This window comes from Flavobacterium geliluteum (genome assembly GCF_017948595.1).
Classification (GTDB): domain Bacteria; phylum Bacteroidota; class Bacteroidia; order Flavobacteriales; family Flavobacteriaceae; genus Flavobacterium; species Flavobacterium flavipigmentatum.
Genome location: NZ_JAGFBV010000008.1, coordinates 1 through 115,343, shown reverse-complemented (window position 1 = coordinate 115,343; position 115,343 = coordinate 1). Strand labels below are relative to the sequence as shown.

120 protein-coding genes (1 of these 120 running past the window's edge) are annotated in these 115,343 nt (G+C 32.6%); 6 read left to right on the top strand and 114 right to left on the bottom strand.

Translation table 11 applies throughout. The features are described from left to right. The 76 genes from J3495_RS07035 to J3495_RS06660 all read right to left on the bottom strand — a co-directional run. On the bottom strand, nucleotides 1–591 hold the 5' portion of the coding sequence (locus J3495_RS07035; protein WP_210665845.1) for a glycosyltransferase family 4 protein. It extends 561 nt beyond the left edge of the window; the window shows 591 of its 1,152 coding nt (coding positions 1–591); its start codon is at nucleotides 589–591; its stop codon lies beyond the left edge, outside the window. Next, nucleotides 592–1,473, bottom strand: coding sequence for a hypothetical protein (locus J3495_RS07030; RefSeq protein WP_210665844.1), 882 nt, complete (start codon nucleotides 1,471–1,473; stop codon nucleotides 592–594). After that, nucleotides 1,473–2,906 (bottom strand): MBOAT family O-acyltransferase, encoded by a 1,434-nt coding sequence (locus J3495_RS07025; protein WP_210665843.1) that lies wholly within the window; start codon nucleotides 2,904–2,906, stop codon nucleotides 1,473–1,475. Before J3495_RS07025 ends, J3495_RS07030 begins: the two co-directional genes overlap by 1 nt. 50 nt (nucleotides 2,907–2,956) lie before the next feature. After that, nucleotides 2,957–4,024: a glycosyltransferase family 4 protein gene (locus tag J3495_RS07020; RefSeq protein WP_210665842.1), complete on the bottom strand. Its 1,068-nt coding sequence runs from the start codon at nucleotides 4,022–4,024 to the stop codon at nucleotides 2,957–2,959. Beyond that, the gene (locus J3495_RS07015; RefSeq protein ID WP_210665841.1) at nucleotides 4,021–5,100 is read right to left on the bottom strand and encodes an acyltransferase family protein; all 1,080 of its coding nucleotides are present in this window, start codon (nucleotides 5,098–5,100) and stop codon (nucleotides 4,021–4,023) included. The genes J3495_RS07020 and J3495_RS07015 overlap by 4 nt, the downstream gene beginning before the upstream one ends. After that, the gene (locus tag J3495_RS07010) at nucleotides 5,097–6,488 is read right to left on the bottom strand and encodes a CDP-glycerol glycerophosphotransferase family protein (protein WP_210665840.1); all 1,392 of its coding nucleotides are present in this window, start codon (nucleotides 6,486–6,488) and stop codon (nucleotides 5,097–5,099) included. The genes J3495_RS07015 and J3495_RS07010 overlap by 4 nt, the downstream gene beginning before the upstream one ends. Beyond that, nucleotides 6,485–7,390: an alpha-1,2-fucosyltransferase gene (locus tag J3495_RS07005; RefSeq protein ID WP_210665839.1), complete on the bottom strand. Its 906-nt coding sequence runs from the start codon at nucleotides 7,388–7,390 to the stop codon at nucleotides 6,485–6,487. The genes J3495_RS07010 and J3495_RS07005 overlap by 4 nt, the downstream gene beginning before the upstream one ends. A gap of 20 nt (nucleotides 7,391–7,410) precedes the next feature. Further along, nucleotides 7,411–8,532, bottom strand: a complete 1,122-nt coding sequence (gene neuC, locus J3495_RS07000) for a UDP-N-acetylglucosamine 2-epimerase (protein WP_210665838.1) — start codon at nucleotides 8,530–8,532, stop codon at nucleotides 7,411–7,413. A gap of 53 nt (nucleotides 8,533–8,585) precedes the next feature. Next, a complete protein-coding gene (locus tag J3495_RS06995) occupies nucleotides 8,586–9,695 on the bottom strand; it encodes an acyltransferase family protein (protein ID WP_210665837.1) in 1,110 nt (369 codons plus the stop codon). A gap of 34 nt (nucleotides 9,696–9,729) precedes the next feature. Further along, nucleotides 9,730–10,770 (bottom strand): N-acetylneuraminate synthase family protein, encoded by a 1,041-nt coding sequence (locus tag J3495_RS06990; protein ID WP_210665836.1) that lies wholly within the window; start codon nucleotides 10,768–10,770, stop codon nucleotides 9,730–9,732. Nucleotides 10,771–10,778: 8 nt separating this feature from the next. Next, nucleotides 10,779–11,450: an acylneuraminate cytidylyltransferase family protein gene (locus J3495_RS06985; protein WP_210665835.1), complete on the bottom strand. Its 672-nt coding sequence runs from the start codon at nucleotides 11,448–11,450 to the stop codon at nucleotides 10,779–10,781. Between the two features lie 10 nt (nucleotides 11,451–11,460). Then, complete coding sequence (locus tag J3495_RS06980; RefSeq protein ID WP_210665834.1) at nucleotides 11,461–12,384, bottom strand: glycosyltransferase family 2 protein; 924 nt, start codon at nucleotides 12,382–12,384, stop codon at nucleotides 11,461–11,463. Between the two features lie 3 nt (nucleotides 12,385–12,387). Further along, the gene (locus J3495_RS06975; protein ID WP_210665833.1) at nucleotides 12,388–13,389 is read right to left on the bottom strand and encodes a glycosyltransferase family A protein; all 1,002 of its coding nucleotides are present in this window, start codon (nucleotides 13,387–13,389) and stop codon (nucleotides 12,388–12,390) included. Continuing rightward, nucleotides 13,386–14,534: a glycosyltransferase gene (locus tag J3495_RS06970; RefSeq protein WP_210665832.1), complete on the bottom strand. Its 1,149-nt coding sequence runs from the start codon at nucleotides 14,532–14,534 to the stop codon at nucleotides 13,386–13,388. Before J3495_RS06970 ends, J3495_RS06975 begins: the two co-directional genes overlap by 4 nt. Before the next feature lie 15 nt (nucleotides 14,535–14,549). Further along, the gene (locus J3495_RS06965) at nucleotides 14,550–15,437 is read right to left on the bottom strand and encodes a glycosyltransferase family 2 protein (protein ID WP_210665831.1); all 888 of its coding nucleotides are present in this window, start codon (nucleotides 15,435–15,437) and stop codon (nucleotides 14,550–14,552) included. A 19-nt stretch (nucleotides 15,438–15,456) separates the two neighbouring features. Next, complete coding sequence (locus J3495_RS06960) at nucleotides 15,457–16,440, bottom strand: glycosyltransferase family 2 protein (RefSeq protein ID WP_210665830.1); 984 nt, start codon at nucleotides 16,438–16,440, stop codon at nucleotides 15,457–15,459. 38 nt (nucleotides 16,441–16,478) lie between these two features. Next, a complete protein-coding gene (locus J3495_RS06955) occupies nucleotides 16,479–17,960 on the bottom strand; it encodes a glycosyltransferase (protein WP_210665829.1) in 1,482 nt (493 codons plus the stop codon). Nucleotides 17,961–17,965: 5 nt separating this feature from the next. Then, nucleotides 17,966–18,490 (bottom strand): methyltransferase domain-containing protein, encoded by a 525-nt coding sequence (locus J3495_RS06950; protein ID WP_210665828.1) that lies wholly within the window; start codon nucleotides 18,488–18,490, stop codon nucleotides 17,966–17,968. Next, the gene (locus tag J3495_RS06945; protein ID WP_210665827.1) at nucleotides 18,474–19,745 is read right to left on the bottom strand and encodes an ABC transporter ATP-binding protein; all 1,272 of its coding nucleotides are present in this window, start codon (nucleotides 19,743–19,745) and stop codon (nucleotides 18,474–18,476) included. The genes J3495_RS06950 and J3495_RS06945 overlap by 17 nt, the downstream gene beginning before the upstream one ends. Nucleotides 19,746–19,766: 21 nt before the next feature. Then, a complete protein-coding gene (locus tag J3495_RS06940) occupies nucleotides 19,767–20,633 on the bottom strand; it encodes an ABC transporter permease (protein WP_210665826.1) in 867 nt (288 codons plus the stop codon). A 241-nt stretch (nucleotides 20,634–20,874) separates the two neighbouring features. Beyond that, the gene (locus J3495_RS06935; protein WP_210665825.1) at nucleotides 20,875–22,842 is read right to left on the bottom strand and encodes a nucleoside-diphosphate sugar epimerase/dehydratase; all 1,968 of its coding nucleotides are present in this window, start codon (nucleotides 22,840–22,842) and stop codon (nucleotides 20,875–20,877) included. 84 nt (nucleotides 22,843–22,926) lie between these two features. After that, a complete protein-coding gene (rfbA, locus tag J3495_RS06930) occupies nucleotides 22,927–23,811 on the bottom strand; it encodes a glucose-1-phosphate thymidylyltransferase RfbA (protein ID WP_210665824.1) in 885 nt (294 codons plus the stop codon). Nucleotides 23,812–23,893: 82 nt separating this feature from the next. Next, nucleotides 23,894–24,739 (bottom strand): dTDP-4-dehydrorhamnose reductase, encoded by an 846-nt coding sequence (rfbD, locus tag J3495_RS06925; RefSeq protein ID WP_210665823.1) that lies wholly within the window; start codon nucleotides 24,737–24,739, stop codon nucleotides 23,894–23,896. Then, entirely contained in the window at nucleotides 24,739–25,287 is a 549-nt protein-coding gene (rfbC, locus tag J3495_RS06920) for a dTDP-4-dehydrorhamnose 3,5-epimerase (RefSeq protein WP_210665822.1), read from the bottom strand. Before rfbC ends, rfbD begins: the two co-directional genes overlap by 1 nt. Nucleotides 25,288–25,302: 15 nt before the next feature. Next, nucleotides 25,303–26,442, bottom strand: a complete 1,140-nt coding sequence (locus J3495_RS06915) for a DegT/DnrJ/EryC1/StrS family aminotransferase (RefSeq protein WP_210665874.1) — start codon at nucleotides 26,440–26,442, stop codon at nucleotides 25,303–25,305. Further along, complete coding sequence (locus J3495_RS06910) at nucleotides 26,432–26,860, bottom strand: WxcM-like domain-containing protein (protein ID WP_210665821.1); 429 nt, start codon at nucleotides 26,858–26,860, stop codon at nucleotides 26,432–26,434. The genes J3495_RS06915 and J3495_RS06910 overlap by 11 nt, the downstream gene beginning before the upstream one ends. After that, the gene (locus J3495_RS06905; protein WP_210665820.1) at nucleotides 26,857–27,822 is read right to left on the bottom strand and encodes an MraY family glycosyltransferase; all 966 of its coding nucleotides are present in this window, start codon (nucleotides 27,820–27,822) and stop codon (nucleotides 26,857–26,859) included. The genes J3495_RS06910 and J3495_RS06905 overlap by 4 nt, the downstream gene beginning before the upstream one ends. Beyond that, nucleotides 27,822–28,721, bottom strand: coding sequence for an NAD-dependent epimerase/dehydratase family protein (locus tag J3495_RS06900; RefSeq protein WP_210665819.1), 900 nt, complete (start codon nucleotides 28,719–28,721; stop codon nucleotides 27,822–27,824). The genes J3495_RS06905 and J3495_RS06900 overlap by 1 nt, the downstream gene beginning before the upstream one ends. 3 nt (nucleotides 28,722–28,724) lie before the next feature. Continuing rightward, nucleotides 28,725–29,927 carry a glycosyltransferase family 4 protein gene (locus J3495_RS06895; protein WP_210665818.1) on the bottom strand — a complete coding sequence of 401 codons (1,203 nt, stop codon included), beginning with the start codon at nucleotides 29,925–29,927 and terminating at the stop codon, nucleotides 28,725–28,727. Beyond that, nucleotides 29,927–30,772 (bottom strand): dTDP-4-dehydrorhamnose reductase family protein, encoded by an 846-nt coding sequence (locus J3495_RS06890; protein WP_210665817.1) that lies wholly within the window; start codon nucleotides 30,770–30,772, stop codon nucleotides 29,927–29,929. Before J3495_RS06890 ends, J3495_RS06895 begins: the two co-directional genes overlap by 1 nt. Before the next feature lie 9 nt (nucleotides 30,773–30,781). Continuing rightward, a complete protein-coding gene (gene wecB, locus J3495_RS06885) occupies nucleotides 30,782–31,903 on the bottom strand; it encodes a non-hydrolyzing UDP-N-acetylglucosamine 2-epimerase (protein ID WP_210665816.1) in 1,122 nt (373 codons plus the stop codon). 42 nt (nucleotides 31,904–31,945) lie between these two features. After that, the gene (locus J3495_RS06880) at nucleotides 31,946–32,980 is read right to left on the bottom strand and encodes a polysaccharide biosynthesis protein (protein WP_210665815.1); all 1,035 of its coding nucleotides are present in this window, start codon (nucleotides 32,978–32,980) and stop codon (nucleotides 31,946–31,948) included. A 136-nt stretch (nucleotides 32,981–33,116) separates the two neighbouring features. Next, nucleotides 33,117–33,881: an AglZ/HisF2 family acetamidino modification protein gene (locus tag J3495_RS06875; protein ID WP_210665814.1), complete on the bottom strand. Its 765-nt coding sequence runs from the start codon at nucleotides 33,879–33,881 to the stop codon at nucleotides 33,117–33,119. Nucleotides 33,882–33,883: 2 nt separating this feature from the next. Further along, nucleotides 33,884–34,498 carry an imidazole glycerol phosphate synthase subunit HisH gene (gene hisH, locus J3495_RS06870; protein ID WP_210665813.1) on the bottom strand — a complete coding sequence of 205 codons (615 nt, stop codon included), beginning with the start codon at nucleotides 34,496–34,498 and terminating at the stop codon, nucleotides 33,884–33,886. After that, the gene (locus J3495_RS06865) at nucleotides 34,495–35,637 is read right to left on the bottom strand and encodes an N-acetyl sugar amidotransferase (protein WP_210665812.1); all 1,143 of its coding nucleotides are present in this window, start codon (nucleotides 35,635–35,637) and stop codon (nucleotides 34,495–34,497) included. Before J3495_RS06865 ends, hisH begins: the two co-directional genes overlap by 4 nt. A 5-nt stretch (nucleotides 35,638–35,642) precedes the next feature. After that, entirely contained in the window at nucleotides 35,643–36,782 is a 1,140-nt protein-coding gene (locus tag J3495_RS06860) for a glycosyltransferase family 4 protein (protein ID WP_210665811.1), read from the bottom strand. A 483-nt stretch (nucleotides 36,783–37,265) separates the two neighbouring features. Further along, complete coding sequence (locus J3495_RS06855) at nucleotides 37,266–37,880, bottom strand: acyltransferase family protein (RefSeq protein ID WP_210665810.1); 615 nt, start codon at nucleotides 37,878–37,880, stop codon at nucleotides 37,266–37,268. Between the two features lie 54 nt (nucleotides 37,881–37,934). Then, complete coding sequence (locus J3495_RS06850; protein WP_210665809.1) at nucleotides 37,935–39,365, bottom strand: hypothetical protein; 1,431 nt, start codon at nucleotides 39,363–39,365, stop codon at nucleotides 37,935–37,937. Nucleotides 39,366–39,379: 14 nt separating this feature from the next. Continuing rightward, entirely contained in the window at nucleotides 39,380–40,255 is an 876-nt protein-coding gene (locus J3495_RS06845) for a glycosyltransferase family 2 protein (RefSeq protein WP_210665808.1), read from the bottom strand. A 2-nt stretch (nucleotides 40,256–40,257) separates the two neighbouring features. Then, nucleotides 40,258–41,241, bottom strand: a complete 984-nt coding sequence (locus J3495_RS06840; protein WP_210665807.1) for a UDP-glucuronic acid decarboxylase family protein — start codon at nucleotides 41,239–41,241, stop codon at nucleotides 40,258–40,260. Nucleotides 41,242–41,244: 3 nt separating this feature from the next. Then, the gene (locus tag J3495_RS06835; RefSeq protein WP_210665806.1) at nucleotides 41,245–42,567 is read right to left on the bottom strand and encodes a UDP-glucose dehydrogenase family protein; all 1,323 of its coding nucleotides are present in this window, start codon (nucleotides 42,565–42,567) and stop codon (nucleotides 41,245–41,247) included. Continuing rightward, on the bottom strand, nucleotides 42,564–42,989 hold the full coding sequence (locus tag J3495_RS06830) for an adenylyltransferase/cytidyltransferase family protein (protein ID WP_210665873.1): 426 nt from the start codon (nucleotides 42,987–42,989) through the stop codon (nucleotides 42,564–42,566). The genes J3495_RS06835 and J3495_RS06830 overlap by 4 nt, the downstream gene beginning before the upstream one ends. Before the next feature lie 67 nt (nucleotides 42,990–43,056). Beyond that, nucleotides 43,057–44,031: a glycosyltransferase gene (locus J3495_RS06825; RefSeq protein WP_210665805.1), complete on the bottom strand. Its 975-nt coding sequence runs from the start codon at nucleotides 44,029–44,031 to the stop codon at nucleotides 43,057–43,059. Further along, nucleotides 44,024–45,160 (bottom strand): NAD-dependent epimerase/dehydratase family protein, encoded by a 1,137-nt coding sequence (locus tag J3495_RS06820; protein WP_210665804.1) that lies wholly within the window; start codon nucleotides 45,158–45,160, stop codon nucleotides 44,024–44,026. The genes J3495_RS06825 and J3495_RS06820 overlap by 8 nt, the downstream gene beginning before the upstream one ends. Nucleotides 45,161–45,172: 12 nt before the next feature. Next, nucleotides 45,173–45,754, bottom strand: a complete 582-nt coding sequence (locus J3495_RS06815) for an acyltransferase (protein ID WP_210665803.1) — start codon at nucleotides 45,752–45,754, stop codon at nucleotides 45,173–45,175. Further along, nucleotides 45,751–46,395 (bottom strand): CatB-related O-acetyltransferase, encoded by a 645-nt coding sequence (locus tag J3495_RS06810; protein WP_210665802.1) that lies wholly within the window; start codon nucleotides 46,393–46,395, stop codon nucleotides 45,751–45,753. The genes J3495_RS06815 and J3495_RS06810 overlap by 4 nt, the downstream gene beginning before the upstream one ends. A 38-nt stretch (nucleotides 46,396–46,433) precedes the next feature. Continuing rightward, complete coding sequence (locus tag J3495_RS06805) at nucleotides 46,434–47,984, bottom strand: lipopolysaccharide biosynthesis protein (protein ID WP_210665801.1); 1,551 nt, start codon at nucleotides 47,982–47,984, stop codon at nucleotides 46,434–46,436. 4 nt (nucleotides 47,985–47,988) lie between these two features. Continuing rightward, entirely contained in the window at nucleotides 47,989–49,176 is a 1,188-nt protein-coding gene (locus tag J3495_RS06800) for a hypothetical protein (RefSeq protein WP_210665800.1), read from the bottom strand. Between the two features lie 97 nt (nucleotides 49,177–49,273). Then, nucleotides 49,274–50,248: a polysaccharide deacetylase family protein gene (locus J3495_RS06795; protein ID WP_210665799.1), complete on the bottom strand. Its 975-nt coding sequence runs from the start codon at nucleotides 50,246–50,248 to the stop codon at nucleotides 49,274–49,276. A 5-nt stretch (nucleotides 50,249–50,253) separates the two neighbouring features. Further along, entirely contained in the window at nucleotides 50,254–51,261 is a 1,008-nt protein-coding gene (locus J3495_RS06790; protein WP_210665798.1) for a hypothetical protein, read from the bottom strand. Between the two features lie 4 nt (nucleotides 51,262–51,265). Beyond that, nucleotides 51,266–51,994, bottom strand: coding sequence for an SDR family NAD(P)-dependent oxidoreductase (locus tag J3495_RS06785; RefSeq protein ID WP_210665797.1), 729 nt, complete (start codon nucleotides 51,992–51,994; stop codon nucleotides 51,266–51,268). Continuing rightward, nucleotides 51,987–52,406, bottom strand: a complete 420-nt coding sequence (locus J3495_RS06780; RefSeq protein ID WP_210665796.1) for a MaoC/PaaZ C-terminal domain-containing protein — start codon at nucleotides 52,404–52,406, stop codon at nucleotides 51,987–51,989. Before J3495_RS06780 ends, J3495_RS06785 begins: the two co-directional genes overlap by 8 nt. A 5-nt stretch (nucleotides 52,407–52,411) precedes the next feature. Further along, the gene (locus tag J3495_RS06775) at nucleotides 52,412–53,092 is read right to left on the bottom strand and encodes a hypothetical protein (RefSeq protein ID WP_210665795.1); all 681 of its coding nucleotides are present in this window, start codon (nucleotides 53,090–53,092) and stop codon (nucleotides 52,412–52,414) included. 8 nt (nucleotides 53,093–53,100) lie between these two features. Beyond that, entirely contained in the window at nucleotides 53,101–53,343 is a 243-nt protein-coding gene (locus J3495_RS06770; protein WP_064716137.1) for an acyl carrier protein, read from the bottom strand. 1 nt (nucleotide 53,344) lies between these two features. Beyond that, nucleotides 53,345–55,123, bottom strand: a complete 1,779-nt coding sequence (locus tag J3495_RS06765; protein WP_210665794.1) for an HAD-IIIC family phosphatase — start codon at nucleotides 55,121–55,123, stop codon at nucleotides 53,345–53,347. Nucleotides 55,124–55,137: 14 nt separating this feature from the next. Then, entirely contained in the window at nucleotides 55,138–55,875 is a 738-nt protein-coding gene (locus tag J3495_RS06760) for an SDR family oxidoreductase (RefSeq protein ID WP_236025413.1), read from the bottom strand. Continuing rightward, the gene (locus tag J3495_RS06755) at nucleotides 55,868–56,791 is read right to left on the bottom strand and encodes a Gfo/Idh/MocA family protein (RefSeq protein ID WP_210665793.1); all 924 of its coding nucleotides are present in this window, start codon (nucleotides 56,789–56,791) and stop codon (nucleotides 55,868–55,870) included. The genes J3495_RS06760 and J3495_RS06755 overlap by 8 nt, the downstream gene beginning before the upstream one ends. Beyond that, nucleotides 56,788–57,510, bottom strand: a complete 723-nt coding sequence (locus J3495_RS06750) for an acylneuraminate cytidylyltransferase family protein (protein ID WP_210665792.1) — start codon at nucleotides 57,508–57,510, stop codon at nucleotides 56,788–56,790. The genes J3495_RS06755 and J3495_RS06750 overlap by 4 nt, the downstream gene beginning before the upstream one ends. 1 nt (nucleotide 57,511) lies before the next feature. Then, nucleotides 57,512–58,558, bottom strand: a complete 1,047-nt coding sequence (locus J3495_RS06745; protein ID WP_210665791.1) for a nucleotidyltransferase family protein — start codon at nucleotides 58,556–58,558, stop codon at nucleotides 57,512–57,514. Beyond that, nucleotides 58,545–59,657: a UDP-N-acetylglucosamine 2-epimerase gene (gene neuC, locus J3495_RS06740; RefSeq protein ID WP_210665790.1), complete on the bottom strand. Its 1,113-nt coding sequence runs from the start codon at nucleotides 59,655–59,657 to the stop codon at nucleotides 58,545–58,547. Before neuC (J3495_RS06740) ends, J3495_RS06745 begins: the two co-directional genes overlap by 14 nt. Then, nucleotides 59,654–60,676, bottom strand: a complete 1,023-nt coding sequence (gene neuB / locus J3495_RS06735) for an N-acetylneuraminate synthase (protein WP_210665789.1) — start codon at nucleotides 60,674–60,676, stop codon at nucleotides 59,654–59,656. The genes neuC (J3495_RS06740) and neuB overlap by 4 nt, the downstream gene beginning before the upstream one ends. 2 nt (nucleotides 60,677–60,678) lie before the next feature. Further along, entirely contained in the window at nucleotides 60,679–61,302 is a 624-nt protein-coding gene (locus J3495_RS06730; protein ID WP_210665788.1) for an acetyltransferase, read from the bottom strand. Then, entirely contained in the window at nucleotides 61,292–62,434 is a 1,143-nt protein-coding gene (locus J3495_RS06725; RefSeq protein WP_210665787.1) for a LegC family aminotransferase, read from the bottom strand. Before J3495_RS06725 ends, J3495_RS06730 begins: the two co-directional genes overlap by 11 nt. Nucleotide 62,435: 1 nt before the next feature. Next, nucleotides 62,436–63,623: a UDP-N-acetylglucosamine 4,6-dehydratase gene (locus J3495_RS06720; RefSeq protein ID WP_210665786.1), complete on the bottom strand. Its 1,188-nt coding sequence runs from the start codon at nucleotides 63,621–63,623 to the stop codon at nucleotides 62,436–62,438. 361 nt (nucleotides 63,624–63,984) lie between these two features. Next, nucleotides 63,985–65,061, bottom strand: a complete 1,077-nt coding sequence (locus tag J3495_RS06715; protein ID WP_210665785.1) for a Wzz/FepE/Etk N-terminal domain-containing protein — start codon at nucleotides 65,059–65,061, stop codon at nucleotides 63,985–63,987. A 12-nt stretch (nucleotides 65,062–65,073) separates the two neighbouring features. Next, the gene (locus tag J3495_RS06710; protein WP_210665784.1) at nucleotides 65,074–67,575 is read right to left on the bottom strand and encodes an SLBB domain-containing protein; all 2,502 of its coding nucleotides are present in this window, start codon (nucleotides 67,573–67,575) and stop codon (nucleotides 65,074–65,076) included. Between the two features lie 49 nt (nucleotides 67,576–67,624). Next, nucleotides 67,625–68,671: a dTDP-glucose 4,6-dehydratase gene (gene rfbB / locus J3495_RS06705; RefSeq protein ID WP_210665783.1), complete on the bottom strand. Its 1,047-nt coding sequence runs from the start codon at nucleotides 68,669–68,671 to the stop codon at nucleotides 67,625–67,627. A gap of 12 nt (nucleotides 68,672–68,683) precedes the next feature. Further along, on the bottom strand, nucleotides 68,684–69,685 hold the full coding sequence (locus J3495_RS06700; RefSeq protein WP_210665782.1) for a mannose-1-phosphate guanylyltransferase: 1,002 nt from the start codon (nucleotides 69,683–69,685) through the stop codon (nucleotides 68,684–68,686). A gap of 16 nt (nucleotides 69,686–69,701) precedes the next feature. Then, the gene (locus J3495_RS06695; RefSeq protein WP_210665781.1) at nucleotides 69,702–71,015 is read right to left on the bottom strand and encodes a nucleotide sugar dehydrogenase; all 1,314 of its coding nucleotides are present in this window, start codon (nucleotides 71,013–71,015) and stop codon (nucleotides 69,702–69,704) included. A gap of 278 nt (nucleotides 71,016–71,293) precedes the next feature. Continuing rightward, a complete protein-coding gene (locus J3495_RS06690; RefSeq protein ID WP_210665780.1) occupies nucleotides 71,294–71,758 on the bottom strand; it encodes a UpxY family transcription antiterminator in 465 nt (154 codons plus the stop codon). A 77-nt stretch (nucleotides 71,759–71,835) separates the two neighbouring features. Further along, nucleotides 71,836–73,227, bottom strand: coding sequence for a UDP-glucose 6-dehydrogenase (locus J3495_RS06685; protein WP_210665779.1), 1,392 nt, complete (start codon nucleotides 73,225–73,227; stop codon nucleotides 71,836–71,838). A gap of 25 nt (nucleotides 73,228–73,252) precedes the next feature. Then, nucleotides 73,253–74,236, bottom strand: a complete 984-nt coding sequence (locus J3495_RS06680) for an SDR family oxidoreductase (RefSeq protein ID WP_210665778.1) — start codon at nucleotides 74,234–74,236, stop codon at nucleotides 73,253–73,255. A gap of 10 nt (nucleotides 74,237–74,246) precedes the next feature. Next, on the bottom strand, nucleotides 74,247–76,688 hold the full coding sequence (locus tag J3495_RS06675; RefSeq protein ID WP_210665777.1) for a polysaccharide biosynthesis tyrosine autokinase: 2,442 nt from the start codon (nucleotides 76,686–76,688) through the stop codon (nucleotides 74,247–74,249). 15 nt (nucleotides 76,689–76,703) lie between these two features. Beyond that, complete coding sequence (locus J3495_RS06670) at nucleotides 76,704–77,498, bottom strand: polysaccharide biosynthesis/export family protein (protein WP_210665871.1); 795 nt, start codon at nucleotides 77,496–77,498, stop codon at nucleotides 76,704–76,706. A 71-nt stretch (nucleotides 77,499–77,569) separates the two neighbouring features. Continuing rightward, nucleotides 77,570–78,190, bottom strand: a complete 621-nt coding sequence (gene recR, locus J3495_RS06665; RefSeq protein WP_210665776.1) for a recombination mediator RecR — start codon at nucleotides 78,188–78,190, stop codon at nucleotides 77,570–77,572. Between the two features lie 182 nt (nucleotides 78,191–78,372). After that, a complete protein-coding gene (locus J3495_RS06660; RefSeq protein ID WP_210665775.1) occupies nucleotides 78,373–78,738 on the bottom strand; it encodes a CoA-binding protein in 366 nt (121 codons plus the stop codon). Between the two features lie 155 nt (nucleotides 78,739–78,893). Here J3495_RS06660 and J3495_RS06655 point away from each other — a divergent pair, with 155 nt between their 5' ends. Next, nucleotides 78,894–79,523, top strand: coding sequence for a MarC family NAAT transporter (locus tag J3495_RS06655; protein WP_210665774.1), 630 nt, complete (start codon nucleotides 78,894–78,896; stop codon nucleotides 79,521–79,523). Nucleotides 79,524–79,599: 76 nt separating this feature from the next. Here the strand turns inward: J3495_RS06655 and ctlX are convergent, their stop codons facing one another. The 38 genes from ctlX to rpsL form a co-directional block, all read right to left on the bottom strand. Beyond that, on the bottom strand, nucleotides 79,600–80,535 hold the full coding sequence (ctlX, locus tag J3495_RS06650; protein WP_210665773.1) for a citrulline utilization hydrolase CtlX: 936 nt from the start codon (nucleotides 80,533–80,535) through the stop codon (nucleotides 79,600–79,602). 65 nt (nucleotides 80,536–80,600) lie between these two features. Then, entirely contained in the window at nucleotides 80,601–80,969 is a 369-nt protein-coding gene (locus J3495_RS06645; RefSeq protein WP_210665772.1) for a four helix bundle protein, read from the bottom strand. Between the two features lie 60 nt (nucleotides 80,970–81,029). Then, the gene (locus J3495_RS06640) at nucleotides 81,030–81,944 is read right to left on the bottom strand and encodes a dimethylarginine dimethylaminohydrolase family protein (protein WP_210665771.1); all 915 of its coding nucleotides are present in this window, start codon (nucleotides 81,942–81,944) and stop codon (nucleotides 81,030–81,032) included. Nucleotides 81,945–82,010: 66 nt separating this feature from the next. After that, nucleotides 82,011–83,288 (bottom strand): citrate synthase, encoded by a 1,278-nt coding sequence (locus J3495_RS06635; protein ID WP_210665770.1) that lies wholly within the window; start codon nucleotides 83,286–83,288, stop codon nucleotides 82,011–82,013. Nucleotides 83,289–83,444: 156 nt separating this feature from the next. Continuing rightward, the gene (eno, locus tag J3495_RS06630; RefSeq protein WP_210665769.1) at nucleotides 83,445–84,737 is read right to left on the bottom strand and encodes a phosphopyruvate hydratase; all 1,293 of its coding nucleotides are present in this window, start codon (nucleotides 84,735–84,737) and stop codon (nucleotides 83,445–83,447) included. Nucleotides 84,738–84,838: 101 nt separating this feature from the next. Beyond that, nucleotides 84,839–85,957 carry a glutamine-hydrolyzing carbamoyl-phosphate synthase small subunit gene (gene carA / locus J3495_RS06625; RefSeq protein WP_210665768.1) on the bottom strand — a complete coding sequence of 373 codons (1,119 nt, stop codon included), beginning with the start codon at nucleotides 85,955–85,957 and terminating at the stop codon, nucleotides 84,839–84,841. 251 nt (nucleotides 85,958–86,208) lie between these two features. Continuing rightward, complete coding sequence (gene rplQ, locus J3495_RS06620) at nucleotides 86,209–86,700, bottom strand: 50S ribosomal protein L17 (protein WP_029272056.1); 492 nt, start codon at nucleotides 86,698–86,700, stop codon at nucleotides 86,209–86,211. Nucleotides 86,701–86,736: 36 nt separating this feature from the next. Beyond that, nucleotides 86,737–87,729, bottom strand: a complete 993-nt coding sequence (locus J3495_RS06615) for a DNA-directed RNA polymerase subunit alpha (RefSeq protein ID WP_026109818.1) — start codon at nucleotides 87,727–87,729, stop codon at nucleotides 86,737–86,739. A 21-nt stretch (nucleotides 87,730–87,750) separates the two neighbouring features. Then, entirely contained in the window at nucleotides 87,751–88,356 is a 606-nt protein-coding gene (rpsD, locus tag J3495_RS06610) for a 30S ribosomal protein S4 (RefSeq protein ID WP_210665767.1), read from the bottom strand. A 92-nt stretch (nucleotides 88,357–88,448) separates the two neighbouring features. Next, complete coding sequence (gene rpsK, locus J3495_RS06605; RefSeq protein ID WP_007803677.1) at nucleotides 88,449–88,832, bottom strand: 30S ribosomal protein S11; 384 nt, start codon at nucleotides 88,830–88,832, stop codon at nucleotides 88,449–88,451. 8 nt (nucleotides 88,833–88,840) lie between these two features. Beyond that, entirely contained in the window at nucleotides 88,841–89,215 is a 375-nt protein-coding gene (rpsM, locus tag J3495_RS06600; RefSeq protein WP_210665766.1) for a 30S ribosomal protein S13, read from the bottom strand. Nucleotides 89,216–89,217: 2 nt separating this feature from the next. Beyond that, complete coding sequence (gene ykgO, locus J3495_RS06595) at nucleotides 89,218–89,334, bottom strand: type B 50S ribosomal protein L36 (RefSeq protein ID WP_072945378.1); 117 nt, start codon at nucleotides 89,332–89,334, stop codon at nucleotides 89,218–89,220. A gap of 12 nt (nucleotides 89,335–89,346) precedes the next feature. Then, nucleotides 89,347–89,562, bottom strand: coding sequence for a translation initiation factor IF-1 (infA, locus tag J3495_RS06590; RefSeq protein ID WP_007136545.1), 216 nt, complete (start codon nucleotides 89,560–89,562; stop codon nucleotides 89,347–89,349). A gap of 6 nt (nucleotides 89,563–89,568) precedes the next feature. Then, on the bottom strand, nucleotides 89,569–90,915 hold the full coding sequence (gene secY / locus J3495_RS06585; RefSeq protein WP_210665765.1) for a preprotein translocase subunit SecY: 1,347 nt from the start codon (nucleotides 90,913–90,915) through the stop codon (nucleotides 89,569–89,571). Between the two features lie 12 nt (nucleotides 90,916–90,927). Further along, nucleotides 90,928–91,380: a 50S ribosomal protein L15 gene (gene rplO, locus J3495_RS06580; RefSeq protein ID WP_007803667.1), complete on the bottom strand. Its 453-nt coding sequence runs from the start codon at nucleotides 91,378–91,380 to the stop codon at nucleotides 90,928–90,930. 11 nt (nucleotides 91,381–91,391) lie between these two features. Further along, nucleotides 91,392–91,574, bottom strand: a complete 183-nt coding sequence (gene rpmD, locus J3495_RS06575; RefSeq protein WP_017495010.1) for a 50S ribosomal protein L30 — start codon at nucleotides 91,572–91,574, stop codon at nucleotides 91,392–91,394. 12 nt (nucleotides 91,575–91,586) lie between these two features. Beyond that, nucleotides 91,587–92,111: a 30S ribosomal protein S5 gene (rpsE, locus tag J3495_RS06570; protein WP_085950271.1), complete on the bottom strand. Its 525-nt coding sequence runs from the start codon at nucleotides 92,109–92,111 to the stop codon at nucleotides 91,587–91,589. A gap of 3 nt (nucleotides 92,112–92,114) precedes the next feature. Next, nucleotides 92,115–92,465 carry a 50S ribosomal protein L18 gene (gene rplR / locus J3495_RS06565; protein WP_072960630.1) on the bottom strand — a complete coding sequence of 117 codons (351 nt, stop codon included), beginning with the start codon at nucleotides 92,463–92,465 and terminating at the stop codon, nucleotides 92,115–92,117. 11 nt (nucleotides 92,466–92,476) lie between these two features. Then, complete coding sequence (rplF, locus tag J3495_RS06560; protein ID WP_210665764.1) at nucleotides 92,477–93,019, bottom strand: 50S ribosomal protein L6; 543 nt, start codon at nucleotides 93,017–93,019, stop codon at nucleotides 92,477–92,479. A gap of 18 nt (nucleotides 93,020–93,037) precedes the next feature. Further along, on the bottom strand, nucleotides 93,038–93,436 hold the full coding sequence (gene rpsH / locus J3495_RS06555) for a 30S ribosomal protein S8 (RefSeq protein ID WP_210665763.1): 399 nt from the start codon (nucleotides 93,434–93,436) through the stop codon (nucleotides 93,038–93,040). A 104-nt stretch (nucleotides 93,437–93,540) separates the two neighbouring features. Beyond that, nucleotides 93,541–93,810, bottom strand: a complete 270-nt coding sequence (rpsN, locus tag J3495_RS06550; protein WP_007803655.1) for a 30S ribosomal protein S14 — start codon at nucleotides 93,808–93,810, stop codon at nucleotides 93,541–93,543. 3 nt (nucleotides 93,811–93,813) lie between these two features. Next, nucleotides 93,814–94,365, bottom strand: a complete 552-nt coding sequence (rplE, locus tag J3495_RS06545; RefSeq protein WP_017495015.1) for a 50S ribosomal protein L5 — start codon at nucleotides 94,363–94,365, stop codon at nucleotides 93,814–93,816. A gap of 2 nt (nucleotides 94,366–94,367) precedes the next feature. After that, the gene (gene rplX / locus J3495_RS06540) at nucleotides 94,368–94,682 is read right to left on the bottom strand and encodes a 50S ribosomal protein L24 (RefSeq protein ID WP_007803650.1); all 315 of its coding nucleotides are present in this window, start codon (nucleotides 94,680–94,682) and stop codon (nucleotides 94,368–94,370) included. An 11-nt stretch (nucleotides 94,683–94,693) separates the two neighbouring features. Beyond that, nucleotides 94,694–95,062, bottom strand: coding sequence for a 50S ribosomal protein L14 (rplN, locus tag J3495_RS06535; protein ID WP_007803649.1), 369 nt, complete (start codon nucleotides 95,060–95,062; stop codon nucleotides 94,694–94,696). Between the two features lie 2 nt (nucleotides 95,063–95,064). Further along, on the bottom strand, nucleotides 95,065–95,325 hold the full coding sequence (gene rpsQ, locus J3495_RS06530; RefSeq protein WP_007803646.1) for a 30S ribosomal protein S17: 261 nt from the start codon (nucleotides 95,323–95,325) through the stop codon (nucleotides 95,065–95,067). A 17-nt stretch (nucleotides 95,326–95,342) separates the two neighbouring features. Continuing rightward, nucleotides 95,343–95,534, bottom strand: coding sequence for a 50S ribosomal protein L29 (gene rpmC / locus J3495_RS06525; protein WP_007803639.1), 192 nt, complete (start codon nucleotides 95,532–95,534; stop codon nucleotides 95,343–95,345). A gap of 13 nt (nucleotides 95,535–95,547) precedes the next feature. Next, complete coding sequence (rplP, locus tag J3495_RS06520; RefSeq protein WP_007803637.1) at nucleotides 95,548–95,973, bottom strand: 50S ribosomal protein L16; 426 nt, start codon at nucleotides 95,971–95,973, stop codon at nucleotides 95,548–95,550. Between the two features lie 19 nt (nucleotides 95,974–95,992). After that, nucleotides 95,993–96,754, bottom strand: coding sequence for a 30S ribosomal protein S3 (rpsC, locus tag J3495_RS06515; protein ID WP_056195277.1), 762 nt, complete (start codon nucleotides 96,752–96,754; stop codon nucleotides 95,993–95,995). Nucleotides 96,755–96,759: 5 nt separating this feature from the next. Next, complete coding sequence (rplV, locus tag J3495_RS06510; RefSeq protein WP_007803631.1) at nucleotides 96,760–97,173, bottom strand: 50S ribosomal protein L22; 414 nt, start codon at nucleotides 97,171–97,173, stop codon at nucleotides 96,760–96,762. Between the two features lie 6 nt (nucleotides 97,174–97,179). Beyond that, entirely contained in the window at nucleotides 97,180–97,458 is a 279-nt protein-coding gene (gene rpsS / locus J3495_RS06505; protein ID WP_012022488.1) for a 30S ribosomal protein S19, read from the bottom strand. A 6-nt stretch (nucleotides 97,459–97,464) separates the two neighbouring features. Then, complete coding sequence (gene rplB / locus J3495_RS06500; RefSeq protein ID WP_007803623.1) at nucleotides 97,465–98,289, bottom strand: 50S ribosomal protein L2; 825 nt, start codon at nucleotides 98,287–98,289, stop codon at nucleotides 97,465–97,467. Nucleotides 98,290–98,298: 9 nt separating this feature from the next. Then, nucleotides 98,299–98,589: a 50S ribosomal protein L23 gene (rplW, locus tag J3495_RS06495; RefSeq protein WP_007803621.1), complete on the bottom strand. Its 291-nt coding sequence runs from the start codon at nucleotides 98,587–98,589 to the stop codon at nucleotides 98,299–98,301. A 7-nt stretch (nucleotides 98,590–98,596) separates the two neighbouring features. After that, complete coding sequence (rplD, locus tag J3495_RS06490) at nucleotides 98,597–99,226, bottom strand: 50S ribosomal protein L4 (RefSeq protein ID WP_210665762.1); 630 nt, start codon at nucleotides 99,224–99,226, stop codon at nucleotides 98,597–98,599. Continuing rightward, a complete protein-coding gene (gene rplC / locus J3495_RS06485; RefSeq protein WP_007803612.1) occupies nucleotides 99,226–99,843 on the bottom strand; it encodes a 50S ribosomal protein L3 in 618 nt (205 codons plus the stop codon). The genes rplD and rplC overlap by 1 nt, the downstream gene beginning before the upstream one ends. A gap of 403 nt (nucleotides 99,844–100,246) precedes the next feature. Beyond that, nucleotides 100,247–100,552 (bottom strand): 30S ribosomal protein S10, encoded by a 306-nt coding sequence (rpsJ, locus tag J3495_RS06480; protein WP_007803605.1) that lies wholly within the window; start codon nucleotides 100,550–100,552, stop codon nucleotides 100,247–100,249. An 11-nt stretch (nucleotides 100,553–100,563) separates the two neighbouring features. Beyond that, entirely contained in the window at nucleotides 100,564–102,720 is a 2,157-nt protein-coding gene (fusA, locus tag J3495_RS06475) for an elongation factor G (protein WP_210665761.1), read from the bottom strand. A gap of 10 nt (nucleotides 102,721–102,730) precedes the next feature. Beyond that, nucleotides 102,731–103,207 carry a 30S ribosomal protein S7 gene (gene rpsG, locus J3495_RS06470; RefSeq protein ID WP_007803600.1) on the bottom strand — a complete coding sequence of 159 codons (477 nt, stop codon included), beginning with the start codon at nucleotides 103,205–103,207 and terminating at the stop codon, nucleotides 102,731–102,733. A gap of 22 nt (nucleotides 103,208–103,229) precedes the next feature. After that, the gene (rpsL, locus tag J3495_RS06465; RefSeq protein ID WP_007136570.1) at nucleotides 103,230–103,613 is read right to left on the bottom strand and encodes a 30S ribosomal protein S12; all 384 of its coding nucleotides are present in this window, start codon (nucleotides 103,611–103,613) and stop codon (nucleotides 103,230–103,232) included. A 333-nt stretch (nucleotides 103,614–103,946) separates the two neighbouring features. Here rpsL and J3495_RS06460 point away from each other — a divergent pair, with 333 nt between their 5' ends. The 5 genes from J3495_RS06460 (at nucleotide 103,947) to J3495_RS06440 (ending at nucleotide 115,178) form a co-directional block, all read left to right on the top strand. Next, nucleotides 103,947–105,497: an outer membrane protein assembly factor gene (locus J3495_RS06460; protein ID WP_236025410.1), complete on the top strand. Its 1,551-nt coding sequence runs from the start codon at nucleotides 103,947–103,949 to the stop codon at nucleotides 105,495–105,497. A gap of 85 nt (nucleotides 105,498–105,582) precedes the next feature. Further along, complete coding sequence (locus tag J3495_RS06455; RefSeq protein ID WP_210665760.1) at nucleotides 105,583–108,861, top strand: SusC/RagA family TonB-linked outer membrane protein; 3,279 nt, start codon at nucleotides 105,583–105,585, stop codon at nucleotides 108,859–108,861. An 11-nt stretch (nucleotides 108,862–108,872) separates the two neighbouring features. Beyond that, nucleotides 108,873–110,333, top strand: coding sequence for a SusD/RagB family nutrient-binding outer membrane lipoprotein (locus J3495_RS06450; RefSeq protein ID WP_210665759.1), 1,461 nt, complete (start codon nucleotides 108,873–108,875; stop codon nucleotides 110,331–110,333). A 304-nt stretch (nucleotides 110,334–110,637) separates the two neighbouring features. Further along, the gene (locus J3495_RS06445; protein ID WP_210665758.1) at nucleotides 110,638–113,721 is read left to right on the top strand and encodes a SusC/RagA family TonB-linked outer membrane protein; all 3,084 of its coding nucleotides are present in this window, start codon (nucleotides 110,638–110,640) and stop codon (nucleotides 113,719–113,721) included. 17 nt (nucleotides 113,722–113,738) lie between these two features. Then, nucleotides 113,739–115,178 (top strand): SusD/RagB family nutrient-binding outer membrane lipoprotein, encoded by a 1,440-nt coding sequence (locus J3495_RS06440; protein WP_210665757.1) that lies wholly within the window; start codon nucleotides 113,739–113,741, stop codon nucleotides 115,176–115,178. Nucleotides 115,179–115,343 lie beyond the last annotated feature (165 nt).

Sequence of the window (115,343 nt, the reverse complement as noted above, 5' to 3'; positions counted from 1 at the left end):
GATGAGATTTTTTTCATATTTTTCAGGGAAATCATTCTGAAAATTGTGAAGTTCTAAACCATGATGAATAACTTTAGTTTCTTTATTTTTCGCTTTAAAAAGTAAATTCGTCAGTTTTCCGGCAAATTCAGTCGGTGCAATAAAAGCTTTAGCCTTTTGTAAAGCTAATTTTTCGAACCAATAATTTTTAAGTTTTTGTTTTCTCTTTTCTAAGTGACAAAAATAAGTATCACTTCCGTGAAAACGAATCACCAAAGGGATCTTAAAATTCATAAAGGCAGTAATACCAGTCCAATCTGGCGCTTCAATTACAGAAATATTATCTCTTTTTATAATTGATTCACAATAATTCTGAATATATTTTCGATAGAAAAACCAACCCAAAATTGGATACTTTTTGTTTTTAATCAAATGAATCGTGATTCCGTTCTCCCTAATAATTTCCTGCGTTTTTTGCCCATAAACAAATACAGAAACTTTTGTTCCTTGCTTGACCAGAGCTGTAACAAGATTATTTATACTGGTACCAATCCCCGCTGCATAGGCAACTTTACTGTGAGGAAATTCAGGAGTTAAAAAAGCTATATGCATTTATTTCTTAAAAAAGTCTTTTAATATTCTAGCTGTAAACATCCTAGCTCCTGTGTCATTCATGTGTCCGCAAGAGGAAAAATATTTATTTTCTACCACTACATTTTCGTAATTATGAATTTCCGGATAAACTTTTTTTACCTTTTCAAAATAATTCATACCGACAACATTTTCGCACATAGGAGTCATAACTGCTATCAAATTAATATTATTGGCTTTGCAAATATTCTTTATTTCTTGGTAATATTTATTATGAGGCAAGGGATTGAGGTTGATTATATTATTTTTCATATTACCATTTTTATGTTTTATCAAAGGATAATATCCTAAATTATCTAGAACATTTGTCTTTTTATGAACTGCAGCATAAAAGACTTCTCTAAAACCAATTTTACTATCATATTTAATATATCTATAAAATGGAATATAATAGAACTTATTAAAATTGGCATCTGATTTAAAATGTTCTTTAATAATTGCTGAATTATGAATATATGGTAAAAATTTAGCTGTAATCCCTTCAGATTCCTTATCACTAGCCAGACTTAAATCAGCTTCAAGAATTATATTTTTAATAGTATATTTTCTTTCTATCATCAATTTCAAAAGCAATGATGTCTCAAACAAATGTCCGCCACTAATTCCATAATTAAACGTTTTCAAACCTCTATCTTCAAACATTTGTGCAACAAAATGATTATGAGCGCGTGATGTTCCTAAAATTAAAACATCAAGTTTTTGCGCTTTAGAATTAAATACGGTTTCTATTTTTCCTCTATTCTTAGATTGCAAAAAAACAGCAGTATAAATACAATCTAAAATCATGGCAACCAAAAATATTACAATCAAAATTTTGGTCATGTAAACTAAAAAATTCTTCATTAAAACTGAAAATATATAAATTCTTTATAATCTGAAAAAGTCCCAAAAGCCATAATTGCTGCAATTGCCAACGCTAATTTCAGTGTCGTCCTTTTTCCTGAAATTGGCTCTATCTTATTGCGAATATTCCATTCAACCAAAGTAAATAAAGCAATCATAACAATAAGTTCGTAATTACTTCTATCGTTTGCTAAATATTCAATTTTAAATTCTCTATTAGAAATAATTTGTTTTAGATACAAAACTGCATCTGTTATGGTTTTTGCTCTAAAGAAAACCCATGCAATACAAGTTAAAGCAAAAGTAAATACAATACTTATGATGACCTTTACAGAACTAAAATCGAATTTTAACTGAATGTCATCCATATTATTCCGATTGCTATTACTTAAAAGCAAAGGCAAAAAGTACAGCGCATTTATAAAACCCCACGCAATATATGTCCAATTGGCGCCATGCCAAAAACCGCTGACTAAGAAAATGATGAATGTATTTCTAATTTTTATCCAGATTCCGCCTTTGCTTCCACCAAGCGGAATGTATAAATAATCGCGAAACCAAGACGAAAGCGAGATGTGCCAACGACGCCAAAATTCGGCAATATCTCTTGAAAAATAAGGATAATTAAAGTTTCGCAACAGATCTAAACCAAATAATTTTGAAACCCCCAAAGCGATATCCGAATATCCTGAGAAATCTCCATAAATCTGAAAAGCAAAATAAATAGCCCCTAAAATAAGAGAAAAAGAATTCATTGAAGGATAATGATCAAAAATAGCATTGGCATACGTTGCGCAGGTATCTGCGATAACGACTTTTTTGACCAATCCCCAAATAATTTGGTAAATGCCCTCTTTGGCTTTTTCAAAATCGAATTCTCTTTTTACTTTTAACTGAGGTAATAAATGGGTGGCTCTCTCTATTGGTCCCGCCACTAATAGCGGAAAATAACTAACAAACAGAGAATAATCTATAAAATTATATTCGGCTTTTATTCTTTTCAAATAAATATCGATAACATACGACAAACCATGAAAAGTGTAAAATGAAATTCCAACCGGGAGAATTACATCCAGCAAAAGCGGACTTACCTTTATACCCGCTGAGTTTAGCAATTCTGAAAATGACCCCGCAAAAAAGTTATAATATTTAAAGATTCCAAGAAACCCTAAATTCACTATAATACTCAGCCAAAACCAAAACTTCCTCCTTTTTTCTGATTTTCCTTTTTCAATCTGAATTCCTGTGTAATAATCCAGAAAAGTAGAGAAAACCAGCAAGAATAAAAATCTCCAGTCCCAACAAGAATAAAAATAATAGCTAGCAACGATTAATAAGACATTTTGCGTGCTTTTGTTTTTATTGAAAACAAACCAATACAGAAAAAAAACAATTGGCAAAAAGATAGCAAAAGCTAGGGAATTAAAAAACATACAATTAAATTGATTTTACACAGCAAAAATATACTTATAAATTTTAAAAATCATAATTCTCTAAAATGATTATCTACCATTAATTTAAGATTAAAATTTTCACGAATATTTATAAAAGTCTCATTATTAATTTTTTTTCGACCTTGGCAAATTTCTTGTAAAAGTTTCGCTAACTGTTTTGGTTGATGTGGCTCAATCAAATAGCCATTTTCATTGTGAATGACAACCTCAGCATTTCCTCCAACTGTCGTTGTGATTACTGGAACATTTGCACTAAGGCTTTCCAGAATTGACAAACTAAAACATTCCATATAGGTAGGTTGAATCATGTAGTCGTACTCGCAATAAATCTCATTTAAAACAGAAGAACTTCCGAAAAAAAGAATGTTTTTTTCTAAATGATACTTTTTTACCAACTCTTTCAACTTTATTTCATAATCTCCTTCTCCGTAAAGATGAAAAACACTGTTAGCAATTATTGTTTCAGGCAAAAAAGAAACTGCCTCGATGAGATCTTGTATTCCCTTTACGTATCTCAAATTTGAAGTCAGAATAAATTTTTTAAAATATCTTTCATTGTTTTCTCTCTTCAAAAACAATTCTTCTTTTACGCCATTATAAATTGTTTTTGTTTTTTTTCTTAAAAACAAACCATAATCTTTCAGAATATTTTTAGTAGTATAATCTGAAACTCCAATAAATGTATCGGTGTATTTAGAATACAAAATACCCTTTAATTTCTTTATTAGTTTTTTCTTAAAAGTAAACCCTTCAAGAGGTCTTGGATTATGATCAACACAAATAATTTTTGAAGGATAATACTTTTTTACATCTTTAAAAAAAGAACTACATAACTCAACAAAATGAGTAATGATAACATCGTATTTTGAATTATTTTTATTTATATAATCAATAAAAAAAGTTTCTAATTGATAATTCTCAAAACTAATAATTGTCATTCCTTTATAATTTGTATTCTCAATTTCGTTCGGAAAAAACCAATCGACTTCTACATTATTTTCTTTGCATTTTTTATCAAATTCCCAGAAAAAATAATCCATTCCGCCGACTCTTTCAGGATGTAATTTGTAATTGCAAAGTATGGCTATTTTGGTCATATTTTCTTTTTTAATAAGGTTTTATTAAGATACTTAATAATCTTAGATTCAATTGTATTAGTATAAAAAACACTAAAAAGAGTCATGAAAATTATAATTAAAACCGGAGCGATAAAACTATTGGAACGGAAAAAAGGAACTATTTTTAAAATCCATACTACCCCAATATTTTCATGAATTAGATATAAAAAATAAGAAGAAAAACCAATCGCAGCTAGAATCTTATTTTTAAAAATTATCAAAATCCCCGGACAGTATATAAAACAGAAAAATAAACCAAACATAATTGCAGTTGCAATCAATTCGGGAATCGACAAAGAAAGATTTGCACTTAAATAAGCAAACAAGAGAAAAAGTAAATATACATAATGGTTACTTTTTCTATACAACATGTAGAAGAGAGCGCCAGAAAGAAAAAAAGATAAATGTTTGATGAGATTAAACAGATTTATTGCTTTTTCGAGAAACTTAATTTGATTTAAATTAAAAAAAAGTATGGTGTTATACAACAACATTAGCGTAATACAAACTATTATAAAATTTCTTTTGAAACTGATTTTATCTAAAAAATAAATTGTACTGGCTAAAAAATAAAATTGAATTTCAGGCCATAGACTCCAGTATGAAAAATTAATATAACTAAAGTAATTTCGGGTTCCGAATAGTAAATCGTAAACATTTGGAGGCAGGAAAGTGATGCTGGTAATCAAGTTATGAATTTGATTACTATCTTCAAACATTTTAGTTTTGTCGAATAGCGATAAAAAAACAAACGTTAGAACTGAGGCTATAAACATTGAAGGAAATAATCTGATAAACCTTTTTTTCCAGAAAACGATACGACTTTCAGTTCCTTCTAATGAGTAGCAAATTACAAACCCGCTAATCATAAAGAAAAAAGGAACACCTCTAAATCCGTAATGAAAAAACTCAGCTCCTTCATAAGGCGTTACTGGATTATTCCATCTGTAGAAATAATGATAAAATATAACGGAAAGAATTGCAAGAGCTCTAAAACCATCTAGAATGGCAATTCTGTTATTGAGATTTAAAGACTTTAAATTGGTTTCACTCATAACTCTGACAAAACTTTAATAATTCTTTTACTGGTTCCCACTAATTCTTTGCCAACTTGCAAATCAATCATAGCTTTTCTGTACTTCATTCTTTCTGATGGATTATTAAGAGTTGTATTAATTTGATCAATTAATACTTTTGTATTCTTAGCAATCATTACTGCATTACTATCAACAACTTTTTTATAGTGATCGTAGTTTAAAAATCTTTGGTCGTTGTAAAGACCATTTTCTAAATTTCCAAATACAGCATTTATTACTGGTTTATCAAATAGCATAAAATCTAGACTCATAGTTGAGCACATGTTAATACTAAGATCGGAGTTTTCGAGTATTGATCTCAAGTCTGATATATCTTCCTGACTTGGTATTCTTTGGGACCAATTTTCACTATGATTTTCTCTGGTTAAAATCCATTTTGGTACATTCCATATTATCCCGGGAAACTCATCTCGAATAGATCGAAATCTACTATCATCTTCAGCTGGAGATGTTCTAACGAGAAGCTGTACCTGATGCTTTATTTCATTATTTCTAATACCCTCAGCTATTGCTTTGATTACTAGAGGATCATTTTGACCGATTGAAGCATCTGCACAACTATAACAAATTATTTTTTTAGCGTTATCTAAACCAAATTTAGCAAAAAAGCTTTCGCTTGTCGATTCGTATTTACTTAGAACATAAGGCTCAAATTGTGGTGTTCCCACAATCTTTACATTTTCATTTTTTACATTTGGATAGAAGTAGAGTAACTCTTCTTTCATCAACTGGCTCCAAACCAAAAAATAATCAAAATTACCCAACATTCTCCCTTTAGATGCCAAATTGTCCCAACTAAAAATAAAAGTCCCTGCAGGAATTTTCAATTGGATTGCGGAGTACAAAAATGGCGCCAAATAAGGAGGTCTTTGATGTGTAAAGAACAAATGAGATGGTGTATCTTTTTTAAGTAATTCAAGATATTCTTTTGTTACATTATTTTTAGAAAACGATAAAAACTGCATCTTTTCTGCAAATAAAATACTCGAATCTGAATTAATATATTTAGTAAAAAAATAAATAATTTTTATAAATATTGACCTGATAGAATTATTTTTAGGATAACCAGAAACGAGATTATCATTCATCCCATAAAAGATTTTATATTTTTGTAAATGAGCTAACTCTTTCCATTTTCTGAAAGCCCAAGTTACTTTCCCTTCATTAAAAACAGTAAGTTCCTTTATCTCAATTTTAGAATTTTCTACATCTCGATAACAGCTTGCTGGTAGACCAGAATAAATAACAATTTTGTCAAATTGTTGAGAAGCTTCTATTATAAAATTACTCATAACAAAATTTCGAAATCCTACACCATCGGTTATTACTATCCCTAATTTTTTCATTTTAGCCCTCTAAATAATTGTTTTATTAGTACTTTAATTCGTTTTTTACTTTTATGATAAAAACACCTAATATCAATTAAAAACTCATATAAAAAACCTCTTACATAAAGAGTAAAATATTTTTTTTCTATTCCAAAACTAGAGTCATCAAAACTAAACCATCTGTCTGGAAAATAATCTGAATCATTATTTCTCTCTGCGAATTCACCTTGGAAAATTTTAATTGGTCTTATAATTTTAGATTTTTCCTTTTCTCCTAGCCAGGCGATCCACCAAGAAAAAGTTGAATTACTAATAATAAAATCATCACATTTTGCTCCTAAAACTAATTGATTAATTGGTGTTAAATCTTCTAAAAAGAATACATTTTTTAAAAATGAAAAATGATATTTGCAATACGATATATCATCACTTGTAAACACTATATTTCTATCTCTCCAGTCAGGAAAATTTTCTATAATTGATTTGAAATAAAACAAATATGATAATTGATAATAATGAGGGTGTCTCACAAAATCGCCTCTTCTAACAGATACCAATATTGTTTTTTTTGAAAAAAGAAAACTGTATTTAGCATATAAATCCTGGCTAAAACTTTCAAACTGAAAAAGTTTTTTAGTTTTTTCAACATTAAAATACTTTTCAGACTGAAGCCATCCATCAATATCATAATTACCTTTTTTCAGGTTCCATTCATAATAGTTAAACTCTTTTTCATTCACTATTTCAAAAGATTCATCTTTATAAAAAGCAGGTGGCCAATTTTTAAAATATTTTGAATAATTCCAATCTGGAAAAAAATACTCATGCCCAAATTTTTCAGCAAAACCAATTGTAGATGCTATCTGAAAAAGTTGATTTCCAAGATTTCCTTTTTTCCCAAGTTTAGAGAATGTAATCATTTTATATTGCTGTTATAGAATTAATTCTCTCTAAATTGTTTTTGATGATTAAGCTCCCAAATCTCGGCTTTTTTAAGATATTGAAGAAATAATTCAGCACTATTTCCATGACCAAAATCATCGTTTACAGCTTGAATTTGATGTGAATCAATTATTGCTAAAGCTTCTTTAATCTTTTTTTGCGTGTAATCGGCATGAATAATATCTGCATGAACTGCTCTGTTTTGCTGGCGAGTCCCAATATTTATAATAGGGATTCCGTAATATGGAGCCTCGCGAATTCCGGCGCTGCTGTTGCCAATAATGAACTGACTATTTTTTAACAAAGTCAAAAAATATTCAAATCGCAACGATGGAAAAATTCTGAATCTTGAGTTATTTTTTAATTTTTGATAGGCTTCAAGAATAAACTGACTTCCCAAATCGTTATTCGGAAAAATAACTACATAGTTGTGACTGTCATCTAATAGTGAATCTACAAAGGTTGCTGCATATTTTTGCATTTCCTTAATTTCGGTCGTAACAGGATGAAACATAACAATAGCATACTGCTCAAAATCAATTTTGTAATATTCTTTTGCTGTTCTTAAATCCGGTAATTGATCCGAAAACATAATATCAATATCGGGAGAACCAATCGTAAAAATGGAGTCTTTAATTTCTCCCATTTGCAGCAATCTTTTAGCAGCCTGCTCATTCGAAACAAAATGAACGTGGCTCAATTTGCTCACGCTGTGACGAATTAATTCATCAACTGTTCCTGAAACCTCACCGCCTTCGATATGAGCAACCAAAATATTATTTAACGATCCTACGATAGCTCCTGCAAGGGTTTCTACACGATCTCCATGCACCACAATCATATCAGGATTAATGGTTTTACAATAATTTGACAGACCTTCAATTGTTTTTGCAAGTGTCAAATCCATTGTTGTTTCGTGGGTATGATTTTCGAATGTAAAAACATTCTTGAAACTACAGCGCTCAATTTCGATCAAAGTATAACCATAAACTTCCTGCAAATGCATGCCTGTAACAAAAACAAAAACTTCAAAATTTTCTTGTTTCTCAAGTGTTTGAATTAATGATTTTATTTTTCCAAAATCGGCACGAGTCCCTGTTAGGAATAGGATTTTTTTCATTTTTTTTAAAATTACAATCCTGAATCTATCAGAAAGGAATATAAGTGTAACAATTAATTTATTCGATTTGAAAAATATTTTTCTCTATAATTTAAAAAGAATTTTTCTATTTTAAATGTCATAAACAATCCGACTAAAACACTCATAATTGATGTTATAAAAAAAGATATCATTGGACCTAATAAATTATTAAGAACAAAATTATTTATTAAATTGAAAAGAAAATTTATAAAACTATGAATAATATAAATACTATAAGATGAAAAACCAATTTTACTTATTATATCTACCAATTGCCGTGAAAAAACTCTGTTAAGTTTCTTATTTATGTCTTTATCTAATAAAAAATGAACAAGCAAAATAGCAAATGAAATATAAAGAAAAGAGAAACCAAATGTTCTTACAAAAAAAGATTCTTCGAAATCTATAAAAGGCGTAAATAAAATTAAACTAATTGACAAAAACATCAAAAGATATTTCTTTGAGTTAAAGAAAACACTTAGTTTTTCTCTTTTGAAATAATACAAATAAGAAACAAGAACTCCTGCCAAAAGTGAATCCATCCTCAAATGTGACATTGTGAAATTTTTATCTCCATTTCCCTGAAAATAAACATTGCTGATCAATCTTAAAGCTAGACAAGCAATCATAATTACAAAAATTACGATTTCAAATTTGCTGATTTTTTCTGCTAAATCTTGTTTTAAATCAATCCACTTATATTTAATCACTGACCATAATAGCAGAGCAAAACCAAAATAAAAATGTTCCTCTACTGCCAAAGACCAACTTGGTACATTAGCATAACCCCATCCATAAACATAATTCTGAACAAAGAAAAGATCAGAAAAAAGTCCAGACCATTCAAATTGATGTTTTATTATTTTGGGTATGAGATATAAAAAATAAGTTAAGTAATAAATTGGATAAATTTTAAATGCTCTTCTTATTAAAAACAAACCCGGCTTAATATTGCCAAATTTCAAATATTCTTTAAATAACAAACCTGAAACCAGAAAACCACTCAAAACAAAAAATAAGTCAACACCTATCCATCCCATTTTTGATGTAAAGTCGAATAACTGCTGATGACGCATTAAAACGAGAATAATAGCGATTCCTCTTAAAAAATCAAGTTCTCTTAATCGGGTATTTTGTTTCAAAATTATAAATCTAGGTTAGAAATGGGAATGGGATTTATTGAATATCGTCCCAATCTAATTGTTCATCATTTTGAATATCTCTGGCAGCCGTTTTTCCAATCAGATCATTAAAATGTTCTGCTAAAATCTTCCCCGTTCCTGGGCGTTTTACCCAAATATTTTCTTTCGATAAAACTTCGCCTTTTTTAATAGGAGCTATTGCACAAACAGTTGCAAATGCAAAATCAATTGTTACTTGTTCTTCAATAGCCGGTTTTTTTGTTCCGCCACGCATTAAAGCCATTTCTGCAGAAGATACAATAAGTTCCTGACACGCTTTTTCATCCATACTACAAACGATATCCGGGCCTGTTCTTTGCATGTGATCTGTAAAATGCCTTTCTAAAATGCTTCCGCCAAGGGCAACTGCACCTAAGCAAGCATTATTATTCAGGGTGTGATCGCTCAACCCAAAAACTTTGTCCGGAAATGCCTGATGCAATTCTACCATTGCACCAAAACGAACCAAATGTATTGGCGTTGGGTACAAATTTGTGGTATGCAGAAGCGCTACCGGAATATTGAATTTATCAAAAATAGCAACTGCTTTCTGAACACTTTCTATTGTATTCATACCTGTACTTAAAATAACGGGCTTTCCAAAAGAAGCAATATGTTCTAATAACGGATAATTATTACATTCTCCAGAACCTATTTTATAAGCTGGAATATCAAACTTTTTTAAGCGTTCTGCGGCAGCTCTGGAGAATGGTGTCGAAATAAAAATCATGCCTTTGCTTTCTACATAATTTTTAAGTTCTAACTCTTCAGCTTCGTTTAAAGAACAGCGTTCCATGATTTCGTAAATAGAAACATCGGCATTGCCCGGAATTACTTTTTTGGCAGCTCCGCTCATTTCATCTTCTACAATATGAGTCTGATGTTTTACTACCTCAACTCCTGCTCGATGAGCTGCATCTACCATCTCTTTGGCCACTTGCAAAGAGCCCTCGTGATTAATTCCGATTTCTGCTATGACCAAAGGAGGGAAATCCTGGCCTATTTTTCTTCCTGCAATTTCTATGTATGGGTTCATAAAGTAGGTTATGAATTAATTTTTATATGTTTATTGAATACATATTCGGCGTATTCGAAATCCTCTTGCGTGTCAATATCAATTTTGGCAAAAATATGATCTATTACGAATGGAAAAGCATTTTCTGAAATAATTTTATCCTCTAAAATCAATTTTGCTTTGCTGATATATAATAATCCGTTTTCATAAAAAAGTGGTAATAGATCCTGACTTCTTTGTCCGATTTTATAATTAAAAGGAACAAATTTTTTATCTTCAATTTTGCCGAATTTTTGATGATTCTGGCTAACTGTAAACAAACTATCACATTTTTTTCCCAGATAATAATCGAAAGCTTCTCTTAACAAATTTTCTGACCTTAACGGATTTGTGGGTTGCAATAATACTACATTTTCAACATCATCAATTTGCTCTAATACATTTTTAAGCGCAGTAACTGTGGGCTCTAAATCTCCGGAAAGCGCTTTCGGTCTGTCCATGACTTTGACACCCATTTCTAATGCTATTTTTTTTATTGCTGCATCATCCGTCGAAACATAAATTTCGTCTATTATTTCGCTATTCGCCTGAGCGAATAAAATACTGTGTGCCAGTAACGGCAATCCGCCAAGCAATTTTATATTTTTTTGAGGTAATCTTTTAGAACCTCCTCGGGCAGGAATAATAGCGATGGTTTTCATTTAAAAAGAATTACGTTTTTGCCTTTTCTTTTGGATTCCAGTACAGTTTAGTTTCTTCTAAATTTTGATAGTTTTCGAATTCTCTTAAAGACAATCTGTTGGCATTTTTGATAATTTTCGGAATTGATATCACTACATCAAATAAAGCCAAAATTAATGCTTTTAGCGCTTTAAAATCTCCTTTAAAAACTTTTGTTTTAAGCTGTATCCAAATAGTATAAAATAGTCTCCTCGGAATATGGCGAATTGGGTAAAACAAAAAATACAAATACCAGCCGGATCGCAAAGAGCGCCTTAGGCGAATCGTATAATCTGCGTTTTTTTTTCTTCCTTTAATATCCACTCTATGATTGACCAAAACTTCTGGCAAATAATGTATTTCCCAGTTTTTTTTGAATAACTGATAAGAAGCAAAATCTTCTTCTCCGTAAAAAATAAACCAATCCGGATAATCCGGAATTTCACGCCAGGCTTTCATTCGCCATACATGACCGCAGCCAACAAAGCTCTTCATTCTGTGAGAGTGCTCTTCAGAATAAGTGATTTCCGGTTCTTTCAAATTCCAAAAAACTCTAAAACCAAGAAGCGCTATTTTAGGATTTTTATCGAATGCTTCTTCGATAATCTCCAACGGATTTTGAGTAATAAAATGCAAGTCGTCATCAATAGAAATAGCATATTCAGAACTCACCAACGATAAAAGCCGATTTCGGCTGTAAATTAATCCTTTACTTTTCTCATTTCTAATTAATAAAATCTTTGGATAATTTGCCTCAATAAAATCTGTCGTTCCATCCTCCGAGCCATCATCGCAAATAAGGCATTCTACATCTTCCCTACTCAATAAATAATTAATTTTCAGCAATGTAAAAACCAAATCATCCTTACGATTTTTGGTAGTGATAAGGATAGAAAACTTTTTTTTGGCTTGCATTATCTACTTCTTAAGTTCTTTAGCATAAAGCAATGCAAATGCTTTTTTTACAATCATTTTTTTTAAAACATATTTTTTTTTGCTAAACCTTGAATTGAATAGATCTGATAAGACTTCCGTCTTTCCTATTATTTTGTTCTTTTTGTAATCTTTATTTTCTGACTGAACATCCAGCATCCATTCTTCTACTGTATTGCCTATGTGATAAGCAAAATTATGAATAGTAGACAACCTCAGCTTTCCTGCTTTATCAATTGGTACATCTACATAATTGTGTTCAGAATTACCTCCTACAAGAGTTAAAGACGGATTTGATGGTGAGGTAGTAAACAAAATATCCCGATCTATAGTAAGCACCTGGTGAGCACTACCAATGATTGCAGTTATTCCCCTGTTTTCTACTACTGGCCATTTAATATTTTCATCCTCATCTAAATCCCAATTAATGCTTGTTAAAAATTTATTATAGCTCTCAAAGTTTTCAGGTATTGGAATAAATTTAAATTTTATTTTCCTCAATAAAATCTGCTTTAAAACAGAACTTGTACCTGCGTATAAGCCTGTTCGCACAGGTATGGGCGATACAGATCCTGCATTAGGAAATGCCATAAAAACTTCTTCGACTTTTTCCTGCCATCCATAATCAAATAATATATCTGCATCTGTAAGTGTGATATACTTTTCTCTTGCACCTCTTGCTGCTCCTATTTGCGCATCGATTTTACCAATATTTACGTTGTGCGATATTAATGTATCTATTTTTTTTTCTTTTAGATAGATCTGTAAAATATCAGATACCTTATCATAAGACCCATTGTTAACTACCGTAATAGCCGCAGAAGAATTGATTGTTCTTATTAATGAATCTAAACATAGTTTAAAAACATTTAATGAATCTTTATAAAAACCCTCTTCGTTAGGAATATACACCACTATTACTATTCTATGATTGGTTGTCAAAATCACTTTCTTTTCCTCTTTCTGAGGATTCATTCCTAATCTCATGCTTCTAAAACTTTATCAATTGATTTTAAATATTTTATCGAAATAGATTCAATAGAATATACTTTTTTATACTTATTTCTAAGGCTCTGACTTATTTCATTCAGAAATTGGTAATCAAGATTTTTAAATCTATTAAATTCTCTTTCAAATGAATTATAATCATTAATATCAAACCAAAAATCATTTAAAGTATGTTGCAATCTTTCCTCCATAGCTCCCACTTTTGTCGAAATAATTGATTTTGCTGCTACCATGGCTTCAATGCCAACTAGAGGTCCAGACTCCTCCAAAGATGGAATAATTAAACAATCTATTTCACTAAAAATTTTGTCTAAATCCTCAGATTTTATAAAACCAGTAAACTTTATTTCAGGAAATGATGCGTATTTTAATTGTAATTTTTCCTTTAATTCACCGTCTCCTACAATAGTAAGATTATCCATTTCTCCTTTGCATCTCATAAAAAAATCTATTGCTTCTTCAAAACCTTTTTCGGCAGACAATCTTCCTAGCAACAAAAAATTAGTATTGCTATTATTATTGACTAAAGAAAGTAATTTATCTTCGATGAAACTACATTGATCAATTATTTTATAATTTTCTAATTTGAGTTTTCCAGCATTACTAATAGAATGATGAATAAACAAATCTACATTATGAAGGTAGTCAAACTTTATATCCTTAATTTGCCCAGTCGTTCTAAAAACCACTTTAACATTGTATTTTTTTGAAAAAGCGACAATATCAGTAATATAATTGGAAGATAAATTTGCACATATAAGTACAGCGTTATACTGTTTTACTAATTCTTCAAGAATGTTATTTACTTTTTTATCATATTTAAAATAACGCTTAACGACTACATTATTAGCATAATTTCTAAAACTACCTCTAAAACGATTTTTCAAATAAGCTAAAAAAGAAAGTGTTTTTATAGTAAAATCATCATTACATAATAAGTCATTTAAAGAAAATACCTTTTGATTTTTATTAAAGCCAAATACTTGTGATTGATCAGAAACTACACTGGTAGTACAAACATCAACATCATACTGTGTAGACAGAATTGAAGCTATAAAACCTGCTTCTAATTCTCTCCCGCCAAAATCTCCAATTGGACCAAATAACAGTATTTTTTTTTTCATTATTTTAAATCAAAATCATTTAAGAATTTTCTTTCTGAGATCTCTTATGACATTAAAACCCAAACCACTTTTCAGACCGTAAAAAACACTTTTACAAATTACTTCCAAAAGGCGATATCTTTTGATTGACTTAGAGTAACTTATCAAATACAAATATGATTTATATAAGTAAAGATTTGTTTGAAAACCTCTTATTGCTTTTAAATTATTAGAAATATGGCTCCAGCCTTTTAACAAAAGATCAAATTGTTGTTGAGATCGGATGGCACTCGTGTTATCATCATGAATTCTGCAACCCGCTAATACCTGAGGTACCATCATCACATTTGGATTTTTTTTGCATATCTCAGAGAAAAAAACTGCATCATCATTAGGACTGTCTATCCACTCAATCCCGGTAAGCAGATCTCTTGAAACAATCCATGAAGCTGTAGCAATAAATCCTCCACTTTGACCAAGTTTTTCAATTAATCTTCCAACAGAAAGATTTCCCTCTTCAAACATCAGATCAAACGGAAAAGTATAATCTTCATTTACATTTGTTCTAAATTTTTTCCACTTTGAAATTGAAACCTGATGATTAAAATTTTCTTTTATCAAATTTATCTGAGCTGAAAATTTATTAGCGAACAAAAAATCATCATAGTCTAAAAACTGAACAAAAGTACCCCCAGCAACTGATAGTGCTTCGTTTCTTGCATTATGTCTTCCATTTTTTGTTTCTAAATAAATAATTCGTGCGTCATCAATATTTAAAAAATCTTTACACTCCCGGATGCTTAACCCCCCGTTACATGCTATTATTATTTCAATTTCTTTATAGGTCTGAGCCAAACAACTTTCTAAACACATTTTAAAAAAATTGGCTGTTTTGTGTACAGGAATTATTATCGAAACCAGCATTTGTAACACAGTAGTCGAATTAAATTAAAGTTTTAATTTTTAACTTCAGATTTTTATAAAATTTATACTCTTTGATAAACAAATCAAAAACAGATAAAAGAATCAAGCCACCTTTAATTTGATCTTTATTTCTAATTAAAAACAGCGCTTTCTCATATCTTAGAACTCTAATTTGCTTTTTATTTAATTCTATTAAAGCAATCTCGTGAGAATTTTGTTTCAAAAAGTAATTAATCATTGTTTTTCTCATTGCTATTAGTATTTCTATAGTAACAAGTCTTTTCTGAGTTTTGGTTGATCTAGCTATTACACTTTGAGAATGGAATCTAAAATTATTCTTCGAATCTGACAGGAAGGCTATTTTTTTATTTAAAATCAACTTCGTGTAAAACAACCAATCACCATTACATTTCAAATATGAATCCTCATCTAAAGGGCCTATTTCCATCACTCTAGATTTTCTAAAAAGTACAGCACTTGCATTAGGGATAACATTTCGGTAAACTAAAAATCGTTTAATGAAATCATTACCAGATAAGATGAAATCTTTATTGAACAATGACGTATCAAATCTTTTCGTATATTCAATCCAATTACCATAAACTTCTCCCCTTTCATCCACTCGATTAGATTGGCAATAAGATAACACGACATTTTGATCTTTTAGTAATGGTTGTATTAATCTATAAAGAAAATCGCTCGTACAAAAATCGTCAGATTCTGCAATCCAAATATATTCTCCGCTTGCCAAATTTATTCCTTTATTCCATTGAACAAAAGTATTTCCTGAATTTACTTCATTCATAATACAATGAACAACTTCTCTTCTTTTGGCATACTCTAAAATTATTGCTCGGCTATTATCAGAGCTACAATCATCAATTAATATAACTTCAAAATTAGGATAGTTTTGACTAAATATACTATCTAAACGTTGAATTAAAAATTTCTCGTGATTATAATTTGGCACAATCACAGATATTAATGGAGTAACTTGATTCAATTTTATATTATTAAAATGAGTATTAAAGTAGTGTCGAATTACTTTATTTTTAGAATTCTTTTAAAAATTTTCCTTGGATTCTTATAATTTCTCTTAATGAATCTATAAAAACGATATAGCTTATAAGAAATTCGAAAAACTTTACTATTTTCATAATCGTTCTTTTCTTTTTTTAAAGATAAATATGAATCTTTATAAAATAGCATCAGTTTTTGTAATAAAAGAACATTATTAGCTTGTGAATCACTATGTTGTCTATATTCCAGATTAGTGTTTTTGGCTTTTTTAGCATCCCAACCTTTCTCAACAATTCTTTTAAAGAGGTTATAATCCTCTGGCATCTCACTCTGAATGTAACCTTGTACACTATCGTAGGCTGTTCTTTTAAACATCGAAGAACCATGTATTATGTTAGACTGATTTAAAATATCCAGTAACTCAAATCGAGAATTTGTTTCAGGGAAAAAAACTTTAAAAAAACTATTATTAATAATTCCAAAATGTCTAAAATCTGGTAAGAGTTCATAAGCCATTTTTGCTCTTGGCCCAAAAAAAGTATAATCCGTATAAGCAATACCTATTTCTTCACTTTTATTTAGAATTTTGATACATTCTTCAACATAATTACTTAATAAACGGTTATCTGCCCCTAGAAAAAAAATAAAATCTGCCTTTGTTAATTTAATTGCTTCATTGAAATGTTTAACAATCCCAAGATTAGTTTCATTCCTATTATACTTTATCAATCCAGGAAATTTTTTTACATATTCTTGCGCAATAATTTGAGTTTCATCCGTTGAGCAATCATCTGAGATTAATATTTCATCTGGAATAATTGTTTGTTTAATTACTGACTCAATTGCTTCAATTAAAAACCGTCCATAATTATAGCAAGGAATTATACATGCAATGGTATTTTTCTTTAAGGAAGTATGGTTTTCTACTGTAAGTCTATTAAATCGATATTTATCAAATTCATCCCCTTGGTTACATGATAATGCCCCTCTAAATCTTAATTTAACTTCATTCACAACTAAATCATTAAACTCTCCATGTGGGTAGGCAAACCAGTCGAATCCATTTATATCTAAAATTTTAATTTCTTCGGGGACAGTTAATTCTTCAATTATGACTTCTAAATCACTAACATTTTTTAAGTTGGGATGACTCTTCGTATGCCATTGTAATCTACCTCCTCCTTCAACAAGTTTTAACAATTCAAAAGAATTTGTAAACTTGGTTAATGGCTCGACTGAGTCAAAAGAATTATCATATCCCACATAATCAGAAGTTAGAAAAAGTTCAAAAGGATAATTAAAATGTTTTAAAATAGGTAATGCATATTCATATATATTTTTATAAATACCATCGAAAGTTATTACTACATGATTTTCATTTTTACAATCATAATCATTCAAATAAACTACCTTTTTATTTGATAATTCTACCATCTGTCTATAAAACTCATTTACAGAAACCCACCACATGGTTGGTGTATCAGGATGGATTTTGTGATACATTAAAATCATTTTGAATATATTTCTAAATTATGTGTAAATTCTCTGTAATCATAAAACACTTGATTTATTTTTAAATACGGAAACTGACAAGAATACCATTCATTTATATGTACAGAAATTAAAATTCCATTAGACTTTAAAATTTTATCTATTAATAAATAAATAAGTGATGACGAGTTTCCAATATATTGCGGATATAAAACTCCTGTAATTATTATTAAATCAAATTTAATATCAAACAATTTGTCAATTTCGAAAATCGAACCCGTTGAATAAATAACATTCTTATTATTATTTTGTGCATATTTTATGGCTGTTTCCGAAATATCAACGCCGTAAACTTTTTCACCTGGTAAATCTTTTGTAACAAATCCCTGTCCACAACCTATATCCAAAACATTCTTGTATTGCATTTTTGGTATTTCGTCCAATAGAATTCTTTTTCTTAATGCATCATGAACATTATCATTATATCCCCAGGGATCTTCGATATCATTCCATTTTTCTAAATCTTCAATTTTTTGTAACATCTTTTTTACTCCAGTTATGTTCTACAATTATCATCCCCCACTCAGGGTCTATTGTCTTTCCAGTACCAAATATATCACTATCTTCAACATCAAACTCTTGTACATTTTCTATATAATCTTCTAAACCAAATATAGAACTTACAAAACAATTTAGTTTATAAGTACCCTTCACTAAAGGCATGTTGGGAATTTCACATAATATTACACCTGACTCAGATATGTCATTTAATTGATCTTTAAACGTTGAAGACAGGCTAATTATCCTATTTTCTTTATAATCCCATATACTCAAACCAAATTCATTAATCCTAGAATTTTCAACAACCGTTTTATAAAAGAGCTCAATTATCATATTTGAACCAGTCATTATTTTTTCGTAGTCTTGAATTTTTACATCTATTATTTTTACATTTCCAGTTCCAAGTCTGTCCTTCCTATCAATGAGACCAATATTATTATTTTTGGTAGATAAATATCTCTGAATCGATTGATCAATACCTCCATCAAAAACAACTTTTCCATGTTCCATGACAATTCCTCTTGTACAGAGGCTTTTTACCGCTGCCATGTTATGACTTACGAACAAAACTGTACGTCCCTCACCCTTTGAAATATCCTGCATCTTCCCAATAGCTTTTTTCTGAAACTCAGCATCACCCACCGCAAGTACCTCATCGATCACCAAAATTTCAGGCTCTAGAAAAGCGGCAACAGCAAACGCCAAACGAACTGTCATTCCGGAACTATATCTTTTTACGGGGGTATCTATATAGCGTTCGCAACCTGAAAACTCTATTATCTCAGCAAGTTTGGAGGTAATTTCTTTTTTGGTCATTCCAAGAATGGCGCCGTTTAAGAAGATATTTTCTCTTCCGGTCATTTCTCCGTTAAAACCGGTACCTACCTCTAAAAGTGAAGCAATTCTACCACGAGATTTAATACTTCCGGTTGTTGGAGCTGTTACTTTTGAAAGTATTTTTAGCAAAGTAGATTTTCCAGCACCATTTTTACCAATAATACCTAAAACTTCACCTCTTTCTACCTCAAAATTAATATCCTGCAAAGCCCAAACATAATCTGAAGAACCTTTTGTAGAACGGTCATTGATCTCGCCAATTTTCAAATACGGATTTTCTTTTCCTCTTATCTGGTGCCACCAGCGATTTATGTCATGGCTTAATGTTCCGGTACCCACCTGTCCTAAACGATATTGTTTAGAAATATTTTCGGCTTTTAATATAATGTCTTTACTCATTTTTTCTTTCGCTAAAGCTAATTAAACAGTATCAATAAAGCTTTTTTCAGTTTTATTAAAAATTAAAAGTCCGATAAAAAACAATATAACAGTGACTATGAATGTATAAATTAGTCCCATTACCGAAACATTGCCAACATTCAAAAGCATATAGCGTGAAGTCTCGATAATATAAGCCAGCGGATTATACTCGACAAGCCAACCTAGTTTGGGTAACTTTTGCTTTAATAATTGCATTGGGTACATCACCGCCGAGAGGTACATTAGCAATTGTATTCCAAAACCAATCAAATGGCTAAAATCTCTATATTTTGTTACCATCGAAGAAATCAGCATTCCTAATCCAAGTCCTAAAATACCCATAATAGCAATTAGAACGGGGAAAAACACCAGATAACCATTCAAAACCAAATCATATCCTGCAATATAGTAGTAAATATAAAAAGCGATAAAAATTAGAAATTGAATTCCAAACTTTATCAAATTTGAAATCACGATCGAAAGGGGTGTAATAATTCGAGGGAAATAAACTTTTCCAAAAATACTAGCGTTCGCTTTAAAAGTATCTGAAGTTCCAGTAAGACAGGCTGTAAAATAATTCCAAACGGTGATTCCTGCTAAATTGAATAAAAATGGCGGAATCCCACCTGTTTTAATTCCGGCAACATTGTTAAAAATGATAGTAAAAGTGACTGAGGTAAACAAAGGCTGAATTAAGTACCAGAGCGGGCCCAAAACAGTCTGTTTGTACACTGTAATTACGTCTCTTTTTACAAACAGAAATAACAAATCTCTGTACTGCCAAATTTCTTTGAAATTTAAGGAGAAAAAATTATTTTTTGGCGTTATTTCAAACAACCAGGATGGATTATTTTCCGAATTATTCATTGCTACATTAATAGTTATATATGCTCTAGAATTCTAAATAGTCTCACCAGAATGATAAAACTAATTGACAGCAAATATACTTTTATTTTGATTCCATAACAGATTGAAAAAACTAAAATTCTATTCGCAATAAAGTTTCTGTCAATTAACCAGATTTTTATGTAAAACACTACGGCTCTAAAACGCAAAAAGGTGCTTTTTGCTAAAAAAACACCTTATTTAAATTTAGAAATCTATACCATTATTTGTCCAGTACTTCAAAACTAGAATTCATACTTTTGAACTCCGGAACAATTTTCTTCATTTTTGAAACGATATCATCATTATCAAAAAAATTGGCTATCCCAATTAACTCGTCAATCTCAGTATGCAAATTTTCGTATTCATCCTGAATTTCCTGAGCAATCATAATTTTGTTGTGGTAGGTTGGTAATGTTTTCGAATTGTCATTTAGTAATTCTTCATACAATTTTTCGCCTGGGCGCAAACCAACGATCTTAATTTTTATCTCTTTGTCAGGAATAAAACCTGCTAATTTTATCATTTTTTTGGCCAAGTCTATAATTTTGACAGGTTTTCCCATATCAAAAATATAAATTTCACCACCATTACCCATTGCTCCAGCTTCTAGAACCAGTTGGCAAGCTTCAGGAATCGTCATAAAATAACGAATAATATCCTGATGGGTTATGGTAACAGGACCACCTTCGGCAATTTGTTTTGTAAACAGAGGCACAACCGATCCGTTGGAACCTAATACATTTCCAAATCGAGTAGTAATAAACTTCGTTTTATAATTATTCTCCTCTTTTTGATTTTTCAGAAACAATGATTGTACGTATTTTTCGGCAATACGCTTACTAGCTCCCATAACATTACTCGGATTCACCGCTTTGTCTGTAGAAACCATTACAAACTTCTTGACACCATATTTACATGCCAGATCAGCCAAATTTTTTGTTCCTTCTATATTGGTTAGAATCGCCTGTGATGGATTTTCTTCCATTAGAGGAACGTGTTTATAGGCCGCTGCATGAAATACAACTTGAGGTTGTAAGTTTTTAAACACTCTCTCGATAGCTTGTTTGCTTTTTACATCGGCAATAACAGCATGTATTTTAGCATTTGTTCCTGCTGCCTGCATTTCCAAATGCAAACTATGAAGTGGCGTTTCTGCCTGATCTAATATTATAATGGCTTTAGGACTAAAACCGGCTACTTGGCGTACTATTTCGCTACCAATAGAACCAGCTGCACCTGTAATAAGAATCGTTTTATCTTTTAATTGTTTTGAAATAGACTTGCTATCCAAAACAATTGGTTTTCTCTCTAATAAATCTTCAATTTGAATGTTCTTTACCTTTTGAGAAATTTCTTTTTGATTTTCCCAGTCGGAAATTAATGGAACCGTATAAACCCTATAATTGAACTCTAAACATTGATCTACAATTACCAATTGTTCGTCTTTGGTCAAACTTTTATCTGCTATAATTACCCCTTCTGCGGCAACAGATCGCATTAAGGCTGGTAATCTTTTTCTCTGAATAAGTATGGGCAGATCCAGCATTCGCTTAGATGCATTCTGACTGTTTTTATCAATAAAACCAACTATTTTAAAACGAGAAGGCGTTTCAAATTTTAAGGCATTGGCAACGGATATAGCATTGGCGTCTGTACCGTAAATTACAGTTCTAATTAATTTTGATGACGTTTTTTCAGAAAAATAAAGCTCAAAGGTTTGCTTTACAACCACTCGGTATAAAAATAAGCCACAAAATGACAGTACAATATTTATAAAAAGAGCAGTATTTAGAAAAGCTTTGTGTCCTGAATATAGTTCATAAAGCAGATTAACAAATAAAAAGAATACCAAGACAGACATTTGCGAAAAAAGCAATTTTATCGCGTCAATGTAAGAAGAGTGCCTGATAATTCCTGAATAAGTTCGGAACAACCAGAAAAAGAAAATATTTGTTACTATAATACCACTTATGTAAACATAATGATGCGACGTTATAATATACCCCATAGCAGTGCCCTCAAATAACATGTAAGTGAAAGAAAATGCAAATGCAATAACTAAAATATCTATCGCAACAATAATCCACCTTGGCAGATAACTAAGATTATGAATACTGAGTCTTAAATTTCTTGGTGACAATAAATTATGCAACAAATCCCCTATTTTGTTTTGTTTATTGGTATCCAAATGAGTTTGGTTTTAATATTAAATTCACGATTTGTATTACAAAAATACAAATTAAAGATTTCAAAAAATTATTTTCTATCGAAATTAAAATCTAACGCCTCTTTTTTTCTGTTTCAAAAATTCAATCAAGTACGCCCCATAGCCAGATTTGACCAATGGTAGAGCTAATGTTTCTAATTGATCGTCATTGATAAAACCTTGTCTCCAAGCTATTTCTTCAATACAACCAACTTTAAGTCCTTGTCGCTCTTCAAGCACCTGAACAAATTGCCCTGCTTGCATCAAACTATTAAAAGTTCCAGTATCAAGCCAGGCTGTACCTCTGCTTAATATGCCAACTTTTAAAGCTCCTCTTTCGAGATATACCTTATTTACATCTGTAATTTCATATTCTCCACGAGCACTCGGTTCAATATTTTTGGCAATTTCCACAACAGAATTATCATAAAAATATAATCCCGGCACTGCGTAACTTGATTTAGGATTTTCAGGTTTTTCTTCGATAGAAATCGCTTTCAAATTTTCATCAAACTCAACTACACCGTATCTCTCCGGATCCGAAACATGGTAAGCAAAAACAACACCACCTGTTGGTTTAGTATTTGATTTTAAAAGTTCCTGCATATTAGAACCAAAAAAGATATTATCACCTAATATCAAAGCAACATCGTCATCTCCGATAAACTCTTCTCCAATTACAAAAGCTTGAGCCAAACCATTTGGAACAGCCTGCTCTGCATAACTAAATTTACATCCTAAAGCGGAACCATCTCCTAAAAGTTTTTTAAAATTTGGAAGATCATGAGGGGTAGAAATAATTAAAATTTCGTTAATCCCTGACATCATCAAAGTCGATAACGGATAATAAATCATCGGCTTATCGTAAACCGGCATCATTTGTTTGCTCATGGCAAGTGTCAACGGATGCAATCTTGTGCCAGAACCTCCCGCTAGAATAATTCCTTTCATAAATCTTGATTTTAGATTTTAGATTTTAGATTTTAGATTTCGTTAACGAAATACTAAATTCAAATTTTTAAATCATGTTATTTTAAATGAATATTTTTTTCAAACTTTCTTTATAATTTGGAATATCTAAATTATAAATGGTTTTAATTTTTTTCTTATCTAATAAAGAAAATTCCGGCCGTTTTGCAGGTGTTGGATAAGCTGATGATGGAATTCCGCTAACGTTACAATTATAACCGCCAAATTCTTTTATATCCAACGCAAATTCATGCCAACTTATTTCTCCTTCATTTGAATAATTGTAAATTCCCGGTATCCAATTTGGAGCTTTCAAAATATCAAGCATTGCCTGAGCAAGATCGGCAGCATAAGTTGGCGAACCAATTTGATCATTTACCACATTTAAGGATTCTCTTTCCTGCATTAATCGCTGCATGGTTTTTACAAAATTGTTTCCAAATTTACTATATACCCAAGAAGTTCTTACAATAATTGCGTCTGGATTTTTTTCTAAACAAGCAATTTCACCCGCTCTTTTACTAGCCCCGTACACATTAATCGGATTCGTCTTCTCCTCTTCATTTAAAGCAATCGAAGAAGTTCCGTCAAAAACATAATCAGTAGAAATATGAATTAATTTCGCTCTATTCTCTGATGCAAATTCTGCTATTAACTTTACAGATGACTCATTAATTGTAAAAGCTAATTCTGTTTCTGTCTCAGCTTTATCAACTGCCGTATAAGCACCACAATTTAAAATTATATCAGGTTTAATTTCATTTAATTGTAATTTTAAAACTTCTAAATTATCCAAGGTAATTTGAGTTCTATCTGCAAAAATCCAATTGTATTCCGGATATTTTGAAGATAAAACCGAAAGTTCAGAACCTAATTGGCCGTTTGCTCCTGTTACAAGAATTTTTTTCATTAAAACAAACTATTACAATTATCAATAAAAGGAAGTATTTGATCTTTTTCTGAAACGATTGCGTCTTTTAAATCCATTCCCCAATCAATATTGAAAGATGGATCATCAAATTTAATACCGCCTTCAGAAGCTTTGTTATAAAACTGATCGCATTTGTACATCACCGAAGCTGTTTCACTAATTACCGAAAAACCATGTGCAAAACCTTGAGGAACTAACAATTGTTTTTTATTTTCGGCAGACAATAAAACGCTAAATGATTGTCCGTAAGTTGGAGAATCTTTTCTTAAATCTACTGCAACATCAATAATTTCTCCTTCTAAAACTCGAACCAATTTTGTTTGTGCAAAAGGCGGATTTTGATAATGTAAACCTCTTAAAGTTCCTTTTTTAGAGAATGACTGATTGTCCTGAACAAACTCAATATTGATACCTAAATCTTCAAATTTGGTTTTACTATAAGACTCAAAAAAGTAACCTCTCTCGTCCCCAAATACGGTTGGTTCTACAACTACTAAATCTTTTATAAACGTCTCTTCAATTTTCATATTAAACTATAATTCTTATTTAAAAAAAGCGCTAACCACCTCTTTAATTCTATTTCTGTCTTCTTCTGTTATATTTGACCCTGAGGGCAAACACAAACCTTTTTCGAATAATTCTTCAGCGATTTTCCCTCCATAATATGGATATTTTTCAAAAACTGGTTGCAAATGCATCGGTTTCCAAAGTGGTCGAGTTTCTATGTTTGCGTTTTCAAAAGCGAGCCTTAAATCTTCCCTACTTGTATTTTTTACAGTGTCTGGTTCTATCAAAATTGTACTCAACCAATAATTTGAATAGTAGTCATCACTTGGCACTTCAAAAAGGGTTACTCCTTCAATACTCTTGAAAATTTCTTTATAAAAACTGTGTATTGCTCTTCTGGAATTTATATTGTGTTGGAGAATTTTCATTTGCCCTAATCCCACTCCGGCGCAAATATTACTCATTCTATAATTATAACCAATTTTACTATGTTGGTAATGTACTGCTTCATCTTTAGATTGAGTAGCATAAAAAATAGCTTTTTCTTTTAACTTTTTTGAATTTGTAATTAACGCTCCTCCACTTGAAGTCGTAATAATTTTATTTCCATTAAATGAAAAAACTCCAAACTCACCAAAAGTTCCGCACTTTTTTCCTTTGTAAGAACTTCCCAAAGCTTCGGCGCTATCTTCTATAATCGGAATGTTATATTTGTCGGCAATCGCATGAATTTCATCAATTTTATAGGGATTGCCATAAAGATGAACGGTGATAATCGCTTTTGGTTTTTTACCTTTTTCAATTCGGTCTTTAATGGCCATTTCCAGACTTTCCGGACAAAGATTCCAAGTATCCCATTCGCTATCTACAAAAACCGGAATGGCTCCCTGATATAAAATCGGATTGGCTGAAGCCGAAAAAGTCATGCTCTGACAAATTACTTCATCCCCAGATTGAACTCCTAATAAAATTAATGCCAAATGAATGGCTGAAGTCCCTGAATTTGATGCCGTTATATAACATTTTTCATTAATATAACTTTCTAATTCTTTCTCAAAATCATCTACATTGGGTCCTCCAGAAGTAATCCAGCTCGAATTGAGTGCCTTCTGAACATAATCTGCTTCAAAACCGCTTTGTTCGGAAAGTGATAAAAAAATTCTTTTATTTATCATCAATTTTCCAATAATCTGACTCGTATCGAACATCATCTTCTTTAACATTTGCAAGTGGTAAAGTAGAAAATGAAATTAATTTTGAATCTTTTTCTAATGATTGAATAGCATTGGCATAACCCGCGGGAATATGAACAATTTTACTTTCTGATGCGGAAACAAAAATAGTTTCGATCCTTAAATCTTTCGATGGATGATCCCAATTATCAAGTTTTATAAAATGAATTTTGAAAGATCCATTTAAACAATAAAAGTTTTTTGCATCTAATTTATGTCCTTGCCAAGCTCTAATAGGGTTTTCATCAGAATTACTAATGATATAAAACCTTTCAATATCCTTAAAACTGAAATCATTCACATAGGAAATGGTTCCGCGATGATCTGAAAAATTTCCACCTTGAATTATTTTAGGATTCATAATTTAACTTTCAAATTATTTTTATTCAGCAAATAAAACTTCAAATTATATACAAAAAGTAAAGGCAACAGAATAATTATAAACAAAACCAAATCCTGCACTTTTTGGTACAAACAAATTACCAAAGCCGAAACGACAATTTGAGTGATTGCATAACATAATGAAACCAATCTGTGATCCATTTTATATTCGTTACTCAAAACCTGATATAAATGCAAACGGTGTGCCTCAAATATATTCTGTTTTAAATACAGTCTGTGCATGATGGTACAAATGGCATCAACTCCGTAAACAGCTAAAAACAAAAGCCAGATTAGAGAATCTGTTCTTAAAATAAGTTTCAATACCAAATAAATAACCCAAAATGCAATAGCAATACTCCCAACATCTCCCGCAAAACATTTTGCTTTTTTTCTATAATTAAAAAAAAGAAAGACAATGCTGGCAATCATCGCATATCTTATAAAACTACTATCCGTAAAAAGTTGAATCTTTTGATTAACATACAATAATGAACCCATGACCACCAAAGTATAAAGTCCGGTTATACCGTTTATGCCATCCATGAAATTATAGGCATTTATTAACCCTATTGCTAAAATATAAGCTATTACAATCCCAAAAAGAGGAACAGAATTAAAAACGCCAATTTCAAAAAAAATCAATGTTATCGCCAAAAACTGAACTGACATTCGAATTTTATTTGATAAACTCTGGATATCATCCCAAAAACTTACCAAGCTGACTAATGTAATTCCGATAAAGAAAAAGTAATTATCCCGAACATGTTGTGCAAAATAAAGCAAGGCAGAAAACCAAAAGATAATTCCGCCCCCTCTTAAAGTTATTTCAGTATGCGAGCTTCTTTGATTGGGTTTATCAATGATATTAAACTTATCTGCTACTTTGAAGTAGAGCAGTATTAAGATCATTAGAAGAATGCCGAGTATTGTGTATTCCATTATTTATTTGTGAAGCTTTTAATTGTTTTTTCCAAACCTTGTTGTGCCGTAAAGGGAAGTTTTTCAATTCCAATTGCGGACTTTATTTTTTGATTTGAAACTCTGTAATTTTCTGTTAATTTTTGAATAGTTTCTGAATTAAGAGGGAATTTTACCAAATCTCCAAGTTTTGCGATTCCATTTATGACTGATTTAGGAATAGCAATTGACAAGTTTTTTTTATTAGCGGTCGAAGATATAATTTGAACCAAATCATTTGTTGATAAAACTTCGTCATCTGCAAAATTATAAACCCCTGATTGAATATTTTTATTCACAAGAATTTCCTTAATCATAAAATTAAGATTATCAATTCCTAAAAATGATCTTTCATTATGAAAGGCTGCTAATGGATAAGGAATTCTTTTATTAACCACATTATAAAGTAAATTTAAATTTCCTTTATTGCCCGGACCGTGAATCATACAAGGTCTAATGATAAAAACCCTTTTTCCTTGTGGAATTTCTTTTGATAAAATATATTCTTCAGCCTGTAATTTAGATTGTCCATACGGCGTTTTCGGGCTACCTAGAGCATTTTCAAGCAAAACTTCTGAAACTTCATCTGCAACAGCTTTGACGCTGCTGAAATAAATAAAGTCCTTAACTTCGCTTTGTAAAAAAACATCAAACAATTCTTTGGTTAATTCTGTATTAACTTTAAAGTATTCAGAAGCATCACTGGTATTTTTTGTATCATGCGCTTTTCCAGCCAAATGAATGACAGCATCTGCATTTGCATCTAATTCCCAATTTAAACTTCGTAAAGAAACAGGGTTTACTAAAAAAGAACTGTTTGACAAATACTTTAAAAGATTATTGCCCACAAAACCACTTGCTCCGGTTATTTCTATTTTCATTTCCTACTTATTAATTATTCCTACAAGCTTATCTATCAACATTTCTCTCTCAAATTCCTTTTTGAAATAATCTAAAGCATTTTCCCTCATCTCATTTTTACTTTCAGAAGATAAATTATAAAATTTAATTACGTTTTCAGCAAATAATTTTGAATTCTCAGGTGGAGATACAAAACCTGTTTTTGATTCTTCTACAACCTTGGCTCCCTCACCTTCAAGAGAAGCCAAAATTGGCTTTCCACAAGCTAAATAGGATTGTAATTTTGAAGGAATCGTTAATGCAAATATTTTATCTTTTTTTAACGAAACAATTAGTGCATCTGCACATGAGAAGAAATGTGGCATCTCATCTGCCGGAAAAGATCCTAAAAAAAAGAAAATATCCGCTAATCCTTTATTTTTTACCTCATTAAGATAATAATTCTTTTGACGTCCGTCTCCTAAAAAAACCCAATTAACTTCGATACCAAAATCTTTAACAATCCTGGCAGCTTCGATTAAAGTATCTATTCCTTGTGCTTCTCCTAAATTACCGGCAAATATAAGTTTGAAACCTAAAGGCAATTGAGACAAATACTGATCTGTTGGATTTACTGGCTTATATAATTTTTCAGCAGAATTAGGATAATAAACTAATTTTTGTGAGAAATCACCTTGCTCAATAATATAACTTTCAAAACCTTTTGACTGCACTAATATCTTCTCAGCATTTTTATAAATAACTTTGGTTATTTTATTAAAAAAACTAAGTATGTATTTATTCTTTATGCCTCCTGCAGCAGAGAGACTTTCCGGCCATAAGTCCTGTACCCAAAAATAATAGGGTAACTTCATTTTTCTGCTTGCTACTATTGCAGGTAATCCGACTGTTACCGGTGAAGGTTCATAAACAAATATTTTATCAAACTTTTCTTTAATGAAAAGAACTTTTATACTACAAAATATAACAAAAGAAATATAATTTAGCATCAAGCGAATACTTCCTTTTCCTCGGGGGAAAATCTTAGATCTGTATATTTTTATCCCATTCCATTCCTCATCATTATTTTTCCAAAATGAATAATTCTCATCAAAAACCCCCTTTGGGTAATTTGGAATAGCAGTTAAAATACTAACCTCATGTCCTCTTTCTTTTAATCCTAAAGCTAAGTCATTAATTTTAAAACTTTCTGGCCAAAAATATTGTGTTATAATTAATATTCTCATCAATTATAATCATAATTATTACCGTCAATCCACTGTTTCATCTCCAAAATCATTTCTTCATAAGATGGTACACTATAATCAAAATCAGTTCTTAAGCTCTTCATGCTTTTATCAACCTTATATTTAGAATTTTCAGAAACAATCAAAGCGTCATTCCTGAAAATTCTATTAAATAATTTTAACAAACTATACTTATCAATTTTATTTTTGCCTGCAACAATTATAAGTCCCTTTATGTCTTGCAAAATTGCCTGATGAATCACTTTAGCTAATTCTATGGTTGTAATTCCTGACCAAAAAGCCTGTGAATAACCATTTACACCTTCCTTTTGCTGCATGAACCAATGAAACAAACCAATTCCGTTATTATTCAATTCCGGACCTATGATTGATGTTCTTATTGTCAAATCTTTTTCATTCTCAATTTCACCCATCGCTTTCGACATAGCATAAAATCCTTCACCATCTCTAACATCCGATTCTGTATAATTTCCTTTTTTTCCGGAAAAAACACAATCTGTACTAATACTAATTACTTTAGTTTTTGTGTTTTTTGTCAATGATTCTAATAAATGAGGAAAATAACTATTGAACCATATTGCTTTGTCCGGGTTATCCTCAGCATCTTTATTCAAAATTCCAATACAATTTATAATAATATCAAAATTCGAATCGATTATTTTTTTCAGCTCTTCTATATTGGATACATCAAGGTTGAAAGTTTTATCTGTTGATTCAAAATTTCTTGCTATACCATAAAGATCATATTCTCCTAACTGAGGTAATGACTTGAACAATATATGTCCTGCCATTCCTTTAATACCAATTACTAATACTTTTTTCATTAAATATTTTTATTTATCCCAAATAACTTTGTTAACAATGGGAGTATAACTCTGAATTACCTTAACAATTCGTTCTGAAGTATTGGTTAGCTGATATTCTAATGGCAATTGAGAATTGCTATTTATCGAAAGCCCTTTTGTAATTTCAATAGCATTAAGCATGCTTTCTTTACTTACTCCTCCTAATACAATAGTTCCGGCATCTACCGCTTCTGGTCTTTCGGTACTTGTTCTAATACTAACAGCCGGAAACCCCATCATAGCGGATTCTTCACTAATAGTACCGCTATCAGATAGCACGACATAAGCATCTTGCTGTAATTTAACGTAATCAAAAAAACCTAAGGGAGCTACACTTTTTATTAATGGATCGAAAGTAATATTAGAACTTTCTATTCTTTTTTTAGTTCTGGGATGTGTAGAAAAGATGATGGGCATTTTATATTTTTCTGCAACAGTATTTAATGACTCTGACAAAATTTCAAAGTGATTTTTTAAATCAATATTTTCTTCTCTATGCGCACTTACAACCATGTACTTCCCTTTCTCTAATCCTAATCTTTCAACCACATCTGAATTTTGGATTTTAACTTCATTTTTCTTTAAGACCTCATACAAAGGCGAACCTGTTACAAAAACATGATCCTTACGGAAACCCTCGCTCAATAAATATCTTCTGCTGTGTTCAGTATAGGTTAAATTAATATCCGAAATATGATCCGAAATCTTTCTGTTGATTTCTTCTGGCACATTTTGGTCAAAACAACGGTTTCCCGCTTCCATGTGAAAAATCGGAATTTTTAATCTCTTCGCTGCAATGGTACTCAAAACACTATTGGTATCTCCTAAAACCAGTAATGCATCCGGTCTTTCACTTGCAAGTATTTCGTATGATTTTGAAATAACATTACCAATAGTTTCACCTAAATGCTTACCTGCAACATTCAGAAAAAAATCAGGTTTTCTTAAATTTAAATCTTCAAAAAATATCTCATTCAATTCATAATCATAATTCTGTCCCGTATGTATTACAATATGCTCAAAATACTGATCACACAGTTTGATACATTCTGCCAGTCTGATTATTTCAGGACGAGTTCCAAGTATAGTGGCTAATTTTATTTTTTTCATAATATTTTATTTTTTGATTTTCCCTTCGGAAAATTTCACTTTTTAACTTGCTGAAACAAAAACGTCTTCCCCAAACACTTCTTTACGAACTAGAGGTAATTTCGAAAGCAATACTTTCATTCCTTCTACTCCAAGCTGTTCAGTATTATGAGAATGATAATCTTCTGCTGTTGCGATATTTTCTTCTCCCTCTGAAAAGTATATAGCATAATTCAAATCCCGGTTATCAGCAGGAATGCGGTAAAAATCTCCCATATCTTCTGCTTTTACCATTTCCTCACGAGTACATAAAGTTTCATATAATTTCTCTCCATGACGGGTTCCGATAATCTTGATTTCTGTATCTGCTTTACATAATTCTTTCAAAGCTTTCGCCAAATCTCCAATAGTTCCTGCAGGGGCTTTATTTACAAATAAGTCACCTGGATTACCATTTTCAAAAGCAAACAAAACTAATTCCACCGCTTCTTCCAATGACATTAAAAAACGGGTCATATTTGGATCCGTAATCGTAATTGGATTCCCTTCTTTAATTTGTTTTAAAAACAAAGGAATTACAGAACCTCTCGAGGCCATTACATTTCCATAACGTGTTAGACAAACTGTTGTATCCGATAAATTTCTGGACGCTGCCACGGCTACTTTTTCCATTAATGCTTTAGAAATCCCCATCGCATTAATAGGATAGGCTGCTTTGTCTGTACTCAGACAAATCACTTTCTTTACTTTATTAGCACCTGCGGCATCAATCACATTCTGTGTTCCAAAAACGTTAGTTTTTGTAGCTTCCAAAGGAAAAAATTCACATGATGGCACTTGTTTTAAAGCTGCTGCGTGAAACACATAATCTACTCCGCGCATTGCTCGCTCTACACTACCATAATCTCTTACATCTCCGATATAAAACTTAAGCTTATCATTTTTTAACTGATTACGCATATCATCTTGTTTTTTCTCGTCACGAGAAAAAATTCGGATTTCTTTGAAGTGGTCAGTGTGAAGAAAACGGTTTAGAACTGCATTACCAAAAGAGCCTGTACCTCCAGTTATAAGAAGGATTTTATCTTGAATTTCCATTTTGTATTAATTCTATCTAAAAAAATGTTCACGAAGACATTCGCAGATTTATCGCCATGCTGATTATTTAAATTAAAAAGCTGTATTTATGCCTTTTCTTAATCTGCATTCATCTGCGTGAAAATTTTAATTATGTTTATATTTTAAAGATCTTATTTTTTTCTAACTGTGTTGGATAGTTAATCAATACTGCTTTATATGGTCCCTTAAACACAAACAAACTACCCGCAGCTACTCCAATAACTCCATGAACATCGATGACTTTTTCAATGTCCTGCAAAGAACCTGCACCTCCTAAGACAGTCATAGGAAGCGAAATTTTTTCTCGCACTTTAGCAATTAAATCCATATCGTAGCCTTTCATCACTCCATCTTTATCAATGGAATTAATTACAATTTCTCCCGCACCCAATTTCTGAGCTTCTTCTACAAATTTAAAAGGATTGATTCCTGTAGCTTTTTTACCGTTATGGGTATAGACTTCGTATCCTACAAGTAATTTTTTCTTAACATCGAGAACCACAATAACACTTTGTGCTCCTACCCGATCAGAAATTTCAGTAATTAATTTCGGGTTTTGCAAAACGGCCGAACTCAAAGCAATTTTTTCAATACCCAAACTAAAAATACGCTGTGCTTGTTCAACTGTTTTAACACCTCCTCCGTAACACAAAGGCATCATCGATTGGCTGGCCAAACGCTCGATAAGGCTATAATTAGGTTCTTTACCCAGTACTGTTGCATCAATATCAAATATTGCTAATTCATCTACTGCTTTTTCATTAAAAATTTTAACCGCATTAATAGGATCTCCAACGTATTTAGGATTCTTAAAATTCACGGTTTTTACCAAACCATTTTCATGAATTAAAAGGCTTGGTATAATTCTGGGTCTAAGCATAGTTACAATTTTGCAAAATTATGTAATAAAGTTTCACCATAGTGATGACTTTTCTCCGGGTGAAATTGAATACCATATACATTCTGGTGATGGGTTGCACAAGTGAATTGTCCACCATACTCAGAAATTGCCAGGATATCATCGGTATTATTGCATTCAAAATAATAGGAATGCAGAAAATAAAACAAAGCATCTTTTTCTAAACCCTCAAACAAAGGATTAGAAATTACTGGATTTACATCATTCCAACCCATATGAGGGAGCCTTGTAACTTGCTGAATCTTGGTTTCGTCAAATTTCTTTACCGAAGCATCAATCCATTTCAGCCCCTCCAGCTTTCCTTCGTCACTAGAATTTCCCATCATTTGCATACCTACACAAATACCAATAACCGGCAATTTCTGCACCATGACCAATTCATCTAGTTTTTCACGCATACCAGACTTTATCAATTCTGACATGGCATGATCAAAATGACCAACTCCAGGTAAAATTAATTTCTGGGCACCTTCTAAATCAGCCGCAGTTTTGGCAATTTTGGTTGGCACATTTACTCGTTTATATACATTAACAAAGGCGTTGATATTACCAACGCCATAGTCTATAATTGTTATCATCTAAATAATCGTTTTTCAAGTCCTAGTTTTCTCATCACTTTTGCACCTAGACCTATTAACTTTATTTTGTTTTTATAATCGTGAAATGTTTTATTTTCACCCTCATATATTTTTTGCAATTCCTCAACAGTAAGATCTAGTTTATTTGCTACATATTCAAACTCTTTCTTCAAATCTTCTTCGCTCAATTCAGGTTTAGATATTCTTGCCAAAGCTTCTTCTCTTGTCATTTGCCCTGTTAAGATAAGACTCGAAAAGTGGATCTTTCTCCTATCAAACCCGAATTTCTTAGGTAGCCAAAAATCCTCATAAAATCGAGTAAATCTAGATTCGTGATGTTTGTGCTGAAAAGGTTCCCATCCAAACTTTTCTACCAGCAACTTTTCTACATCTGTCTTTATATAAGGAAGTAAATTCAATGGTTTAAAAACCTGCATTCCTAATACATAGCGGTAATAGAGCTTGTAACTGAGAATATCTACTAACGGAAAAGTTTTAAGCGGACGCTTTCCAAACTTTGAATGTATATCTTTTACCAACATCATATCTATCCCCGGAAAACCACCCCATTCTTCAGGTTCTCTGCAACATTCTGTAGAGAAATTTCCGCCTGTCAAAACGTATTTTATTTTATTTTTTTTGGCAAACGTATATAAGCCTGAAAAAAAAGCGTAATCCTGAGGTAAATCCTGATCAACAATTTGCGATTTCAAAAAAGCAACCTGCAAATCCTTCATTTCTTCCCAATTGATTACTTCGGTATATAAATCCAAACCTAAACCATTGCACAATTTCTCGATATTTCCAACCGCTTTATCTGTATTCCAACCTGCATCGACGTGAAACAACAAAGGTCTTATCCCCATTATTTCTTTCGCTACATAAGCCACGTAGGAACTATCAAGTCCACCGCTCAAACCTATGATACAATCAAAATCTTTTCCTTCTCCCTCTTTTTTTATTTTAGCTGCTACCTGCATTAATTCATCATAACCTTTCTCATCGGTATGCCAGTTAGGCACTATTACGTTATGAAAATTATGATAGTAATCTGAAATGCCGTTTTCATCAAAAACAATATTTGGATCTGTTGTATCCATGATAGTTTTTGTGCAAATTTGATAAGCTCTGTTTTCCATTTATTTTAAATATGTTTTACTAGATAATCCCAAGTTTTATTTGAGCATGAGTTCCACGAATACTCTAATGCTAATTCTTTTGCCCTCTTGGCATTCATAAGCCGAGTAGCATCATTTTTAATTAATTTTTCAACTGCAGAAGCTATTGAATCTGGATCCATTGGATTGAAATAAACTCCCCCTTCTTTCAAAACCTCAGGCATTGGCCCTCTATCAGAAGACGCTATAGGCAAACCAACTGCCATAGATTCCAAAAGTGTTACAGGAAGATTTTCACAACTTGATGCAAAAATAGATATGTCCGAATTTGATAATAGTTTTGGCATTTCTGATGGGGTAACAAATTCAAGAATCTTCACAAATTCATTATTAGGATCAGATTTCTGAATCTCTTCATCTAACAACTTTCTGGATTCTCCGGTACCTCCTCCTGCCAGAACAAGTTCGACAGGCATATTTTTTCTTCTTAAAGTTGCAATCGCCTTAACAACATTCCACTGATGTTTATACATTTCAGTATTTGAAACATAGATACATTTTATAGTTTTCTGATTAGTCAAATTCTCTTTTGGACAATGCATTTCATCCTTAAAAGATTTTCCAACACCATGAGGGATTACAACCGCACTATTAATGTTCCCTGTAACTACCTGTACAGTATTCATAGAATATTTAGTAAGAAATATAACTCCTTTAGCCTGGCGCATAGCCTTGTTTTGAAAAACCAGTTTCATAAAATTACTTAAACGGGAAATTCCCCACCCGTATATTTTCATAATCCCTGGCTCATATTGAATTAAATCTTGACTCATTACCACCATTGGAGAAAAAGAAGAAAAAGTACTTGCATCAGTTGCAAATAAAATATCAATTTCATTTTTTTTTGCTTCTTTCTCTAATTTAAAACACTGCCAGAAAATTTGTGTAAATAGTGAACTTTCCAAATCTTCCGGATTATGCTTAATAAGCCATGGTTGATCAGGCAAAGAGTCTAATAGCGATTTAAATGCCCAAATATGAACTTCGTCAATCCCATAATCTTGTGGATTCCCTTCTGATATTATCCCAATTACGTGAGCTTTAGCCCCACCCGAACGGTTACGAGAGGCATCAATTCCAATTTTTATTTTTTTATTATTAATCATTTTTAGTAATTTCTAATTTAATGCTAACATTGCTATCTTCCTCCGGTTACAATTGAATAGAATTTCGGAACAAAACGTTTTAAGCAATACCCAACAAAAAGACTCATTATTATTGTTATCACGGGAGCTATTATATATATTAGCAAAGACATTAATTCATTTTTATTTGTTAAGTAAAAAAAGATTTTTTTTAAAAACGATAACATGGGCTCGTGAAAACAAAGATAAAAAACGAATAATTGGAAAAAGTATATAATCTACTTTTGGTCAAATCCCAATTTTTAACTAAAACATCATACAAACTCCAAACAGCAATAACTCCAATTAAAACACTGATTTTATGCAAAATAAGTAATAGGTGGCTATTATCATAGTTATACTGAACAAGTGCATTTCTAAAAAAAAGAATCACAATCCAAATTAATGTATAAATTAATTCTTTTTTTGAAAACTTAATTTCCAAGATTTCTTTTTTAAGTATACTTATAGATACACCAAAAGCAAAAAAAGTAATGACTCATTAGAAAAAAATATAAAGTTAAAATCTAAAAACCATGCAACCATAAAAACAACTAAAGCAAAATAGCTGAATTTTTTTATTAGATAAAATAAAATAGGTGATAAAACTACCAAAATCATTAAATCTCTCAAAAACCAAAGTTGATAAGGAATTGGATTGATAAAAACAGAAGAAATAAATTCAGAAACAGTATAATCTATTACATGTTTATTGGTAAAAAAGATGGCCAATTGTGGAATAGATTGCATTATCAGGAATAAAAGCAAACAAAAAATCGACCAAAACAGGTAAGGAATTACTATTGTTTTTAATCTTTTATTAAATTTTAGAATAAATTCCTTAAGTTCTCCTCTACTGTTTAGAAAAAACAGATATCCTGAAATCGAAAAAAATAAAGGCACAGCAACTCGTGCTATTCCCTGACTAATAAAGTTCTGAATAAATGTACTATAACCCTGATCTACTAAAACAGTTCCTGAAGTCAAATTAATCACCAAATTATAGGAGTGTAAAAACACAACCATTATCATAGAAAAAAAAGAAATCAATTTTAATTTTACACTCAAATATTCATTCATAAACTTTACTTTTTTTTAATAAAATCATAATCAAAAACTCGACTGACAAATGCTCTAAAGCTTTTCAAACTTAAAAAAACCTTTAAATATTTGGTACGTAAAAAATATCGCAATAACATCCAGCAATATCCAATCTAATCCGAAACTATTTAAAGTCGAATAAAAAACGAATAATATGATGGCTCTTTTCAAATAAAACAGATAAATATCATTTTGACTTAAATTCAAATATATCCTTTTAAAGAAAAACCCCAAGAAAAATATCGGAATCAAAGAAAACCATTTCCCCAGCAAAGCGTAAAACTCACCATAGAGCGTAAATTCATCCGATTGATACCCTTCACCTACTCTTGATAAACTTGGCGTTCCTATTTCATTGTAAATAAACGTGGTTGCGTTTGAGGCCCTCGGTGTATCAAAAACTGTGAAACCTGGTGTTAAAATATTATCTACAATACTTTTAAAATAATACCAGGGATTAAATATTCCCGCATATTTATCAGAATTAGACATTATTTCTGCACAATAATCCAAAAAACCAATCCTATCAAAAACTTGTTTCAAAACCAAATCAGACCCATCGGTAATAGCATCTGTAAAGTCAAATTCCTTCAGAACCTCGAAAGTTTCCCCTCCAATATTTCCTCTATTTTCAAGACGAGGCCGCAAGAACGTAGAAACTGCAAATATCAAAATCATAATAGGTACCAGAACGGCTCCAAATACTAAATATATTTTTTTAACTTTAATACTATCATATAGGGCCAATTGTGCAAAAATAATATAATTGATAATTGATAGTATTGCAGATCTGCTACCTGTTAAAGTTTGTATAATAACCATTAGAATAATACCCCCCAATACAGCAGTTTTAGTTTTTTGACCAATTCGTTTTCCAAACAAAAACAAAAAAACAATCGCCATAAAAAGCATCGTTCCCAAGTTCACAAAAAGACTCTGAATCATGCCCATTATTCCTTCTAAAAAACCCAAACCAACTCGCTGATAAAAAGCGAAGAAATACCCAATTCCAATTAAAACAACAATCAAATGTGTTTTTACAGGAACAGCATTTATTACTTGATCTAATGTAGATTTTCGTAAACCATTAATAGTAAGCCCAAAATAAAACGCAAGATTAGCTATGATGATAAATACCAAAGCATAATTAAGATTCTCAGCTGTAAAAGGAAATCGCGTAAAAACATTTGAAAAAGAATAATTTAACAGTGTTACAATTCGCAATAAAAAATAGAAAACCATTTGCAGACATAATAAAATAACAAAAGGATCGCGCCTTCTTTTTTCCAAAAATAAAAAGACACCAATTTGAAAAGATAATGCAGTACCTAACAGAATCGTATTAAAATTTACATATAAGGCTTCCCCATTTTTATAATAGGAATACCATAATAAAATCAAGATACCTAAATTAGATACTTTTAAAATTTTATTTAAATCGATTTCTTTTAAACTTTTACCCATTTAGAAGTCTCATGTTATTTAATCCTGAATTGACACATTAGATAACCACCAATTGCTTTCAACGTTCTTTTTAAGTTATTTGTACTCAATGATTCCAGATAACAATTACTAGCTTCTGTATACATATACAAATAATGATACATGCGAGCCGCATTAAAATAATGAAGTGAAGTTGCCGATTTCTGTTCGGGTAATGATAGATCTTGAAAGTATTTATCCAACAAAGATTTTGCTCTATCAATCTGTTTAACAGAATAGGATATATTCTCTCCTTCCCAATACCCGCCAAGGCTTTGGTCAATATATTTAAAACGGTTTGTTACTTTAGCTACTCTAATCCAGTAATCATAATCCTCAACTGCGATTAGGTTTTTATCTTCCGTAATTTTTCCGGTTAGATCAACAATACTTTTTCTAATTAACACACTTGAATTTACGATTCCATTGCCATTAACAATCAAATCGTTTGAAATATTTTCGCCAAAAATCCTGCCCTTTGCCACGCCTTTTGACTTTTCTAGATTAGAATAGATATCTAAATTGTGATGGATTAAATCGTAATCATTCAAATAAGGTAAAGAGTCATTCAATTTATTTGGGTACCACCAGTCATCCGAATCTAAAAAACAAATCCAATCACCTTTAGCTTCAGAAATTCCTTTATTTCGAGGTCTTGCCGGTCCTCCAAAGTTCTCATCTTTGATATATTTTATTTTCAATATAGAATTGTATTTTTCTACAATTTCTTTTGTATTGTCAGTTGATCCATCATCACATACTAATACCTCAAAATTCTTATAGGTTTGATGTTGTAATGATTTTAAGCATCTATCTAAATCGTTAGCTCTATTGTAAGTTGGTATTATTACTGAAACAAAAAAATCTCCCATGATTATTTTCTTAAAAATTCCTTATTTAGTTTCGTTTTTTCTAACTCTTCTTTTGTGAAATTTTTAAAATATTCATATGTTATTTTCAGTCCTTCTTCACGAGAAATTTTAGGTTCCCAATTTAAAAGTAATTGCGCTTTTGATATATCAGGTTGTCTTTGTTTTGGATCATCCTGCGGAAGTGGATGATAAACTATTTTTTGATTCGTTCCGGTCAATTTTATAATTTCTTGAGCAAAATCATTCATTGTAATTTCATTTGGATTTCCAATATTTACAGGATAAACATAATCCGACATCAATAATTTGTAAATACCCTCTATCAAATCATCAACATAACAAAAAGCTCTCGTCTGTGAACCATCTCCAAAAATTGTCAAGTCTTCCCCTCTTAATGCCTGACCAATAAAAGCAGGTAAAACCCTGCCGTCATTTAATCTCATTCTCGGCCCATAAGTATTAAATATTCTAACTATCCGAGTTTCAAGTCCGTGAAAAGTATGATATGCCATAGTAATTGCCTCCTGAAATCTTTTGGCTTCATCATAAACACTTCTGGGTCCAACAGGATTAACATTACCAAAATATTCCTCAGGCTGTGGATGTACTGTGGGATCCCCATATACTTCGGATGTTGAAGCGATCAAAAACCTCGCTTTTTTTTCTTTAGCCAATCCTAACAAATTATGAGTTCCTAACGAACCTACTTTAAGAGTCTGTATTGGTATTTTTAAGTAATCTATTGGACTTGCCGGAGATGCAAAATGTAAAATATAATCCAAATTACCACTAACATGTACAAAATTGGAAACATCATGGTTATAAAACTCAAAATTCTCTAATGGAAATAGGTGTTCTATGTTTTTCAAATCTCCTGTAATAAGATTGTCCATCCCAACAACCTGAAATCCTTCTAAGATAAAACGATCACACAAATGTGAACCCAAAAATCCTGCTGCACCTGTAATTAATATTCTTTTACTCATAATTTAATCATTTCTTGTTCCAATTCCATAATATTCAAACCCTAACTCATTCATTTCTTTACCATCAAATATATTTCTTCCATCAAATACGATTGCATTATTTAGAAGTGTTTTGATTTTATCAAAATTAGGTGAACGAAAATCGGTCCATTCGGTAACAATCATTAATGCATCAGCATTTATTAACGTATCATATTCATTTTTACAATACACAATTTTATCTCCAATGATGTGCCTAGCTTCTTTCATTGCAACTGGATCAAAGGCCTGAACATTACCGCCAGCTTTCAAAATACTATCAACCAAAACTAAAGAAGGAGCTTCCCTCATATCATCCGTATTTGGTTTAAATGAAAGTCCCCACATTGCTATTGTTTTTCCTTCAAGATTTCCTTGAAAACGATTGTTCAATTTATTGAACAAAACTGTTTTCTGATATTCATTAACTGCTTCAACTGCTTGCAAAATCTTCATAGAATAACCATTCTCAGCAGCAGTTTTTATTAGTGCCTTAACATCTTTTGGAAAACAAGAACCGCCATATCCAATTCCAGGATAAATAAATTTATTCCCAATTCGTGCATCGCTGCCAATTCCTTTTCTAACCATATTCACATCAGCACCCATAATTTCACAAAGATTCGCAATATCATTCATAAAACTAATCTTTGTAGCTAACATACTATTGGCAGCGTACTTGGTCATCTCGGCACTTGGCACATCCATAAATATAATTGGATGACCATTAAGCAAAAAAGGTTTGTATAATTTACGCATAACTTCTTCGGCCTGTTTGCTAGAAATTCCAACCACTATTCGATCTGGTTTTAAAAAATCATCGATAGCGGCTCCTTCTTTTAAAAATTCGGGGTTTGATGCAACATCAAATGAAATGTTGAGATTCCGATTCTCCAACTCTTTTTGTATAGCCATTTGTACTTTTTGCGCAGTTCCCACAGGAACAGTACTTTTGGTAACAATTACGCTGTAATTATTCATATACTGTCCTATTTCACTTGCCACGGCGAGAACATATTGCAAATCTGCACTACCATTTTCTCCGGGAGGAGTTCCAACGGCAATAAAAGCTACACCTGCATCAGAAATACTTTGTTTTAATGAAGTCGAAAATTTCAATCTTCCGTTAGAAATATTTTTGATTACTAAAGTTTCAAGTCCTGGTTCAAAAATTGGAAGTATTCCATTATTTAAATTATTTATTTTTTCTGCGTCTATATCAACACAAATTACATCAATTCCTACTTCTGCAAAACACGTACCGGTTACCAATCCAACATAACCTGTACCAACTACAACTATCTTCATGTTTTTTTTAATAATTCTTTATTAGCCACTTCTTCCCTCAATGCACTACTTGAAAACCTATGATCTCTTTTATTAAAGTATAATTCGATACCTTTCTCTTCGCAATAAGTTCTACCGGTAAAATTTTTCTCTCTGTATTCATCTCCAATAATACGAACATCAATTTTGAAAGAGTGGAGAATATCTTCTAAGTCCTGTTCCGTTGCGTAGGGTACAATCTCATCAACATGTATGCAAGCTTTGAGTTGTATATATCGCTCTACTACAGTTTGCGTAGGTCTGTTTTTTTCGGGACGATCAAGTGTAGGATCAGTTTGCAATCCTATAATTAAATAATCACAATGTCTTTTGGCTTCCTCAAGCATTTTGATATGTCCTGCATGCAACAAATCAAATGCACTAAAGGTAATACCTATTTTAATATTATTGGGAAGCATATTGATTTGATTTTAATTTTAAAATGGGGTCGTTCATATGTAAATCCTGCATTCAGACTAATTTATTTGTTTTTACAAAAAAATACTCTAAAACTTGTTTCTTCGCACCAAGAAACAAATAGTATAGGCCTCTTTTTTCTATTTTGTTAATTTCTGGATAGACTGCGGCGAAACACTTTAGCCATGCTTTTTTACTTTCTACGAAATAAGAAAACCAGACCGCTCCTGCACCCATTTTTATTTTATGCACTTGAATTGGTTCTAATTGATTTTTGGATATATGATTATAAAACATTTTATATATCTCTACAATTTGGGTTTTCATTTTTATACTGCTTCTTATCGTAGTTGCATGCTGCCTAAAGTAATTAAGCGGTTGAAACACATAATAAAAATCTGTTTTCTCTGTCAAATCCAACCAAAACTCCCAATCGGCTACAACCAAATATTGATCTGACAGTCCATTGATTTCTTTAAATAAGTCATGTTTGATTAAGGCGGCACTCAAATTTGGAATTACACATGAAAAAGAAAGAAACTCTTTCATTTTATCTGCTTTTATTAATCCACTTTCTTTTACGGCTGTCTTAAAACTTTTTTCCCTTCCATAAAAATCATCAGCAAATATTTCTCCTTTTTCATTGACAAGATTACTTTTAGAAAAAACTACTCCTACAGATGGGTTGCTTTCAAAAATTTTCAGAAGTATTTCAATTTGTGTCGGCTCAGCAAAATCATCACACTGGGCAAAAAGAATATAATCACCTGTGGCAAGCGAAGCTCCAAAATTACTGGCTTTTACATAACTACCAGAGTTTTGAGTCTGCAATTTTAAATTTATATTACTATAATGTTCATATTCTTTAAGAATTTCCTGACTTCCATCAGTAGAACAATCATCAATAATGATAATTTCAATATTAGGATATGTTTGATTTACCAGACTATCTAAAGCCTGTCTTAAATATTCCTGATGATTATAACTAGTAAAAACAATACTTACTAACGGCTGAGTCAATTTATCCATTCAATAAACCTTTTTCTTTTAATTCTCCTAAAGACTTTCTGTAATCAGTCGTGTCTTTAGGAACATCATTTTGTTTTAATGCCCAGTCTATAAAACTGTGCAGTCCATCTTTAAAACTCCACTTTGGTTCAAAACCGACAACTTCCTTAATCAACGTTAAATCGGCAAAATTGTGTCTAATATCGCCTTCTCTAAAAGCTCCTGAAATTTTAATTTCAGATTTACTTTTTAAATAACTTACAATCTCTTGAGCTACTTCAAGAACATTTACAGGTACTCCACTACCAACATTAAGAATATGCTGTCCTTTTTTCTCTAATTTTAGACAAGATATTGTAGCAGCAACCACATCATTAATGTGTACAAAATCTCTACTTTCAAGTCCATCCTCAAAAATATTGATTTCTTCGTTTTGCAAAGCCAAACGTGTAAAAATAGACAATATACCTGTGTATGGATTTTTTAGAGACTGCCCCGGTCCATAAACATTTTGATATCGCAAAGCATACCCATTAATATTCTTCAATTGAGTTGCCAAAATAATCATTTGCTCTTGCACCTGTTTGGTAATCCCATAAAAAGAAGAAGGATGAATTTTGGATGCTTCATCTGTTGCTTCAACTTCTAAATTATGTTTTCCTGATTTAGGACAACATACCTCAAAACTTTCTTTTACATTTTGAAAGGTTCTAGAATTAGGATACACCGTTCCGTACTCTGGAGAATTGTATTTTCCTTCTCCATATATTGACCTTGAAGAAGCAACGATTACGTTTTTTATCTGATGATCTTCATTGATGATATAATCACATAAATTAGCTGTTGCCTGAATGTTAACATTTGTATAATGCGAAACTGCATACATCGATTGTCCTGTACCTGTTTCGGCAGCATAATGTATAACAGCATCTTGCTCTTTAAGTGCATTATAAAGCACCGATTTATCTGCTACGTCTCCTACAATTAATCTTACTTTACCGTTTAAATCCTCTGGCAATACATCTTTATCACCATGAATTTGTGGCAGAAAGTTATCTAAAACTGTAATTTCATACCCTTCTTTAATTAATACTCTGGCTACATTGGAACCTATAAAACCCGCCCCTCCTGTAATTAATACCTTTTTCATTATAAATTATAATTAATTATTTGCATTTACTGAAAGCCATTTTTCAGACTTTAAGTCGTATTTTTTTATCACTTTTGCGGGACTACCTACTGCAATACAATAATCTCCAATATCACTTGTTACAACAGAATTTGCTCCAATAACACTGTTTTTACCAACACTTGCACCTATAATGCATACGTTTTCACCAATCCAGCAACCGGATTGCAAAACTACTTCTCTTTTAAATTTTACAGCCTGATCTTTTATAGGAATATTTATATTTTCATAATCATGAAGATTATCTGATATATAAACATTGTTAGCTACTAATACATCGTTCTCAAAAACTACTTTTCTTACGGATATGACATGGCAATAATCCCCTATAGCACAATTGTCTCCGATTGAAAGTATTGGATTTTCGTTATCAATTTTTAAAGCTAATAACCAGCCTCCTCTTTGGACAACTGAGTTGCGACCAATAGATATGTATTTTTTACCTTGAACTTTTGTAGAAAGGAAAAGCACTGCCCTTATGTTCAACTTTTTATATTTAAAAAAATTAAATATAAAATAGAAAAGATTAGGGATTCTCTTTAAGTACTCTATCATTTTTTTGGCATATTACTTAAAAACTCATTGATATTATTAAATGACTTACAATTCTTTGCAAGCCAATCCTCAGGATAATCCCACCATTCCGATTTTAAAAGCAAATCTATTTCTTTTTCTTCAAATCGATATTTAATTTGCTTTGCCGGAACTCCACCAACAATAACGTAAGGCGCAACATCTTTTGTAACTACTGAACCTGCTGCGATAATTGCCCCGGTTCCAATAGTCACACCGTCCAAAACAATTGCTTTTTCTCCAATCCAAACATCATGGCCAATCGTGGTTTTTTTTGACGAAATCAATAAATCTTTATCACTGAACTTTTTTATAAGTGGTGTATTATTAAGATAAAAAACAGGATGTGTACTCACTCCATCTGTTTTGTGAATTCCAGGACCTAAACTAACACCTGATGCAATAGAACAAAATTTTCCAATATCGGTATTAAATATTGTTGACCTTTTTTGAATATAAGAGTGATCCCCAATACTACAAGAGTCTATCAAAACGTCATTAAAAATAACATTATAATTCCCAAATACTGTATTTGAAATCTTCGCACCTGAGTAAAAAGCACAAGTTGGATATTTTTTTTGAAGCTTTACTAAAGCAAAAGCCTCATTAAAAATTATATACAAACTCATTAAAGATCTTTTGAAAAAAACCAGAAAAATCATTATCTATATTTTTTACTATTACGTTCAGATATTTTATTGAAAATAGGAGCAAATATTGAATTCATACTTTTTCTATACTCAAAGCAGGAAAAATAATAAGCAATAATCGCAAATAAAATTATTATTCCATTGTATATAAAATAAACCAACAAATTTATTTTATTCTTTTCAAGAGGAAGATATGATTTTGTCAGTAATGTTGCTGATACAATAAACAAGATCGGCAATATTGCAGGCGAAACTAATTTCCACAAAAAAGGCCAAAATTTCAATTTCAAAAGTTTTACAATTATATTCAGATAAACAATAGCGACCACAAAAAAAGCAGCAACTTTAAAATCTGCAAAAACCTGTAAACCAATGAATTTAAAAGCTATAAATACACCCAACCAATAAATTATTGGTAAAAGAGCATTAGTAATATACAGCAGTTTTGCGCGCTCATAAGCCATTATCAAAATTCCGGTAGGTGATGATAAAAAACTAAATAAAAAACTTAAAACCAATACCTGGGCAATTGGTACAGAATCGGCATATTGGTTTCCAACCCAGCAAAAAATAAAATTTTTTATAGTTATGGAAACTGCCAAAACTGGAAAAACGGTTAAAGGTAGAGCAAGAACCAAAACTTTGTTAAAGAAAACGTGCAAGCCATTAAAATCTTTTAAACCAACAAAATGATTAAACTTTGCCGTAAAAGGACTGAAAATGATTCCAAAAACGCCTCTAAAATATTCCATTAATGTAAAACCGATTGCAAAAATTGCCAGCTGTTTTGCTCCTAATAGTCTTGAAATCACAAAAGGGTCTAATTCATAATATAAAATCCAGCAAAGAGTAAGAAATATGGAAACAAAGGCCAATTTTTTTGTTTTTTCATATATTTCTTTAGAAAACTTAAAATATCCGAAGAAAAGTTTAAAGTTATATCCAAATCTCTTTTTGGCAAGATACAAACCCAACAAAACAGCTATCAAAGTACATATTTGCGAGAAAAGAAAATAACCAACAATTGGATAGCTTTTATGACTAAAGAAAATCATGGCAAAAACAATTTTTATAGCATTAGCTACTATAAAAATCCTTTGAAAAACGTAATCTCTTAAACGTACAGCAAATATTATTTGAACAATTCTTTGCATAACAAAGACAGGGCAAAATAAAGCTAATATTAAAAGAAGATTACTCGCTATTGATCGTTCTTCAGCATTCGCTAAACTCTTAACCAAGATTTCGGGTTTAAAAGAAAGAAAAAAAACGCCCAAAGCATATACCAGCACAAATACTAAAAAAATGAATCCGGTGAATCCTATTATTTTAATTTCTTGTTTTAAATCTTTGCGGGCATAACACTCCGAAGCAAATTTCATTCCTGCGCCCAAAAATCCAAAATCGGCATAAGACAAAAACATATAGGCCGCCACAATAAGCGTATAAATTCCGTATATAGTTTGATTAGAAGAAAGATAAGGAGTAACTACAAAAATGGCAGCAAAATTAAATAGAATAGAAATGAATTGCCATAAGTAAATTTTCAGGAATTGTTTCATTTCTTTAGTTAGGAGATTGACAGCCTGTTTTCAAAAAGTGTATAAAAATATCTTTCGACAATTGGTCTTCGTTTTTTTTAGAGGTTAAATATTTGTATTTGAAATCGTTGTATTTATTTAAATTTATTAATTCGGGAATATGTATTTTCTCTGCGGAATCCATTGCAATTATAGCTGCACCGCAAGAATTAGCCAATGATTGAGCAACTACTAAAAATTGTGGCAATACCTGATTAAGATAGTCACTAACCAGTAAAACAAAGTTTTTATTATAACAGATAGGAAAGCAAACTGCTGTACTAGCATGTGTTAAAACCAAGGAAGCTTCTTTTACCAGATCATTTGACTGATTAAAAAAAATGGCTCTGTTATTGTATGGGTTAAATTCTTTATATCGTTCTGCTTTAGGATGTGCGGCAATAATCACTTTCATCCCTGTTGCCAATTCTAATCGATCAAAAAAACCATTTACTTCCTTAAAATAAGGTTCTGGTTCTACTGTTTTTATCTTAAAATAGCTAGCATCCGGGTGAAAAGGCAAATATTGGTCTAAAAAAACGATATATTCTTCATTATTTACTGGCAGTAATTTTCTATGAATTAAAAACTGATCATAATCAACTGTATTAACTTCAATTATTTTTGCTTTTTGATAGTCAATCTCATTCCCTATACCAAGTCCAAAATAGCCATACTCTCCCGCTTTAAAAATATAATCATACGATTTTATAACGTTTAATTTTTTAGCAAGTAAGGTAATTTTGTTAGCACAAAAATCTGTAACTCTTTTGAAACTTATAGCCCTAATAATTCTTGTAATTTTAGACCTCTTACCGGGTTCAGCATTACTAGGAAAAACTCCTCTGGCAAATACTCCTAAATTGAGATTAAACTTTGTAAACAGCCTAAATAGTCTAAAAACACGCCCCTCGAAGGTCATTATAGAAATATATAACACATTGTCATTATATTGCTCTTTCAGATAGTGATAGAGTTGCTTGTAGGAAACAATTTTCACAGTACCTGCAAATTCAAAAGCCTCTGTTCTAACTCTATCAGGATAAAACAAAGTAGTTACATCCAAATATTCGACTTGAATATTATTTTCCATCAATTCCTTAAAGTACAAATCCGTATAAATGGCCTTAGTTAAAGGAAAATAACGGATATAAACAACTTTCTTAAATTTCATATTTTATAAAAAAACGCGGGTATTTTGGTATATTAATTACTATAGAAAGAGCAGCAATTTTTTAGACCTATAATTAAATAAAAGAGTATACTTTTATTTAAGATGATTTTTCAAACCACTCATTTGGTATTTCATTTGCATTTTTGGCAATATTATTTGTGTCTAACCTACCCATTAATAAACTTGATTCTACAGATGTATTTGCAAGATTGACTTCTGAAGTAAAAGCTAACTTGCATTTTTTTTCTCTTAATAATTTCTCAACTTCCTTACTATAAGACCCATAAGGATATGCCGCTGTCCAATTGGAGATATCTACGCCCATTTCGTTTAAGAAATCCAATGACAAATCTATTTCTTTTTCAAGTTCTTCAGGCTCCAATCTATTCCACCAAAAATGATTATATCCGTGACATCCTATATGCATGCCTCCATTCAACATTTCCTTAACCTGAGTTTCATTCAAATACAATTCTTTAGCAAATTCATTCTCGTTAACTTCCAAATACTTACTAAACAAAAAATCTACAATTTGCCCTCTAATATCTTCAGCAAGTTCTACTTGTAACAGTCTCTTTATAAAAATAACTTCAGCTGTGTCATGTCTCCACTCAACTGCAAGTTTTTTATAATAATAGTCAAAATCTTGAAGATTATATTCTATTTTATATTTATTAATTAAAAGTTTAATATCAAAAATAATTTTATTTTTATCAGACACTGCCGCCAATATAAAATGTATTTTATTTACATCTAGCATTTTGTGATCTCTAACTGCCTTTACAGGAATATAAAAGCTTCCTTGGACACCATACTCTTGAAGAATTGGAAATACATTATTATAATGATCAACATAGCCATCATCAAAAGTAAGTAAAACCGATTTTGTTGGTAATTTATAATTGTTATAAACACTATCTATTACTTCTTCTGTTGTCACAAAATTGTAATGTTTTTTAAGAAATTTCAATTGTTCCCGAAAGAGTTCCGTTTCAAGCCCTTTAATTTCAGAAAACTGAGAGTTTTTTATTTTTCGTACATAATGGTACATTATTACACTTATATCTTGCATTTTTTTTAATTTGGTCTGTCTTGATCTCCATCTGCTTTAAAAAGCCTCAGGGATTCAATTTTGTTAGTATCAGCAAAAAAATAAATAGGAATATTTTTTAGTAAATAAGGAGAAAAATAATTTGGTATTATTAAGTCTTCCTCAGAAGGATCTATTAGATAAAATCCTGCATTATTTAAAAGGTCTTGATGCAAACCAAAGCAATAAAAATCGGCATACTCATACCCCTTCTTAACTATTAATTCTGAAAAAAAATTACCAAAACTTAATAAACAATTTTCTTCTCCTATAAAATCAACGATTCTCAATACTTTGGACTCATTGTAGGATTGTACTCTTGTTACAATTAGCCCCGAAAGCTTATCATTAAAATAAGCGCCATAAACAGAATATTGATATATAGGATGTTCAAAATATCTTTTGTAAAAATATTTCTTGTTTTTAAAGGGAATATTTTGTCTGTATTCTTCAAAATTAAAATCTGACAAATCAAACTCTCGCTTTACCAATTTAATTTTATAATTTAGATCGAAGGAAACAGAAATATCATCGAAGTCTTTTAATTTATTAACTTTTGCAATCTTAAAATCTTGAATATTTTTATTAATCATTACAAACTGATTAAGTGAATCTGTATAAATTCCCAGATATTTATATATTCCGATTGTTTTTTTATTAATACCAACACTTAAAATTATTCTTACACCTTTTTTTTTTTGTAAAAATTGTAATAATTGAATACCTAATATCGGATTTTGATTGTTTTTAGATACTTTCCAAATTACAGTACAAATATCACTATCTTCCTCTAAAGCACTGGGTATAAAACCAAGTACTCCATTAATTTTCATATTTTCGTCTTTTGAAATAACAAAATTTATTTGATCCTTACTTTTGTGTTCGTATTTAAAAAAATCTTGATTCTTTGCCAAAATATGTCCTTCTTTCCATTCTAAATTAATAAATGACATAATTTCATTAATATCACTTAGCGAAGCTAAAGAAATACTCATATTGTTAGAAATTACTTCCACCTGTAATTGGAATATTAACCCCATTTATATAAGCGGAATCATCTGACATAAGCATCAATATGCTAGGAATAATATCTAAAACATTGGCGTTTCTCTTTAATGGATGTGATTCCGCAGCTAACTCAACTATTCGTTCGTTTATTTGAGATAAAAATTGAGTTTCAACCATTGAAGGTGATATACAATTTACTGTAATTTTTTTATCTGCATATTCAGATGCTAATGCTTTCATTAATCCTAAAAGTGCATATTTTACCGTGGTATATTGGGTTAATGCTTTAGGAGGAACACCTAACACAACACTCGATAAAATAGTTACAACTCTACCTCTTTTTTGCAAAGCCATTTTTGGTAAAAACCGATTTAATATTAAAGTAATTGACCCTAAACTTACATTTATTTCATTTTGAAAATTATTCCAATTAACATCTTTAAATCGTAAATTCTCAAACTTAGGTGCTGCTAAATGTATGATTTTATTAGGCACACCTATTTCAGATTCAATCTTATCAAGCATTTCAATTATACTTTCATTAGAAGAAAAATCAGCTTGTATAGGAACAATCTTGTTTTTAGTCTCTTTTTGCAACTCCACCAATCTTTTATCGTTGCTATTGTAATGAGCTATAATTATACAATCTTCTGTTAGACTTTTAATTAGTGTCTCGCCAATATCTGAAGATGCACCTGTAATAAATATGATATTATCCATTTACTAATCCAATTTTAATTTTTGCTCTTGATATTTTTTCTGAATTTTGATTCAAAATATAGGCTTTTACCTCAATCTGATGAAACATTTCATTTACTGAAGAAACTTCACCAATTACAGTAAGTTTATCTCCAATAAAAACTGGTTTTGTAAACTGCACTTCGATTGAATGTAATAAAGCGAATTTTCCAGGCAAATAAACACCTACTAAAGTTGAGTAAAATGAAGAAGTAAGCATTCCATAAACTACCCGATCAATCATTCCTTTAGACTTTGCATATTCTCCATCTATATGCATTGGATTATTATCTCCCGAAATTTCAAGAAATTTCTCCATTCGGGATTCATCTATTTCGGCTTCAAAAGAATGTTTTAACCCTATTTTAATATCTGAAAATAAATATTCTTGCATCTCACTTAATTATGTTTATTTAACAAATCAAAATTACTAACATTAATTGGCAATACGAATAATCTAGGGCTTTGCCCCATAACAATGCAATTTGAAGGTATTTTTTCATTAACAATAACAGCTCCAACGCCTACAATTACATTGTCTCCAATTTCTGTATCTCCATAAACTGAAGTATTTGCCAGCAAAGTTACAGCGTTTCCAAATCTTGGATGTTTCCAATCCTTTGGCTCCACTCCCTGAATATTATATGGTCCTATATGGACTCCATTATAAATTTTAAAAAGTTCACCATACTTTGCTCTTGAATCCATAACAGTCCCTATACTATGTCCAGGAATAAAATAATCACCGATTTCTGCTGTATAATATAGGTCTGTAGATGTTCTTATTCGTGATGAGTAATAAATTGCTTCTGCTAATAATAAATTTCCGCTATTCTTATAGATATAATTTGCTACTCTATAACAGAATATTAGGTAATGATCTAGAAATTTAAAGTCTATAATACCTTTTCCATCATTAGAGAAAAATTTATTATTTATTCTCGAATGTTGTTCACAAATAGCATTATGCGTTTTTTTAAAGATAGGAAATAATTCATTATCATCTATGGATAGCTCATATGGATAATCATTTGAAACTGTTTTCTTAAATGCAGTATATTCTTTATCTAATACTTCCATAAATAGAATTATTTTCCTTTAATCATCATTAAATCGACCATGGCTCCTACATTTTTGAGTGCTGCAAGTTCTTCAAAACTAAACTTTATTTTCATGTCTTTTTCAATAGCAACCACTAGATTAATATGATTTATGGAATCCCAATCATCAATGTCAGATGAATTTGTTGAATCTGTTATTTCAAGTGACTCGTCATCAAAAATATCTCTAAATATTTCCTGTAATTTTCCAAATAATTCTTCTCTTGTCATTTTAATTAATTTTTATCGTGATTTCTTTTTTTCTATACTCCTTTAATTCAAGCTTCCACCTTGTATTATCCTCTTCTTGACTTTCCGATAATTCTTCAAACCCGAACTCCACAAACAAATTGGCAACCATATTATTTTTAGGTGTTTTTTTATAAACACCTATTATTTTGTTCAAATTTCTTTTTTTACATTCTTGAACCAGTATTTCAAGCATTGCAAACTCCATATCTCGTTTTAAGACTCTACAACTCATTAACCAGGTATCAATAATACATTTGTCCTCTAATATTTCTCCAATAACAATTGAAATCAAACCATTATCTCCAAATTTGTCAGTCAATTTACCATATAGTGGTATGAACCTTTCACTGGCTGCCATTGATTCTATTTCAGTTACTGTATATCGTTTTGTAGTCAGGTTAAACTGATTCGTTTTATTTACTAATTGCGTTATTCTCTCAATATAGACATTTTCGAAAAGGTTAATTTCTGCTTTCATATTTAAAGAGGATAAGAAATCTTGATAGTTCTCAAACACAGATTGTTCTTTTGCTCTTTCTTGATTTTCTGAATAAAATTTATTCCTATTAATATCATCAGACGAAAGTCCTACGACTTCAAAATAACCATTTTGTTCAATGTAGTCTATAAAATTCAAAATATTATCACCAACATTCGGAACAGCTACAAGTGGGAGCTGGGATTCTACTATATTTCTTTCCACCGCATTGTCATCAACAAACACTAAACTGTCAAGCCCTATATTAATTTCATTTGCAATTTTTTCAATATTCAGATATTTAGGTTCCCAATTTGCTTTAAATGAAGTAAAATCTTCAAAACTCAAAATGCTATCTGAATGTGTAAAACCTTCTTTTGCAATTTCGTGATCATTCTTGGATGAAACTGCTAATATTATACCCCTCTGTTTTAATTCTTTTACATAGTGTTGAAATGCCATATAAGCTTCTCCCTCTGCTGTTTCATTTCCAAGTTTTATACCATTTAATCCATCATCACCAATTACACCTCCCCAACAAGTATTATCTAAATCTAATACAATACATTTTTTTGACATTCCTAAAATTGACGCAATGATGTTCACTATATTATTTGCCAATGAAGGAATGGCATCAAAACTAATAGCGTATTTAGCAGTATGCCAAATATTTTTGTCAAACCAGTTTTGTAAACCAATAGAGGCAGACAAATAATTAATATCATTGATAAACAATGAATTATTAATTTGGGCTTCTTTGGCAAAACTAAGATTTAATCTGTTTAAAAAATAAGTTTTTCCATGAATATCATAACAATCTAAATTTCCTAAGCTCCTATTAATTGGCAAATCAAAATTATTTTGAATGACAGGGCAATTATATTTTTTTAATGACTTCCAAATACTTTGGAATCTGAATAATTCATTTTCAAATACCATTTCCGAATCTTCAGCATCCATATTAAATGTGGGGAATTCTGAAACATTTTCATGAGTTGTATGGATGTAAATTATTTCAGGCTTAAATGCTGTAAGCTCATCATTTCCAAAAAGTGCGTCTTCGTAATATTTATTATATTCCGATTCATAAAATGAGGGAAGAAAGCCTTTTTTAAGTAAAAATAACTCAATAACATTTACCAATTCATTTGTGGTTGATCCACCTAAAATTGCAATTCTAATTTCTCTGTTGTATTTTCTTTGTAACAATTCTTTGCGTATTGCCTTACGTTTTCTGAGAATCATTGTATTATCAAATGGATAATCTAGTAGTTTAATCATATCTTTTTATGCTTTTATATTGCTGTCCATCCTCCATCAACAATTAAATTCTGTCCTGTAATATATTTGGCTTCATCTGATAATAAAAAAGAAACGGCCGGAGCAATGTCATCTGGATTTCCCATTCTGCCCATGGGAACTTTTTTCTCGTAGTTTGCCACAAAAGTTTCATGCTGGTTATCAAAAATACCGCCTGGAGAAACACAATTTACCCGTACCCCTTGTCTTCCATAATATGATGCTAAATATCTAGTAAAGTTGATCACGCCTCCTTTTATAGCTGAATAAGGTGCTGCTGTATTAATGCTTGTATTTTCATATATTGTTAAATCATTTCCTACTACTCCATAAATAGAAGTCATATTTACAATTGAACCTTTAGTTTTTAACAACTCTGGTATTATCTTTTGAATAAATAAAAAAATAGTATTCATTTGCATATCTACATTTTTTTGCCAAGATTCGTAGATAATATCCTCAAATTTAGTCCCCCAATCTTTGGTCCTCGGATAAGCATTATTCACTAATCCATCTATTTTTCCATAAAAGTCTGCCACAGATTTTAATGCTTTAACAATAGATTCTTCTGACGTTATATCGACAGAAAGTGTACGTTTTGTAAAATCTGTTTCTACACTAATATCAGCATTAATTGCAATCGCTCCTTTTCCTTCAAGATTTTTCACAATTTCTTTACCTAATAGTCCAGACCCACCTGTTACAATTATTATTTTATCTTTCAAACTATTCATTATCTAAACATATTTTTAAATTTGCTATAGAGTCTTTAAAGGAATTCATTGGCATTTCATTCTTTTTCAAACAACTTGTAAAGTATTCTATTTGAGAAACATAAGTATCCATAATATCAAAATCAGGCGCTTCAAACAAATACTCGTCACTATCATTTTTGATTACATTTTTAATTAAATCAACAGTCCAGGTTTCATCATCAAAAACAATCTCTATCTCTCTTTTTGGTTTCCTTCTGTAATAATTTAGGGTTATATGAGCTGCAAAATTATCATAATGCAAAATATAATTCACATAATCGACCGCATCAATTTTTAAACTTGATACATTTCTAAATAATGATTGACTTTTATTTGGCAAACCAAAAAGCCAGGTTGTATAATCTAATTCATGAAATAAATCAAGATGAACACCGCCGCCCATCGAAGAATTTGCACTGTATATCTTTCTGAAATCTTTTCCAGGCCTCCAATCTGGCAGATAAGAACCACAATAAACATTAAGTTCATTGATTCTAAGTTTTTCAGTTTTTAACTTATTTTTCAAAAACAATATACAAGGGTGAAATCTGAGATTACAAGCTACATAAGTAGTCACTTGTTTTTTTTCAATTAAATCTACTAGTTTATTTACGTCTTTTAGACTATTTACAGCAGGTTTTTCAATAATTAGCGGAATGTTTTTTTGTGTTAATTTTTCAATAAATTCATAATGTAGATGTGTTGGATTTGCAATTATAGCAAAATCAAAATCTACAATGCTTTCATTTAAATTATAAATATTTTTAACTCCTGGTTCACTTTCTCCATTGGAGTTTGATCTCAATGCATAAATATTTGAATTATTATTTAAGCTTTTTATGGCATTAATATGTTTTCTGCCAATAGATCCTAAACCAATTATTAATATGTTCATAGTTCGAAATCCAATTTATTGTTTTGTAACAGATACTCCATAAACAAAAAATCTACCGGATGATCTAAATCAAAACAAATATGACTCATCACATAAATCAAAGACTTATCAGTAATTGCCGTTTTATCACCAGAATCAAAAAAAGATCTTCTATACCAATAGAAAGATGCATTCAAATCATAGACTTTTGGTGCCGACTGGCGTGTCATCGCGCTACCATCAGGATTGGTTTTCACTAAAGAATAAAATCCATTAGAATTCTCCTCCACCATATTAAAATACGGATTTCTTGCTGCTTGATTTACGGAAAACAAGTTTTTTACCTCTGAGTTAGCAATTATAAGTTCCAAAGCTTTTATGACATCCTCTGCTGTTCTAAGTGGAGAAGTAACATCTAAATCTAGAATAAAATCATACTTATAATCTACTAATGATTCCTCGTATAATAATAAATCTTTAATTGTGTCTATTTTACCAGCTACATCAGTAGCTAAATATTTAGGTCTTACATATTCAGTAAAAACATCATAAGCTGCTACTACGGACTTTATTTCAGAATCGTCTGTAGACAAAGCTACTTTTACATTCCATTTCTCTTTCAATCTATTTGCCAAATCAATTGAATAAGCAATAAGTGGCTTACCTGCTATCAACTTGATATTTTTTCCTGGTATTCCTTTAGAACCTCCGCGGGCGCAAAGGGTAATTAATATATTCATCTTAAAACTTAATATTATGTATATCTATATGTGCTTTTTCAAAATCTTCATGTTTGCCAACATCCAGCCAATAACCAGAAAAAGGAAAAGAAATAACTTTTAGGTTATTTGTAATCAACTCTTGCATCAAATCCGGAGCATCAAAAAAAGTGTTTTGAGGAATATATTTCAACATTTCCTTTTTCATCAAATAAATTCCTCCATTTGAGTAATAAGTATAAATAGGTTTTTCCTTAAAACTTTTTATTTGACCATTTTTGGTCTCTAATACAGCATAAGGAATACTTACTTGGTATGGTATCGTTAAAACCGCCAAATCGGCATCTTGTCTTATAAATTCGAGAAAAAACTGTTCGTAATCAATGTTGGTTAGCAAATCTGAATTCGTTACCAAAACATAATCATGTTCGAAATTTTTTATTAAGGAGACTGCTCCAATAGTCCCTAAGGGTTCATTTTCCCAAACATATTCTATTTTTATGTTTTTTTCTGTTCCCTGACCGAAATAATTTTCAATTTGTTCACCTAAATACTTTACAGAAATCCAAAAATCATCAATTCCAAATAATGCCAATCGATCCAAATTATGTTCCATAATGGCTTTATTTCCTACTTTTAAAAGGGGTTTCGGGATCGTGTCAGTCAAAGGTTGTAATCGCTGTCCTCTACCACCTGCCATAATCACAGCATCAATAGGTAAATAGGATCTTGTCTTTCTAAAATTAATGACATTTACCACTCTATGGCTATCATCAACAATGGGTACAATTCGAAAGTTACCCTCACGGAAAGTAATAATTTTTTCCAAATTATTCTCCCCTTTAGTAATATATCGCGGATCATTCTGAATAATTTCATCAACACAGCTATCAATAGAAAATCCCTTTAGCAAACCACGTCTTACATCTCCATCAGTAAGCGCTCCAATTAATTTATCGTTGTCATCGACAACAAATAATATAGCATCTTGGCCTAATTGATTGAATTGAAGTAAAGCTTGTTTTATTGTACTTCCGGAAAGAATTAAATGGTCTTTATATACTCTCATAAAATTCTTTTACAATTTTAATTATGTTATCAGCTACTCTTTCTTTGAAATACACATTTTTCCCATTGTATTTTTCAAACTTCATGGCTTTATCAACTACAGAAATTATAGCCCTTTCCTCAAATTCACAATTTAAAACATTACCACTTTGAATCCTTCCCTTTTGTCGATCCCCTGCATTTACAACGTATTTCCCAAATGAAGCAGCTTCCAAAATCCCACTAGAGGTATTCCCTAATAAAATTTTAGCATAATGCATCGCTGAAAAATAATTAATTTTGCCAAAGTTTTCAATTAACAAAAATCGGTTTGGATATTTTTTTTTCAATTTTTCAATTGCTTCCCTGTAAACAGACCCTTGTGTATCGGCATTAGGCATTGTGATAATCACAAATATCTCTTTAGAAATAGTTGCCAAAGCATTTTTCATGGCTTGGGCATATTTAACATTTTCTTGTACCGACATCGTTTCCGGATGAAAGGTTACTAATATAAAATCTTCGTTAGGTATATTGAACTTCTCAAAGAAAATAAGTTTCTCTATCGGAACAAAGGACTTTATATCATTCAAGCTCAAAGAACCAACATCAAAAACATCTTCTACTGAATCTGTTAAATTAATTACTTTTTTCCTAAAAACATCTGTAGCTGTAAAATGCAATTTTGAAGCTAATGTAATTTGGTGACGGTAAACATTGTCTATTGCTCCCAATGTAGTTTCTCCTCCATGTATGTGAGCAAACTTTATCCCAAAAGGAATTCCTGATTGTACAGCAGCACTCATCTCAAAACGATCTCCTAAACAAAATACCAAATCATATGGATGACTCTCCCAAAAGTTCGCAAACTTTAATACAGTCAAGCCATAAGACGACGCTATAGCCTGTTCATCATCATTTGAAATCATTGAGGAAATGGTATGAATACAAGTATATCCATCCTTTTCCATATCATTTAATGTAAACCCGTGGCTTTTTGATAAATGAGTACCAAAAGCAATAATCTCCATTTCAAAAAAGGAATCAATCTTCATTTTTTGTAGCAAAGGAAGATATATTCCGTAATCAGCTCTTGAACTAGTTAGTATTCCTATTCTCATATAAAATCTGAAAATAATAATTTATCAAATTCGTTTTTATCGACATTCAACTTTTTACCTATAATATTCTCCCATTCCATTGGAGAAATTCCATCTCCTGGTCGCAATGAAATAATATCATCATCTGTAATAATATCTCCTTTTGATAAATTCTTATTAATATGAATACTTTTTCTGGCAATTGCGATATTCTTTGTTTCACTTTCACTTGGCTTCTTTTCACCATCACCACACATCGCCAATTCTATGTTGCGTATTGCCATAACCATCTCTTTTAATTCAGTAGGTTCTAATGAAGCCACATGATCAGGTCCCGGTAAAGTTCTATCCAGAGTAAAATGCTTTTCTATTATGGTAGCTCCCAATGCAACTGCTGCAATAGGTACCTCAATACCAAGTGTATGATCGGAATACCCAACCTTTACCCCAAATGTTTTTTTTATACTTTGCATGGCTTTCAAATTAACATCTTTCATAGGTGTTGGATACTCAGTATTACAATGTAAAATGGAAATAACCTCTTTTTTTAAACCAAATTTCATTAAAACATCTAATGATTGTTTGATTTCCATCTCGGAACACATGCCTGTTGACATAACAACTGGCTTGCCGCACATTGCAACCGCTTTTAAGTACGGATAATTTGTTATTTCTCCACTTGGAATTTTAAAAAAAGAAAGTCCCAAATCATTTAGGTAATTCACCCCTTCAACATCAAATGCTGTAGAGAAGAATTGAATCTTCCTCTCTGAGCAATATTTCATTAACTCTAAATGATTTTCATGGCTCAACTCTAGATTCTTTAGCATAGCATATTGAGAGTCATCACCGTCATTGATATTAACGCTCTGATATTCTGCTTTTTTTGCAGATTTACTTACTAAACTATCAGCTTTAAAAGTCTGAAATTTAACGTAATCAACTCCTGCATCTACAGCCACATCAATTAGCTTTTTAGCTATTTGAATATCTCCGTTATGATTTACACCCGCTTCTGCGATGATTATTACTTTGTCCATACTTATATTATTCTGCCAGGATTTCCGACTACTTTTTTTCCGTCAGGAATATTGGATATAACTACGCATCCTGCTCCTATTACGACATCTTTTCCAATAGAAATCCCTTGTTTTATTACTGCATTCGCTCCCACAAATGTTCTTTCTCCAATACTGATATTTCCTGCTAAAACTGCTCCTGGCGCTATATGAACTGCATCAGCTAGAATACATTCATGCTCAATGATACAGCCAGTATTTAATATTACATTTTTTCCGACTACCGCAAATGCATTGACGACAACATTTTTATTAATAAAACTGCCATTTCCAATAACAACGCTTTTTGAAATGTTAGCCGTTTTATTTATAATTGTTTCAACTTTCTTTCCTTTACTTTCAATCAAATGAGCAATATTTTGCCTTAATTTATTATCACCTATTCCGAGAATAAAAGAAACTTTCTTTTGCCATCCTATAAAATCAGCATTATTTTCAAATCCTAAATAAGGTAAATTATAGTGGTTCATATTCGATTCCTCTTTATCAGAGTAACCGATAATTTCATATCCGTTTTCCAGAACCGTATCAGCTACTACATAAGCATGACCGGAATATCCGATAAGAATTATTTTTTTATCGTACACTACTCGGTATATTAACAATTCGTTCTTCTAAAAACAAAGCGTTCTGCTGTCCGTCTCTCTGACAATTTGCATACATAGGCAGACGGAACATCAGTTGCCAAATTGGCCTGGTCATTACACCATTGCTGTTTGTCTCACTCAAAAAAAGTTCTCTTTCCTGTTTGTTTTCAAGTTCTACACACATTAGCCAATAGTTGGCTTTTGTATCCGGAGTCTCCGTCCTGAATTTTATTCCTTTATCTGTAAAAAACGACTGGTATTGTTTTGCTAGACTTCTTTTGTTTTCAAGGAATGCATCAAGTTGCTCTAATTGCGCACAAGCCAATGCGGCATTCAGGTTAGGCATCCTGAAATTATAGCCCAGCTCATCGTGAACAAATTCATAAGCATGAGGAACTTTAGCTGTCGTAGTGAGGTATTTTCCACGTATACCCATTTCCTCATCATTGGTAACAATTGCACCACCACCACCACAGGTAACTATTTTATTGCCATTAAATGAAAAAGCTCCTAATTTACCAATGCTTCCTGTTGGCCTGCCTTTGTAAGTACTGCCTAAAGATTCTGCAGCATCTTCAATAAGTGCTATTTTCCAGTTGTTGCAGACAAGCATAAGTTCGTCAAGATGCACCGGAAAACCAAAAGTATGCATTGGAAGACAGGCACTGATTTTTTTTCCTGTCTTCTTATTATAGGCACCATCTTCCCTAAGCTCAGCATTATCTATAAGAAATGATTCAAGCGCTTTTGGTGAAAGGCCCATTGTATCAAGATCTACATCAACAAAAATAGGCGATGCACCATTATATAATATAGCATTAACAGTAGCAATAAAGGTTAGAGCCTGAGTTATTACTTCATCTCCTTCTTTTACTCCGGCTAATCGTAATGACACTTGTATTGCTGCTGTGCCATTTACAACAGCAACAGCTTTTTTTGTTTGGGATGTTGCACACATCATCGCTTCAAAACGATCTACATAAGCTCCAACAGAAGAAACAAATGTAGAGTCTATCGTATCAAGCAAGTATTTTTTTTCATTCCCATTAAATACAGGGGCGTGAAGCGGCGTAAATTCCTGGTTATTGTGCTGTTCTTTTATAAAGGATATTACAGAATTAAAATCGCTCATATTACATTTTTGAATCTAAATATTTACCAGTTTCTTTATGACCAAAATTAGGTATCAAATTGTTAAATAAATCAACGATCATTTCTTTTGTCCAAATTAAGTTTAATTTCATATCCTTTATTTTAAAAGTGAAATTTTCTAATTTCTCATTATCATAAACCGCATCATTTTTAATAACCCCAAGGTTTACAAAACGATCCATATCAAGAACCTCGGTATCTGTAAAAAATTCTTCAAAATCTTTTTCACCTGTGGTATCACTACCTGTAAAAAGACAAGGCCATTTTTTTTCAGCTATCAGGGCGTCAACATTATCTCTAGCCTCATCTTCTGACTCGCACAAATATGGTTCGTAACCTATTTCATCCAGATATTTAACAGCAATATCCGCAAATGAAATTAAGTTCAATTTTTCGTCTAATTTTGGAAAAAAAACGTCTCTGTTTTCGCCGAAAATACAGCTCATCAAACATAATTCTCCAGATTCTTTTGGTGTAACAAAATATCTTTTAATATCATTAGGAGCAACAATTGGCTGTTTCTTTAAAATTCTTTGGTTAAACCCATGTAATAGAGAACCATCAGAAAAAGCAACATTAGCAAAACGAGCAGTTGAGATTTTTATGTCTTTGCTTTTACGGATTAAATACATTTCCATAATTCTCTTTGAGGCGCCCATCATATTAACAGGATTCGCTGCTTTATCTGTAGAAACACAAAAATATTTTTTTGTGCCTTTTGTAATAGATTGTTGTAGTGTTTTTTCAGTATTAAAAATATTCACATCAATCATTCTCATTAAGGTAAAAGGATCTTTCTCACTTCGTACGTGTTTTAGAGCAGAAAGATTTAAAACATAATCGTATTTCCCGTCCGAATTTATAAATGCATCGTATTCAATAGATCCAATATCCAATGCAAAAGTCTGAAAATCACCTTCGATATAACCATAAGAGCTTCTCAAGTCGCGAACTAGCTCTACCATATTGTTTTCACTTATATCAACAACATGCAATCTTAAAGGATTTCTTTTAAAAATTTCTTTAGTTACTGCCTGACCTATTGATCCGGCACCACCTATTACCAAAAAAGAAGAACTATTTACGATAGAAGACAATTGATTTTCATGATTTGAAATATCTTTTTCAAATATTTCCTCACCTCTACCTATTAATTTAAGAATATTCATTTAAACTATTACTTTTATTTGATTTTTTATTGGTTCCTGTTTTTCTTAAAACACACTAAAGAACTTACCAATACTATCAGAGATTTTACAAATACATACAATTAATTAAAGCTATAGAAAATAGCAATCATTTTCTGCACGCAAACTAGTTAATTATATATAGGGATTTGCAGTTTTTGAAAAATATTTATTATCCTCTAGCACTGGTGATCGCTTCAGAAATATGTAGTAAGGTTTAATGCAACAATTTAATATTTATGGTGCTTATTTTTTCTATTTATAAAATCTATTCAAGATCATTTTAAATTCGACGAAATTAAAAAACCAATATTTGACTTAATCTCTAAAATTTTATATAGTATTAAATACGCAAATCTTTAAAAAACCTCCTCGCAATCAATCCCAATACTATTAAAAACCCAGCCAAAAAACCTCCCATCACCAATCCTTTGGCTTTACCAAAACGTTCTTTTGGTAATGGTAAAATAGGATGATCAATCACCTGAATTAAAGGTGTTTCTTTACGTAAAGTCACTTTAGCTAATTCTGTTTGTTTAACTAACTCTGTTAAAATAGCTGTGTTAGCCTGTACATCAACTTGTCTGCGAGCAGAAGGAGCTCGTCGTACATTGAGCGCAGGATTCAACATAAAGGTATTATCATTAGCTACTGCAACTCCTGTTATGGCACCGTTAAGTTCTGCACGTATAGAATCTGTTTGACGCTCTAAGATTTCCATATTCATTCGGGCTTTTTTACTTTTGGTACTCACATAAAATTTACCTACCTGCTTAGCGAGCGCTTCACAAAAATAAAGAGAAAACAATTCATTGTTAGAAGTCACATCCATCGAAATAACGGCTATCTTTTTATCTTTTTGAGCCACCGCTAAAGAACCTTTGGATAAATTTTCATAAATTACTCCTAAAATACTATCATGAACTCTTGTGAAATATTTGCGATTCGTTTCGGGCAAAAATTGAATGTCCTTAAATTTTGGATCTTTATTCCAGCTATTTCTCCATTTACTATTTTGAATATACATTTCGGCTAAAGAAATCCGTTTTCCATTTACAACCACGGGAGAAAGTAACGTTTGTTCTACCATATTACGCGATTTAAACAACACAGTAAGGTTAGATCCGGAAAATATGTTACCTCCACTACCACCTAAATCTACACCAAAGGAACTAGCCAAACCTAATGCTCCTCCTAAGCCTCCTCCTCCTTTTTCATCTTCTACGGCAAATGTTAAAGTAGCTGTATAAACTGGCTTTTTGATAAATGAATACGTTAATCCTAAAGCGGCTCCAATTATTCCGGCTAAAACAATAATTTTCCATTGTGATAACAAATAATGATACCATTCTTTGGATTTAAGTATTAATTCTTTTAACGAAATTTCATCGTTTTCAATCGGTATATTATTATTCTCCATCAAAAAAATAATTTATTTAAAAGCGGTAACTATTAATAATGCTAAACTAGCTAATACACTTCCAATGCTAACCCATTCTCCGGCACTCATCTTTTTCACTTCGGGCTTTTCTGGAACTACAATCTGCGAATCAGGTGTAACTTTTGGGTAAGACCTAAAAAACAAAAATGAACCTGTAACAGAGGCCTTCCCATTAGGGTAAATAATATAGGCTTTTCTCTTCCAGCCTTTATTATCAACACCACCAACTGCATTGATGTAATATTTAAATCCTTTTCCGCTTCTATACGGTATTTCAGAGGTTAGCAATACATTTCCCGTCACTTTTACTCCTTCGTTATAAACTGCCACTTCAATTTCATCACCAGGAAATAACGTAACATTAGAATAATGATTTTTATCTTTAACAATTTTTTCCCAGTTAACTGGAATTGTAGCAAATTTTAGATCATCTCTAAGTTTTTTAGTCAATTTTGAGTTAAGTGAATCTTTATCCTTCAAGTTAGATTCCTTTCCGTCTTCTCCAATTTGTTTTTTATCAAGATTAAGGTCTATACTTTCTAATTGCTTAAGTTGCTCTTCTTTAATAGGTCTTTTTATTTTCATCCCATCTAAGTTAGCAATGGATGTCAAACCTCCAGCTCTCATTACAACATTGTAGACAGTCTCCTTTTTATTAGCAATAGCGTACTTACCCGGATAAGTAACGGCACCGCTAACTTTAACCATTTCTGGTTTTTCGTAAACCGCCATCTTACGAATATTGATAACATCAAAGGGCTGTAATACAAAATTTTTAATTTGTTCGTTATTATCTGCTGTAATTTGAAGTTCTAACAACTCAATGCGCTTAGGATCAGCATCATCGATTTGATCTGACTTTACCATTCTGGCTACTTCAACTCTTTTTGATGCAGAGCCAGTTAATCCACCGACTTGAATTACTAAGTCATTCAATGTCAAATTCTCAAAATATTCATATTCACCAGGATTTTTGACCTCTCCATCAATCGTTACTTTATATTCTTCTCTAAAATCTAAAATAGAATAGATGGTAACAATATCTTCTCTTTTCAACTCAATATCTGCAGTTACATCTCCTGATAAAGCGGCACTCAAATCTACATTTACAATTTCTGTGGTTAAATCATATTGCAAACGAATTACTCTTGCTCTCTTACTGTAGGCATCTTCCTTGAGGCCTTCTGCTTTAGCGATTAACTCAGAAACTCGCATGCCTTCTGTAAAAGAATAATAATCTGGCCTAAAAACAGCTCCTTCAATTTTAATACGATTCTCAAATCGATTCAAAATTTTTGTAATTTTAAAAACATCTCCAGATTGAGGCAAATAAGAAGCATACTCACTTTCTTTTATATCATGCACTTTAAACTCCTTGCCTGTTTTTTGTAAAACATTTACAGAAGCAGTATAGGCAAACTCATTAAATCCTGAAGCAAAATTTAGTAAATCCGCAAAAGTTTCACCTTTTTTCATTTCAAAAATCCCAGGTCTTTTCACTTCACCCTCAACTGTAACTCGTTGGCTGTAAGCCGGAATTCTAATGACATCATTGTCTTTTAACCCAACATTATCAGACTGATCTCCTTTTACTAAAAATCTGTAAACATCAATATTTTTGAAAACACGATTGTTTCTTATCAATTCAATATTTCGATAACTTCCGTCTTTCCCTGGACCACCTGCTAAATGCAAAGCATTATAAACAGTTGCTAAAGATGAAATCGAATAATTGCCAGGTTGTTTTCCTCCAACGACCGTTATTTTTATGGTACGTATTTCGCTCAAACTTACGCTTACCTGAGATTGTCCAGACCTCACAGTGCTGTATACTTTTGCAATAGCAGCTTTGATTTTTTGTGTTGCAGCTTCGATAGACATTCCAGCAACCGCAATTTGACCAACATTCTGAATGGCAATTTTACCTTCAAAATTAACTGTTACAGTATCATCAAATTGCTGAATACCATAAATACTAACCTCTAATTTATCACCTGGCCCCAAAACATAATTTAATGGAGTTGCCATTTTTAAATCTGGCTCAAAATTTAAAGTAGGGTTATCAAACAGTTGAGAGCCAAAAATTAAAGCATTTAAGGAGTCTTTTACTTTTTCATTCTTAATTTTTTCTTGCCTTCTTCCAAACTCAGAATCTTTATCTATATCTTTTGATTTATCGTCTTTCTTTTTGTCCTTATCTTTTTTATCCTTATCAGTATCTTTTGAGTTTTTTTTCTCATATTCTTTGACTCGAGTTCTTAATTTATCAAATTCTGTCTGACTCATGCCTTTCGATAAAGCCATAGATTCAACATCATCAATTGTAGCATTATTACTTTTTAGTTGAGCAACTATCTTAGAGATTTCGTCATCTGACAAATAATCTACTTTAATGGTGCTTAAATCTTTGGATTTAATAATATCTTGCGCATTAGCATTTGAAGATCCTAGCAGTAAAAAAAGAAACGTAAGAACGTAAAATAATTTTTTCATGTTAATTATAATTTAAACCTGGAATTTTGGTTGAATTAAAATTGTTAATTTATGAATATTGTTTTTGATAATAATCTTTGTAAGAACCAGAAGTCACATTTTTCAACCATTCCTCATTGGTAAGATACCAATTAATTGTTCTCTCTAAGCCTTCTTCAAAAGTTACAGAAGGCTTCCAACCCAGTTCTTTATTAATTTTTGAGGCATCGATAGCGTAACGTAAATCATGACCCGGTCTGTCTTTCACGTAAGTAATTAGTTCTTGAGAAGTTCCTTCGGCTCTGCCTAATTTTTGATCCATAATTTGGCATAGCAACTTTACCAAATCAATATTTTTCCATTCATTAAAACCTCCAATATTATACGTTTCGTGATTTTTCCCTTTATGAAAAACCAAGTCGATTGCAATAGCATGATCCTCAACAAATAACCAATCACGAGTGTAATTACCATCACCGTAAACCGGTAAAGGTTTATTATTGATAATATTATTGATGAAAAGCGGAATTAATTTTTCAGGAAAATGATAAGAACCGTAATTGTTGGAGCAGTTTGTCAATACATAAGGCAACCCGTAGGTCTCGCCGTACGCCCTTACGAAATGATCTGAACTTGCTTTTGAAGCAGAATAAGGAGAATTAGGATCGTAAGAAGTGGTTTCTGTAAAAAGACCTTCAGCTCCCAAAGAGCCATACACCTCATCGGTACTAATATGATAAAAACGTTTACCCTCAAAATTATCTTTCCATTGATTTTTTGCAGCATTCAATAAATTCATTGTCCCAATAACATTCGTTTTTACAAATGCTAACGGGTCTTCTATAGAACGATCTACATGAGATTCTGCAGCTAAATGCAACACACCATCAAAATTATGAAGCGAGAAAAGCTCGTTTATAAAAAGCTCATCTACAATATCTCCTTTTACAAAAGTATAATTAGGTTGATTCTCGATATCTTTTATATTTTCCAGATTGCCTGCATACGTTAAGGCATCTAAATTGAATATTTGACACTCAGGATACTGATTTACAAAGCGTCTTACTACATGAGAACCTATAAAACCTGCACCACCTGTGATAAGAATTTTTTTCATTTTAAATTTAAATTAATTTAATAATTCAGAATTTTGACGTTCTAATTCCGAATATAAATCTTTTACATCTTGCGAATTTTCTTTTTGTAAAATTAAATTGGCATTAGTCGTTGCAACAAAAATTGTGTTTTTCAACCCTAAAAAAGAAGTGTGTGTATCACATCCTATGACCATATTTCCGTTTTTATCTACTGGATGACCGTTAGCAACCAAATAATCATAAACAGATTCGAAAGACCCAAGATCTGACCATGAAAATGAGGCTGGGACTACTTTAATTTTTTTACTTCGCTCCATTACAGCATAATCGATACTGATAGAAGGAATTTCTAAAGATAAATCTAAATCTAACTTACCATTGGCACTATCTTCCCAAGCTTTTTTAGATTTTTCATATACATCGAGCTGAAATTGCTTCAGTTCTTCTAGAAGTACTCCAGCTTTAAAACAAAACATTCCACTATTCCATAAAAAATTGCCTTTTGCAATAAACTCTTTTGCAGTCACTTTATTTGGCTTTTCGCGAAAGGAAACCACATTATCACCTTTTGCCTCTATGTAGCCATAACCTGTTTCTGGTTTGGTTGGAACAATTCCGAAAGTTACAATAAAACCTTGATTTGCTTTAGAAATGGCCTCACTGATTGCCTCATTATATTGATCCATTTTTTCAATAATATGATCAGATGGAGTAACAATTAAAACATCATCAGGATTGGATGCAAAAGCAGCAAAAGCAATTGCAGCAGCTGTATTTCTTGGCGTTGATTCTACAATATTGATAAAAGAAGTACTTGATTTATCGAATACTCTTTCACTTAAATGGCAGTTATCATTATTACCCACAACCATAACCTTATCTGCAAGACTTCTGTTGCGATCTACAGTCATCTCAAATAAAGATTTCCCTTCAAATATTTCCAGATATTGCTTTGGTTGACTCTTTCTAGAAAGCGGCCATAATCTGCTACCAATACCTCCTGTTAAAATAACATGTATAATTGCGTTATCCATTTTTATTTTTTTTGAATTATAATCTGTTATCAGCCAGAGAGCCTAAAACTCCTTTGACATCATATAATAAGCTTTTTTCGTTTTGCAAACTTGAAAAATCCAAATCCAGAAACTCCTTATGAGCAACTCCTAAAACAATGGCGTCATATTTAGTATCACTTAATACATCAATAGTTTGCAACTTGTATTCTTTTTTGACTTCTTCAACATTAGCCAAAGGATCGTAAACCGTTACCGAAATTCCATATTCAGACAATGCTTTTACAACATCTACTATTTTAGTATTTCTTACATCTGGACAATTTTCTTTAAAAGTAATTCCCAACATCAAAAGGTTTGCACCATTGACAGAAATACCTTTTTTAATCATCAATTTTACAATCTGAGAGGCAACATATTCGCCCATACTATCATTCAAACGTCTTCCTGCGAGTATTATTTCTGGATGATACCCAAATTCTTGTGCTCTCTGAGCCAAATAATAAGGATCAACCCCTATACAATGTCCTCCAACCAAACCCGGCTTAAAGGGTAAGAAGTTCCATTTGGTAGCAGCTGCTGTCAACACATCATGTGTATCAATATCCATCAGATTAAATATTTTAGCCAATTCATTTACAAAAGCAATATTGATATCTCTTTGAGAATTTTCAATGACTTTTGCAGCCTCAGCCACCTTAATAGTTGGTGCCAAATGCGTCCCTGCTGTGATAACCGATTTATAAAGGGCATCTACTTTTTGACCGATCTCCGGAGTTGAACCCGATGTAACTTTTAAAATTTTCTCTACAGTATGCTCTTTGTCGCCCGGATTTATTCTTTCTGGGGAATATCCTGCAAAAAAGTCTTCGTTAAACTTTAATCCTGAAACTCTTTCTAAAACGGGAACACACTCCTCTTCTGTAACACCTGGATAAACTGTTGATTCATAGATGACAATATCGCCTTTTTTCAGCACTTTTCCTACTGATTCGCTGGATTTATACAAAGGAGTCAAATCGGGTCGATTATTTTTATCAACCGGAGTTGGAACTGTGATTACAAAATAATTACACTCTGAAATATCTTGAATATTTGAAGAACAATACAATCCGATATTTTCAGAAGGCTCTAAAACAAGAACTTTTTGTAAAGTCTCATCATCTACTTCTAAGGTAGTATCTGTACCCGATTTTAAAGAAGCAACTCTTGACTCATTAATATCAAATCCTATGACACTATATTTTGTAGCAAATAGTCGAGCCAAAGGCAAACCAACATAACCAAGTCCTATGACTGCTATCTTTATGTTTTCGTCTATTTTATTTGATTTTATATCTATTTTGTTCATTACAGTTCACGGCTTCGCCCCTCTGAGTCACATTTATTTGACACAGATACCGCGAATTCCTTTTTGGCAAATATAACATATTAACTCAATTTATTCAATATGGTTTTCCGTACTTCTTCAAAAGATATAAAATCGCAAATACCTATACAACACCAAGTCTTTACTAATCAAACAGTAGCGCTTTTCTTTAAAAAAGAATAAAGTTTAAAAATCGCACTATTTAGCGAATTTTAAACTTTATTTAACTAATTACTAAGACTTTAAAAAAAACAGAACTTTTATTTATGTTTTATTTTTAAAACACATCCCAAAGACTCTAAAACTAATATATAATGTGTTTTTGAAATCTCTTGTATTGTTGCTTCCTGATTACTAAAAACACCTGATTCTAATTTGATTTTGTCACCCACTTTATGTGATTCAACTACAATATCATGTCCATCTGAAACCGCGATACTTTTTTTGATAATATCAATTTCATCATCACGAACAATAGCGGGCTTACCCAACCAAAACAAGTACCTAATTACTCCCGCAATCTGAAAAACAGCATTACGATCAACATCTTCTAACTTTACAAATACATAGGAGTTAAAAAGAGGAACTTCGACCTTCTTTTTTCTGTCTGACCACTGTTTTATCAGGGTAATCATCGGACAGTAACACTCAATCCCAATTTGATTTAATTTTTCTGCAACTTTTTTTTCCCATTTGGGTTTTGTATAAACCACATACCAACTCATATTCTTTAATATTGAAATAAAATTTCTACTAATACCTATTTCCTTACCAATTAAATTTTAATCAATATACTTCTATTTTAAGAACCGATACCTTGGTATACAAAACCAATAGCTTCCATTTCTTTTTTATCTAAAATATTTCTTCCATCAAAAACAAAAGCTGGTTTTTGCATCGAATCATATATTTTTTTCCAGTCGTATGTTTTAAACTCGTCCCACTCTGTAAGTATGGCAACCGCATGAGCATTATTGCAAGCAGCATAAGCATCATCAAAAACCTGAACCAAGTTTTCGTTTTCGGTAGAAGATCGGGTGGCTAAATAATCCAAATCAGACAGCATTTTGCTTCTGGAAACCTTTGGATCATAAACCGAAATTTTTGCCTGTTCATTAATCAAATCATCTGCCACATATATGGCCGCAGACTCACGTGTATCGTTGGTGTCTTTTTTGAAAGCCCATCCTAAAAAAGTAATTTTTTTATCGGCAACAGTATTGTACAATGTCTGAACAATTTTATTAGAAAACCTTCTTTTTTGATGATCATTCATAATAATCACTTGTTCCCAATAATCTGCCACTTCGCTCAGCCCATAGGATTTGGCGATATACACTAAATTTAAAATATCTTTTTGAAAACAAGAACCTCCAAATCCAACAGATGATTTCAGGAATTTAGAACCAATTCGACTATCCATACCGATAGCTCTGGCCACTTCATTTACATCTGCACCGGTTTTTTCACACAATTCAGACATGGCATTTATAGAGGAAATTCTTTGTGCCAAAAATGCATTTGCTGTAAGCTTTGATAATTCTGATGACCAAACATTGGTGGTTAGGATTTTATCTTTCTCTACCCAATTTGAATATACTTCTACCAAAGCATTAATCGCTTTTTCTCCCTCTGGCGTGGTATCGCCACCTATTAAAATTCGATCCGGATCTAATAAATCTGTTACAGCTGTACCTTCTGCCAAAAACTCCGGGTTTGACAAAATCTGAAACTGAACACCGTTTCCTGTATTGTCTAAAATACTTTTTATGGCTTCGGCCGTACGAACTGGTAATGTCGATTTTTCAACCACAATTTTGTTCTCTTTGGCAATTTTAGCAATTTGTCTGGCACATAACTCAATATATTTTAAGTCAGCGGCCATACCTTTTCCTTTGCCGTATGTTTTTGTTGGTGTATTTACCGAAATAAAAATCACTTGAGCTTCATCAATTGCTTTTTCTACATTATTAGAAAAGAAAAGATTGCGTCCTCTTGCCTCAGCTACAATTTCAGAAAGGCCTGGCTCATAAATTGGTATATTATCTGTATTGGGATCATTCCATGCATTAATTCTATCTACATTCAAATCAACGACTGTCACCTGAATATGCGGGCATTTTTGTGCAATTACGGCCATAGTTGGTCCACCAACATATCCTGCTCCTATGCAACAAATTTTTGTAATTTTCATTTAATTAAAATTTTCTTCTTTTACTTTATTTCAAATTGTTCCAATACCAAGTCACCGCTTCTTTTAAACCTGCTTGTAATGAATATTTAGGATCATACCCCAGCAAATTCTTTGCTTTTTGAATACTTGCTAATGAATGCGGAATGTCTCCAGCTCTGTTGACTCCATAAACAACTTCGACATCGGCAATTTTTGGATCTAGTTCTGATAAGTATTGTTTTAAACATTTCACCAAATCATTTAGCGTATTTCGATCTCCAAATGCTGTATTATAAACCGTATTCATTGCTTCGGGATTTTGACTTGTAAGCGCCAAATAATTCATTTGAATAACATTGTCGATATAAGTAAAATCGCGTGAATAATTCCCATCGCCATTTATTACCGGACTTTCATAATGCATCAATTGGGTAACAAACTTAGGAATTACCGCAGCGTAGGCTCCTTTTGGATCTTGTTTCCTCCCAAAAACATTAAAATAACGCAAACCAATCGTTTCTAATCCATACGTTTTACTAAAAATCTCAGCATACATTTCGTTTACATATTTTGTAATAGCGTAAGGCGATAAAGGTTTACCAATAACCTCTTCTACTTTTGGCAATCCTTCAGAATCTCCGTAAGTTGATGAACTAGCGGCATACACAAAACGTTTTATTCTGGCATCACGAGCCGCCACCAACATATTCAAAAACCCAGAAACATTGACATCATTTGTGGTGATTGGATCGTTTATAGATCTTGGCACAGATCCTAAAGCAGCTTGATGTAACACATAATCGACACCTTCTACTGCCAAATTACAATCTTCAATATTACGAATATCACCTTCGATCAACTTATAATTTTGATTACTTAAAAAGTCTGTAACATTATGTCTGTGTCCTGTCGAGAAATTATCCAAACCAATCACTTTCCAACCAGATGCTAAAAAATATTCCGTTAGATTTGAGCCAATAAAACCAGCGCCGCCAGTGATTAAAACTGTATTTTGAATAGTTTTTTCCATTAGGCGCAGCTTATTTTCTTTTAAATTTTGAGAAAAATTCTTTTATAAAATTCTCTTTTTCGGGTTCGTCATGATAGCTGTAGGCTCCATACCCATAACCGTAGCCATAAGCAGCACCATATTTTGCTTTATTCTCGTAACCATTCAAAACAATACTTATATTGTTGAGTTCTCCTCTCTTTACACGTGTATTCAACAACGTGATCATGTCTTTTTTGGTATAATTCTGTCTTACAATATAAAGTGTTACGTCACTATATTGAGCTAACTCCAAAGCATCAGAAACCAATCCTACTGGAGGCGTATCTAAAATGATATAATCGTATTTCTGCTTCAGCTCATTTATCAATTCACCCATAGCATCTGACAAGATAAGCTCTGAAGGATTAGGCGGGATAGGCCCTGATAGGATAACATCAAGATTCGGGACTTCAGTTTTACTCGTGATTTCCTCTAATGTTTTTTGCTTAATCAGATAATTTACAACACCAACATGGTTCGTAAGATTAAATTCGTCCGCCAATCTTGGTTTTCTCAAATCCAGACCCACAATAACCGTTTTTTTATCGCTTAAAGCAAAAACAGTAGCAATGTTGATGGAACAAAAAGTTTTGCCTTCTCCACTAATTGAGGACGTTATCATCAAAGTTTTTGCGCCACTGAGCTGCTGCTTTTTATACAAAAATTGCAGCGAAGAGCGAATGGTTCTAAAAGATTCTGAAAGCGCTGATTTTGGCTGATCAAACACTGCCAAACTCAAAAAACCTTTATTGACACCTACAACTCCCAACAAAGGAATCTTAGTCAATTTACTAATATCATCTGTATTCTGAATCGAATTATTTACAAAGAAAATTCCCAAAATAAACAATAACGGAAGCAAAAGCCCCAAAAATAGCGCCAACACATAATTGACAGAAGTTTTAGGCCCAATTAAACCTCCTCCAATATCTTTTGCAGGATCGATAAAATGAATATCTGATAAATTGGATGCTTTTACAATTTCAGCTTCATTACGTTTTTGAAGAAATTCACTGTAAATATTATCATTTAAATCGTATTTTCTTTTGATTTTCAGCAATTCCTGTTGCTCTTCCGGAAGTTTTCTAATCGTGTTTTCGGCCTGCCCTATTTTAGCATTAATCATGTTCAAATCATACAACAGGGAGGATTTGGCTGATAAAATATTCTCTAATAAAACATTTTTGACAGCCATCATCTGATTATCAAAATCCTTAAAAATCTTATCACTTTTTACCGCATACGCCATTTCTGATCGTTGTGTCGAAAGGCTAATCAGTTTTGCAACATTAACCACGATATTAGGATCATCAATTCCCGCCACAGATGGCGCCGGTAATTTAGAGTAATCAACACTACTATTTAAATATGACTTTAAGGAATTGCAGTACGCTATTTTTCTGCTTATCAAATCTTTTTCGGTATCAAAATCACCTATTTTATCCGAAAATTTGATCCCTCCACCTTCTATATCATAAATGTTTTTTCCTTGTCTAAAAGATTTCAGCTCATTACCAGTTTCTTTCAGCTGAGATTCCATTGCCACAAGTGTACTGTCAATAAAACTGATGGTATTGTTTGCAAACTGGTTTTTCCCGTCAAGCTGAATTTTGATCAGCATTTTTACAGTCGCATTCAAATAGGCTACCATTCTGGATTTGTTGGTTCCCTGCATACTCAAAGTAAGGATAGATCCACCCTTATCATCAGAGTTTACATTTACACCTTTGTATCTGGAAACAGTTCCATCAAAATCATTAAATTTTACAAAATATTCGTTGCCTTTGTAATTTCCCGGAGCATCATTAATCTGCAATTTCCAATTTAGAAAAGGCAACGAAACTTGTTCTCCAACTTTGTAGCGCTTTATAATTTCGCCTGGTTGAACAGCAGTATTGCTATAAGAATTTGTAGCGTAATTAATTAATGAAACAGAATTATTCTCAAAAGGAATTTGAATTTCGTATTGATTTTCAGTTAAAAATTTAATTTTAATAAGCGTATTAACCAGTTGCCCTTTTGACTTATCGATATCTACATAAAAAGGAACAGCGCCGTAAGAATCTATAAAATTGTATTTCCCTTTTTCAAGATAATCAATATAAAACTGTAGCTTACTTACTACCAACTCGTTATGAGATCGAGATTGTAATATGGTAGAAATTCCGTTTACCTGATCAGAAATACCTCCCCAATTGAATACCAAACTTGTATTGGAGGTAAAAAATGGATTGCTCTCTTCTTTGATCGAAATTAAAGTTTGCATCGAGTAAATTTTTTCTTTACGAATATTTACCTGATAAGCAACTGCAAAAGCAATTATTAAACTGATCAAAAATAGCTTCCAGTAACTGGCAATTTTGAACAAAAAACCTTTAAAATCAAAGTTTGATTGATTCTCAAAAATCGAAAAATCTTTTATATCTAACATCTTTTAAACTTCGTATTAATTTTTTAGGATCAAATAAACAGTGGTTGCCAGCGACAATAAAGCAATAACTGTACCTATAGATTGTATCCCTGTCTGACCCGTTCCCCAAGTTTTTTGCTTCAATGGTTTTATATAAATATAATCATTAGGCTGCAAATAATAATAAGGAGATTTCATTACATTCACATCTGTCAAATCGATATCATGCATCTGTACACCTGTTGGCGTCTGACGAATTATCGTAACTGCTTTTCTATTTCCTACGGTAGTAATATCTCCAGCATTTGCGATAGCCTCCATCACATTTACGTGTTCCTGAAACAGTGTTTTGGTTCCTGTACTGGCGACTTCTCCGTTTATGGTATATCTAAAACCTGCTAGCTTTACGGTTACAAAAATATTAGCTTCACTTTTAAAATATTCTTCTAATAATTTTTTCTCAATATTAAGGCGAACCTCTTCAAGAGTATAACCAATAACATTAATTTCTCCTAAAATTGGCATTCTGATATTGCCATGATCATCTACTGTAAAACCATTAAAATACAAACTCGACTCGCTTTTTCCTGCGGCAGATTGCTCAGAAGCATTGGTAGAAAAGATAGCCACTAATTTGGGATCAATCGCTTTTATATCGATACTCAAAACATCGTTTGCTTGCAACCTGTAAGGCTTAGATTCTACAGCCGTTATGTTATTTTGTTCGCCCGAAGAACTTTTATCCTGCAAATAATGTAAATCTTTTACAGGGATACAAGAAGTAAAAAACAAACTTATCAATACTACTATATAAAAGGCTTTTCTGGTCATTACTAAAAATTTGTTCACAAATATCGTTTTTACATTAAACATCTGAAAATGCATAATTATTTGATCTGGGATTAATTATTTCTAAATGTTTTTTCAAATGGTACTCTGTGCAAAATACTTCTACCAAGGGTAACTTCGTCGGCATATTCCAGTTCATCCCCTACTGAGATTCCCCTCGCTATTGTCGAAATTACAATTTCTGATCCTGCAATTTGCTTATAAATATAAAAATTGGTCGTATCGCCTTCCATTGTTGAGCTTAGTGCAAAAATAATTTCGACAACAGTTCCTGATTTTACTTTTTCGACCAAAGTCGGAATATTCAACTGACTAGGCCCCACGCCTTCTATTGGCGAAATTTTCCCACCTAAAACATGGTAAATTCCTTTGTACTGACCTGTATTTTCAATAGCCATTACATCGCGAATATCTTCGACCACACAAATCGTCTGGTGGTTTCTAACTTGATTGGCACAAATTTCGCAAATTTTTGTGTCTGAAATATTATGGCAATTTTCGCAAAATTTAATATCCTCACGCATGTTCAAAAGTGCCTGAGACAAAAAACCCGTTTGTTCTTTGGGTTGTTTTAATAAATGCAGCACCAATCGCAATGCGGTGCGTTTACCAATTCCGGGTAACTGCGACATTTCGTTGACTGCTTTTTCTATTAATTTTGATGAAAATTCCATGACGACAAAAATAACACTTTTAATGGTTTACTTGACTTAGACAACTGTAAAATTACTGTTTCCAGTAAGCTCTAAATAGCCTCGTAAACCAGGTTTTCTAGCCCTGATGGAAACGGCATCTTTTTGTGCTGGGGTTCAGCACAAAAGACACAGTGTACAGCAGGAAATAGCTCCTGAAAAAACTAATATTGATTGGTAGCCAATAAAACCAGCGTACAAGCAACCTCGGCTTTGATATTGTTAAGTTCTAAAAGCTGATACAGCTCGGGATTTTCGGTTCCGGGATTAAAAACAACTCTTTTGGGCTGTGCTTCGATAATGTAATTATAGTAATCACGCTGACGCGCAGGATTGAGATATAAGGTTACGGTGTCGATATTTTTTACAGGAATGGCTTTTGTATGAATTTTTACACCCGCAACTTCGCCTGTATTTTGACCGATTGCCAACACAGTATGTCCTTTTTCTACCAGCATATTTATTGCTCTAAAAGCATAACGTTCCGGTTTTGTTGTGGCACCCAGAACTAAAGTTTTTTTGTTTTTCATTGTTTTAAAATATGCTACAAAAGTAATCAAAAAGAATGAGGTTGTTTGCAGGTATTTGATTTTGAATTCTGCGCGATAAAAAACAATATCCTAACATCTATTTGTGGCAAAAAGATAAAATTTGACTATTTTTACTTTATTAACCAAAAAATTGTATGGATTTATTTATTTATTTGTTTGCCGCTCTTTTCTCTGTATTGAATCCAATTGGAACAATCCCAATATTTGTTGGGCTCACCCACGATGACTCGCAAAAAGAACGTTCCAGAATATCCTTATGGACAGCTATAAACGTCTTTATTATTTTGATTGTTTCGTATTTTATTGGTCAATATGTATTGACTTTTTTCGGGATCAGCATTGACGCTCTCAGGATTGCCGGTGGAATTGTGATTGTCAATTCGGGATTTTCATTGCTTTCGGGGAAATTTAATAAAAAACGCGGAATCAATAAAAAAATTGAAAATGAAGTACAACAGCGTAATGACATTGCTTTAACGCCATTGGCCATACCTATGTTGGCGGGGCCAGGATCAATATCGTTATTAATTGCTTTTTATCAGGAACATCACGAAATGAACGAAATTATCATTTCGACCTTGGCTATTGCCGCAATTGCCTTTGCTATTTTTGCTATTTTAAAAAGCGCTCATTATCTCGCCCGAATATTAGGTGCTTCAGGAATTGTAGCGATTTCTAGAATTGTTGGTTTTATTGTAATCTCAATCGGTATTCAATACATCGTAAGCTCTATCATTAATATTGTAAAAGGAAATTTGATGTAAATTGTTTTTCTTTTGTAACCAAAAAAAGGGATAAAGCACGTTGGCTCTATCCCTTTTTTAGTTAGAAAAAATAAGTTTAGTTTTTTGGCAAAAACACTTCTGCCATCATACATCTGGCACTTCCGCCACCACAAGCTTCTATTGTATCTAGACTTGAGCTCAAAATTTCTGCATGATTTTCTAATTGTGCAATTTGTTTTGCTGTTAAACTCTGATGCGCTGATGCACTCATGACAATATATTTTTTATCATTTGTACCACGAACTTCCAGCATATTTCCTGCAAAGTTATTTACTTGAGCTTCTGTGATTAAAATAACTTCTTTTTTATCTGCTTTTAGGTTTTCTAGGACCATTTTGCGTTCTTTTTTATCGTCGATACAATCGGCACAGATAACAGCAAAAGTTTCACCTAAACACATCATTACATTGGTGTGGTAAATTAGTTTACGTTCTCCATCCACAGTTTGATAGGCTTCAAAAATTACTGGCGCATAATCAAAATCTTCGCAGAATTCGATAAACAATTCTTCATCAGCGCGAGGCGATAAAGCACAATATGCTTTTCCATTGGCTCGATCCAGAAGCAAGCTCCCAGTTCCTTCCAGAAAAATACCGTCTTCTTCTGCCGAGGTATAATCCATGATATTGGCAATTTTAAAACCTTTGTCTTCCAGTGTGTCTAAAATATCTTCGCGACGCTCGTGACGGCGATTTTCTGCAAACATAGGATACAATGCAACATCTCCATTTTCATGAAATGAAACCCAATTGTTTGGAAAAATACTATCCGGTGTATCGGTTTCTAAACTGTCCTCGATAACGGTAACATCTACTCCTACCGCTCTTAATTTTTCTACAAAAGTATCAAACTCTTGTTGTGCTTTGGCGTTTACAGTGCTAGGCAAAAGTCCGTCTAATACCTTCTGATAATAATTATTTACAGCCGTTTGCTCATTCATTCTGAAAGCAACCGGGCGAATCATGACGATTGCATTTGTAGTTTGTTTCATAATCTTTTGTTGTGGGTTTTGAGTTGTGGGTTTTGAGTTTTTAAAATTGAGCAGATTATTTTGAGTCAATTTTTCCAATTCTCTTCAACATACCTAATAAAATTAAATATTTTACCACCTAACCCTTCATAATTATTAATTAACTCATCCATATTGTTAAAGCAATCTGGATAAAGTTTTGCTATTTTTTCTAAATGACCAATTGTTTCAAGACAACTTGAATGTGAGTAAACCAAAAATTTTATAAAATCAGCTTTATATCTTCTTCTGCCGTAGCCTTCAATTATATTTGAAACCACAGAATCAGCAGATCTTCTTATTTGACTTCCAAGCTCATACAATTCATGTTTTGGAAGTTTCAATGATGATGGATGAACTATGTAAAATAATTCCAACCCAATTTTGTAAACGTCTAAATCTCTATAACTCTTCATTAAATCAGCTTCATTTTCATCAGTATCTCAAAACTCACAACCCAAAACTCATAACTGAATTTAATCTCTTATCAATGGCAAAGTCGAGCATCTCAACAATCCTTCTTGTTTCGCGATTTCGGCATAAGGAATTTCCTCAACGATAAAACCATTGGCACGCAGCCAATTGTTTAATCTTGTGAAATTTTTCTCAGAAACTACCACATTTTCGTCTATAGAAAACACGTTTGAACACATATTGTACATTTCCTCTCTTTCGATATGAAATAAATTTTCTTTTCCGAAAAGATTGACCAGGTACATATAATCTGCTTCTTCACGAAAACCTCTTTTGTAAATAATGCCTTTGTCTTTTCCTACTGGCTGAAAGCAACAGTCTAAATGCAGGGCATTATCACGAGCCTCAATTTTTGATTTTACCAAGTCAAATTCTTTGACGATTTTATTCGGAAACAATTGTTTGATGTAATTTACACCTTGTATATTGGTTCTTGCCGTGATATAATCTTTGTAATCACTTCCTTTATAGGTTCCTATAAAAATATGATCGTTCCATAACATAACATCACCGCCTTCAATATGTACTTCTTCCGGTGGTCGGACTACTTTTTCGGAATTCATTTGGTCGATGATATATTGAATAGCGTCTAACTCGCGTTCTCTATCTGGTAAAATATTCGATTTTACAAACGTATCATCAATTACAAAACCAATATCGCGAGCAAAAATCTGATTGTAATTTTCGATCATTTCAGGTCGATAAACCGTGACATTATATTTTTTAAAAACGGCATTAAAAGCTTCCATTTCAGCAACCATATCTTGTTCTATCGGATACGTCCCTGCTTTTATATGTTCCAAAGATTTGGGATCATAAGCCTCCTCTACAGATGGAGTTGGCCCATTATGAACGGCAGAACCCAAAACTACAGCACGCAATCTTGACGTTTCGTTCTTTATATTTAATTGCAACATAATAGTATTAAATTTTGAACAAATATAAAAAAAAGCTTCACAGTTAAGTGAAGCTTTCAAGTTATTTTATTTGTTTGACTTAAATTCTCGGAGCGGATGTCCAGTGTAAATTTGTCTTGGTCTACCTATTGGCTCTTTGTTTTCACGCATTTCTTTCCATTGTGCGATCCAGCCCGGTAATCTTCCTATCGCAAACATTACTGTAAACATATCGGTTGGAATCCCTAGTGCTCTATAAATAATTCCAGAGTAGAAATCAACATTAGGATATAAATTTCTTGATTTGAAATATTCATCTTCAAGAGCCGCAGCTTCTAATTTCTTAGCGATTTCTAAAATTGGATCTTCAACACCTAAAGTTTCTAATACTTCTTTAGCTGCTTTTTTGATGATTCTTGCTCTTGGATCAAAGTTTTTGTAGACTCTGTGACCAAAACCCATCAAACGGAAAGGATCATTTTTATCTTTAGCTTTAGCTAAAAACTTTTCTGTATCGCCTCCATCTTTGTTAATCTCTTCTAGCATTTCTAAAACTGCTTGATTAGCTCCTCCGTGAAGTGGCCCCCAAAGAGCAGAAACTCCAGCAGAGATTGAAGCAAACAAGCCAGCATGAGAAGAACCTACCATTCTTACTGTAGAAGTAGAGCAGTTTTGCTCATGATCTGCATGAAGAATAAATAATTTATCTAATGCATCGACAATAATAGGATTAGCTTTGTAAGGACCTGTAGGCAATTGAAACATCAAGTGCATAAAATTCTCTACATAACCTTTTGTATTATCGTAATAATTTAAAGGATAACCCATTGATTTTCTGTAGGTCCATGTTGCAATTACAAGAAACTTACCCATTGTTTTACAAATGGCTTCGTACATTTCTTTTTCATTATCAACATTTACTGCTTTTGGATTAAATGCTGTCAAAGCACTTGTTAATGCAGATAATACGCCCATTGGATGAGCTGTTTTTGGAAAACCATCAATGATATTTTTCATCTCTTCGTTTACCAAAGTATGTTTTTTAATATCAGTTTCAAATTGCTCCAATTGTTGAGCAGTTGGTAATTCACCAAAAATCAGAAGATAAGAAACCTCTAGAAAACTAGCTTTTTCAGCTAAATCTTCGATTGAATACCCTCTGTAACGTAAAATTCCTAATTCTCCATCCAAGAAAGTGATTTCACTTTTGCAAGAGCCAGAATTTTTATAGCCAGGATCAATTGTAATGATACCGGTTAAATCACGTAATTTGTTAATATCGATAGCTGATTCATTTTCGCTTCCTGTGATAACCGGAAGTTCAATTTTTTGACCATCTACTTCTAATGTAGCTATTTTTGACATAATATATCGGAAATAAATCTTTAAAATAATAATTTATCAAATCTAAGGAATTTAACACTAATTAAAAAAAGAATACTGCTATGAATTTGTTAAAACTCCAAAAAAAAACCATCCGTAAAAACGAATGGTTTTAAATATAAATATAAATCTTACAAATTATTTGATTTTGAAAGCATTTAATCCAGGGAAATAAGCCGTACTTCCTAACTCTTCCTCAATTCTCAATAACTGATTGTATTTTGCCATACGATCAGAACGCGAAGCCGAACCTGTTTTTATTTGACCACAGTTCAAAGCAACTGCCAAATCTGCGATGGTATTATCTTCTGTTTCTCCAGATCGGTGAGACATTACTGAAGTATAACCCGCATTTTTAGCCATATTTACTGCTGCAATAGTTTCTGTCAAAGTACCAATTTGATTTACTTTTACTAAAATTGAATTGGCAATACCTTTTTCAATTCCTGTTGACAAACGCTCAACATTGGTAACAAATAAATCATCACCAACTAATTGTACTTTATCACCAATTTTTTCGGTAAGCAATTTCCAACCATCCCAGTCATTTTCGTCCATTCCATCTTCGATAGAAATAATTGGGTATTTTGCAACCAATTCAGCTAAATATTCAACTTGCTCAGCAGAAGTTCTTACTTTACCCGTTTCTCCTTCAAATTTAGAGTAATCGTATTTACCGTTTACATAAAATTCTGCCGAAGCACAGTCAAGTGCAATCATAATTTCGTCACCGAAAGAATATCCTGCATTTTCAACTGCTAATTTTATAGTATCTAAAGCATCTTCAGTTCCACCAGCTAAATTTGGAGCAAAACCACCTTCATCACCAACAGCAGTACTTAAACCTCTGTCGTGTAACACTTTTTTCAAACTATGAAAAATTTCAGTACCCATTTGCATCGAATGAGAAAAAGAAGAAGCTTTTACAGGGAAAATCATAAACTCCTGAAATGCAATTGGTGCATCAGAATGCGAACCACCATTGATAATATTCATCATAGGCACAGGCAAAGTGTTAGCAGAAACACCACCCACATATCTGTATAATGGCAATCCTAGTTCGTTAGCAGCCGCTTTTGCAGCAGCCAAAGAAACACCTAAGATAGCGTTAGCACCTAATTTTGATTTGTTTGGAGTACCGTCAAGATCAATCATCAATTGATCAATAGTATTTTGTTCGAAAACAGAAGTACCAACTAATTCTTCAGCAATAACGGTATTTACATTATTCACTGCATTCAAAACTCCTTTTCCTAAGAATGCTTTTCCGCCATCACGTAATTCAACAGCTTCGTGTTCTCCAGTTGAAGCCCCAGATGGAACAGCTGCTCTTCCTAAAACTCCGTTTTCTGTAACTACATCAACTTCTATAGTAGGATTACCTCTGGAATCAAAAATTTGTCTCGCGTGAACTTTTATTATAATACTCATTATATTTGTTTTTTATTAATAAATTATAATTATTTTTCGAAATTATAAAAATATTTAATACTAAATACGTTATTCAGCAATTAAATACCTTTATTTATTAACTACATCGTTTTAGATAAAGTCTCTTTTATGTTCTCTACAAATTGATCAAACAAATAAGACGAATCATGTGGTCCGGGACTTGCTTCCGGATGGTATTGTACTGAAAAACAGTTCTTATTCTTCATACGCATACCGGCAACGGTTCCGTCATTCAAATGCAAATGTGTAATCTCTAAATCAGGATGACTCTCCAAAGCTTCTTTGTTTACCGCAAAACCGTGATTTTGAGAAGTAATTTCTCCTTTACCCGTAATTAAATTTTTTACGGGATGATTGATACCTCTGTGACCATTAAACATTTTGTAAGTTTGTACTCCATTTGCGAGTGCAATCACTTGGTGTCCAAGGCAAATTCCGAATAATGGCTTATCATTTGCCAAAATTTCTTTTGCTACTTCGATAGCTCCAAAAAGCGGATCCGGATCACCAGGCCCATTTGAAAGAAAATAACCATCTGGATTAAATTCGGACAAATCTTTATAAGTCGAATTGTATGGATAAACTTTTATGTAGCAATCTCTCTTAGCAAGATTTCTCAAGATATTCTTTTTAATTCCCAGGTCTAATGCAGATATTTTGTAAGTTGCATTTTCGTCACCAAAAAAATAAGGTTCAGTAGTTGAAACTTTTGATGCCAACTCTAAACCTTCCATATTTGGCACATTTGCCAATTCTTTTTTCAAATCTTCAATCGAAGTTCCGTCTGTGCAGATAACAGCATTCATTGCACCGTTGTCGCGAATGTAGCTTACCAGAGCACGAGTGTCAACATCAGAAATACAGATTAGGTTTTGTTTGATAAAATAATCTTCCAAACTGCCGGAAGCATCTTCTCTGGAATAGTTAAAACTAAAGTTTTTACAAACCAAACCAGCAATTTTGATACTATCTGATTCTATTTCTAAATCATTAACACCATAATTACCAATGTGAGGATTTGTAGCTACCATAATTTGTCCAAAATAAGAAGGATCTGTAAAAATCTCCTGATATCCGGTCATTCCAGTATTAAAACAAACCTCACCAAAAGTTTTACCGCTGATACCTATAGATTTTCCGTGAAAAATTGTTCCATCACTTAGTAATAAAATGGCGCTTTGTCGTGTAGTGTATTTCATTCTTGAATTTGTATTGTTTTTTTATCGTCTTATGAAACTTGAAGAGACAATTTCATTTGTAGTTTAACTATTTTGCAAATTTACTTCTTTAAAAGAGTGCTTCCAAGATTTTTTAAAAATTTCATTCACAAAAATAAAACGTGAGATGACAAATAAGTTAAATCTGGGATTTCCTTTAAAAAAAATCAAAAAAAAAGGATAAACTAAAAATTAGTTTATCCTTGATTATTATAGAATCATTACTTTCATAATTATTCAGAAGCTTCAGTAGTCGATTCTGATTCAGCAGCAGGAGCTTCCGGAGTAGTCTCCTCAGCTTTTTTAGCTTTACCACCACGACGGCTTTTTGCTTTTTTAACTTCTTTTTTACCTCCATTGTAAAGTTCGTTAAAATCTACAAGTTCGATCATTGCCATATCAGCATTATCTCCCAAACGATTTCCAACTTTAATGATACGAGTGTATCCACCTGGACGGTCTCCAACTTTAGCAGCTACGTCTCTGAACAAGTCAGTTACCGCATATTTACTACGTAAGTAAGCAAAAACAATACGACGATTGTGAGTCGTATCTTCTTTTGATTTTGTGATTAAAGGCTCAACGAATTGTTTAAGCGCTTTAGCCTTAGCAACAGTAGTGTTAATACGTTTGTGCTCAATAAGAGAACAAGCCATATTAGCCAACATAGCTTTTCTATGTCCAGTCTGTCTGCTTAAGTGATTGAATTTTTTTCCGTGTCTCATTGCTATTTTAAATTTAATCCCGCAAGCGGGATTGAATTATTCTTTATCTAATTTGTATTTAGCTAAATCCATTCCGAAGGTTAAATTTTTAACTGCAACAAGTTCGTCAAGCTCAGTTAAAGATTTTTTACCAAAATTACGGAATTTCATCAGGTCATTTTTATTGAACGATACTAAATCACCAAGTGTATCAACTTCAGCCGCTTTCAAGCAATTTAATGCTCTCACAGATAAGTCCATATCAACAAGCTTAGTTTTAAGCAATTGTCTCATATGCAATGACTCTTCATCATACGATTCTGTTTGTGCAATTTCGTCAGCCTCGAGTGTAATTCTTTCGTCAGAAAACAACATGAAGTGGTGAATTAAAACTTTAGCAGCTTCAGTAAGAGCATCTTTTGGATTAATAGAGCCATCAGTTTTTATTTCAAAAACTAATTTTTCGTAATCTGTTTTTTGTTCTACACGGAAGTTTTCTATTGCATATTTTACGTTTTTTACCGGGGTAAAAATAGAATCTGTAAAAATAGTACCAATGGCCGCATTCTGTTTTTTGTTCTCCTCAGCAGGAACATATCCTCTACCTTTTTCGATTGTTAAATCGAAGTTCAATTTGATTTTAGAATCTAAATTACAGATAACAAGGTCTGGATTCAGAACTTGAAAACCTGAAATGAATTTTTGAAAATCACCTGCTGTTAATTGATCTTTACCTGAAACAGAAATTGTAACTGCTTCATTATCGATATCTTCAATTTGACGTTTGAAACGTACTTGTTTTAGATTAAGGATAATTTCGGTAACATCTTCAACAACACCTGAAATAGTAGAAAACTCATGATCTACACCTTCGATACGAACAGATGTAATTGCATAACCTTCTAATGCTGAAAGCAAAACTCTTCTAAGTGCATTACCAACTGTCAATCCATAACCAGGTTCTAAAGGTCTAAATTCGAATTTACCTTCAAAATCGGTTGAATCGATCATGATAACTTTATCGGGCTTTTGAAAATTAAATATTGCCATAAATTTCGACTAAGTCAATTATTATTTGTTGTACAACTCTACGATTAATTGTTCTTTAATGTTTTCTGGGATTTGAAGTCTCGCTGGTACAGAAACAAAAGTTCCTTCTTTAAGATCTTGATTCCAAGTAATCCATTCATAAACATGACTTGAATTTGATAAAGATCGTTCGATAGCTTCTAAAGATTTAGATTTTTCACGGACAGCAACCTTATCACCCGGTTTAAGGTGGTAAGAAGGTATGTTTACAACTTCACCATTTACAGTAACGTGTCTGTGAGATACTAATTGTCTAGCACCTCTTCTAGAAGGAGCAATACCCATTCTAAAAACTACGTTATCTAATCTTGCTTCACATAATTGTAAAAGAACCTCACCAGTAACACCTTTAGTTGCTGATGCCTTTTTGAATAAACCTCTGAATTGTTTTTCTAAAATTCCGTAAGAATATTTAGCTTTTTGCTTTTCCATTAACTGAACAGCGTACTCAGATTTTTTACCTCTTTTTTTAGCCATCCCGTGTTGTCCAGGTGGGTAATTTCTTCTTTCGAAAGATTTGTCATCTCCGAAGATTGCTTCGCCAAATTTACGAGCAATTCTAGTTTTAGGACCAGTATATCTTGCCATTTCTAAAAATTAAATTTAAGGTAGAGATTATGAATTCAGGTCATATCCTTCGATAATCGTTTATTCTACCTTGTTTATACTTAAATATATTATTAAACTCTACGTCTCTTTGGAGGACGACATCCGTTGTGTGGCATTGGAGTAACATCGATAATCTCTGTAACTTCAATTCCACCGTTATGTATAGAACGAATAGCAGACTCACGTCCATTTCCTGGTCCTTTTACATAAACCTTAACTTTTTTAAGTCCTGCCTCAAGAGCTACTTTACTACAATCTTCTGCTGCCATTTGAGCTGCATACGGAGTATTCTTTTTAGAACCTCTGAAACCCATTTTACCAGCTGAAGACCAAGAAATAACTTCACCTTTCTTGTTTGTCAAAGAAATAATGATGTTGTTGAAAGTGGCAGAAATATGAGCTTCACCCGTTGATTCAACGATAACTTTACGTTTTTTTGCAGTTGCTTTAGCCATATTACTTATTATTTAGTTGCTTTTTTCTTGTTAGCAACAGTTTTTCTTTTACCTTTTCTTGTTCTAGAGTTGTTTTTAGTTCTTTGTCCTCTTAAAGGAAGACCAGATCTATGACGGATACCTCTGTAACATCCAATATCCATTAAACGTTTGATGTTTAAAGAAACTTCAGAACGCAATTCTCCTTCAATTTTGTAAACTCCAACAGCTTCACGAATTGCTCCGATCTCGTCATCATTCCAATCTTGAACTTTTTTGTCTTGGCTAACTTGAGCTTTCTCTAAAATCTCAATTGCTCTACTTCTTCCTAATCCGAAGATATAGGTAAGTGCTATAACACCTCTCTTATTTTTTGGGATATCTACCCCTGCTATTCTTGCCATAATTATCCTTGTCTTTGTTTAAATCTAGGATTCTTTTTGTTTATTACGTACAATCTCCCTTTTCTACGCACAATGATGCACTCGGGACTTCTCTTTTTTACTGATGCTCTAACTTTCATAGTGAATATCCTTTAATATCGATAAGTAATTCTTGCTTTTGACAAGTCATAAGGGCTCATTTCTAGTTTCACTTTATCACCAGGTAATAACTTGATGTAATGCATACGCATCTTACCAGAAATATGAGCAATTACAATATGTCCATTTTCTAACTCTACACGGAACATCGCATTTGATAATGCTTCGATGATTGACCCGTCTTGTTCTATTGCTGATTGTTTTGCCATGAATAATTAAGCTACTGCTTTTCTATTTTTACCAGTCTTCATTAAACCATCATAATGTTTATTTAACAAGTATGAATTGATTTGTTGAATAGTATCTATTGCAACTCCAACCATAATTATTAAAGAGGTACCTCCAAAAAACATCGCCCAAGATTGTTGTACATCCATAATACTTACAACAATGGCTGGAAAAACAGCAATCAAGGCAAGGAATAAAGATCCTGGGAAAGTTATTAAAGACATCACTTTGTCAAGAAAGTCTGAAGTTTCAGCTCCTGGTCTAACACCTGGAATAAAACCACCACTTCTTTTTAAATCATCGGCCATTTTATTAGTAGGTACTGTAATCGCTGTATAAAAGAATGTAAATACAATAATTAACGTTGCAAAAACAAAATTATACCAAAAACCAAACATATTACTAAATGTACCTACAATTGATTGCGATGCATCTGATTTAGACAATCCAGCCACAGCAGCTGGTATAAACATAATTGCTTGCGCAAAAATGATTGGCATAACCCCAGAAGCATTTAGCTTAAGTGGAATCCATTGTCTATTACCACCTGCTAAATCTTGCTCGTAATCTCCTGTTGTTGTACGACGAGCGTATTGTACAGGAATTCTACGTACTGCCATTGTAAGCAATACACAAGCAATGATAACTAATAACCATACAATGATTTCAATAACCAATAACATCGGGCCACCGTTGTTATTCGTAACTCTGGTTGTAAATTCTTGTATAAAAGCCTGAGGTAAACGAGCTAAGATACCAACCATAATTAATAATGAAATTCCATTTCCAATTCCTTTATCTGTAATTTTTTCTCCAAGCCACATAGCAAAAATAGTACCTGAGACTAAGATAATAACAGAAGAAAACAAGAACTCCGGAGAGTTAAACCCTAGCAAAAATGCATTGCTAGGTAATGTTCTGTATAAATTATAGATATAAGTTGGACCTTGAACCAATGTAATAGCAATAGTTAACCAACGTGTAATTTGATTAATCTTTTTTCTACCACTCTCTCCATCATTTTGAAGTTTTTGCAAATATGGAATCGCAATTCCCATTAACTGAACAACAATAGACGCAGAAATGTAAGGCATAATCCCTAAAGCAAAAACTGAAGCTTTAGAAAAAGCACCTCCGGTGAACATGTCTAGAATAGATCCTAAACCATTTTTTGTTTGTCCCGCTAAACCAGTCAATTGAGTTGCGTCAATTCCGGGAAGCGTAACGTGTGCTCCAAAACGATAAACTAACAATAAACCTAAAGTGATTAGGATTCTGTTTTTCAGTTCTTCGATTTTCCAAACATTACTTATTGATTCAATAAATTTCTTCATACAATAGAAAAATTATATTGTTACAGCCTCTCCACCAGCAGCTTCAATAGCGGCTTTTGCAGTAGCAGTAAATTTGTGAGCAGTTACTTTTAATTTTGCTTTCAATTCTCCTCTACCTAAAATCTTAACGATTTCGTTTTTGGTAGCTAGACGGTTTGCTACGTAATCTGTCATTGAAACAGAGTCAGTAATTACACCATTGTCTACTAATAATTGAAGCGTATCTAAATTAACACCTTCGTATTCTTTACGGTTGATGTTTGTGAAACCAAACTTAGGCACACGTCTTTGAAGTGGCATTTGTCCACCTTCAAAACCAATCTTTTTAGAATAACCAGAACGAGATTTTGCTCCTTTGTGACCTCTTGCAGAAGTACCACCTTTTCCTGAACCTTCTCCTCTACCTAATCTTTTATTTTGATTGTGTGTTGACCCTTCAGCTGGTTGTAAGTTACTTAAATTCATAACAGTATTTGTTATTTAGCTTCTTCAACAGAAACTAAGTGTTTAACTTTGTTTATCATCCCAAGGATAGCAGGGTTTGAATCATGCTCTACAACTTGTCCCATTTTACGTAGACCCAAAGCTTCCAAACCTCTCTTTTGAGAAAGAGGACAGTTGATTTTGCTTCGTACTTGTTTTACTAATAATTTAGCCATAATTTCCTTGAATTAACCTTTAAAAACTTTTTCTAAAGAAACACCTCTTTGTTTTGCAACAGTGTAAGCGCTTCTCATTTGTAATAAAGCATCAAAAGTTGCTTTCACTACGTTATGAGGATTTGATGATCCTTGAGATTTAGATAATACATCATGAATCCCTACTGACTCAAGAACTGAACGAACAGCTCCACCAGCAATAACTCCAGTACCATGAGAGGCAGGAATTAAGAATACACGTGCACCACCAAATTTACCTTTTTGTTCGTGAGGAACAGATTGTCCATTCAAAGGAATTTTTACTAAATTTTTCTTAGCATCTTCTACTGCTTTCGCAATTGCTTCAGAAACGTCTTTAGATTTTCCTAATCCGTGACCCACTACTCCGTTTTCATCACCTACAACTACAATAGCAGAAAAACCGAAAGCTCTACCACCTTTTGTAACCTTAGTAACACGATTAACACTTACCAGACGATCTTTAAGTTCAAGACCACTTGGTTTTACCAATTCTACATTTTTGTATTTAGACATAATATATTAGAATTTAAGTCCAGCCGCTCTTGCGCCTTCTGCTAATGATTTAATACGTCCGTGATATAAATATCCACCTCTATCAAAAGTGATGGTATCAATCCCAGCCTTTAACGCTTTTTCAGCAACTAGTTTTCCAACTGCAGCCGCTACTTCAACGTTTGTACCTTTTCCTATTTCTTTTTCTCTTGAAGATGCAGCTAATAAAGTAACTCCATTTACGTCATCAATAAGTTGCGCATAAATTTCTTTGTTACTTCTAAATACAGATAGTCTAGGATTAGTAGCAGTACCACTAATCGATTTTCTAATTCTGAATCTAATTCTCTGTCTTCTATCAGATTTTGTTAATGACATAATCTTATTTTTTAAGCTGATTTACCTGCTTTTCTTCTTAATACTTCACCCACAAATTTAACACCTTTTCCTTTGTACGGCTCTGGTTTACGGAAACCTCTGATTTTCGCAGCAACTTGGCCTAAAAGTTGTTTGTCAAATGATGTTAATTTTACGATAGGGTTTTTACCTTTTTCAGATATTGTTTCTACCACTACTTCTGGAGCAACTTCTAAAACAATATTGTGAGAATATCCAAGAGCTAAATCTAGCTTTTGACCTTGGTTTGAAGCTCTATAACCAACTCCAACTAATTCAAGTTCTTTAGTAAAACCTTCATTTACACCCACAATCATGTTATTGATTAATGATCTGTATAATCCGTGTTTTGCTCTTTGGTCTTTATGATCAGACGATCTTTCTACTAATACCTGATCGCCTTCAACAGTTACAGTTACGTCCGAAAACTCCTGAGTTAGTTGACCTTTTTTTCCTTTTACTGTAACTATACCGTCTTTAACTTCAACAGTTACGCCAGCAGTAATTACAATTGGATTTTTACCTATTCTTGACATCTTATCTAGTCTTTATAATTAGTATACGTAACAAATTACTTCACCACCTACATGTAATTGCTTAGCTTGTTTTCCTGTCATCAAACCTTTAGATGTAGAAACAATAGCAATTCCTAACCCGTTAAGGATTCTAGGTAATTTATCAGCACCTGCATATTTACGCAAACCAGGTTTACTAATTCTTTGGATATCTTTAATTACAGGCTCCTTAGTATCTTTATCATACTTCAAAGCGATTTTGATAGAACCCTGAACGGTGTTGCTTTCAAATTTGTAACTTAAGATATAACCTTGATCAAATAAGATCTTAGTTATTTCTTTTTTAAGATTAGATGCTGGAATTTCGACAACTTTGTGGTTTGCAGCCACAGCGTTACGAACTCTAGTCAAATAATCTGCAATAGGATCTGTATACATATGTATTTGATTGCGATTATGGTTTTCGGGAGGCACTCGCCTCCCGAACCTTTAATCAATTAAAATTATTTTTTGGTTTGCAAAAGTAGTAACTTATTGCGAGATTACCAAGATGCTTTTTTAACACCAGGAATTAATCCATTATTAGCCATCTCACGGAAAGTTACACGTGAAATACCGAATTGACGGATATACCCTCTAGGTCTACCTGTTAATTTACAACGATTGTGTAAACGAACTGGTGAAGCATTTTTAGGTAATTTTTGTAATCCTTCAAAATCTCCAGCTTCTTTCAAAGCTTTTCTTTTCTCAGCATACTTCGCTACCGTTTTCTCTCTCTTAACCTCGCGGGCTTTCATTGATTCTTTAGCCATGTCTTAATTCTTTTTAAAAGGTAATCCTAATTCAGCCAATAATGACTTTGCTTCCTTGTCTGTTTTTGCAGTAGTAACAAATGTAATATCCATTCCTGAAATTTTGTTTACTTTATCAATATCAATTTCAGGGAAAATGATTTGCTCCAAAACTCCAAGGTTATAGTTACCTCTTCCGTCGAAACCAGTAGCTTTGATACCACTAAAATCTCTAACACGCGGTAAAGCAGAAGTAATAAGTCTATCTAAAAACTCATACATTCTTTCACCACGTAAAGTAACTTTTGCTCCAATAGGCATCCCTTTTCTCAATTTGAAAGACGCAACGTCTTTCTTAGAGATTGTAGATACTGCTTTTTGTCCAGTGATCTTTGTTAACTCATCAACTGCATAGTCAATAAGTTTTTTATCAGATACAGCTGCACCAACTCCACGGCTCAAAACGATTTTTTCCAATTTTGGAACTTGCATTACGTTTGTATATCCGAATTCCTCTTTAAGAGCAGAGATTACTCTACTCTTATATTCTTCTTTTAGTCTAGGTGTATATGCCATTACTATAGTACTTGATTAGATTTTTTTGAAAATCTTACTTTCTTATCTCCTTCTACTCTAATACCAACTCTAGTTGTTTCCTTAGTTTTAGGATCAATTAGCGAAATGTTAGATATTTGTATAGAAGCTTCTTTCTTAACGATACCACCTTGAGGGTTTTTAGCACTTGGTTTTGTATGTTTCGAAACCATGTTTACACCTTCAACTATCGCTTTATTTTTCTCACGGTAAACACGTAAAACTTTACCTTCAGCACCTTTATGGTCTCCAGCAATTACTCTTACGATGTCTCCTGATTTTATTTTTAGCTTTATCATCTTAAAACGAATTAAAGCACTTCTGGTGCTAATGATACAATTTTCATGAATTGTTTTTCACGAAGTTCTCTTGCTACCGGACCAAAAACACGAGTTCCTCTCATTTCCCCTGCAGCGTTCAAAAGAACACATGCATTATCATCGAAACGGATATAAGAACCATCAGCTCTTCTCACTTCTTTTTTGGTACGTACAACAACTGCAGTTGAAACAGCTCCTTTTTTAACGTTACCGTTAGGAGTTGCATCTTTAATAGATACTACAATCTTGTCACCAACAGAGGCATACCTTCTTTTGGTACCTCCTAAAACACGGATAGTTAAAACTTCTTTTGCTCCCGTGTTATCTGCTACTTTTAGTCTTGATTCCTGTTGTACCATAATTATTTAGCTCTTTCTAAGATTTCAACTAATCTCCAACATTTTGTTTTACTCAAAGGACGCGTTTCGCTAATTCTTACAGTATCTCCAATGTTACAGTCGTTTGTTTCGTCGTGTGCAACGTATTTTTTTGTTTTCAACACGAACTTACCGTATAATGGGTGTTTTACTTTTCTTACTTCAGCAATAACAATAGACTTATCCATTTTATTTGAAGTAACAACACCAATTCTTTCTTTTCTTAAATTTCTTTTTTCTTCCATCTTTCAGCAGAATACAATTATTGTAACTCTCTTTTAGTTAGCTCTGTAGCCAATCTTGCAACTGTTCTTCTTACACTTCTAATTTGAAGTGGATTCTCAATTGGAGAAATAGCGTGGGCCATTTTTAGGTCAGCATATATCTTCTTAGTTTGACTAAGTTTTTCTTGCAACTCCGCTGCAGAAAGATCTTTTATTTCTGATTGTTTCATAATATATTATAAATTATGCTTCGAAATCTCTAGCAACGACGAACTTAGTTTTTACAGGAAGCTTTTGAGCTGCAAGACGTAACGCCTCTTTTGCAACTGATAAAGGAACTCCTCCAACTTCAAACATAATTCTTCCGGGTTTAACAACGGCAGCCCAATATTCAACGGCACCTTTACCTTTACCCATACGTACCTCAAGAGGTTTCTTAGTAATTGGTTTGTCTGGAAATATTTTGATCCATAATTGTCCTTCTCTCTTCATGAAACGAGTTGCAGCAATACGCGCAGCTTCGATTTGACGAGAGGTTAAGAACATTCCATCTTCATGTACAGATTTAATACCAAACATTCCATTAGAAAGTTCATGCCCTCTTTGAGAGTTACCTTTCATTTTACCTTTTTGTACCTTACGGTATTTTGTTCTTTTAGGCTGTAACATTTTTCTTTAGTTTAAAAATTTACTTTCGTTTACGAGCGTCTGGTTTACCACCTTTATTAAAAGGTTTTCTGTCTCCTCTCGGAGCATCTCCACCTTTACCACCACCAGTTCCAGATTGTTTTTTATCCATTCCTGCAAGCGGAGAAAGATCTCTCTTTCCATAAACTTCACCTTTCATGATCCATACTTTGATACCCATTCTACCATAAGTAGTATGAGCTTCAGCCAAAGCATAATCAATATCAGCTCTGAAAGTTGATAGAGGAATTCTACCTTCTTTGAAACCTTCTGAACGCGCCATTTCAGCACCATTCAAACGACCAGAAATCAAAACTTTGATACCTTCAGCGTTCATACGCATAGAAGCAGCAATAGCCATTTTGATTGCACGTCTGTAAGAAATACGGCTTTCGATTTGACGAGCGATGCTTGTCGCCACAAGATAAGCATCTAATTCAGGTCTTTTGATTTCAAAGATGTTGATTTGAACCTCTTTGTCAGTAACTTTCTTAAGTTCCTCTTTCAACTTGTCTACCTCTTGTCCACCTTTTCCGATAATGATACCAGGTCTAGCAGTAGTGATAGTAACGGTTACAAGTTTTAAAGTTCTCTCGATGATTACTTTAGATACACTAGCTTTTGATAAACGAGCGTGGATATACTTTCTGATTTTGTGATCTTCGGCAAGTTTATCACCGTAATCATTTCCACCATACCAGTTTGAGTCCCACCCTCTGATGATACCAAGTCTATTTCCAATTGGATTTGTCTTTTGTCCCATGCTGCTTAAGAATTGCTTTGTGTGTTATTGATAGCTCCAAGCACGATTGTTACGTGGTTAGAACGTTTTCTTATTCTGTGTGCACGACCTTGTGGAGCTGGACGAAGTCTTTTCAACATCATACCACCATCTACTCTGATCTCTTTAACAAATAATCCAGCTTCTTCCAAATTACCTTCACTATTTTTTTGCTCCCAGTTGTTGATTGCAGATAATAATAGTTTCTCTAATTTTCTTGAAGCCTCTTTAGAACTGAATCTTAAGATGTTAAGTGCTCTTTCTACCTTCTGACCTCTTACCAAGTCCGCTACTAAGCGCATTTTTCTAGGTGAAGTAGGGCAGTTATTCAATTTTGCGAAAGCAATAGACTTATTAGCCTCTTTTCTCGCATCTGCTGTTTCTCTTTTACGAACTCCCATTGCTTCTTATTTTTTACCTTTATTTTTTGCTCCAGCATGACCTCTAAAAGATCTAGTTGGTGAAAATTCTCCTAATTTGTGACCTACCATGTTTTCTGTTACGTAAACTGGTACAAATTGACGACCGTTATGAACTGCGATAGTCTGTCCAACGAAATCCGGAGTAATCATAGAAGCTCTAGACCAAGTCTTCACTACACTATTTTTACCACTTTCTACGTTTTCTTGAACTTTCTTGTCTAACTTATAATGAACGAAAGGTCCTTTTTTTAATGAACGTGCCATATCTTATTATTTCTTTCTACGTTCTACGATATACTTGTTACTCGGGTTTTTCTTAGAACGAGTTCTATAACCTTTTGCTGGTATTCCATTTCTTGAACGTGGATGTCCACCAGAAGAACGTCCTTCTCCACCACCCATCGGGTGATCAACAGGGTTCATTGCAACAGGTCTTGTTCTAGGTCTTCTTCCTAACCATCTTGTTCTACCAGCTTTTCCTGATACAACTAATTGGTGGTCTGAATTAGAAACAGCTCCAATAGTAGCCGAACAAGTTAACAAGATCAATCTCGTTTCACCAGAAGGCATTTTGATTGTAGCATATTTTCCGTCTCTTGCCATTAACTGAGCAAATGTACCAGCTGAACGAGCAATTACTGCTCCTTGACCTGGACGTAACTCAATACAAGAGATTACAGTTCCTAAAGGAATTCTGCTTAAAGGTAATGTATTACCAATTTCAGGTTGAGATTCTGGACCAGAAACTAATTTCTGACCAACTTTCAATCCGTTTTGAGCAATAACATAAGTTTTCTCACCATCAGCATAAGCTAATAAAGCGATAAATGCAGTACGATTTGGATCGTATTCGATTGATTTCACAGTAGCCGGAATTCCGTCTTTAGTTCTTTTGAAATCAATTATACGATATCTCTGCTTGTGACCACCACCCGTATAACGCATGGTCATCTTTCCTTGACTATTTCTACCTCCAGAGTTTTTTATCGGCGCTATCAAAGAGCGTTCCGGCTTATCAGTTGTAATGGCGTCATAACCATTCACAACTCTAAATCGCTGACCTGGGGTAATAGGTTTTAATTTTCTTACTGACATTTTTCTATCTTAGATATTGTTGTAAAAATCAATTGTTTCTCCTTCTTGTACTTGAACAATCGCTTTTTTAATTGCATTTGTCTTTCCACTGATCAAACCACTTTTAGTGTATTTTGTAGTTCTATCCGGTCTTACGTTCATCGTGTTAACTGAAACGATAGTTACTCCATAAGCAGCTTCAATAGCTTTCTTAATTTGAACTTTGTTTGCTTTTTTGTCAACAACGAATCCGAAGCGGTTTAAAACTTCACTTTCTTTGGTTACTTTCTCTGTTACTATAGGTCTAATTATGATACTCATATTCCTATTATTTGCTTAAATTTTCTTCGATTAACTCCAAAGAACCTTCTAAAAGCACTAAATTATTAGTGTTTAAAATAGCGTAAGTGCTTAATTCTGAGCTAGTTACGACATTAGAAGCCTTTAAATTGCGTGACGACAAATATACATTTTTATTTGACTCTCCCAACACAAAAAGAGATTTTTTATTTTCTAACCCTAAAGCTTTCAAAACGTTAATGAAATTTTTAGTGTTTGGCGCTTCAAAATTAAAGTCTTCAAGAACGATAATACTCGCCTCTTTTGCTTTGATTGAGAAAGCTGATTTTCTTGCCAATCTTTTCAAGCCTTTATTCAATTTGAATGAATAACTTCTTGGTCTTGGTCCGAAAACTGTTCCACCACCTTTAAACAATGGATTTTTGATACTTCCCGCACGAGCTGTACCAGTTCCTTTTTGTTTTTTAATCTTACGTGTACTTCCTGTCACTTCAGCTCTTTCTTTTGCTTTGTGAGTTCCTTGTCTTTGATTAGCAAGATATTGCTTTACATCAAGGTATACAGCGTGATTGTTTGGTTCAATTGCGAATACTGAATCAGAAAGTTGAACTTTTCTTCCAGTATCTTTTCCGTTGAAATCTAATACTTTTACTTCCATTACTTCTGAATGATTACATAAGAGTTTTTATGTCCAGGAACACATCCTTTAATAACAAGTAGGTTCTTTTCAGCCACTACTTTTAAAACTCTAAGGTTTTGAACTTTTACATTGTCTCCTCCCATTCTTCCAGCCATACGCATTCCTTTGAATACTCTAGATGGATAAGAAGAAGCTCCCACAGAACCTGGTGCTCTTAAACGGTTGTGTTGACCGTGAGTTGCTTGTCCAACACCACCAAATCCGTGACGTTTAACAACCCCTTGAAAACCTTTACCTTTAGATACACCTTGTACATCTACAAATTCTCCTTCAGCAAAAATAGAAACATCAATAAGATCTCCTAATTTTTGTTCAGTTGCAAAATCTTGAAATTCAACGACTTTTTTCTTAGCAACAGTTCCAGCTTTTTTAAAGTGACCTAGAGCCGCTTTAGTGGAATGTTTCTCGTTTTTGTCATCGAAACCAAGTTGCAACGCTTCGTACCCGTCAACACCTTTGGTTCTGACTTGGGTAACAACACACGGCCCAGCTTCGATTACTGTACAAGGAATGTTTTTCCCGTTTTCATCAAAAATGCTAGTCATGCCGATTTTTTTACCAATTAACCCAGACATAAATATTAATTATTAATTACTAAAATTCCCTTCAATTTGAAAATAACAGAAATTTCCAAACAGGGAGTGCAAAAGTATATATTAAAATCGAATATACCAAACAGTTAGAAAAATTAAATCGCTCATTATCAAAATTAAAGGATCAAATCTGCCCGAAACAAATTTTTACATCTTATAAAAATTGAATTTACCAGCTTTAACCTAACACAACATTAAGCTTAACAATTCCTTAAAGAATCTATAGAAAAACATCGGCAACAGCCTAAACAGAAGACATTCCGATAAAAAGAACTGTTTTAAATTAAAACAGCAAATCCTTTAAAATCAAAAATCAAAACCGCCAAAAACAAAAAAAGCGAAACATTTCTGTTTCGCTTTTTCTATGTAAAATATAATAAAAAAATTATACTTTTATTTCTACTTCAACTCCACTTGGCAATTCAAGTTTCATTAAAGCATCAATAGTTTTAGATGAAGATGAATAAATATCAATCAATCTCTTGTATGACATTACTTCAAATTGCTCTCTCGCTTTTTTGTTTACGTGCGGAGAACGTAGAACAGTGAAAAGTTTTTTGTGAGTTGGCAACGGAATTGGACCTGTTACAACTGCTCCAGTAGTTTTTACTGTTTTTACGATCTTTTCAGCAGACTTGTCTACCAACATGTGATCGTAAGATTTTAGTTTTATTCTGATTTTTTGACTCATTTTCTTAAGAATTACGCGTTACCTTTTGCTTTTTTAATTACAGCTTCTGAAATATTAGAAGGTGTTTCTGCATAATGTGAAAACTCCATTGTTGAAGTAGCTCTACCAGAAGACAATGTTCTTAATGTAGTTACATATCCAAACATTTCTGATAAAGGCACATCAGCTTTAATAGTTTTAGCACCATTTCTGTCACCCATGTCATTCACCTGACCTCTACGACGGTTGATATCACCAACGATATCTCCCATGTTTTCTTCAGGAGTAATAACCTCCATTTTCATGATTGGCTCCAAAATAATTGCTCCAGCAGCTTTAGCCACTTCTCTATAACCCATTCTTGCTGCTAACTCAAAAGAAAGTGCATCAGAATCGACAGGGTGGAAAGATCCGTCTGTCAAAGTTACTTTCAAACTATCCACTTGATAACCAGCCAAAGGACCAGTTTTCATAGCTTCACGGAAACCTTTTTCTACAGAAGGGATATATTCTTTAGGAACGTTACCACCTTTTACTGCATTAATAAACTGCAATCCAACAGGAACTTTACCATCAACTTCATCAGCTGGCTCAAGTGTAAATACGATATCACCGAATTTACCACGACCTCCTGATTGTTTCTTGTATGTCTCTCTGTGTGTTGCTGTTCTTGTAAACGCTTCTTTATATTCAACTTGAGGCTCACCTTGGTTTACTTCAACTTTAAATTCACGTTTCATACGATCTACTAAGATATCTAAGTGAAGCTCACCCATACCAGAAATAATTGTTTGCCCTGAAGCCTCATCTGTTCTAACAGTAAATGTAGGATCCTCTTCAGCTAATTTAGCTAAAGCCATACCCATTTTATCAACGTCAGCTTTTGTTTTAGGTTCAATTGCAATACCAATTACCGGCGCAGGGAATTTCATAGACTCAAGAATAATTGGGTGTTTTTCATCACACAATGTATCTCCAGTTTTAATATCTTTAAATCCAACAGCCGCTCCAATATCTCCAGCTTCGATATAATCGATTGGATTTTGTTTGTTAGCATGCATTTGGTAGATACGAGAAATTCTTTCTTTATTTCCTGAACGAGTATTCAAAACATAAGAACCAGCATCTAAACGTCCAGAGTAAGCACGGAAGAAAGCTAAACGACCTACGAATGGGTCAGTAGCGATTTTAAATGCTAGAGCTGCGAACGGCTCTTTTACATCTGGCTTACGCAAGATTTTAGTTTGATCTTCCTCTAATAATTCAGCATCATCAGGATGAATTCCTTCGATACCTTCTTTATCCATTGGAGAAGGCAAATATTTACAAACTGCATCTAACATAAACTGAACTCCTTTGTTTTTGAAAGAAGAACCAGCAATCATCGGAATGATAGCCATGTCCATAGTAGCAGCTCTTAAAGCATTGTTGATTTCTTCCTCTGTAATAGAGTTTTCATCTTCCATGAATTTCTCCAAAAGATTTTCATCGTAATCAGCAACTGCTTCAATAAGAATAGATCTGTATTCTTTAACCTCTGCAATCATATCCTCAGGAATTGGCACAATATCGAAAGTTGCCCCTTGAGTAGCATCATGCCAGATGATAGCTTGGTTTTTTACTAAATCTACAACACCTTTAAAATCATTCTCTTCACCAATTGGCAAAGTGATCGCAACAGCATTTGACTTTAACATATCACGAACTTGCTGACAAACTGCCAAAAAGTTAGATCCTTGACGGTCCATTTTGTTTACGAATCCCATACGAGGAACTCTATATTGATCTGCAAGTCTCCAGTTAGTTTCAGACTGCGGCTCAACACCATCAACTGCACTAAATAAGAAAACCAAACCATCAAGTACACGTAAAGAACGGTTTACCTCTACAGTAAAGTCAACGTGTCCCGGGGTATCAATAATATTAAAGTGGTATGGCAATGATTCAGGCAAAATTTTACCTTGCTCAGTTGGAAAATTCCACTCACAAGTAGTTGCAGCCGAAGTAATTGTAATACCTCTTTCTTGCTCCTGAGCCATCCAGTCCATTGTTGCAGCACCATCGTGTACTTCACCAATTTTATGTGATTTTCCAGTATAAAAAAGGATACGCTCTGTTGTTGTTGTTTTACCAGCATCAATGTGAGCAGCAATTCCAATATTTCTTGTATATTTTAAATCTCTAGCCATTTCTTACGAATTAAAATCTAAAGTGAGAGAAAGCTTTGTTAGCTTCTGCCATCTTGTGAGTATCCATTCTTTTCTTAACCGCAGCACCTTCTTCTTTAGCAGCAGCTAAACATTCTGACGCTAAACGTTGTGCCATAGATTTTTCATTTCTTCTTCTAGAATAAAGTATCAACCACTTCATTGCCATAGAAATTTTTCTATCTGGTCTAATTTGCATTGGGATTTGAAAGGTAGCTCCACCTACTCTACGACTACGTACTTCTACGTGAGGCATAACGTTTGTTAAAGCATCTTTCCAAATTTCTAATGAAGATTTTTCTGAATCTTGCTTTTTAGATTCGATGATGTCAATTGCATCATAAAATACTTTGAAAGCTGTAGATTTCTTACCGTCCCACATTAAGTTGTTCACAAAACGCGTTACCAATTGGTCGTTAAACCTCGGATCTGGTAAAAGTGGTCTTTTCTTTGCCGCTCTTTTTCTCATGTCTTTTTCTTAAAAGTTTAAATTACTTTTTTGCTTCTTTTGGGCGTTTAGCACCGTACTTAGATCTTCTTTGCGTTCTTCCTGCAACACCTGACGTGTCAAGCGCTCCACGAACGATATGATATCTAACACCTGGTAAATCTTTTACCCTTCCACCTCGCACTAATACTATCGAGTGCTCTTGTAAATTGTGTCCTTCTCCAGGGATGTAAGCATTCACTTCATTACCATTTGTCAAACGTACACGCGCAACTTTACGCATTGCAGAGTTTGGTTTTTTTGGTGTAGTAGTGTAAACACGCGTACAAACCCCTCTTCTTTGAGGACAAGAATCTAAAGCAACCGATTTACTCTTCTTAGTGATCTGAGTTCTTCCTGTTCTTACTAATTGTTGAATTGTTGGCATAATTAATACTAAAAATTTATTATGTATATTAAATTCCCGCTTTTTACGGGGTTGCAAATGTATAAAATATTTTTCACTATACAAACGTTAATTCATTAATTTTCAATAACATTATTTAAACTTATGATTTTAGAAACAAACACTAGATATTTGCAATATCTTTAATAAAACAACAAATTGCCCTTGAAACAATTACTACACATATTATTTTTCTTTATTACATTTAGTTGTTATACTCAAAAAATTCAATTAAAAATTGAAGGCTCAAACGATTTTGAAAACCAAATTATTGACTCTTTAAATTACAAAAAAATACATTCAAATTTTAAATCTTTGTCTGATGAACAAGCAAAGACTTCTGACGCCCTAATACGAAAAGGTTATTTAGATCTTAAATTAATAGAAAACAGCAAATTAAACGACACAACCTATATTCATAAAATTAACTTAGGAGCAAGAACAAAAAACATACATATATATATAGGTAGAAATAATCCCTTTTATGATGTTGCAGAAATAAAAAATGACACCATTATTATACCTTATCAAGAAATCGAAAATCATCTTAACCAAAAAATTATTGAGAGAGAAAAGCAAGGTTTCGCTTTAAACAAACTTAGCTTGACAAATATCCAAAGAAAGAATTTGATAATGTATGCTGATTTAAATTATAATTCCGAAAAAAAACGTGTCGTAAATTCCATCATTGTTAATTACACAGATAACAATCGAACAAATTATTTTCCGAAAAGCCATCTCAAGCAATTAAATAAAAAATACATCAGCAAGACTTTTAACCAAGATATTGTAAAAGAATTAAATTCTGAAATCAACAATTACGCGTTCGCATTACCAAGCAAATATCCTGAAATATTATTCACTACAGACTCTACAAAAATTTATCTTTATATCGAAAAAAGAAAAGCAAATAATTTTGACGGCTACATTGGATTCACCAATGACGAAAATAAAAAGTTGAACATTAATGGCTATCTAGATGTAACATTGCAAAACATATTGCGCTCAGGCGAGCAATTTTCATTGTACTGGAAAAGCGATGGCAATCAGCAACGCACCTTTGACACCAAGTTAGAAATTCCTTATATTTTTAATTCTTCATTAGGAATAAAAGCGCAACTAAATATTTTCAAACAAGACAGTACCTTTCAAAATTCAAAAAACGCAATCGACTTAGGTTATTACCTAAAATACAATTCAAAAATATATTTAGGCTATCAATCTACAGAATCAAGCGACATTCAGAACGCCAATAGCATTTCTGTAAGTGATTTTAAAAACTCATTTTTCACTACAAGTTTTGATTACATAAAAATGGACAACCTGAATGATCTGTTTCCAAAAAAAACAAGTATTAATTTAATTATTGGATTCGGAAAAAGAAATACAAACGCAGAACCACAAACTCTTGAATCCAGCAAGCAAGTTTACACAAACCTAACATTTAGTTATAATTTTGAACTGAACAAAAAAAATTATATTAACATAAATTTACAGAATTTTTATTTGAAGAGCCAAAACTACCTTACGAACGAATTGTTCCGTTTTGGCGGAAGCAATTCAATTCGAGGATTTATCGAAAACAGCCTTCAAGCTAATTATGTTTCAGCATTAATTACCGAGTATAGATATATCGTTTCCAGAAATTTATATCTTCATTCCATTACAGACTATGCTATATATCAAGACTTAACAAGATCTAACAACCCGAAAAAAATAGAAAAACTAATAGGTCTTGGAGCAGGTTTGGGACTACAAACACAGAATGGAATAATTAAAATAAATATTTCAAATAGTGTACATGAAAGACAAAAGATAGAATTATATAACACTATCATAAATATCTGTTATAATGTTAAATTTTAAAAAAAAGTTAAAAAAGATTAAATTAATATTAGGATAGTTAACAAATTATTAAGAGTTTTGTTACACTAATTCAAAATATTTAAAAATGAAACTAAAGTTCAATGGATTCTTAGTACTATTTTTAGTACTAATCGCGCAACTAACCTTTGCGCAAGAAAGATCTGTTTCAGGTATTGTTACCGATGATGCAGGTATGCCGTTACCAGGTGTAAGCATATTAGTAAAAGGAACAAAGACTGGAACACAAACTGATTTTGATGGTAAGTACTCCATCAAAGCCTCAACAAACCAAGTTTTAGTATTTAGCTATATTGGAATGAGATCTCAAGAAATTGTGGCGAGCTCATCATCAATCAATACTAAATTATCCGGAGATGCCCAACAACTTGAGGGAGTTGTTGTTACTGCTCTAGGATTATCAAGAGAAAAAAAATCTCTAGGTTACGCCACACAAGAAGTAAAAGGCGAGAGTCTTGCCGCAGTGAAGAGTGACAACTTTGTAAACTCTATATCTGGTAAAGTTTCTGGTGTACAAGTAAAAAGAACAACCAATTTTGGAGGATCTACTAATATCGTAATTAGAGGAAACTCATCCCTAACAGGAAACAACCAAGCTCTGTTTGTAATTGACGGAGTTCCAATCAGTAACAACAATTCAAACTCAAGAGACCAAGAACAATCTGGAGCAGGTTATGACTATGGAAGTGCCGCATCAGACATTAACCCAGAAGACATTGAGTCTATAAACATACTTAAAGGATCAGCTGCTAGTGCATTATACGGATCTAGAGCTGCCAATGGAGTAGTAGTTATTACAACTAAAAAAGGAAGTAAAAGAGCAAAAGGATATTCTATAACAGTAAACTCAGGAGTAACAACAGGTTCTGTTGATAAGAGCACTTTTATAAAATATCAAAAACAATATGGTGCAGGATATGGTCCTTACTACGGTCCTGACGAAGATTCTTATCTAGACCGTAAAGATATTGATGGAGATGGAATTCTGGATAATGTAACCCCGTTAACAGAAGATGCCTCTTACGGTCAGGCTTTTGACCCTAATTTATTAGTATACCAATGGGATGCATTCTACCCTGAATCTCCTAACTACATGAAAGCTACTCCATGGATTAATGCAAAAAATGGCCCTATAACATTTTTTGAAAAACCGTTAGCTTTAACAAACTCTATTTCAATCGACAAAGGTTTAGAAAATGGATATTTAAGATTAGGAATAAACAATCTTGATCAAAAAGGTCTTTTACCTAATAGTACATTAAAAAGAAACACCTTTACTTTAAGCGGTTCTACTTTAATCAATGATAAATTGACTGTAGCTGGATATGGTAATTTTACAAGAACAAGCACAATTGGTAGAAATACTACAGGATACAATGATAATATTGCTGGTAATTTTAGACAATGGTGGCAAACAAACGTTGACATTAAAGGGCTTAAACAAGCTTACGAATTGACAGGAAGAAATGTAACATGGAATCCTAACTCAACCACAAATTCTAAACCTATTTTTTGGGACAACCCATACTTTCAGCGTTATGAAAACTACCAATCAGACAGCAGAAACAGATTCATAGGAAATATTTCTTTGAACTACAAAATTGCAAGCTGGCTAGATGCTTACGGAAGAATGTCTGTAGATACTTATGACGAGATTCAAGAAGAAAGAAGAGCTGATGGAAGCGTTCCTTCAAACTTTGGTATTGGAACCGGAGGAGATGACGGAAGTCTTAACAGAAACCCAGCTCCATCTGGATATTCAAGAAGAAATATTGGATTTAGTGAGTACAACTATGATTTTATGCTGAACTACAACACTGATATTACAGAAAAATTAAACCTTAAAGGCGTAGCGGGTGTTAACATCAGAAGAAGTTACTACAATTCTATCTGGGCTGCAACAAACGGAGGTCTTGCAATTCCTGGCCTTTATGCTTTACAAAACACAAAAGATCCAATGCTTGCCCCTAGAGAAAGAGAAGAATCAATAGGAGTTGACGGTATCTACGGAAGTGCTTCTTTTGGATACGATGATTTCTTATTTTTAGAAGGAACAATAAGAAGAGACCATTCTTCAACCCTTCCGGAAGCAAACAGTTCATACTTCTACCCTTCTGTATCATCAAGTTTTGTGTTTTCAAAATTCATAAAAGCGGATTGGTTTTCATTTGGAAAAGTAAGACTTAACTATGCAGAAGTTGGAAACAGCCCTGGTTTTGACAGAATTTTAGATACTTATGCCGTAAATACAGCAATCGGAGCTGGTTCTGCATCTGTAAAAGATACTAAAAACAACCCAAATCTAAAACCAGAACGTACAAAAAGTTACGAAGCAGGTATAGAATTATCATTCTTTAAAAAGAGATTAGGACTAGATATTTCTTATTACAAATCTAACTCAATTGATCAAATCATTCCATTAAGATTAACATCTTCAACTGGTTATTTATATGAATTAATTAATGCCGGAGAAATCGAAAACAAAGGTATTGAAGTTTCATTAAACGCAACACCAATAAAAACAGAGAGTTTTTCATGGGATGTAAATCTTAACTGGGCAAGAAACAGAAACAAAGTTATAGAATTATTGGACGGTATAGACAACTTACAATTAGGTTCTTTCCAGGGAGGTGTTACAATTAATGCTGCTGTGGGCCAGCCATACGGAGTAATATATGGTACCCAATATACTTATCTAAATGGACAAAGAGTAGTTGATCCAGCTAATGGTCAATATATCAAAACTTCAACTTCTGATAATGCGATTGGAAGTGCAAATCCAAATTGGACTGGAGGTCTTAATAATAAATTTACTTATAAAAATCTCTCACTAGAATTTTTAATTGACATGCAAAAAGGCGGACAAATATTCTCACTAGACCGCTATTATGGTATGGCAACAGGATTGTATGACGATACAGCTTTTACAAATGAATTAGGGAATCCAGTAAGAAATCCTTTAACTACAGGAAGTGATAGTGGTGGATTTATTAATCCAGGTGTAAACCCAGACGGAACAGCAAATACAACTAGAATTGAAGCAAGCCGATTTGGAGCGCAAGGATACAGAAGAGGTTTACCAGACGAAGCATTTGTTTATGATGCAAGCTATATTAAATTAAGACAAACTGCAATATCATATTCTCTCACAGAAAAAGTTTTGAAAAATACTTTTATAAACGGAATGACTTTCAGTATCGTTGGAACTAACCTTTGGATTATTCACAAAAATTTACCAGATGCAGATCCTGAATCAGGATTAGGAGCAGGTAACTTACAAGGCTACTCAACAGGATCTCTACCATCTACAAGAGACATTAGCTTTAATATTAAAATCCAATTTTAAAAAAAGAAATCATGAAAAAAATATTTTTAATTCTACTCACTGCTGCAACACTTGCGTCTTGTTCAGATGATCTAGAAAAATTAAACGAAAACGTAAAAGACCCGTCAAATGTACCTGGTGAAGTTCTATTTACTAGCGCCCAAAAAAGCTTGGTAGATCAGATAATGAGTACAAATGTAAACGACAATGTTTTTAGATTAATAAATCAATACTGGACCGAAACAGTATATACTGATGAAAGTAATTACGATTTAGTAACAAGAACAATCCCAGAACAGCACTGGCAGTATCTATATAAAGATGTACTAAAAGATTTAGATCAAAGTGCAAAAAACATTACAAATACTGCAGTGGGTTTAACAGAAAATCCATTAGACAAACAAAACAAACTTGCAATAATAGAAGTTTTAAATGTTTATACTTATGCAATACTAGTAGAAACTTTTGGAGATGTTCCATACTCACAAGCACTCAACCTGACTTACAAAACACCTAAATATGATGATGGCTTGACGATTTATAAAGATCTAATTGTGAGATTGAATAAAGCGATAGCAAATCTTAACACCGGAGGCGCAAGTTTTGGAGGCAACGACAGAATATATGCTGGTGATGTATCTAAGTGGATTAAATTTGCAAACACACTTAAGCTAAGATTAGGTATTACTATCTCAGATATACCTTCTGAAGCAGGTTTAGCCCAAGCAACAGTATCTAGTGCTGCGCCATTTGTATTTGCTTCTAATGATGATAATGCCGATTTCAAATACTTAACAGCAACTCCAAATACAAATCCTTTATATGTAGATCTTTTTGCAAGTGGCCGTTCAGATTTTGTTCCAACAAGTACATTAATAGATGTAATGAACAATTTAAACGACCCAAGACGTTCTAAATACTTTGACAACAATATTGATGACCCTGCAACTCCAGAAGTTGAATATATTGGAGGTACAAACGGCGCAAGTAATTCGTTCAATAATTATACGCATATATCCAAAACATTACAAATTCCTGATTATCCAGGAACAATTTTAGATTATGCAGAAGCTAAATTCTTATTAGCAGAAGCAGCTGAAAGATCATTATACGGGACTCCTGCAGACGCAGCAGCACATTACAATGAAGCAATTACTGCATCAATTTTAGATTGGGGTGGCACTAATGCAGAAGCGACGGCTTATTTAGCTAATCCAAATGTTGCATATGCAACAGCTACAGGAACTTGGAAAGAAAAAATTGGAACTCAAAGCTGGATTGCATATTACAATAATTCCTTTGAAGGTTACTCAACTTACAGAAGATTAGATTATCCAGTTTTAGTAAAACCTGCTGATGCAGTATCTGACATTCCGGTTCGTTACACTTATCCTATTATAGAACAATCGTTAAACAAAACTAGTTACACAGCAGCTAGTCAAGCAATAGGAGGCGACAAAGTTACCACCAAACTTTTTTGGGATAAATTCTAAAAAAACAAATACTTTAAGTAAAAAGCCACCTGTAAAAGGGTGGCTTTTTTAATGTTAAAGTTACAAAACAAACTTAACACGAGAATAACTCATAAAATTTAACACCCTCTTAATTTGTTAATTTTTTCATTATTATCATATTTGAAGCAATAATTTACGAATACTAAATTTGAACACATAATTTAACATTAAAAAAACAATATCCTATAATAAAATCATAATTGAAACAAAAAAAAGCTTTTTTATATTAGGAAAGTTAACAAATTATTAAGAGTTTTGTAAGACTAATTCAAAATATTCAAAAATGAAACTAAAGTTCAATGGATTCTTAGTACTTTTTTTAGTACTAGTTACGCAACTTACTTTTGCGCAAGAAAGAGTTGTTTCTGGAATAGTTTCCGATAATACAGGACTGCCTTTACCAGGTGTTAGTGTATTAGTTAAAGGAACTAAAACAGGAACACAAACAGACTTTGATGGTAAATTCTCTATTAAAGCAACACCAACCCAAATATTAGTATTTAGCTACATTGGGATGACATCACAAGAAATAATTGCAAGTTCAGCTTCAATTAATGCTAAATTAGCTAACTCTTCAGTAGAACTTGAAGGAGTAGTTGTAACAGCCTTAGGTATTAAAAAAGCAGACAAAGCTATTGGTTATGCATCTACAAAAGTTTCTGGTGCAGATGTAACAAAAGGAAACAATCAAAACCTTGTTAGTGCGCTTAGCGGAAAAGTTGCTGGCGTACAAGTAACTGCTTCAGGAGGAGCTCCGGGACAAGCAAGTAGATTAGTAATTAGAGGTGGTAACAAATCATTAACTAATAGCAACGAACCTCTTTATGTTATTGACGGAATGCCTATGAGTAACGCTAACGATGGAAATGCAAATACTGTAACAGGAATAAACAGCCCTAACAGAGCGTCTGACATCAATCCAAATGACATTGAAAGCATTACTGTACTAAAAGGTGCTGCTGGAGCAGTACTATACGGAAATCGAGGTTCTAATGGAGTTGTCCTGATCACTACCAAAACAGGATCGAACAAAGCTGGAAAACCTATTATTGAATATACAAGTGCAGTAGCAGTTGATGATGCTTTAGTATTACCTGATTACCAAACTGAATATGCCCAAGGAGGAAATAGTTTAACTTATACAGAAGGAGGATCAAGATCTTTTGGACCTAGAATTACCGGACAAACCGTAAGCAGTCCAGCAGCTGGCGCATCCAGAGGTTTAGGCGCACAACAAATTCAATTAAAAGCCTTTGACCCGAGAAAACAATTCTTAAAAACGGGATTAACCTACAATAATAACATTTCTCTTTCAAACTCTACTGAAGCATACGACATGTTTGTTTCTATTGGTCAATCAAAACAAACTTCTATTGTACCAAACCAAGGATTTCAAAAATTCAACGGACGCTTTAATAGCAATTACAGATTTAGTTCAAAATTTACTGCTGGTGTTAATTTAAGCTACAATGCTTCTGAAGGAGATCTTTCTTTTGCTGGACAAGACGGGAATAATCCTATTTTTGCCTTATTTCACGCACCTGTTTCTTGGGATTTAACAGGATACGGATACGAAAGACCTGACGGGAGACAAATCAACTTTAGAGGAGGATCTTTTGATAATCCTTTATGGAGTGTCTACAAAAACTCTGCAAAAAGTGATAGTCAGAGATACATCACTGGCGTTAACTTCGCTTTTGACGTAACTAAAGATTTCAAACTTTCTTACCGTCTTGGCAATGATTACCTATCTGATCAAAGAACTTTATTTAAAGACATCAATACTGGTGGAAATCCTTTAGGAAACTTAACATACGACAATATTACTCGTAAAGAGACTACTTCAACATTAATCGCTACTTTCAATAAAGATATTACTGAAAAATTTAAAGCGACATTAACTGCTGGTCAGGATTATAACAACAGAACTTTCCAACAGTCACAAGTTATTGGAACTGAACTAATATTACCTAGCATTATCAACACTAACAATATTAAAACTGCTAGTCCTCCATACCTTTACAACAGTAGAAGAACTTTATTTGGTTTATTTGGAGATCTATCTCTAAGCTACGACAACTACTTGTATGTAAGCATTGTTGGAAGAAACGAATGGAGTTCAACTTTACCGAAAGATAATAGAAGTTTCTTTTATCCAGGAGTAAGCGCTTCATTAATTTTTACAGAAGCATTTAAAATTGAATCTGATGCTATTACATATGGTAAATTGCGCTTAGGTGCTTCTAAAACAGGTAGAGATGCAGATGTTTATTTGACTCAGCCTGCATATAGAAAAGCAATATTTGCTGACGGATTTACCCCTGGAGTTGAATTTCCATTCAACAACTTAGCTGGATACACAATTCAAAATACAATAAGCAACGGAAATTTAAGTCCTGAATTTACTACCGAATACGAAGTGGGTGTTGAATTAAAATTATTTAAAGATCGTATCGGTGTTGATGCCACTTATTACAGAAATATAAATACCGATGGTATCATACCATTAGATATTTCGCCAGCTGCGGGTGCAACAGCAACAATAATTAACAGTGGAAAAACTACTTCAAAAGGTTTTGAGCTGATGCTAAGAACAACTCCAATCTTAACTAAAGATTTTAGATGGGATGTAACTTTTAACTTTAGCAGAATAAGATCTCATGTTGACGAAACTTATCCAGGTGTAGACAGAGTATATCTTGGTGGTTTTGATGGAAATCCTGCAATTTATGCAGTAAAAGGAGAAAGATTAGGTACATTAATCGGAACTGGTTATGCAAGAAACGAAAACGGTGAAATATTAGTAGACGATGATGGTATTCCTTCGATCTTAGATGGTATTATTCTTGGTCATACTGAAGCTGATTGGACTGGTGGCTTAAGCACTTCTGTAACTTATAAAAATATTTATTTTACAGCTCTTGCTGACATGAGACATGGTGGTTACATGTACAGTGGTACTGAAGAACTATTGGATTTTTATGGTGTAAGCAAAAACACTTTAACTCGTAATGACGATTACATTTTTCCTGGCGTAAATGCTACAACAGGAAGCCCTAATGATGTTGTTGTAAAACGTGATGCTAATTGGTACGGATTAGGTGCTTATCCTAACGAACAATATGTTTACGAAAACAACTGGATTAAACTAAGAGAGGTTACACTTGGTTACACATTCAAACTAAAAGACAAATATATTCGTTCTTTAGATTTAGGATTATATGGTCGTAACTTATTTATTTGGTCTGATGTGCCTCATGTTGATCCAGAATCAAGTTCTTTTGGAACTGGTAACGCTCAAGGTGTTTCAAGATTTGCATTTCCAACGACAAGAACTATTGGTTTCAATCTAAAAGCACAATTCTAATACTAAAATTAATGAAAATGAAAAAAATTCACAATAGTAGTTTTAAGCGATCAATTTTTATTGGCTTACTAACATTATCTGCGGTATTTGTATCTTGTGAAAACGAACTTGATATAAACAATGATCCTAACAATCCTACCGAAGTTCCTTTAGCTACTTTGTTATCTGGATCTGAAGTAAACCTTACTTACACACTTGGTGGTGATGGAACTAGGATGCCAGCAAGCATTGTGCAACATTATGCTGGACACAGAGGACAACCATTGAACTACGGCCAATACAACATCACATCTGCGGATACTGACGGATTATGGGCTAGTCTTTACGACATTTTAATTGACCTAAGAGCAATTGAAAATCAAACAAAAATCAGCGGAGACAGAATTTATCTAGGTATATCTCAAGTTCTTCAAGTTTATACTTTTAGTGTTGCTACCGACCTTTTTGGAGATATTCCTTTTAGCCAAAGTTTGCAAGGAGCTTCAAACATTACTCCTGCTTATGATAAACAAGAAGCAATTTATCCTGCATTACTAGCTTCTTTAGACGAAGCGATTGTTAACCTTAAAAGTGAAGCTGGAGCGAAACCTGCCGCTGCGGACTTAATATATAGTGGAAACATTGTAAAATGGGAAGCATTCGCAAACTCTTTAAAACTAAGACTACTTAATCATCTTAGTAAAAAGAATCCTACTCAAGCTTTAACTTTTTTACAAACAAACCCAACATTAATTACAGATGTTTCGAACAACGCTAAAGTGACTTATGGAACTGTTGCATCTAATGCTAATCCAATTCACCAATTCGACATTCTTTCTGGTAGAAAAGATAACGCTGTTTGTAAAACTATCGTTGACAACATGAAGTCTTTAAACGACCCTAGAATTAGCAAATTCTTTTTCCCTGTTGCAAACAACGGTAGTGGTTTTGCTGGTGAGTATTTAGGAAATCTTCCTGGTCAAGATTTAGATGATTCAGGAGAGAACTTGTTCTCACGTGTAGGCCCTGCTTATGCCTCAATAAACTCTCCTGTAATTTTAATAAGTGCGGCAGAAGTTGAATTTATTAAATCTGAAATCTATTTTAGAGCAAACGATTTAGTAAACTCCAAAATTGCTTACGACAACGCAATCGCTAAAGATTTTGAAGCATTAGGTGTTACAGATGCTACTTACATAATAAACCCATTAGTAGCTTATAACAATACATTAGAAAGAATTATGGGGCAAAAATGGATTACAATGTACCAAGCTTCATACGAATCATTTGTAGACTGGAGAAGAACTGGATTCCCGGTATTAACAGCTCCTGCAACAAATCGTACAAGTGGTGTAACTCCAAGAAGATTACCCTATCCACAAAAAGAAATTAATGTAAACGGCGCCTCATTACAAGCTGGGCCAGGTATACCGGTTCCCTACGTAACATTAACAACTAAAGTTTGGTGGGATTTGTAATTCAAAATAAAATACATTATAAACCACTCTGTTAATTCGAGGGCACTGAAAAAGTCTTTTCAAAATTCTTTTTCAAGAATAATTATTAATTAAAAGGAGTAGAAGCTAAAAGTTTTCTGCTCCTTTTTTTGTATCTTTTACGTGTAATCATAAGACTTTTTAGAT

Bases quoted from the DNA above. Each gene is read 5' to 3' on its own strand.
- J3495_RS07030 (WP_210665844.1), bottom strand. From the start codon at position 1,473: ATGAAGAATTTTTTAGTTTACATGACCAAAATTTTGATTGTAATATTT.
- J3495_RS07025 (WP_210665843.1), bottom strand. From the start codon at position 2,906: ATGTTTTTTAATTCCCTAGCTTTTGCTATCTTTTTGCCAATTGTTTTT.
- J3495_RS07020 (WP_210665842.1), bottom strand. From the start codon at position 4,024: ATGACCAAAATAGCCATACTTTGCAATTACAAATTACATCCTGAAAGA.
- J3495_RS07015 (WP_210665841.1), bottom strand. From the start codon at position 5,100: ATGAGTGAAACCAATTTAAAGTCTTTAAATCTCAATAACAGAATTGCC.
- J3495_RS07010 (WP_210665840.1), bottom strand. From the start codon at position 6,488: ATGAAAAAATTAGGGATAGTAATAACCGATGGTGTAGGATTTCGAAAT.
- J3495_RS07005 (WP_210665839.1), bottom strand. From the start codon at position 7,390: ATGATTACATTCTCTAAACTTGGGAAAAAAGGAAATCTTGGAAATCAA.
- neuC (WP_210665838.1), bottom strand. From the start codon at position 8,532: ATGAAAAAAATCCTATTCCTAACAGGGACTCGTGCCGATTTTGGAAAA.
- J3495_RS06990 (WP_210665836.1), bottom strand. From the start codon at position 10,770: ATGAACCCATACATAGAAATTGCAGGAAGAAAAATAGGCCAGGATTTC.
- J3495_RS06985 (WP_210665835.1), bottom strand. From the start codon at position 11,450: ATGAAAACCATCGCTATTATTCCTGCCCGAGGAGGTTCTAAAAGATTA.
- J3495_RS06980 (WP_210665834.1), bottom strand. From the start codon at position 12,384: ATGCAAGCCAAAAAAAAGTTTTCTATCCTTATCACTACCAAAAATCGT.
- J3495_RS06975 (WP_210665833.1), bottom strand. From the start codon at position 13,389: ATGAGATTAGGAATGAATCCTCAGAAAGAGGAAAAGAAAGTGATTTTG.
- J3495_RS06970 (WP_210665832.1), bottom strand. From the start codon at position 14,534: ATGAAAAAAAAAATACTGTTATTTGGTCCAATTGGAGATTTTGGCGGG.
- J3495_RS06965 (WP_210665831.1), bottom strand. From the start codon at position 15,437: ATGCTGGTTTCGATAATAATTCCTGTACACAAAACAGCCAATTTTTTT.
- J3495_RS06955 (WP_210665829.1), bottom strand. From the start codon at position 17,960: ATGTATCACAAAATCCATCCTGATACACCAACCATGTGGTGGGTTTCT.
- J3495_RS06950 (WP_210665828.1), bottom strand. From the start codon at position 18,490: ATGTTACAAAAAATTGAAGATTTAGAAAAATGGAATGATATCGAAGAT.
- J3495_RS06945 (WP_210665827.1), bottom strand. From the start codon at position 19,745: ATGAGTAAAGACATTATATTAAAAGCCGAAAATATTTCTAAACAATAT.
- J3495_RS06940 (WP_210665826.1), bottom strand. From the start codon at position 20,633: ATGAATAATTCGGAAAATAATCCATCCTGGTTGTTTGAAATAACGCCA.
- rfbA (WP_210665824.1), bottom strand. From the start codon at position 23,811: ATGAAAGGAATTATTCTAGCGGGAGGTTCTGGCACAAGATTGCATCCG.
- rfbD (WP_210665823.1), bottom strand. From the start codon at position 24,739: ATGAAAAAAATTCTTGTAACAGGAGCAAACGGCCAATTAGGTTCTGAA.
- rfbC (WP_210665822.1), bottom strand. From the start codon at position 25,287: ATGAAAATTGAAGAGACGTTTATAAAAGATTTAGTAGTTGTAGAACCA.
- J3495_RS06915 (WP_210665874.1), bottom strand. From the start codon at position 26,442: ATGATAAATAAAAGAATTTTTTTATCACTTTCCGAACAAAGCGGTTTT.
- J3495_RS06910 (WP_210665821.1), bottom strand. From the start codon at position 26,860: ATGAATCCTAAAATAATTCAAGGTGGAAATTTTTCAGATCATCGCGGA.
- J3495_RS06905 (WP_210665820.1), bottom strand. From the start codon at position 27,822: ATGGAATACACAATACTCGGCATTCTTCTAATGATCTTAATACTGCTC.
- J3495_RS06900 (WP_210665819.1), bottom strand. From the start codon at position 28,721: ATGAAAATAGAAATAACCGGAGCAAGTGGTTTTGTGGGCAATAATCTT.
- J3495_RS06895 (WP_210665818.1), bottom strand. From the start codon at position 29,927: ATGAGAATATTAATTATAACACAATATTTTTGGCCAGAAAGTTTTAAA.
- J3495_RS06890 (WP_210665817.1), bottom strand. From the start codon at position 30,772: ATGAAAAAAGTATTAGTAATTGGTATTAAAGGAATGGCAGGACATATA.
- wecB (WP_210665816.1), bottom strand. From the start codon at position 31,903: ATGAAAAAAATAAAATTAGCCACTATACTTGGAACTCGTCCTGAAATA.
- J3495_RS06880 (WP_210665815.1), bottom strand. From the start codon at position 32,980: ATGGAAATTCAAGATAAAATCCTTCTTATAACTGGAGGTACAGGCTCT.
- J3495_RS06875 (WP_210665814.1), bottom strand. From the start codon at position 33,881: ATGCTTAGACCCAGAATTATACCAAGCCTTTTAATTCATGAAAATGGT.
- hisH (WP_210665813.1), bottom strand. From the start codon at position 34,498: ATGATAACAATTATAGACTATGGCGTTGGTAATATCAACGCCTTTGTT.
- J3495_RS06865 (WP_210665812.1), bottom strand. From the start codon at position 35,637: ATGGAAAACAGAGCTTATCAAATTTGCACAAAAACTATCATGGATACA.
- J3495_RS06860 (WP_210665811.1), bottom strand. From the start codon at position 36,782: ATGATTAATAATAAAAAAATAAAAATTGGAATTGATGCCTCTCGTAAC.
- J3495_RS06855 (WP_210665810.1), bottom strand. From the start codon at position 37,880: ATGAATGAATATTTGAGTGTAAAATTAAAATTGATTTCTTTTTTTTCT.
- J3495_RS06850 (WP_210665809.1), bottom strand. From the start codon at position 39,365: ATGGGTAAAAGTTTAAAAGAAATCGATTTAAATAAAATTTTAAAAGTA.
- J3495_RS06845 (WP_210665808.1), bottom strand. From the start codon at position 40,255: ATGGGAGATTTTTTTGTTTCAGTAATAATACCAACTTACAATAGAGCT.
- J3495_RS06840 (WP_210665807.1), bottom strand. From the start codon at position 41,241: ATGAGTAAAAGAATATTAATTACAGGTGCAGCAGGATTTTTGGGTTCA.
- J3495_RS06835 (WP_210665806.1), bottom strand. From the start codon at position 42,567: ATGAAGATAGTTGTAGTTGGTACAGGTTATGTTGGATTGGTAACCGGT.
- J3495_RS06825 (WP_210665805.1), bottom strand. From the start codon at position 44,031: ATGGATAAATTGACTCAGCCGTTAGTAAGTATTGTTTTTACTAGTTAT.
- J3495_RS06820 (WP_210665804.1), bottom strand. From the start codon at position 45,160: ATGAAAAAGGTATTAATTACAGGAGGGGCGGGTTTTATAGGTTCCAAT.
- J3495_RS06815 (WP_210665803.1), bottom strand. From the start codon at position 45,754: ATGATAGAGTACTTAAAGAGAATCCCTAATCTTTTCTATTTTATATTT.
- J3495_RS06805 (WP_210665801.1), bottom strand. From the start codon at position 47,984: ATGAAACAATTCCTGAAAATTTACTTATGGCAATTCATTTCTATTCTA.
- J3495_RS06800 (WP_210665800.1), bottom strand. From the start codon at position 49,176: ATGAAATTTAAGAAAGTTGTTTATATCCGTTATTTTCCTTTAACTAAG.
- J3495_RS06795 (WP_210665799.1), bottom strand. From the start codon at position 50,248: ATGCAAGATATAAGTGTAATAATGTACCATTATGTACGAAAAATAAAA.
- J3495_RS06790 (WP_210665798.1), bottom strand. From the start codon at position 51,261: ATGAGTATTTCTTTAGCTTCGCTAAGTGATATTAATGAAATTATGTCA.
- J3495_RS06785 (WP_210665797.1), bottom strand. From the start codon at position 51,994: ATGGATAATATCATATTTATTACAGGTGCATCTTCAGATATTGGCGAG.
- J3495_RS06780 (WP_210665796.1), bottom strand. From the start codon at position 52,406: ATGCAAGAATATTTATTTTCAGATATTAAAATAGGGTTAAAACATTCT.
- J3495_RS06775 (WP_210665795.1), bottom strand. From the start codon at position 53,092: ATGGAAGTATTAGATAAAGAATATACTGCATTTAAGAAAACAGTTTCA.
- J3495_RS06770 (WP_064716137.1), bottom strand. From the start codon at position 53,343: ATGACAAGAGAAGAATTATTTGGAAAATTACAGGAAATATTTAGAGAT.
- J3495_RS06765 (WP_210665794.1), bottom strand. From the start codon at position 55,123: ATGATTAAACTACTAGATTATCCATTTGATAATACAATGATTCTCAGA.
- J3495_RS06760 (WP_236025413.1), bottom strand. From the start codon at position 55,875: ATGAATAGTTTGAAAGATAAAATAATAATTGTAACAGGTGGGTCTGGA.
- J3495_RS06755 (WP_210665793.1), bottom strand. From the start codon at position 56,791: ATGAACATATTAATAATTGGTTTAGGATCTATTGGCAGAAAACATATT.
- J3495_RS06750 (WP_210665792.1), bottom strand. From the start codon at position 57,510: ATGAATATATTAATTACCCTTTGCGCCCGCGGAGGTTCTAAAGGAATA.
- J3495_RS06745 (WP_210665791.1), bottom strand. From the start codon at position 58,558: ATGAGAGTATATAAAGACCATTTAATTCTTTCCGGAAGTACAATAAAA.
- neuC (WP_210665790.1), bottom strand. From the start codon at position 59,657: ATGAGAATAGGAATACTAACTAGTTCAAGAGCTGATTACGGAATATAT.
- neuB (WP_210665789.1), bottom strand. From the start codon at position 60,676: ATGGACAAAGTAATAATCATCGCAGAAGCGGGTGTAAATCATAACGGA.
- J3495_RS06725 (WP_210665787.1), bottom strand. From the start codon at position 62,434: ATGAGCGATTTTAATTCTGTAATATCCTTTATAAAAGAACAGCACAAT.
- J3495_RS06720 (WP_210665786.1), bottom strand. From the start codon at position 63,623: ATGAATATTCTTAAATTAATAGGTAGAGGTGAGGAAATATTTGAAAAA.
- J3495_RS06715 (WP_210665785.1), bottom strand. From the start codon at position 65,061: ATGGAGAATAATAATATACCGATTGAAAACGATGAAATTTCGTTAAAA.
- J3495_RS06710 (WP_210665784.1), bottom strand. From the start codon at position 67,575: ATGAAAAAATTATTTTACGTTCTTACGTTTCTTTTTTTACTGCTAGGA.
- rfbB (WP_210665783.1), bottom strand. From the start codon at position 68,671: ATGAAAAAAATTCTTATCACAGGTGGTGCAGGTTTTATAGGTTCTCAT.
- J3495_RS06700 (WP_210665782.1), bottom strand. From the start codon at position 69,685: ATGGATAACGCAATTATACATGTTATTTTAACAGGAGGTATTGGTAGC.
- J3495_RS06695 (WP_210665781.1), bottom strand. From the start codon at position 71,015: ATGAACAAAATAGATATAAAATCAAATAAAATAGACGAAAACATAAAG.
- J3495_RS06690 (WP_210665780.1), bottom strand. From the start codon at position 71,758: ATGAGTTGGTATGTGGTTTATACAAAACCCAAATGGGAAAAAAAAGTT.
- J3495_RS06685 (WP_210665779.1), bottom strand. From the start codon at position 73,227: ATGAAAATTACAAAAATTTGTTGCATAGGAGCAGGATATGTTGGTGGA.
- J3495_RS06680 (WP_210665778.1), bottom strand. From the start codon at position 74,236: ATGGAAAAAACTATTCAAAATACAGTTTTAATCACTGGCGGCGCTGGT.
- J3495_RS06675 (WP_210665777.1), bottom strand. From the start codon at position 76,688: ATGTTAGATATAAAAGATTTTTCGATTTTTGAGAATCAATCAAACTTT.
- J3495_RS06670 (WP_210665871.1), bottom strand. From the start codon at position 77,498: ATGACCAGAAAAGCCTTTTATATAGTAGTATTGATAAGTTTGTTTTTT.
- recR (WP_210665776.1), bottom strand. From the start codon at position 78,190: ATGGAATTTTCATCAAAATTAATAGAAAAAGCAGTCAACGAAATGTCG.
- J3495_RS06660 (WP_210665775.1), bottom strand. From the start codon at position 78,738: ATGAAAAACAAAAAAACTTTAGTTCTGGGTGCCACAACAAAACCGGAA.
- J3495_RS06655 (WP_210665774.1), top strand. From the start codon at position 78,894: ATGGATTTATTTATTTATTTGTTTGCCGCTCTTTTCTCTGTATTGAAT.
- ctlX (WP_210665773.1), bottom strand. From the start codon at position 80,535: ATGAAACAAACTACAAATGCAATCGTCATGATTCGCCCGGTTGCTTTC.
- J3495_RS06645 (WP_210665772.1), bottom strand. From the start codon at position 80,969: ATGAAGAGTTATAGAGATTTAGACGTTTACAAAATTGGGTTGGAATTA.
- J3495_RS06640 (WP_210665771.1), bottom strand. From the start codon at position 81,944: ATGTTGCAATTAAATATAAAGAACGAAACGTCAAGATTGCGTGCTGTA.
- J3495_RS06635 (WP_210665770.1), bottom strand. From the start codon at position 83,288: ATGTCAAAAATAGCTACATTAGAAGTAGATGGTCAAAAAATTGAACTT.
- eno (WP_210665769.1), bottom strand. From the start codon at position 84,737: ATGAGTATTATAATAAAAGTTCACGCGAGACAAATTTTTGATTCCAGA.
- carA (WP_210665768.1), bottom strand. From the start codon at position 85,957: ATGAAATACACTACACGACAAAGCGCCATTTTATTACTAAGTGATGGA.
- rplQ (WP_029272056.1), bottom strand. From the start codon at position 86,700: ATGAGACACGGAAAAAAATTCAATCACTTAAGCAGACAGACTGGACAT.
- J3495_RS06615 (WP_026109818.1), bottom strand. From the start codon at position 87,729: ATGGCAATATTTAATTTTCAAAAGCCCGATAAAGTTATCATGATCGAT.
- rpsD (WP_210665767.1), bottom strand. From the start codon at position 88,356: ATGGCAAGATATACTGGTCCTAAAACTAGAATTGCTCGTAAATTTGGC.
- rpsK (WP_007803677.1), bottom strand. From the start codon at position 88,832: ATGGCTAAAGCAACTGCAAAAAAACGTAAAGTTATCGTTGAATCAACG.
- rpsM (WP_210665766.1), bottom strand. From the start codon at position 89,215: ATGGCAAGAATAGCAGGGGTAGATATCCCAAAAAATAAGAGAGGTGTT.
- ykgO (WP_072945378.1), bottom strand. From the start codon at position 89,334: ATGAAAGTTAGAGCATCAGTAAAAAAGAGAAGTCCCGAGTGCATCATT.
- infA (WP_007136545.1), bottom strand. From the start codon at position 89,562: ATGGCAAAACAATCAGCAATAGAACAAGACGGGTCAATCATCGAAGCA.
- secY (WP_210665765.1), bottom strand. From the start codon at position 90,915: ATGAAGAAATTTATTGAATCAATAAGTAATGTTTGGAAAATCGAAGAA.
- rplO (WP_007803667.1), bottom strand. From the start codon at position 91,380: ATGAATTTAAGTAACTTACAACCAGCTGAAGGGTCAACACACAATCAA.
- rpmD (WP_017495010.1), bottom strand. From the start codon at position 91,574: ATGGCTAAATTATTAGTAAAACAAGTACGAAGCAAAATCAACTGTCCT.
- rplR (WP_072960630.1), bottom strand. From the start codon at position 92,465: ATGTCATTAACAAAATCTGATAGAAGACAGAGAATTAGATTCAGAATT.
- rplF (WP_210665764.1), bottom strand. From the start codon at position 93,019: ATGTCAAGAATAGGTAAAAATCCAATTGTAATTACTGCTGGCGTAACT.
- rpsH (WP_210665763.1), bottom strand. From the start codon at position 93,436: ATGTATACAGATCCTATTGCAGATTATTTGACTAGAGTTCGTAACGCT.
- rpsN (WP_007803655.1), bottom strand. From the start codon at position 93,810: ATGGCTAAAGAATCAATGAAAGCCCGCGAGGTTAAGAGAGAGAAAACG.
- rplE (WP_017495015.1), bottom strand. From the start codon at position 94,365: ATGGCATATACACCTAGACTAAAAGAAGAATATAAGAGTAGAGTAATC.
- rplX (WP_007803650.1), bottom strand. From the start codon at position 94,682: ATGATAAAGCTAAAAATAAAATCAGGAGACATCGTAAGAGTAATTGCT.
- rplN (WP_007803649.1), bottom strand. From the start codon at position 95,062: ATGGTACAACAGGAATCAAGACTAAAAGTAGCAGATAACACGGGAGCA.
- rpsQ (WP_007803646.1), bottom strand. From the start codon at position 95,325: ATGGAAGAAAAAAGAAATTTAAGAAAAGAAAGAATTGGTGTTGTTACT.
- rpmC (WP_007803639.1), bottom strand. From the start codon at position 95,534: ATGAAACAATCAGAAATAAAAGATCTTTCTGCAGCGGAGTTGCAAGAA.
- rplP (WP_007803637.1), bottom strand. From the start codon at position 95,973: ATGTTACAGCCTAAAAGAACAAAATACCGTAAGGTACAAAAAGGTAAA.
- rpsC (WP_056195277.1), bottom strand. From the start codon at position 96,754: ATGGGACAAAAGACAAATCCAATTGGAAATAGACTTGGTATCATCAGA.
- rplV (WP_007803631.1), bottom strand. From the start codon at position 97,173: ATGGGAGTTCGTAAAAGAGAAACAGCAGATGCGAGAAAAGAGGCTAAT.
- rpsS (WP_012022488.1), bottom strand. From the start codon at position 97,458: ATGGCACGTTCATTAAAAAAAGGACCTTTCGTTCATTATAAGTTAGAC.
- rplB (WP_007803623.1), bottom strand. From the start codon at position 98,289: ATGTCAGTAAGAAAATTAAAACCTATTACCCCAGGTCAGCGATTTAGA.
- rplW (WP_007803621.1), bottom strand. From the start codon at position 98,589: ATGAGTATCATAATTAGACCTATAGTAACAGAGAAAGTAACCAAAGAA.
- rplD (WP_210665762.1), bottom strand. From the start codon at position 99,226: ATGGAAGTAAAAGTATTAGATTTCAACGGAAAAGATACTGGAAGAAAA.
- rplC (WP_007803612.1), bottom strand. From the start codon at position 99,843: ATGTCTGGGTTAATTGGTAAAAAAATCGGCATGACTAGCATTTTTGAT.
- rpsJ (WP_007803605.1), bottom strand. From the start codon at position 100,552: ATGAGTCAAAAAATCAGAATAAAACTAAAATCTTACGATCACATGTTG.
- fusA (WP_210665761.1), bottom strand. From the start codon at position 102,720: ATGGCTAGAGATTTAAAATATACAAGAAATATTGGAATTGCTGCTCAC.
- rpsG (WP_007803600.1), bottom strand. From the start codon at position 103,207: ATGAGAAAAAGAGCGGCAAAGAAAAGACCACTTTTACCAGATCCGAGG.
- rpsL (WP_007136570.1), bottom strand. From the start codon at position 103,613: ATGCCAACAATTCAACAATTAGTAAGAACAGGAAGAACTCAGATCACT.
- J3495_RS06455 (WP_210665760.1), top strand. From the start codon at position 105,583: ATGAAACTAAAGTTCAATGGATTCTTAGTACTATTTTTAGTACTAATC.
- J3495_RS06450 (WP_210665759.1), top strand. From the start codon at position 108,873: ATGAAAAAAATATTTTTAATTCTACTCACTGCTGCAACACTTGCGTCT.
- J3495_RS06445 (WP_210665758.1), top strand. From the start codon at position 110,638: ATGAAACTAAAGTTCAATGGATTCTTAGTACTTTTTTTAGTACTAGTT.
- J3495_RS06440 (WP_210665757.1), top strand. From the start codon at position 113,739: ATGAAAAAAATTCACAATAGTAGTTTTAAGCGATCAATTTTTATTGGC.